Below are 115,343 nucleotides of genomic sequence, written 5' to 3'. Positions count from 1 at the left end.
AAAGAGGTCGGCTGGAATGCGATCATCTATCTGGCAGCGATCACCTCGATCGACCCTTCGCTGTATGAAGCAGCAGAGATTGATGGAGCTAACCGTTATCAGAAGATGCTGTATGTAACCCTGCCAGGTATCAAGTCCATCGTTATTATTTTGCTCATTATGAACATGGGATGGATTCTGGAAGCCGGATTCGAAGTACAGTATTTGCTAGGTAATGGTGTTGTGGTTGACTGGTCTCAAACAATTGATATCTTTGTCTTGAAATACGGTCTGCAGATCGGTAACTATTCACTCGCCACTGCGGCAGGTATATTCAAAACGGTGGTCAGTATCACGCTAATATTTGCAGCGAACTCTATATCCAAACGATTCGGCGAAGACCGATTAATATGAGGAGGACACATCGATGGGAATAAACAAATCTCGGGTTGAGCCGATTGTCTTCCATACATTTAACGGCTTGCTGATGATCTTTATTGCAGTAGTGACCTTGTACCCGTTTTTGAATACACTGGCTATATCATTTAACGCGGGTAATGATACCATTCGCGGTGGAATCTACCTGTTACCTAGGGAATGGACCACTCAAAACTATAAAGCTGTATTTGCAGGCGGAACGATATTTGCAGCTTTTTGGGTTTCCGTTGCAAGAACTGTACTGGGTACGGTACTCAGTCTGTTCCTGACATCCATGCTGGCGTATACGCTCAGCCGTAAAGATTATATCCTGCGCAAACCAATTACCATTATCGTGGTTATGACGATGTATTTCAGTGCTGGTCTGATCCCAACTTACTTTCTGATCAAGGACCTGCACTTGCTTAACAACTTCCTGGTATATATCATTCCGGGACTGATCAGTGCATTTAACATGATCGTTATTCGTACGTATATCCAGACGCTGCCTGAAGGATTGATTGAGTCCGCCAAGATTGATGGCGCAGGCGATTTCAGAACGTTTATGTCCATCATCCTGCCGCTCTGTCAACCGGTGTTGGCAACTGTAGCACTGTTTATTGCGGTAGGCCAATGGAACTCCTGGTTTGATACATTCTTGTACGCGTCTTCCAAGCAAAACCTGAGTACACTGCAGTACGAGTTGATGAAACTGCTCTCCTCGTCTATGAACACCAACAGCAGTGCATCCGTTTCAAGTGGAGCGGACATGGGTCAGGCACGTAACCTGGTAACACCGATATCGATCCGGGCAGCGATTACGATTGTTGCAGCCTTGCCAATTCTGGTTGTGTATCCGTTCTTGCAGAAATATTTTGTACACGGTCTGCAGCTGGGTAGTGTGAAGGAATAGTAAGAAGCAGAAACGATGCGGTATCATTTTTAGGTAGCGAATTATGGTTGTAAGTAGAGAAGTCGGCCCAGTGTGGTCGACTTTTTTGGTATACGTAAGTATCAGCAAGATTAGAAGAAAATACATCTAATCATTTGAAGTATATGTTATAATTTGTAATAGATGTTGAGGTGTAAAGGGTGAATATGCCATATGATATACCATTGGTGAACATGCCGCGAAGTATCCATAATCCATTGAAGTTAGTAGGTTCGATGTACCAATTCAAGATGGAGTTGAATAAGATGGAAAATATCCGAAATATGGCGTTAACGTTTAGTGCAAATTTCGCGATGGCTTATTTTATTTTTGGAGAGGGAATGATCGGTAGGCCGGTGCTATTTGCACTCTTTATGCTCATGCTGATGTTGGGGATGGACTGGTACAAAAGCAGAGGAAATCATACATTGAATTAGTATATGGGAGCATGTAGCCGATTCTAGTAGAGGATCGGCTATTTGGTGTATAATTTTATAATTCTCGTTTGCTCTTTTATGAGACATGGAATAAAACACGATCGTATTCTCTTTTAAATTTAGAGAAATCAGCTTCAACAAAGAGAAAGTGGATCATTACCAACAATTTGAAAATAATTAATAAAATTAACATAAAAGTACTTTAACTTTGACTTAAAAGAAGGTAAAATGCTTAAACAGGAACTTATGTTCCTGTTTTTTTTATGAGAATGGTTTCAAATTTCCAAATTGAAGTTCCTAGTAATTAGAGAACATTAAAATTCTTCATAACGAGAGGGGAATAATCTAATGAACGAACCACAGATCAAAGATATCATCAATGTTGAACTCAAGAGAATGGCATGGAGACTCCAGTATTACAGTAGGAAAGCTGCAAAGCAATACCCATTTACCTTTGATTTTACAAGGCAAGAATCCTTCGAAGATGAGATTATTGATGAACTAAATGTTGAATACATACTAAATTTGATAGATAACGATAGCGGAAGAAAGATAATACATTCACTCTATGTAGAGGATAAAAGTACTCGGGAAGTATCAGAAGAGATGAATATTAGTGTTCAGGGGGTTAATAAATGGAAAAGAAAAACATTGGAGGCCCTTCGGAAGAAGATTTCATCCAACTACTCTACCAAGCTAAAGCTGGAGAAGACAATGCGATCTTAAAGATACTAGAACTGTATCATCCTGAGATGGAGCGCTAAGCAGAAATAGTTAGAATGCCTGGAGAAGATACTATGCAGAGTTTGAAGCTTAAATTGATCGAGTTTATTATAAATTGTCCAGTCAACATCAATTAAGATAAGGAACTATGGATATATTTATCCATAGCTCTTTTTTGTAACCTTTTATAAGAATAAGCGTCTATATATTGTAAGTAAATTAAGGAAGGATGAAGAATTTGAACACTAAAAAAAAGTGGTCCTTGGTCGTAATAAGTAGCATTGTTGTTGTGCTTTTGGTAACTAGCTATCTCGTTTTCTTTTCGGATTATATGAAGGGGTGGTCTTCACCATCAAAGGAACAGCAATATTACACAGGCACCATTGTTGATATAAAAGAGCAAAATAGTAAAGTGGACGGAGATCTAGTTCTTAACTCCATTCTACTGGATAATGGTGAATATTTAAATGTAACCAAAAACTCTAGATTCTATTTAACCTCGGATGAATATTATAAACCAGAAGCAAAGTTCAGTGAAATGCGAGTAGAAGCTGAATTTAAAGATGTTAAAGTGGGAGATAAAATTGAGAGTTGGACTAGACAAGCAAATAATCATCTATTTGAGATTTATGAGCTAACTATAAAATAAAAAACAAGCCTTGTTTAAACTGTGAACCGCTCCCCGACAAGTAGGCAGTCAAAAAAAACAAAAAATAGGTTGGTTAGGTACCTTAGCTCAGATCATGTGCTAAGGTATTTTTGTTATTGGTCCTGGGGTATCATTCGGAGATAAGCCGCCTAAACGTTTCAGATAATAACTTTCTGACTTATATGTACTCCAAAAACGTTCAATGGGTTGGTTATCCAAACAACGACTTATACGTACATGCTCTTCGTAAATCCGTACTTCCGTTGGAGACATGCATATTTATGAGACGTGTACTGAAAACCTCTGTCGCATTGTAACATGGGGGATACACCTAGATTCTTAGCATAAGCCTTGTTCAACGTATCTATCACAAGTTTGTTATTGGAATGACTGCATACCCATGAAACAATCGTGTTATCGTATACATCCATAATGGCACTTAAGTAAGCCTCAAGCCCATTTCCATACTTTATTTCTGTCATATCCGTAGACCTTTTGACATTCGGAGCAGCGGCGTTAAAGTCCCGATTCATTTTATTTTCTGCCATCTTGCTTGTCATAGCGGCGCTTCACTTCTTTCGCCAGCATGTATCCTTTCCGTTCTCTGGCAGAAGGTGTCCACGCTAACCATTTGTAATAGGCAGATCGAGCCACACCAGCACATGCGCATAATGCGCAACCGCGTATCCTTTTTCATCGTGCAACTCTTGTATCGCTGGATACCGATAATCTACATGCCTGACCAGAGTTAACGTGGTTTGCGTTGCTCGATCTCTGCCAACTTTATTGCAAAGGCATTCTCCATCTTCAGGTATTCATTTCGTGCTTCCAGTTCTTTAATCCGTGGCTTAATCGTTCTCGCTCGCTCAACTCTTCTTCAGGCTTTTACGTCCCCGCCCATCCTGGAGAGCACCTTCTTGCCCCTCTTGATACTTGCGAACCCATGCATAAATTTGCTGATAGGACACTCCAAACTTCTCCATAGCTTTCACATAATTCATTCATGGGCAAGTGTAAATTATGCAATTTCAATCCGTTCTTCAAGCGTCGTTTTACATCCTTTGTTCATAGGAGATCGTCCTTTCCCTCTCTGATCGCATCATGCCTTAATTCCTTCGAGTACGTTTTCCAGTTTTTTGACTTTGTTAATCCGTTCAATCCATTTGCTTTATATTTTCTGATTCAATCTCTGACTGAACTCGGACTTACCCCAATATGTTTAGCTTCAGCATGTGGATTGGTTTGGTGATCAAGACATCGCTGTACGATGTGTAATTTTAGTTCTAAAGAAACGGACATAAGAAAAACTCCCATCATGAGTGAGGTAGAAGTTTTGTTTTTTCTACTGTCTATTATGATGGGAGCGGTTCACAGTTTAGTTCAGAGGCTTGTTTCTTTTTTTATTGCTTTTCCTTAGTTTTTATTAATCAACTTGACCATATTCCATACATATCTTCCCGGGCTCGGATCTGTCCCATCTGCTTTAATTAGTTCACCATTAGCATATACCTGCATTTGGACGGAACCGTCCCCATCTAAGAAAATAGCATTATTACAAGCAAGGTCATCTTTAAAAAAGTCTCGTAAATTGTATAAAGTTTTCCATACTGTTGAGGTCACTAGATATGCATATACGCCATTACTTTCGTTCTTAAAGCCAAGTCCAGCTCGACGAGTAGCAGGAATGCCAGCGTGTACAGACCACTGTTCTTCTTCGTGGATTGCTTCGAATTGTTCTTTTGATCCAGTTAGATGAAAACTTCCTCCACCTATAATAGTCTTAAACTGTAAATTACCAACTTGTTGTTTCAGGTTTGGAATAGTAGTGCAGCGTGTAATTCCAGCTTTTGTAACGCCGTTATCAAGATAAGTGAAAAATGTACCACGATTTCGTGTCCCCCCTGCATTGCTACCAGGGTTTTGGGTGGTACCGTCATAGCTTATTGAAAGTCCACTTGTAGGGGGTGCAGTATAATTGTTTGAAGCAAAGAAACCTCCATTAATACCATAATTATTTGTAGAACATACTGGTTTTTTAATAACTTCTGAAACGATATTACTTACATGAGTCCTGATTACACGATATCCACTTCTTTCAAAATAAGAATAGTTAACAGCCATTTCTTTCATCCCTCTTTTTATATAGTAAAGACGGGGAGCAAGGGATAACGGCCCTCCCAGGCCTTCTGTTTATCCTCTTCGCCTTTCTCTAACTAAGGAGTTTTTATTGGAGATTTTGAAACCTAAATTTAATTTTGGGGTTCATCTCTCTGATTACCCTAGTAGGAGATGTGCTCTTTTTAAGCATCCTCGCCAGAAATAGTATCTTCCATTTTGAAATAGATAGACTCTATTTCTATTCGATGCTGGATGCAACGGAAACAGGAACAATTGCAGATGCTCCAGATCTCAACGGAAGAGAGCAAACAAAATCCCGATAATGAGAAGGAGAGTACCCCTTGCATTGAAGTGAGTATAAGGACTGCCATTTACATCCGAGCCTTTGTTCATTACACTTGATAAGTACCGCTTATAAATAGGTTATATGTAATATCAATTCAGATTATCAGGAGGACGTTTATTATGCATCAATCAGCACATATTCAGGAAGCACGTGATTACATATTAAATCGGATCAATACCAAACCCGTTACAGGTATGATTCTGGGTTCGGGGCTGGGAGCGCTTGCGGACGAAATTGAAAATGCTACGGTTATTCCATATACCGATATTCCTTATTTTGCTCAATCCGAGGCCATTGGTCACGCGAATGAACTTGTGATCGGAGAGCTGATGGGACAGACCGTGGTAGCGATGAAAGGCCGTCTGCACTATTATGAAGGCTTCACTTTGGACGAAGTAACGTTCCCGGTTCGTATAATGAAAGCACTTGGCGTGGAGAAGCTGATTATCACTAACGCCTGCGGCGCGATTAACACCAGCTTTGAGCCAGGTCAGCTGATGCTGATCACGGATCATATCAATCTGGTTGGCAATAATCCGCTGATGGGTCCTAACAATGCTGAGCTGGGGGTACGTTTCCCGGATGTATCCCAAGTGTATAACCGTGAACTGCGCAGCATCGCTCTGGAGGTTGCCGAAGAACAAAACGTAAGCTTGCAGCAGGGTGTATACGCATGGTGGAGTGGCCCAGCTTATGAAACTCCTGCGGAGATTCGCATGATCCGCACGATGGGGGCGGACGCTGTAGGTATGTCTACCGTACCAGAAGCAATCGTTGCGATTCACGGCGGCATGAAGGTGCTCGGTATTTCCTGTCTGACAAACATGGCTTGTGGTATTCTGGATCAGCCGCTGAGCCATGATGAGGTTATCGAAGTCGCAGCGAAAGTGAAAACAACGTTTATTGGACTGGTGAAAGGCATTCTGCAAAAAATTTAACAAGCAGCTCTATCTAGCCACATCGTATTGCAGGTGTTAACAAACGCATTGTCCGAGCCATGCTTTGGGTGGGCAATGCGTTTTGAGTTTTTATGAAAGAAAAAAATTCCTTAATCTGAAGAATCATCCTATAATAAAAAGAGCAATGATCAGAATATGAATTTAACGGAATGCGATAAAGGAGACAAGGAAACATGGAAGATTTGCGTCAAGATGAATATGTCATTTTCCAGCGTATTCATGCGAATTGGTTGAGAGGACTTGAAGGTGTAGGGGGAAGATTATTCCTGACCAATCAACGTCTGATTTTTGTCCCACATAGCTTGAATTTTCAGACCGACGGGGTTCAGATCGAGCTTTGGGGAATGAGCAAGATCGAAAAGCATCAAACGTGGGGATTAATTCCGAACGGTATCAAAATTACGCTGGAATCGGGTCATGTTTTTAAGTTTATCGTATGGAATCGATCCAAAATTATCCGCGAGATTATCTATGCGAAAAGAACAGACGATATTATACCAGGATAGAATTTGAAGCAAACGTACATAACGATCTGCTGTCTTGGGAAGAGATTGCAAGGGACAGACAGCAACCAGGAGGGACACGCTATGATTAGAGGATTAACCAAAGCGGGACTGGGCAACATCGAGTCGGATGAACAGTATATTACTTCTGCTGCTCAGTACGGGTTTGGGGCTGTAGATTTGAATCCGCTCTCATTCGTGCAGACGTATGGCATTGGGCAAGCTCAGCATCTGCTGGAAAGCAATCAAGTCATCATTGGCTCTGCGGATTTGCCAGTGGAATGGCGCTCAACCGATGAACAATTCCGAGAGGGGCTGCCGAATCTGGTCGCGATGGCCGAAGCATCTGCTGCACTGAACGTGAACAAATGTTGCACCTACATTTTGCCTTCCACGGATCAGCCTGCTGCGTCGTTCATGGCTGCCGCCACGAAACGGCTCAGGTTATGTGCGGATATTCTGGATGCGTTCGGAATTCGGCTCGGGCTGGAGTTTGTTGGATGCCACCATTTGCGGACACAATGGAAAAATCCATTTATATGGCGTGTAGAGGATACACTCGATTGGATCAATACCATCCACGCACCCAATGTGGGGTTGCTCGTGGATTCCTACCACTGGCACACGAATGGTTTGGAGATGAATGAACTGCTGAAGCTGAAGCGGGAGCAGGTGGTTCATGTGCACATTAATGATGCCTATGACTTGCCGATTGAGGAATTGAAGGATGGGGAACGGCTTTATCCGGGAGAAGGTGTCATTGATCTGAGTGGTTTTTTGAAAAATCTGAAGACTATCGGTTACAACGATGTTGTGGCTCAGGAAGTACTGGCACCTGCAACCGAATTGGATGTGGAGTCACGGTTTGCCAAGTCGAAGGCAGGCTTCGATCTCGTATTTTCATTTTGAGAGAGATTATGAAGAGGATTTGAATTTTGTTCTATTAGTGAACGATTGAATCAAACGAGCAGCCGTTTGATTTCAATCGTTTTTTTGTCGTTCTATGCTGCCTTCCTGCGCTTGGGATTCATGTTCAGTGATTGTTAAGAGCGTCCTTGTATAGTAATACAGAACGTAATCAGAAGTTTGAAGGAGGAGAAGGGTTGAAATTCTATCATGTCAATGCTGGAAGAGCTAAAAACGTACGGTGCACGTTATTGCTTGCACTCGTCATTGCCTTATTTACAAGCGTGAGTTATCCAGCTTCACCGGCACTTGCTGCAACAAGTTCAATTTCATTAAACCAACCTACAGATATCGAATTTTACAAGACGTCTGATGGTCAAACAGAGATGCTAATCGCAGACAGCGGAAATAATCGGGTGATTCGGGCTACACCGGAAGGCGAAGTACTATCAACGATGGAGGTCAATCATGTGACGGCAGTTACGATGGGAAACGATGGATTAATCTATGCTGCTGAATCAGGTGATCAATTACAGGTGCATATTTTTAACCCGGACGGTACAGTAAACGGATCACCTATCGAATTGAAAAATAAATATTGGATGGATTTTAGCCAAGGCGGGCAGCAAAGGTATATTCGAAATGTCTTGAGGTTCAAGCAGCACAACAGAGAAACGATAGGTGTAACCTATAGCGAGAACAACGTGGAAAATAATGTTACACAGAAAAGCACTACATTTGCCTATGGCCACCTGGACAATTCAGGCGGGGGAAGCATAGGTGATTTGAAAGAGTATTCCAGTGTAATCTCCGGTACGAACGAGACTGGACAAAATACCTGGTATTCCTATGCTAATGGAGTTTTTCTCTACCCTTTGGTTAGTATACAAAATTCAACTGACAAGCTTGGAGATCTGACACTGGATTTAACAAACAAACATTTATACGTTGTGAGCGAGAATAAAATTATGAGCACTGGTTACGAAGGGTATGTTTATCCTAATACTCCTGTGCTTAGCACTTGGGCAAGTGGAAACGAGACCTATCCTATTGACATCAGCAATCCAATTGCTTTTGAACCAGAAGGCGAGGTGTACATGGCTGATACAGCGAGAAATCGGATTGTAGTATTCAGTGCAGACGGAACAACTGCTCGTATTTTGGGGCTCAGCCAAGGTACCTCCACTAAACCGGCTGCTGGTGCATTTTCCAAAACAGTTAAGAAAGGACTTCCCGTAGAATTTACAACCACGGATTTTGCCAGTAACTATGCCGATTCTGAGGACCAGCCGATGACGGATATTCGCATCACGTCTCTTCCAGACAGCGGTAAATTACAGTTGCATGGTACGGACGTTGTGAAGGACCAGATTATTTCTGTTGCGGAATTAAATTTTTTAACCTATATTCCTTCTTCAGCTTTTACGGCAATCAAGACATCGTTTACATGGCAGGCCAAAAATGGAACGGTGTTCTCGGATAACGCAAATGTAACGATCATGCTTCGGATCAAAGGCGATGCGAATGGAGATGGCGTAATTACCCCGGCAGATGCCTTGTTAGTCAATAAATACATCAAAGGATTGATTACGTTAACACCAGATCAGATTGAAGTGTTGGACATGAATGATGATGGTGTACTTGATGCTAACGATACAGCCCTGATTATGGGCATTTACTTGGGGATCAATTCATAAAACCTGGGAAGGGGTGAATAGTTTGCAAAACATTAAAGGATATCTTTTTTTAGCAAAATACAAACGTTCCGTAAAATCGCTCTTGGCTATGCTGCTTATGGTGTCCATGATTTTCTCATGGCTTCCTCAGGCACAGGCCAGTGTAGATCCCGTAATTCATATTGGAGATGTATCCGGAAAAGAGGGAGACATCATCGAAGTGCCCGTATCCTATGATTCAAAGGGGATGAATTATTCTTTCTATCACTCTGAACTGTCCTTTGCCTATGACCCGGCAGTGCTTGAACTTGTGGATGGGGATGAGGTTGTGAACACCCAGGCCTATGCAAACTATCAAGGAATTAGCCTGACCAAAGATAAGTCTACTGCGGGCATCATTAAGATTATGATGACAACGCTGCAATTCATTGATGAATCTACGCCGCTGTATTCTCTTCATTTTAAAATTAAGGAAAGTGCAGCTGTTGGTCCTAGTTCAGTAACTCTGCATACAGGCGCACTGGTAGAAGAAGTTGACCCGCTTCAGGCAACTGGAGAAAACGGACAAGTTACTGTGCTGGCAGGGGAGAAAACGGTCGGTAACGCGGTTGTCTACATCGGATCTAGACAGGGAAAACCAGGTGACAAGGTAACCCTGCCCGTTGATACCGTGTCGCTGGATCAGCCGATCGGTTCTTACGGGATACGCTTAAAGTTCAATCCTGCTGCCCTCAAGGTGATGAATGTAACAGGTATTCGATCGGGAGTACAGCACAACGTGAACAATGAAACAGGATCGCTCATCGTGGGCTGGAGTGATGAGGACGGAGGGCGCAGTCCTGTTCCAGTATCCGAGGAGCCGCAGACACTGTTCAAGATTGAATTCACAATCGCCTCTGGTGCTGCGGCAGGAGAGTATCCGATACAGATCATTGATGCAACTATGCCTGAACATTTTACGGTGACGGATGTCGATGCCATTGAAATGAACAAGCAGTTTGTACCGGGCAGTATTACAGTTGTTGCCGCTCCGGTTACACCAACAACACCAACAACGCCAACCAATCCAGGTTCATCCAGCTCGGGAACTTCGTCCTCGGGTTCCACAACAACATCACCATCTGCAAGCACTCCTGAGAAAATCACGGTGAATGTGACTAACGAACGGAATATGGGTGCCATTGTTTCGGCAACGACTATCGAAAGAACAACTGGAGCAGATGGGCGTAAAAAGGATGAGGTGAACCTGACAGCTGAACAGATTTCACGAGCGATTCAGAGTTTGAAGCAGGCGGGCTCAAATATTGCTCGAATTCTGATTCCGGATGCAAAAAACGAGGTGTCCGAACTGAACGTGAAGCTTCCTGCCAAGTCTACCACATTGATGGCCGATGAGAAGATGAATCTGTATATCGAAACGGATCATGCATCATTGCAGCTTCCGGCGAGTTCTTTACAGGGACTAGGATCGGATGTATTCTTCCACCTTGTGCCGATCAAGGATACCGCAGGGCGTGAAGTGGTGAAGCAGCGTATTCAGAACGATCCATTGCTATTCCAACAATTAACGAATACAGCTGACTTCCGTCTTCTGGGTCGTCCAATGATGATTGAAACCAATATGAGTAGTCGTCCGGTGACTGTTGTACTGCCAATCACAGAACCGAATCTGACACCAAAGGAACTGGACAAGCTGCAAGTGTTTATTGAACATAGTGATGGAACCAAAGAACTGGTTAAGGGTAAAATCGTCAAATTTAATGGAACAGATCAACCAGGGATAGAGTTTGAAGTTACCAAGTTCAGTACATTTTCGATTGTCCATATTAATAATTCGAAATCAACCTCTTATATTCAAGGGTATGCGGATGGTACGTTCAGACCTAATCAGACCGTGCAGCGTGCCGAAATGGCCGCCCTTTTATCTCGTGTGCTCCTGCCTGGCAGCAGTGGGCAAATCCCCGTTGCTTCTTATAAGGATATGCCTTCTGCTAACTGGGCTAGTGATGCCATCACCAAGGTTTCACAAGCTGGCTTAATGAACGGTAATACCAACGGCTTTTTCTCTCCGGGGCGTTCTATCACACGTGCCGAGATGGCAGTAATTATTGATCGAGTTCTGAAAAAGGAAACAACCGGAATAACCGAAACTTCCGGTGCAATCGATGCTGCTTCTGACATTACACAGCATTGGGCTAAAGAGGCGGTGCAGCACGTATTAGCCTCGGGTATTATGAGTGTGTCAGAGCAAGGCAAGTTCCGTCCAGACGATGCCGTTACACGGGCAGAAACTGTGACCATGTTGAATCGTTTGTTAAACATTGAAGCGGCTGCGGAGAGTTCTCCGATGTGGAAGGATGTCCCTGCCAGTCACTGGGCGTATGGAGCAATCCAGGCTGCGTCCCAAAATTAGCTTGAAGCTTGCCGATTCTCTCAGTCTGTTCATCCATGGCAGATAAGTCTATTATGACGGAAGATACTTTGAAGGCATCCTCGGATGCCTTTTTTCCATCCTATATGTAGAACATTTGAAAAAGCATAGACAGTTTCAGGAGTGAGTGCGAAAATAACGCTAGATTGCTGTTTCCAAGATAGACGTTACTGGAGAAAGAGAGATGACGGTCATTCGAAAGGATCGATTTTTGTTATGGATCGGCTGTATGACTTTACTGCTCGCACTGGTCGTGCTGTGGCAGATTACATCTGCAGAGGAGAAGCCTCAAGCGAAAAAAGGTGTAATGGATCTAGCAGGTCTGCAATGGACCAGCCAATTTGTTATTCCGCTGGACGGGGAGTGGGAATTCTACCCGGAGCAGCTGCTCACGCCTCAGCAGATCCATCATACACGGGTACAGCCAATCATGATGCAGGTTCCGGGCAATTGGGACGACAGAAGTAACAGTCATGGATACCCTATGAAGGGTAAAAGTTATGGCACCTATCGTTTACTCGTGCGAAACGTACCTCAAGGAGAAGGGATGGCGATTGCCAAGCGTTATGTTCGCTTCTCGGATGCGATGTATGTCGACGGAAAATTAATCAATAGCTCCGGCATTCCGGGGGAATCGGCGGCTTCCTATGTACCGCGCAATGAGCCGTATATGGTCTACTTTCATCCTGAACGCTCAGAGATCGAAATTGTGCTGCAGGTTGCTAATTTTGATTTTCGCAGTGGCGGCATCTACAATTCGATTGATTTAGGCAAAGGGCGTTATATGGAGGCCAGAGCAATGATTCAATCGGGACTGGAGCTGCTGATCATCGGGATCGTAGGCATTTTCAGCTTATTGTTCTTCTATTTATATGTACGTCTTCATCGGGATCGAATTCAACTGCTGTATGCACTGTTTTTTATCGGTTATGCTTTGACCGTGGTGACCAACGGCGAGCGTCTGCTGCTGCATTTGGTGCCGGACCTTTCCTTTGAACTGGTCTATAAGCTGAAATACATATCTGTATATGGTTTATCTGTCATCACCAGCTTGATCACATTGAGGATTGCTCCCGATCCTGTGACGGGGTGGAGAAAATGGAGAATGGCCCCTAGTGCATTGCTGGTGCTATATCTTGCTTTAATTGCGATAACCCCGTTTCGGGTATATTCGTCTATACAGGAAGGAATGTATGCTGTTAATTTGTCAGCCTATGCGGTGGCTTTCATGGTGGTTCTGCTTCAGTACAGACGAACAAATGACGATAAACGGAGCCGTTCCGAGGCTCAGCTGCTCATTGTATGTATCTGGCTGATGCTGGTCAATTATATTCTGGGAGTTATTGTAACATTATATCCGGTCAGTCAAGTGCTGTTGAACTGCACCACTCTTGTGATTCTTGGCACATTTGCCATGCTGTTAATCTATCAATATGTGAAGGCTTATGCATCGATGCACCGGCTTGCACAACAGCTCCAGGTGGCAGATAAGGCGAAGGATGAATTTTTATTGCTAACATCACATGAATTAAACTCACCGCTGCACAGCATCATCCATCTATCCCGTTCTCTTCTGACAACGTCTATGAAACGAACGAATGAACGGGAGATCCGGTCCAAGCTTCAATTGATCCGCAATACAGCCTACCGCATGTCCAATCTGGTGAACGATCTCATCGATGTGTCAAGGTTCAGGGATGGCACCGTGAAAATTTCACTGGGTACCGTTGATCTGGTTTCGTGCCTTTCGCTGGTTACAGAGGTGCTGGGATTTCTGGCGTCGGGAAAGGAGATCGTTATCGTTCGCAAAATGGAGACAGATGCAAGGTACGTTGTAGCGGATGAGAACCGGCTGCTGCAAGTGTTATATAACCTGGTCTATCACATGATGGGACAGTATCATAACGGTGAATTGATTTTTACAAGTGAGCGGATTCAGAATGCTATTCGAATTACGTTACACATGAAAGCCGAGAGTGCATCTGGTTACTGGCCTGTGGCAGAGAGCCCGGGTATTGCTTCATCACAGATCGAACGTACATCTGCCGGATTGTCTGCGGCATTGGAGATTGTCAGTGCTATGCAAGGAACATTGACCATAAATGAAGAAGAAGCATGGATTGCCCTTGAGCTTCCACCGGCTGCTGATACCGACTTGAGTTTTTTAGAGGCGGCAGCTGCTGAGGAAATGACTGTAGGGGAGGAGAAAAGAGTGGAAGGCATGAGTTCAGCCCACGTATTGATTGCAACATCTGACCTCGTAGACCTGGAACAGCTGAATACATTGCTTTCTGCGGAAGGGTTTCAACTAAGCTTTGCGGACAATCACAGCAAAGTGCGTTCTATATTGGCTGGCGGCAGGCTGCCGGATCTTGTGATTCTGGATGCCATGCTTCCTGAGATCACCGGATATGAGATGTGTAGACAGATTCGTATGGATTCCAGCCAGGCTGAACTTCCCGTGTTATTTATTAACATGAGAAGCACACCAGCCGACATAGAAGCCTGCATTCAGGCAGGCGGTAATGATTTTATTACACGCCCTCTGGATGCAGGGGAGATTCTGGTTCGTGTCCATATGCTGCTTGGCATGAAGCAGCTTGTGAAGCAGGCGGCGAATAACGAGATGGCATTTCTGCGTTCGCAGATCAAACCCCATTTTTTATATAACGCGCTGGGTACGATTATGTCTCTTTGTTTTACGGATGGGCCCAAGGCTGGGGAGCTGCTGGGCAGCTTCAGTCGGTATTTGCGAATTTTATTTCATCTGGATAATACGGAAGAGCTGATTCCGCTTCGGCAGGAGATGGAGCTGATTCAGGCTTACGTTGAGATTGAACAGGAGAGATTCGGCTCACGGCTTCAGGTGGAATTGGATGTAGACAGCTCGCTCTATCCTTGCAAGGTGATGCCGCTGCTGATTGAGCCGTTGGTGGAGAATGCCATTCGGCATGGGGTCTCCAAAAAAATTGACGGTGGCAAGGTAACACTCTCCATTCGCAGACAGCAGGAGCGGGTTCGGGTAGTAGTGGAAGATGACGGCATAGGCATGTCGAAAGAACAGGCTACACTTGTGCTGAACCGAAATCATCCGGACCAAGGCATAGGTCTGCAAAATGTGCAGAGACGCTTGAAACACTTGAACGGCCAGGGGCCTGTCATTCAGAGTGAACTCGGTCAGGGGACAAAAATCAGGATTGAATTTCCTTATCAATAATAGAACAGGGGGACGGCGATGCTTCAGGCTTATTTGGTGGACGACGAGCCACATGCGCTGAATATGCTGGAAATGTTCCTGAATCGAACAGGAGAGGTACAGGTTGCTGGTCGCTGGATGAATGGTTTTGAGGCGTTGAAGGCACTCGATGATGTTCGTCCAGATATCTGGTTCGTGGATATCGAGATGCCGGGCATGAGTGGGTTGGAGCTCGCGGCTAACATTCATGAGATCGATCCGGAAGCGGTTATCGTTTTTGTTACGGCTTATGATCAGTATGCTGTTGCAGCATTCGAACATGAGGCATTGGACTATTTGCTCAAACCGATCGAAATGGGACGTTTATCTCGCACAATTGATCGCATTTCAAGAGAGAGGGAGAGAGGACACGAGAAGAAGGAGCAGATACAGAAACAGCAGCAGACGCAAGGGTTGATGAAATCTTTTATTTCTTCATCCGAAGATGCTATGAACAGACATGATTCTGGCAACCTTGTCGATAGAAACTGCTTATTTGTGCAGATGTTTGGAAAATTACGTGTAACGCCGACCAATGGAGATTCCGTGATGTGGCGCACCGCCAAGGAGAAGGAACTATTCGCCTACCTGCTGCTGCAAGATCCTAACGCCCATGCGGTTCACCGAGATCGGATCATTGAGCAGCTATGGCCGGACGAGCGGTATGAAAAGGCGAAAATTTATATGCACACCTGTGTCAGTCTGCTGCGCAAAAACCTAAAAAAGCTCGGTATGGAGCAGATGGTCAGTTACAGGAACGAGCATTATATTCTGGATAAGAACAGAATTCGTGCAGATGTCTATGATGTATTGGACGTTGTGCATCGTATGCAGCGTGAGGAGCATGTGCCGCTGGATCAGATGGAGCGGACCTTGCATATGTATCAGGATGAGCTTCTTGCGCAGGAAGATTATCCATGGGTGTACGAGCTTAGTCAGAGGCTGGAGCGAAATGTGCTGGAACTGATGTTAAGGCTCTCGGAGAAGCAGCTGGCGCTGGGCAATGGTAAAAAAGCAACAGAAGCAGCAGAGCGGGCTATGGTACATTCGCCTTATGAAGAGGAAGCTTATCGATGTGCGATGCAAGCCTATTTATCCTTGGGAAAGCATGATCAGGTGCTGCGCATATATCGTGATCTGGAAGCAAGGTTGCAGGAGCTGCACATTGGCCCCTCTATGGCGTCAAGACGATTATATGACCAGATTCGAATGTGAGGCTTGGCGTAGAAATCCCTTATAATACAAGGGAATAACCGACTTTCCTACAGATTATAGGGCTGCATGATCCATTCTAACGTGTCAGATGACAGCATGTCATCGGCACGTTTTTTTATTTTATGAAAACATTGACAATACGTTAACAATTCCAGGATTTCCCGTTTACAAATCACTCCTATAATTACAGAGGTGATAGGTCATTTTTACTATGAACGTGGATGTTTGGGGGGATGAGCGGACAAGCTCTCATATTGATGATATATGCAAGTGTACCGTGCAGGGAACAGCTTCATCAGGCAAGTATATATGGAGAAAAGAAGGGTGACAAAAACCAATGTCAATGAAAAAGGTGTTCGCAGCATCCGTAGTAGCCACCGCATTAACAACTTCTGTGGTTGGTGCAGTATCGGCTGCCCCCGCAGCCAAGCCTGTGGCTAGCACAACTCAGGTCCAAAACTCCACGTTTACCATAAACGGTAATCAAGTCATTGTACGTTCACTCGTGAAAAATGGTGAAACACTCATTGCTGTCCGCGACGTCATCAAAGCGATCGGAGCACAGGCCGAAATCGTAAACGGGGCGACTGTGATTCAGCTGAATGGTCACACGGTCAGCGTGCAGAACAAATCCAAGCAGCTCGAGGTTGACGGTACAAAGGTCAATCTGAACCAGCCCGTTGTTATCATTGGTGGAACAAGCTACGTCGCACTTCGTCCATTGGTATCGAGCGTAGGCGGAACCGTTGGCCTGAGAAACGGTCAGCTAGAGATTAGCACCATCGCTTTAATTGAAGGGGCAGAGAATCCTCGTTTTGCCGGAGCGGATCAGATGATTGTGTCCAAAAATGATGATCAAGGCAGAAGCGACTATCTCGTAAATACAGCTACGGGCAAATATGAACTGCTGCTGACGTCTGAAGGCGGTTCGGATCTGGTTGTATCCCCAAGCGGTAATCAAGCGGCCTATACGAATGCAGAGGGAGCCGTCTACGTTATCGATCTAAAAACGAAGGCCTCCAGGCTCATTACAAGTGATACAAGCATCAAGCCTGAGCTGGTCTGGTCCACAGATGAAAGCTCGATCTACTTCCTGCAAGGAGATAAAGGTTCGGTGATTGCGAATCTGAACCTGGCCGATGGCTCCATCAAGAAACTGGTGGAAGACAAAGTAGATTACAAAGAAAACCTGAATGTGTCTGTGAGTGGCAAACGCTTTGTGTACACAGTAACCACACTTGGTAAAGTGACATCGGATGCAACCAATGTAGATGAAGATAACGTATCCATTGACTTCTCAGCCAATCAACAGCAATTGTTTTCGTATAACAACGGTTCAGATAAACCCGAAGCGGTGAAGCTGACTACTTCTACGGATGATAAAGTATTTATTTATTCGGTAGACGGTCAGAAGGCTTATTACGTAAGTGTGCCGTCCGAGGATGGCAATGCTTCGCTGATGTCTGTAGATACATCCCAGAAACCAGTTACCGTGTACAACGAGCATGATGTAGAGCAGGCAGTTCTGTCAGGCGGGACGTTATATGTACTTGTTGCGCAGGATGAGAAAAACAGCGTGATTCTATCCATTGATACGGTAACCGGACAACAATCCAAGCTATACACGGTATCCTCTGATGTATCCTCCATCGTGGTGACAGGATCACAGATGGCTATTGTGGAGAACGGAAGAGTGCTGGTACAAGCTGGCGGCAGCTGGAAACCGGTTACGAAGTAAAAAGCAGAAGTAATAAGAGAAACTTCTAGATGAATGAAGTTGAGCTGAAAAATGATATCCAAAATGAAATGTACTAAAAATTATAATCGAACGTTAAATTCGAGAGGAGCTTTTTACAATGAAAAAATGGATTAAACCTTTCACAGCCATGCTGATGGCTGTATCCCTGGTTGGTGGACTTGGTGGTGCAATGACAGCATCGGCTGCCAAAAGCAATGAGAAAGGTAAAATTGTAATCAATGGTTCTTCTGCACTGCTTCCATTAACACTCCAGGCAGCAAGTGAGTTCAAGAAGGATAATCCAAAAGTAAAAATCTCCGCATCGGCTGCCGGTTCGGTGACTGGCCCGCAATCGGTACGTAAAGGCATTGCCGACATCGGTGCTGTAGACTGGGATGCATCCAAGGATGTGCCTGGCTTCAAAAAATTCGAAGGACAAGTGGCGAATCCGGTAGCCGTAACCGTGTTTGCAGCAGTAGTTAACTCCAACGTAGGTGTAACAAGTCTGACCACAAAACAATTGCAGGACATCTTCTCCGGCAAAGTAACGAACTGGAAAGAAGTTGGTGGTGCAGACGGTAAAATTGTTGTCGTTAACCGCAAGTTTGGATCAGGAACACGTGTTAACTTCCAGCAAAAAGCTCTGGACGGCAAAGACTTCATGAGCAAAGGGGACAACTACAAAGAAGTAGGTTCCAGCGGCGACATGAAAACAACCATTGAAACAACACCTAACGCGATCGGTTACATTGACCTGCCGTACGTAACAAGCAAAATGAAAGCTGTCTCCATTAATGGCGTAGCTCCAACAGAGAAAAACGTGCTGAACAAAACGTACAAAGTATGGGGCATTGGATACTACATGACCAAAGGACAACCAACAGGCGCAACCAAAGCGTTCATCGAATACATTCAAAGCAGCAAGTTCCAGAATGGTTCCCTGAAAAAGCTGAAATTTATTCCGCTTGCAGCAGTTAAATAAATCACCCCGCATTTCATAAGAAAGAGACAGCCAGCTTCCGCGCGTGGTCGCCAAGCTGGCTTCTCTATGTGAAAGGAAGAGTCCTCTATGATGGAAATGAATCCACCAGCGAAGAGTCCGGCTCCGAATGAGCTTGGCTCAAGCTTTGGCAGAGCGCCCGGCAAGGGAAGACGTTTTGACCGAAAAGCACGCCTCCGGTGGTCTAACCGAATGTTTCGCATCCTCTGTATTGCCAGCGCGGCATTTGTATGTCTCGTTCTGTTCTGTATTCTGGTGCTTATGCTGCGTACAGGTGTCCTGACCTTTGCTGATGTTTCGTTGAAGGAATTCTTTTTCTCTACCAACTGGGACCCGGAAAATGAACACTACGGTGCTTTAACCTTTATTCTGGGTACGTTTGCGCTCACTGGATTAACGATGCTGATGGCAATTCCTCTGTCGGTCATCATCGCTGTTTTTCTGGCTGAAATGACACCGAAATGGCTTCGTACCTTGTTGCGTCCTGTGCTCGATCTGCTGGTGGGTATTCCGTCTGTCGTGTATGGCTTTCTCGGCTTGACGGTGCTGATCCCCTGGCTGAGAGACTTGAGCGATCGTGATCTGGCAGATGGTCTGCTTGCCGCGTCTATTGTGCTGACGATTATGGTGCTGCCAACAATTAGCCGTATCAGTGATGATGCCATCTCCGCTGTACCGAACAAATACCGTGATGCGGCTTATGCGCTCGGAACGAATCGATTTCAAACGATTACCCGGGTCGTGCTGCCTGCAGCTAGAGGCGGTATTATGTATGCGGTCATTCTGGGGATGACACGTGCAATCGGAGAGACGATGGCGGTGGTCATGGTTATTGGTAACACAGCACAGCTGCCGAGCAGTCTGTTCACACCAACGGCGGTGTTAACAAGTAACATCGTCATGCAAATCTCCAGTGTGGAGTTTGATTCTACCTGGAATCATGGCCTGTACATGATGGGCTTTATTCTGCTTGCTATTTCGATCCTGATGATCGTTGCGGTGAGAATGCTGCAGAAGAGAGGGGGCCGTCACCTGTGAGCATGAAGAAAGAGGCGTCTCTAGCTCCAGCGTATTCCTTTGGCAAACGAAGAGCATCTGCTGCATGGATGGATCGGCTGTTCACCGGCGCAGTATGGGGTATCGGTATCCTTGTCATTTTATTTATTGTTGGACTTTTGTTCCTGCTGCTGCAAAAAGGCCTGCCGATGCTCAGCTGGGATTTCCTGTACGGTGTGCCGAGTGAGATTGAGGAAGGGGGAGGTATAGGCCCGGCACTGTTCAACTCGTTCTATGTGCTTTTCCTATCCCTTCTGATCTCGATCCCGATCGGACTTGCAGCCGGAATCTATCTGGCTGAATTTGCGCCAAACCATAAACTCATCGAGATTGTACGGATCTGTGTGGAGGGGCTGTCGTCTGTGCCATCGATTATTTTCGGTTTATTCGGGATTGCGCTGTTTGTGGAGTATTTCGAGATCGGTCTGACGATTCTCGGAGCTGCAGTCAGCCTTGCTTTCCTGAACCTGCCCGTGTTGACCCGGGTAACGGAGGAAGCGGTCCGCGCTGTGCCGACTGAGCTTCGAAATGGCTCGTTTGCACTGGGGGCAACGCATCTGCAGACGATTCGTAAGGTCATTTTGCCTGTAGCTCTGAACGGCATTATGACAGGCATCTGTCTGACTGCGGGCCGTGCGTTTGGTGAAAGTGCGGTAATTATCCTGACTGCGGGCGTATCGACATCCGGCGAGATGTGGGATTTCAATCTGTTATCCCCAGGAGGAACACTGGCTGTGCATCTATGGTATATCCAGTCCGAGGCCATTGTGCCGGATGCGGAGCAGATTGCTCAGAAATCTACGGCGGTGCTTATCTTTGTCGTGCTGCTGATCAACATTTTGTTCCGTGTGCCGCTGTGGTTCAATTCTCGCAAAAATAAACTTTGAGACTCAAGGGAGTACATTCTAATTCATGGCCAGGAGGATACCTCGTGCAATCCATTATCGAAATCAACAAACTGAATTTGTTTTACGGCACCTTTCAGGCGCTGAAGCAGGTTTCCATTGATATCCCGGAACGGGCGATAACAGCATTTATCGGTCCATCCGGCTGTGGCAAATCGACCTTGCTGCGTACGCTGAATCGTATGAATGACCGGATACCCGGAACACGCATCGAAGGGACTGTGGCTGTCGGTGGAACGGATATTTATAGCGGTGACGTTCATGTGGAGACATTGCGCAAGAAGATCGGTATGGTTTTTCAGTCGCCCAATCCTTTTCCGAAATCCATCTACGACAACATAGCATTCGGACCAAGACAGCACGGGATTCATGGCAAAAAAAAGCTGGATGAGATCGTGGAACGCAGTCTGCGCTCCGCCGCTCTCTGGGACGAGGTCAAAGACAACCTGAAGCGCTCGGCACTTAGTCTGTCTGGTGGACAGCAGCAGCGTCTTTGCATCGCTCGCGCTTTGGCGGTCGAACCGGATATTCTACTAATGGATGAGGCGACAGCTTCACTTGATCCGGTATCCACCTTCAAGATTGAAGAACTGACGCATGAACTGAAGGAGCGTTATACCATTGTGATGGTTACGCACAACATGCAGCAGGCTGCGCGTGTCTCCCAGCAGACCGTGTTTTTCCTGAACGGTGAAGTTGTGGAGTATTCAGCTACGAAAAGCATGTTCTCCGAACCTGTCGATGCGCGAACACGGGATTATATTAGCGGTCGATTCGGGTGAGCTGAGGTCGTTTCGATGAATTCATCGCAGAACGTGTGGAGCAGAGGAAGCCCTTCAGATATGACTTGAAGGGCTCTTTTGTCATTTACATTCGTGGGAGCAGCAAGTGCTGTGAAAATCTCATTTCATAGATAAATACAACCGATATAATTAACTGGAACTACAATACTTTGCTTGGGAGTGGATCATCATTAAATTCTGGATGGTTGTGCCTTCAGATAAGGCGATGGGAATCAGACTTGAATCATTTGAACGGGATAATAAAAGAATGGAGGCTTATTTTGACGGGGAGAGTGAATATTGGGAGCCGCCCGTATTTGTAACGCAGCGAAAGGGCAATAAAAGTGATTGCATGGAATATTCAATTACTTTTTTAGTATTCTCAAAAAGGGCAAAAGAGGTGCTCGCTCCGTTAATCGGTAAGGATGTCGAGTTTTTGCCATTGATCCACGCTGACCAAGAGATGTTCGCTGTTAAGGTGAACCGTATACAAGACTTTATCGATAGGAGTAATCCTGTTGAGCGAAAGATCGGATATGGTTTTTTCTCAGAATACGTACATATCCTGCCGGAGCGCATTGAAGCAGACGCACACTTGTTTTGTTTACCACAGCATCACCACCTAAGATTTTTTGCAACAGATACATTTAAAAAAGTAGTAGAAGAGAATAAATTAAAGACTTTTGAATTTATCGAGCTATGGGATACAGAAAATACAGAAGAAATGCGAAAAGAACGTCTAAAAACATACGATACATATTATGCAGGCATTGAAGCAAGGCGACAGGTTTCCTATGAGACCGCAAGAAGCAACGTTGAATTAGGAAACATTTGTCGTCATGATGATCACATCTTAATGCAGAACGGCGACCAATTTCTAATCGGAAAAATACTCGATAACGAATCGATCCAATGGATTGGTCCCAAGTACATCCCGCCGATCTTTCTAGGGTGGCAATGGTACGTGTACGAGTCTTCTGAGCTGGCGAGAGTACAACAGGAGTATTTTGCGGAGGTTTCTTACAAGGTTAACGGGCCTAAAGGCAACAAGGTCTTCTTCAAGGACGAACATCTAGAACAAGGTATCCGGTCAGAGCTTCAAGTGTTTAAAGAGGATTTGACGGATATGAATCTTCTGGAGTTAAGGAATATATTTCGTCATTACATCAAAGGACCCGTGTATCATCTGGATGGTATTCAGTATGCCAAAAACCTGCAAGGTTACAGCGTGGAAGAAAATCCAGATTTCGATCTTGCCGAGCTGCGCTATCTTCCTGAGAGTGTAGCGTCATTATGTATCAACAATATGGAATTGAGTAGCATGTCCGATTTGAACAGGTTAACCCATCTCTCCAACTTGGAATTAATTCACATTGAAAATAACAACTTGGTAGATCTATCCCCATTACAGACGTTTCCTCATCTGCACTGGATCAGAGCAGATTACAACCAGATTCAGGATATCACGCCACTTAACCAGCTTACGAATTTGCGTGATCTGATATTGAGTCATAATCCGATCAAGAATATTCATTTGTTGGAGTTACCAGAGCTTCGGAACTTGCATATTGAGGGAGTGTTTACGGAAGATTGGGGATTTTTGCTAACACAATTTCCTAAACTGGAGAGTGTATGGATCTCTGAGAGTGGTATGTCAGAGGCTTCACGCAAAAGTATACGGGCTGTCATCAAAAGTAAAAAATTTGAGATCGAATGGATTCTTGCTGGTGGAGGTAGCAGGAGGTATAACAGAAAGAGATAGAAACTTTTATGAGTTATATTTCGATCCCCTTACCCAAAGAAATACCTTGCAGCAGCGATTTACGGCAATGACGGTTTCATCCATGATATGATTAAACATGTGGATGTACGTTAAGCATGGAAGTAAATCGTAGAGGATTGAACGAACATGAACAAAACGGAGCGACAGCTCGCAATTACGCTTGAATTACAACGAACGAAGCTGATCAGGGCGGAGGATCTGGCTTCTCAATTCGAGACGAGTGTACGCACAATATATCGGGATATCCAGGCATTAAGCGAGGCTGGTGTTCCCATCGCAGGAGCTCCTGGTCACGGATATTCACTGATGGAAGGATATTTTCTTCCTCCGGTCAGCTTTACAGCAGAGGAAGCGGTGTCCCTGCTCATGGGAGCCCGATTTATCGAGCAGAGATGGGATGCTGCTTATGGTATTCAAGCCAAGTCTGCACACCGCAAAATTGAAGCCATTTTACCTGAAAATGTGCGTGAAGCGTCAGCGCGTGTTCAAGAAACGATGCGTGTGCTTTATCCTGCCGAGCCGGATACTGCAACCCACGTTAAAACGTATCTTCACGACATACGTCATGCAATTCTGGAACAACGTAAAATCAGCTTTACCTATGTGAAAAATCTGCCCGAAACGGATGGTAAACGCTCAACGCAGCGTGTCGTTTCTCCATATGGACTTAGCCTTGTGCGGGAGCATTGGATGCTGGTTGCAAAATGTGATCTGCGGGAGGACATTCGTCATTTCCGTTTGTCCCGCATGTCTGAGCTTGCTGTGCTGGAGGATGCATTTCTGCTGCCCCCGGATTTTGATCTGAACCGTTATCAGCCACGGGATGATCGGGATGAGCATGTGCTCATTCGTGCAAAAGTCGAAGTGGCTGACAAGATTAGAGAGTTACTTCATTTTTATATAAATAACGTACAGGAGCATGGGGAGGGTATTCATTTTGATTTTCGTGTCCGCCATCCCGAAGAAATCATGCATCATTTATTAGGACTGGGTGGAGATATCGAGGTAATCAAGCCGGAGTCTCTGCGTAATCGTATGCGAGAAATCGCAAGTAATATCCTGAAACACTACTGACATACTCTTGTCAGGAGCCCCTCTATATACTGGAGCTATTCAGAATGAAGAGGAGCTGTTTGAACGATGAGAACTACGAGTGAAGTGCTGCAGTCTTTTGAGACGTCCGTAAAGAAATATGTAGCAGAATTGAATACATTGGATATGGAGGATTTGCTTCAAAAGGAAAATGAAGAAGAGTGGTCGATTGGACAGATGTATATGCATCTGATTCAATCCGCGCTGTTTATGCATTTGCGTAATAGTGAGCATTGCCTCGCTAATAACGAGAACACGGTACATGCTGATACGGAAAAAACAGAGCTTGGCAGAAGGTTGTTCGAGGCGGGGCAATTTCCTCCAATCCGTGTTAAAGTACCAGCTTCCCCGCAATATACACCGCAGCCACCTGAAAGCAAGGAGCAATTGGTGGAGGGACTGCAACAGGTGGTGGAGCAGATGAGGCGTGTAGCGTCAGTTCTTGACGAAGTGTCCGTGTCCACAAGCCGGAAAGTATCTCACCCAAGGTTTGGAGCGCTTGACGCTGAGGAGTGGTTTGTGTTGATCGACATGCACTACAAACATCATTTTTTACAATTGGATCGGTTGAAAGGCAATCTGGGAAAGTGATTAACTTACCTTACACCTGCTCATGTATAGATGAGACATATAGCGCATTACACTTCTAAAAGACATGGAGAGTTAAATTAGGTGTGGAATAGAACATAGGCAGGGGTATGCGAATACAGAACAAATACAAAGACAAAGACAAATGCTAATACTAATGACTAGTGGGACGACAGGTATAGCATTAAAAACAAAATTCAATAACAAACTACCGCAATATAGAGCCTATAGACCGTTTATAGGTTCTTTTTTCGTATAAAATAATAAACGGTTGCGCTTGTTATACTCTATTTTTCTGGATGGACTGACTGGGTTATCCATTTAGGTTTAAATTGAAGGCGAGAAGCTAATACATGTTGGATAAGTGGTTTTGAAGTGGCGCTGTATGCTCTCTTGAAAATCAGTACAAACAAACCGATAAATAAAGGTGAAATAAGATAAAAGGTAGTCAGCACAAAATGAGATAAATTAGATTTGACCGAATAAAACACAACTAAATTGGTCGAGAGGAAGAATCCTATGACTACGCAGAATACCAATCCCAAAGTAGACGCATATTTAAGCAAAATCAAAACGTGGAAGGAAGAATCCGTGAAGCTGAGGGAGATCATTTTGGATTGTGATCTGACCGAAGATTACAAATGGATGCATCCATGCTACACGCTGAACGGGAAAAACGTAGTACTAATTCATGGTTTTAAGGAGTACTGTGCCATCATGTTTCTTAAGGGCTCTCTGCTGAAAGACCCGCATGGTATCCTGATTCAGCAAACGAATAATGTACAGGGAGGCCGCCAGATTCGTTTCACTAACCTGGAGCAGATTATCGAACAGGAAGATATTCTGAAAGCCTATATTCGTGAAGCGATCGAAGTCGAACAAGCGGGTCTGAAAGTGGAAAAAAAGGAAGTAGAACAATTCGCTGTTCCTGAGGAACTTCAGCAGCAATTCGATGCCAACCCTGCATTTCAGACAGCATTTGAAGCACTAACCCCTGGCCGCCAGCGTGCGTACCTGTACCACTTTTCACAGCCAAAACAATCCAAGACCAAAACATCCCGCATTGAAAAATGTATGCAGCCCATCATGGAGGGTAAAGGATTGAATGATTGATAGATACTCCGAACGCTAACGATCCCCAGAGAGCTTATTTGCCGGATTTTTCGTGTGATAAAATTCTAACGATCCTGAGAAACGCTATTTCAGCCAAAATGGGCTCCAAAGCCTGAAAAATGCCTGAATTCGTCAAAATAAGGTCCGTACGGATCGTTAGATTTTAAAACTGCCCAAAACGGGGTAAATAGCGTCTCCTGAGATCGTTAGAATTTTTGAAATACCAAAAGGCCATTCCCCGTCGTCCGCATGACGTATAGGAATAGCCTTTTATTGTTTTGTGGGTACTTTTGACAGGACCGCATGATTATTTTACAGGTTTCTACAATCTACATTTTGTTAAGAATAATCATATCCCTCGCCTGTGATATTACATTTTTGAAGACACCATAGCACTATGTTAATTACAAGGAGATGCTTCATGATTCGAACCTACCAATACTATGCTATCTTTAACTTTGCTGAGGATGGAATAAACGTTTCGTTCCCTGATCTGCCAGGTTGCCTTACCTATGGTCATAGCATTGAAGAGGCATTGATCATGGCAAAAGATGCGCTAGAGTTATATCTGAACGGAGAGCCCGTGGAAGAGCTCCCGCCTCCTCAGACCATGCCTCAGTTATTGAATCCCAATGATAAAGCATACTTGATCGAAGTGAGCATTCATTATTATGGACGTGGATCTGTACAGGATATAGGGAAATAACTTGATTTTTACCGATTCTACTCTAACTCTGACTCTGACTTAATTCTTCTTACTAATTAATGCTGACCTCACCACACCGCGTTAAGAACCTCATCTACCTCATTGATGTGTGTGACGGATGGGTTCTGGATCAGATTGCCTTTGACCATAACCATTGACATGTTGGATAAAGCTTCGATTTGTTCTAGCGGATTATAATCCAGTACAATCAAGTCGGCATGTTTGCCGATATCCAACGTACCTGTCACTTCGTCGATCCCGAGAATTTTAGCATTGTTGCGAGTGACCATGTCGATGACATCTTTATTAGTCAGTTTGGTCTGTTTCATATAATGATCCATCTCTCTCCACAAATCGTAGTGACTCACGTAGGACATGGCCGCATCGTTTCCGATTCCAATAGTAATGCCGTTGTCTATGGCCTGTTGCACTCCTTTGAGCATGGAGTCGTAGACCAGTCTGGCGTTTTCTTTGACAGTAGCACTTAACTTGGTCACACTTGGATCGAGCGAAGCGGATGGATAAGCGGCTTGCAGGGTAGGGATCACTGCGGTGTAACCGTGAAGGGCCTTGGGGTTATTTTTATACAAATGAATAATCTCGTCATCCATCTCAGCCCCATGCTCAATTGTATCCACACCCCCTTGAAGCGCAACGCGCACACCTTCCGTGCTCTCCACATGCGCGGCAACCTTCATCCCGATCTTGTGCGCTTCATCGCAGACCGCTGCGACCTCGTCCACCGTCATTTGCAGACGCCCAGCTTCGCCAACCATTTTGGCATCCGTTACACCGCCCGTCACACAGATTTTGATCCAGTCCACACCGTTCTTCACATTAATCCGTGTATTTTTGCGCATTTCCCAAGGCGAGTCACCCACCAGTGCCAAGTAAGGAGCACCATGTCCACCCGTCACACTCAGGAAAAATCCCGAAACAAGCAGATTCGGACCGACCCACTCCCCGCGGTTAATCTCATCCCGCAGCTGCACATCGGTATAAAAGAATTCGCCCACACTGCGCATCGTTGTCACACCCGCATGAAGTGCGGTAAGTGCGTTACGTTTCATGCGTTTCTTCAAAATATTTCGACCGAATCGGGTATTCAGAACCCGATGATAGGCAAAATCCAGCAATCCTTCACTGACGGAGAGGGTGAGCGGTTTGCCATCGGCAAATAGATGCACATGTGCGTTAATCAGCCCAGGCATCACATATTTTCCGGTAAGGTCGATTGTTGTGTAGTGACTAGGGATATTCAGCTCCTGATCTGGGGCGATATTCTCGATAAGTCCTTGTTCGTTGATGAGAATCGTCATGTTGGGCTGCAGATTACGGCTGGCGTCGCCGTGGATCAGATGCACGTTTTTCAAAGCGTAAGCGGTGTTCATAATATGTTCCTCCTTGGGTGTAGGTGGTGTTGCATGATGTTACATGCTGAATCAGTTGAGTGATGCGGTTCTGTACTATTTGGTTTCTCTATGCAAAGTATTCTTGTAGTCTAAAAATGAATTAATAATTCATTTTTGGGTTAAAAAAATAGATGGACTTGCCTGTGCTTATTTTTTTGCGTGCAAACCAGGGGAAAGTACAACTGATCTGCACGCTGTGCGACGCGTAGTGATCTATGGTAAAAGTGGAATTTTGCTTTGTAGTGATCCAGCAGTATTCCTTATTCGTTCAAGCTTTTCATGCCGTAAAGTCGGTATATATACAACGCGTCAAAGATTTGCTTGCGGCTGTCCTCACTCATGTCTCGTTTCAATAAGTCCAGATTCATGTCGATGACGTTATGTGCCAGAATGTTCAGCAGAATCAGGTTCTCCTCGGTGCCGATCTCATAGTGTTTGTATCGATTTTTGAGATAGGCTTTCTTCGTGTCGATCATCAGCTCGACCAGCTCGTTCTTGGCGTTGGTGTAGATGGTTCCTTTATTCTTTTCAAAGATGATGATGATCTGATTCCTATACTTCCGTAGCACATCTACCTGCTCCTGCATGAGGACGGATCGCTGCTCGCTATTCGTTTTCTCAAACGCGCTCTGGTTATCAAAATGAATCGTCTCCACCAGTACCTTTTTCAGATATTCCACCAAATCCGGCGGAACCACGGCGTAAAAAAGCTCCTTCTTATTCTTGAAATAGGTATAGATATTGCCGACCGATATATTGATCTCATTCGCAATATCATTCATCTTGGCATCCGCATAACCCTTCTCAAAAAAGACCTTAAGCGCCGCGTATTCAATCTCTTTCCTGACTTCGTCTTTCTTGGCCTGCACCATCGGGAACGACTCCTTAAAAGTGAATGAATGATTCGTTATTAGGATAGACCTTTTTGGAGGGGGTGTCAAATGGGGGAGATGGATTTGGTGTGAAGACTAAATTTTCTCAAATTCTTCGCCGATATGTATTTTATTATGCTTAGAAGAAGACGTACAAAAATGTAGTAACAAACCTAGTCCAGAATCAAAATTTTTAATTAACACATCGCATGGTGATTAACATAGAGGGGGAAACGATGAGAGAGTATTTTACGCAAAAGGAAATGTTAGATCATGTAGGGAAACTACAAGATAGAGAACGACAAAAAATAACTTCAATGGGGCTCAGTAATTGGGTTCTTTTTGTAACTATCGCAACATTAAGTTATTTTCTGTTTCCAGGAATAAATTTAATGAGAGCAAACCTGTCATATACAATTCTTAGTTATGTACTTTTTTTAAATTTAGCTATTGCTTTGTTTGATATTTTTAATTCAAGATTTAGACAAACGAAAATCGGGGTTTTTAGAAAATTATCTGAAAGTGGAAATATGGCTAACAGTCAAGTAATTCTGAGAGATTTTGAATTTCTCTTAGTTTTTATAAGTTTTATTTTGAATGTGGCTGTAACTTTTATGTACCCAATCTATATAGTTGTTTTGAGTCCATTCATTTATAGGAATTTTTGGAATCTGTTCGGTATAGTATATTCTTCATCTAAATGGCTACCAAACATCTGGGGAAAACTAATAGGATTCGAGCAAGAAGATGTATCATTGAACACTGAGGAAATAAAAATAAATGATGATCAATTAGGAAATACAGAAGCTAAGAAATATTCGAAATGGAAATTTTTCTTATTATTTTTATCGATAGTTCCTTTTTTGTATAACTTTTTAATGGATAATCTTACTGATCTAGACCTTAAGCTTAACTTGTATGGATTCATATTAGTCTTAATTACTTTATTGATTCAATTTTTATTTGTAATATTTTCAAAGAGAATGAAAATTGGATGGCTTGAATCATTTGAAAGAGAAATTATACAAAATAACCTATCTGCATCAACGATAAGATCAAGGTTAACCAAAGAATACTATAACTTAAGTAATATTGATGACTATTTCTAGTTTATGTAAAACTAGAGTCCTTGATTGCTACATATGTTTAGAATTTTTTGATTGACAAATTCCAACATATAGCTTGAAAATATATCAAAATATGCTATAATTTATTTACTTCATATTTTAGATATGAAGGTCGGAGATTGTTGTCAATCTGTTTATGAACAATTCTTGAAAGTGTAATAAGAAACTGTTCTCAGTTGATAGCTGGTCGGTAATCATGAATGTAATTAACCAGAGTACAATCATGGTCACTGAACATCCCTCCTTAACTATTATAACATAGTTGCTAATTCGGGAAATTTGGGTAGTTGGATTTAGCGTGCACTCATTTCATTATCGCAACTAAATACAAGTTTTCAAGCTATACCTGCCAGCTAAGGGATACTACCCCCCGTGTTGGCAGGTATTACGCTTTTAAAGGAGGAATTAAATGGAACTTCAGAAATGGAAGGAAAAAAATAAGCACAGAAGAAACTACGCCCATTTCGACTCTAAGATTTCTTTAGATAGGGTTTGGAGCTATATCAACAATCCCAAAAAGGTCGCGAAACATGGGTTTTATCCTTTTATACATTATACGATCACTTTCCATAAATTTAATAAAAAGAAAGGTAAGGTAAAAAAGAATCGTGAAATTTATTACTCTGGACACAGAGATCGATACATATATCAATATTACGGATTTAAATTAAATCAGTTATACAATGCAAGAGTAAAGTCGGATAATATCGATGATGCGGCAATAGCGTATAGAAACAACATGCATAAAAATAATAATATCCACTTTGCTAAGAGAGCTATTGATTTCATTAAAGACCAAAATGAATGTTATATAATTATCGGTGATTTCACCAAATTTTTTGACAGCTTAGATCATCTATATTTAAAGAAAATGCTGTGTAATTTATTGGGAGAAGAGCGTTTACCAAAAGATTATTACGCAGTTTTTAAGAATATAACAAGGTACTCAAAGTGGGATCTTAAAATCCTCCTGGAACTAAACGGATTAAAAAATGATGTAAAAACCTTCAATAAATTAGAGTATGCTGTCCCACCGCAAGAATTTAAAAAGTTAGTCAAAGAATATGCAGAATCAAATTCAAATGATTTTGGAATACCACAGGGTTCGGCAATAAGCGCAGTCCTTTCAAATATATACATGTTAGAATTTGATAAATCAATTAATGAGTTTGTGAAGAAAAATAATGGATTATACATGAGATACAGTGACGATTTTATAGTTATACTGCCTAAAGAAGATTTGAATAAATTTCAGAAGAAATTTCAATTTATTAATGCGATTATCAATAACACTCCTAATGTTGACTTAGAACCAGACAAAACACAAATCTTTGAATATGATAAAGGTAAATTGATAAGCTCTAATGAAAAAGTATTAGATAATGTTATGAATGGAAGCAATATTATGAATTATTTAGGCTTTTCTTTTGATGGAAATAATGTTGCTTTGAAAGATAAGACTATTTCTAAATATTATTATAGAATGTATAAGAAGTTGAATAATATCATTGCTAACGATGGTGTAACCAAAAAGGGGAATAGAGTGAGTTTTAAAAACTTATATTTAATATATTCTATTAAAGGATCTGAGAAGGAAAGAGGAAATTTCATATCATATGTAAAAAGAGCAGAAAAAATCTTTACTAGTGAGAGAAAAATAGGAACAGTAAAGAGGAGACACATGCAAAAAATAAGAAAAAAAATAAACAAGCTAAGATAATAAGTGATATCTAGAGTAATAGGTATTCGATCTATAATTACTTAGTGATACGTCTTTGCGTACCACACTTTTCTAATACGTATGTTACCCTCTCTTTAAAAGGAGTGGTGACATGACAAGTACCCACGGCGAAGATCTGGCTTCGCATTACGCACAACTCGTAAAGCAAGAAGATGATTACGTCGATCAACTGGTCACGTGTAACAAACTCATCCTGGATGCCATGGACATTATCGCGAAGCGGGCAGGGGTGATGCATATGGATACGGTGAAACAGGCGGCATATCACCTTCACGGGATGGAACAGGATTTGAACCGCAAATTATTTGAAGTCAGGCTGGAGAAGAGCATCTTGGCCCATCACATGAGCCAGTCTACATAACCGTATGAACGAAAGGGATAGTACAGGATCATTCTAGGGATGAGCTTGACTGTCCTTTTAATCTTTATAAGCGATCCCAAAGCATTCCCCCATATAAGCATGCATTTCAATGGACGTAGGCAGAGAGACTTCCATCGCAAACCTGAGTATTAACTAATCATTTTTCTTTATTGTATTCATTTTATTTTCCAAGTTAGATATTCTTTTTGAGAGCCCTGACACCTTACGAAATACATAGTAGATTCCGAATAAGACTACGATAAGACATATAGTTAAAATGATAAATTCCGGCCAATAGAACCAACTCATATAAATCCACCTCCTTGACACTTATGTTTAATTTTATCATTTAGTAACAATTATGTGAAATATAAAACAAGGTCCCGGCTATTTCTTCTTTCTTGTTAGCTCAATCTTGTTCGTAATAAGCATTGACTTTCCACACCGTTCCCCCTAAACTTCAATTATTAAAACACTTTTAAAAACTCACCTCCAATATTTTTCTCGAATACGTGATCACCCATATACATACAAACGAAAGGAGGCACACAACAAGCGATGTTACCCACATCCCACAACACCCAACAGGTCAAACGCATTAACGTTGAAATTGTAAAAAACACACTCCGGTCGATGGGCGTAGGCACGAAGGCTTCCATCGCAAACCTGACCAAACTCAGCGTGGCAACATGCGGCACGATTCTGAATGAACTGCTCCAGACAGGGGAGATCATTGGTCTGGGCCCGGATGAATCAAGCGGGGGCAGACCCGCGAGTCGATATCAGTTCAACGCGGACTATGCGAGTGTGCTATGTCTGATTATTCGTACGGAAGGCGGCATTCACTCGATTACACATACATATGCCAACCTGAACGGAGAGATGGTAGACGAACAGACTCTTTTTTTGGATGAAATTAATGTCACGGTGGTGGAGGAACTAGTTGCTGAACTGATCGAGCAACATCACAATGTGCAGGCCATCGGAATCGGAATACCAGGGGTGGCGCACAATGGTGTGATCGGTATCTGTGACGTACCGGAGTTGGCTAATCAGCCCCTAGGGTTAAGACTCAAAGAGCAATACGAAGACATCGAAGTGGTCATTGGCAACGATATGAATCTGACGGTGTATGGGCTGTACAATGAGCAGCAATTTGAGGAAGAGAAGAACTTTGCGGTGGTAACGTTCCCTGAAAACCATTTTCCGGGAGCAGGTTTTATTATCGATGGTCGGCCGCTTACCGGGAATACGCAATTTGGGGGCGAGGTGTCTTTTTTACCCTTTGGCGTGTCACGGGAAGAGCAGCTGCGCATGTTGAAAACGAAAGAAGGATTGCAGGAACTCGTCGTACAGACACTGGTCTCCATCATTGCTATCATCAACCCGGCGGCCATTGTAGTGACGGGTGACACGATGGACCCCGCGATGAGGAATGGCCTGATCCAAGGCTGTCTGAATCACCACATTCCACAGGAACATATGCCTCAGCTAATGATTCGCCGCGATACCCGGCGCGAATATGTTACCGGACTGGTAGCCGTAACGCTGGAAAGCCTGACCTACCGTATTCAGGTAATTGAGAAGCAATGGTAGGAACGACTTATTATGAAGTGAAGTTAAGCAAAATTTTTTACACGAGAGCGGAGAGGGCAGAGCCAATCTGGAGAACGCCTTTATCACTGTATTTTTACCGTTAGAAAGTAATTCAAAAAAATACAGGGATAACAGCGGGCGGAAGATGGCACTGCAATCGGAGGTACAACGTGTAACCATTTTTCTGGACACAATGGGGGAACTTATTTTGAATCAGCAAGCAAGTACACAAGGCAACAAACGAAAGTTCAACAAGCTGTACGCCATGCAGCTGGCAACCATCTTTCTAGGATTTATCGTATTTGGCATCTCGGAAAATATTAAAGGCCCGGCGATTCCGCGCATTCAATTTGACTTCAATCTGGATGAGAAACAGCTTGGGACGTTGTTGTCCTTGAACGCACTGGGATACCTGATTGCCTGCTCGTTCACGGCTATACTGGTTCGCAAATGGGGCATCAAGGCGGTCAGCATCATTTCGTTTGCTTCGATGATTCTGTCGGGCGTGTTCATCTATGTAACGCATACGTATCCGCTCTTTGCGTCATCGTATTTCTTCATGTACATCGGCAACGGGATGCTGGAGATTGCGCTGGCGATTCTCGGGGCGCGTATTTTTGTGAAAAATACAGGTACGATGATGAACCTGTCCCATTTCTTCTATGGGCTGAGTTCAACGGTGGCGCCGTTGCTGGCGACAGGGGTCATGTCGCTCACGGTATTTGGGTATCAGCTGGACTGGCGCGGTATGTATCTGGTCATGTTGTCGCTCTGCCTGTTGCCGATCATTGCGGCACTGCGCAGTACGTTCCCCGGGGATGATCTTGCCCATGAAGATCGAACCTCACTCAAGACGTTAACACGTGATCCGGCCCTGTGGCTGATGGTGCTTATTCTTTCTTTTGGCGTGGTATCCGAACTGGCGGTTGGGGGTTGGCTTGTTAACTTCCTGGAGAAAGCATACACATGGGACACGGTCAAAGCCTCTGGTCTATTATCGGCATTCTTCCTAACGTTCTCGCTGGGCCGTTTGCTGCTAGGGCCGTTGACGGATCGCATCGGATTTGTGCTTTCATTGATCTTGTTCTCTGGTTTTTCGGCGGTATGTACGTTTGTCGCGCTTGCAGGTGGGGAGAGTCTGGCTATCTTCTTTGCGATATCGGGTGCAGGTATTGCGATGATCTATCCAACGGTGATGGCGTTTATCGCCCGCAGATATCCGAACGGCAGTGATACGGCGATTACGTTTACGGTGACGCTCATGGGGGTAGGCAGTGTCATCGGCAACTATGTGATTGGCTGGGTCATTGAAGGTGTGAAAAGCATGTACGGTGCCACCACTCAGCTCGGTCTGCTGCGCGGCCTTCAAGCCGGGTATGGATTCATTGGGTTGTGTGCGTTAATCTGTGCGGCTTCCGGCGTGGTGCTGTATGTGTATTTGAAAAAAAGGCAGGAACTGATATAGTTTCTATGTCATCAAAAAATCCATTGTGGACTCTTTCTCTCATCCTTTTGGGGGAAGGAGTTTTTTGACGAAGAAGACAAACTTGAATTGTGCAAATTGACCGAAAGCGAAGTATCAATGGTTACATTAATCGGCACATCAGAAAATGTGCTAAATAGTCTATTTTATATTATGAAGTTGAACATTTTGGAAATTATATATTGTTATAAGCCGAGTTACATATTATGATGAATAGGTCTTTTGGTTCAATATTATACAAAAAGCAGGAGAAAAGACGTAACAATTCATAGGAGGTTTTATGGAGATTTCAAAAAAAATGGGCGCAGCAGCTATAGCATCGATAGTTCTTACGCTATGCGCAGCCATGCAATCCAACGTATCGGCAGCATCGTCTATTCCGTTTAAAGATGCTGAACAGGCTTCGCCTTGGGCACAGGCACTTATACTTGAAGCTCAAGAGAGAAATTTCATTAACGGAGACCCCAAAGGATACTTTCATCCGCTACAGCAGGTTACTCGTCAAGAGGCAGCCGTTTCACTTGCCAAACTTATGGGTCTTGAACTGAGTAATCATGCAACTTCTAAGTTTTCGGATGTTACTCCCGGTTCATGGAGTGCAAGTGCTATTGAGGCAGTGCAAAAAGCCGGATGGATGAATGGAGATCCGAGCGGCATGTTTCGTCCCCAAGCTGTCGTTACACGGGAAGAATTAGCTTCCATATTGGCTAGAGCAACCCAAGCAGATCCAATGCAAGATCAGGTTGAAGAGCTAACGAAGATTAAAGACAATGAGCAAATATCAACGTGGGCTAAAAAATCGGTAACATCTGTTGTCTCGTCCGGTCTGATGACAGGCAATAACGGCAGCTTTTATCCTCAGCAGCCAGTGCTCCGACAAGAACTAGCTGCTATTCTAGTACGAATCGATTCCACGGTGGCAAGCAGTCATCTGCAAACCATCCAGAAAGTAGAAAACGGTACAGTTACGATTGGAAATAAGCAATATGGGGTAACGGAAGCATTAAAACCGTTATTTGAGGCTAAAAATGCAGCTGCACTTGCGAATGCCGGAGTCCGAATGGAAACGGTAGATGAGCAGATCACCAAGGTGTTAGAGCTCAAACTGGTTGCGCCAGGTCTGGCAGCAGAGGCAGGGAAAAAAGAGTTCTCAGGGAACGTCGTACTCGATGGTGGACAAGCGGTTATAGCGGGTAACGTAAGAGCTGCAGCAGACTACATAACGATCAGGAACCTCGATATTAGCGGTGATCTGGAAATTTCAAAGGAACTTGAGAATGATTTTTATGCGGAGAAAGTTACAGTTAAAGGAACAACTTATGTAAAGGGTGGAGATGACAACACGGTTGTATTCGACCAATCGTCACTTCAGCAAATGAATATCAGCAAGGAAGATGTTCGGGTTGAATCCTTGAACAAAACGGTCATTAAAGAGGTTCATATTGACTCCAAGCTTGCGGGGTTGTGGGGAGATGAATCCATCACATATGATACTGTAACGGTAGGAGAAGGAGTTCACAACGCTTCATTATATGCGCACATCCGTAACTTGGAGATTACCGCAGGTAGTAAGGAAACAAGCATCTCTGGAACGGGGCGTATAGAATCACTCACCATTAAAGGTACAGGAACCATTGCGCTGCAAGGTACAGGAACGATAGGGACTGTAACGATTAAGGATCGTGCCAGCCAAGTATCGATTCCAACGAATGCTTCCATTCAACGCTTGGTTCTGCCAGAGGGAGTATCACCCGAAAAAGTCATTGCAAACTACGATAAGGTTAAAACGCAAATCGCTACGATTAACGGTGTAAGCAATCCGACATTTGTACAGCCAAGCTCTGGAGGAAGTGATTCTTCCGCTAGTGGAGGCAGTGGAGGCAGTGGAGGCAGTACAGGGAATTCAGGAGGAGGGACACCTTCCAATCCGGGTACACCATCAACTCCTGCGAATCCAGATCCGACATCATGGTATCCGTATACGTACAAGAGTTATCAGGACCGTACAGAAAATTCAGCTGTTGGTCTGATGACCACAAATAAATCAGGTACAGTTTATTACATGGCTGTTCGTGCCGATGATCGTGTACGTCCTACAGCGGAACAAGTGAAGAATGGATCACTTCCTGATAACTTGCCTTCAACCCATGGCATGTTTTCGGTGACAGCGAATCAACCTGTGACGTACAAAGTAGAAGGACTTGAGCCATCCAAAACCTACCATATCTATACCATTTTCAAAAATGGAGAGACAGGTCAGGAAACGCAGCCTATGTTTATTCATTCGATTATGAATTATCGTGCCAATGACAGCGATGTCCTTCCATACGATAAATCGAACCTGAGCCAGATTAGAATTCAGTTTACGGGTGTACTCACACCTCCAGCAACAACAACTACTAACCCGGCTGCGATCTTTAAAGAGGGTCGCCTGCGAAACTATGGATATGGATTTATTGAGATCAAATCGATCCATTGGGATCTAACCATTCCGGAAATGCCTATTCTTAATGTGAATTTTGACCCGGTAACATTGGGAGACGGGACGTCTTATTCTTTCGATTGGACTTATGTTAAAAATGCGTTGACTATTAAAGATTCAAATGGAAGTGGTTCCCGTTCGTTCGGGGGACATGGCAGTTACTCGGGGCCAAATGTTGTCTCGTTGATTACGAAGCAATTATCCATCGAAACGGGCAATCGAATCGATCCAACCAAGGGTGAAGATGTCCTACATATCCTTGGAGCCTACCCTTCTGAATTGAGAAAGGAACTGGGTTTGATTGAATTTAACGGACAGCATTATCAGAAGGCTTTGGCAGAAAAAGCTGGCCAGTACAGCACATTCAGTGATGTTAAACAGATTATTGAGACGACAAACCAGCAGTACCCTGCACCGTCCAATACCGAAGCTGGTGTGATCCATAACTTCAATTATGCCGGAACGAACGCCATCACGGAATCTTATCTGATAAGGTATGCGGATACACTCCATATTGATGCAGCGCAATACAGCAGTATGAACCAAACAGCTCGAACCGAAGTTGCTAAAATGATCCTAAGTGAGCGCAGTCTCTTACCGGAAAACAAATTTATAAGCATTGAACAAATTCGTCATGCTTACGAGTTGGCCTACACCAAATCGTCCTCTATGCCCCTATCTCTTTCTTTTGTTGATACAGATAAAGCTGCAGGAACGATTGGAGGGGAAATTAATTGGACACCAGGCACAGATGACACTGCAGTCGTTTCCTATCAGCTGATGTGGGGAAATACGGGGGGAAGCCTGGATGCAATCAAGACATTGGATAAGTCAGACGGAAACAGCTATACGCTGCCCCAAGGGACGTCCATTCCTGAAGGAGCAACTCATTTGCTGATTCAAGCTGTGCTGCAAGATGGAGCTTATACAGCATCGATCTCTATTGCGATCAAAGATACGCTGCCTTCTGCTCCTGAGCAACCAGAGGTCGAAGCGGATGATAAACTAAACATGTTGGTCGGAGCCAATGCAAGCATGGAATTTTCACTTGATGGAGAAAAGTCCTGGATCACGTATGATGAAGCCAATCCACCTGTTTTCCCAGGGGATATATACGTACGAGTACGTGTGAAAGCTGATCCGGACAATCAAGTTCCTGCGGGTAAGGTGAAAACAGTTGATTTTGTAGATAATGTGAAAATGTTTGTTAGTCACAATGATGCCGACAATATGTTCTTTGCCTCAGAAATGTCCTCTGCAATGGAATATTCAGTGGATGATGGCAGGACGTGGACTACGTACAGCGAAGAGAACCCACAACAATTTCCCGGGGATCTCACGGTTCTTCTTCGTGAGAAAAGTAGTCAATATCTGGAGGCTGCACCAGCAAAAAGCTTTCCATTCACATCCGAAGTTCATGTTACGAGTCTGAACCAATCAATACGGACCTCTTTGCCGACAATGGAATACTCAAAGAATGATGGAGAATGGACTCCATTGCTCGTCGACCAAACCGTTTCGTTCGAAACGGGGGATTCAGTTCGAGTACGTGAAGCGGCTCAACATCCTTTTCAGGCGGGAGCAATTGAGACATTTACTTTCTGAAAAAGTAATGTTATCCCGAGAACGTACTTCGTGATGAAGTACCTCTATAATCTATAATTTATAAAGTCTCACTCATTTCTAGGAAATCAGTGGGGCTTTACTTCTATTTAGACGAGTAATAACAGCAAAAACGCAATTATTTTAAACCAAAAGGCCCCGGTCGATCGTGATGATCACGGGGCTTTAAATCTATCTTCCCTCACTTCAACTAGCTACTATCTTGTCTAAGCCGGTCTTTTTTTCCAACGTTTCAACAGCATGTACATGCCAAATCCAATCAGGAAGATCACACCTGCCGGGATGACGTATGGTTTAACGACTTCACCGACTTCCTCCCATTGTGCGCCCAGTTTGTATCCAAGATAGACGTATATAGACGTAATGGGCAGCATAGCTAGAAATGTAAAGATACTGAATTTGAACACGTTCATCTTTGCCATACCACAAGGGATGGAGATGACGGTGCGAATGCCGGGCACAAAACGTCCGTAGAAAGCGACCCCGCTGCCGTATTTTTCAAAAAATTTATCAGAAGCTTCGATATGATGGGCGCGGATCAGAAAATATTTGCCGTACTTCTCGACCATAGGTCTGCCGCCGTAACGTCCGAGTGCATACAGCGTCAGAGGGCCGAGCGTTCCTCCAACCGTACCAGCCAGAATCGCCAGCCACAGCTTCATATCCCCGAGATACACCCAATATCCCGCCATGGGCAGCACCAGTTCAGCAGGCACAAATTCAAATGATAATGCAATAACAAGCCCGCCATACGACAGATCTTTAAAGAAAAGTATAAATTGTGTGATCCACTCCGTCATGCTTTCCCTCCACAAATCTATCTATTTTTGATATAAATAAACACATCTCTCTCCAGAGTAACAAGGGCGAACAGCGCTTGTCAAAACTCACAAGAACAGCTGATTTTTCCTATCATATACCTGATATGTTAGCCTATACATAAGCCTTGCCTAGTCCCAACATAGATACGGACGAACATGGTCTAAGGTTTCTTTTCTATATGTAATCGTTCTTGAGTCAATATGAATCTGCAAAAATAAGCACACTCTGAAATTGCTTCCAAATATAGTATGATAAGACTATCGCTAGATTTGCCACACAGGGCCTGGATAAGTTCAGTAGCGATCAGACGAGGGCCAGTTAGTGTTCACGAAGACCATCCTATACATATAGAGAAGGAGAGCAGAACATGAGCGTACAAACGATCATCGATCAGATTCATATTGTTGAATATGACCATTCTTACGCCGCCAGCCTGGCCGATATGTGGAACCGAAGCAACGAGAGCTGGGGAGGCGGTACAAGGCAGAGAACTGAGGAAGCCATTCGCCAGGAGATGGAGAACTCCTCCAATCTGCATGAATATCTGGCGATTCATAATGAAGAGGTCGTCGGTTTTTGCAGCTTTGCTCATTATCGTTTTGACGAGAATGCACTATATGTACCGCTGCTTAACGTACGCCCCGACTACCACGGGTACAAGATTGGCCGCAATCTGATCCTGAAGGCTGTGGAGAAAACGGTGGAGGCCGGGTGGCCGCGCCTGGATCTGTTCACTTGGGGAGGCAACACGAAGGCGGTGCCGATGTACAAGAAATGCGGATTCTTTTGGGAGAAAAAAGACGACAGCGTACACCTGATGAACTTTATCCCGACTGTATTGCAGATGGAAGCACTTGCTCCTTATTTTGAAACTGTAGATTGGTATGCCGACAGCACCCGTGAGCTGGTGATCGAGCCGGACGGACGTGGGGAGCGCGGATTTGATTTCTTTGATTATACGTGGGAAAAAGGAGACATCGCCCTTCGGGCATCTTTTGAAAAAACAGGCCGCGGCCTGGCCGCTCTTGAAACGCCGGATTACCACATTCACACCGAGGTTGACGAGCATCATCTGGTGTTTGGTTCGAGTTATGCCGTGCGTTATCATATCCAAAATAAATCGGCCTCCGATCTCAATATCGAGATCAAGGGAAAGGACGACAAAAATATCCGTTTTGCCCTGCATGCTGTGCAAACGGTGCAGCCGGGCGAAACGATCACGGTGGAGGGCGAATTCCATCTCGATCCGGTGACAGAGGAACAGAACAAAAACAAAACACATCCCGCCATCATCAGCATCTGGCTTATCAACGGTAAGCAGGCTCAGTTCCGGCTTGGCATTAATCCCAAGTTTCCGGCACAAATCACCCCTGTTCTACCTGTGAAGGAACTGTATCCGGGTATCCCGGCAGAGCTGGTGCTGAACGTTGAAAACAATGTGGACGCCGAAACGCAGTTTACCTTGGAGCTGCCCGCAGGAGATTTTCTGAACTGGACGGAGCGTAAGCTGCGTTTCACGGTGCCTGCCAAGGGGAAATGCGCTGTACCCGTTCCGTTTACACTGCACACCTATGGCATCTATGCACAGGATGTGGAGATCACCGCTGTGCCAGCGGGAGGATCGGAGATTTCTTTTACAAGAAAACTGTCTGTGCTAATGAAGGGAATGGAGGGCAGGTACGGAGGGGAGGCGAACGGTCAGTGGATCGCGGTGAACGGCGCATATTCCCTCCACATGAACAAACATGATAACGTGATGTGGATTGAATATCCGGGGTCACATCATTCCTTCTGGTGGACGTATCCGAAGCTAGGGAAACCGTACTCGGAGGAGTTGTCCAGAAAAGAAGCGAAGGAAGTCCAGATTGTTGCCGAGGGGACTCAGCAGGTTCTTGAAGCCGTCTATGAATTGGAAAGCTTCCCGGGATTGCTGCTGAAAACCATTGGTAAGCTGTCCGCTAACGGCATTGCCACCTTTTCCTATGAGGTTGTGAATACTCGTGATACGGCATGGGAAGAGGAGCTTTTCCTCATGAATAACTTTGGCTTCTTCGGTAATCGGCTTATTCTGCCTTATCAGGGGCGTTTTGTGGATATGGGCGATGATTACGCCGGTGATCCAAACCTCTGGGATAGTGCACAGATTACAGAGAATTGGCTATTCTGCAAGGAAGAGTATGGGGCGTGCGGCATCTATTGGGACCCTTCACTCAAGCTGTTGAAGCCGGAATATACGCTGGGATTGCAGCATGAGCTTGGACGCCTGGAGGCAGGTGCTGTGGCTGCTACGAAGGAAACAGTTTTTGCGCTGAACACGTTTGCGAAATGGTCGGATTTCCGTGCATTTGCCCGTAAACAGCCTAGTACGGTGATCCCTATACTGCACAGTCATCTGGATATGACGCTGAATGACGGTAATCCCTTTGCACCCGATGTGCTGCAGGCGGAATTAATCGAACGAAAGCAGGTTTCGCTTGCTGGCACATGGGATTTGTACGTGCAGCAGGGCGACGAGCCGGAGATAAAGGCCCATACGATGGAGTTGGATGGGGCAGCACAGCTGAGCTCGGCCAAGCTTGAATTTTCACCCAAGGAAAACGGAACGTCAGCAGGTCGGGTTGATCATTACCGTTCTGACTCTCCTGAACGTGCCCATCTGCAAGAGCACATTGGCAGTTGGAAAGTGCGCGGTGTTTACAGGGGAGAAGACCGGATTCAGGAGCGAAGCGCTCTGTGGTTCCCGCAAACAAGGTCCGAGGTGCAGCAAACGGTTGAAAATGGTTCAGCTGCGTCGGGAACATTGTATACCGTCAACAATGGCGTAATAACCATTACAGCTGATCCAGCCTTCTGTGGTGTTGTGCACTCGCTGAAGGTTCAGGGAGAGGAATGGCTGGACAGCTCATATCCTGAGCCTGCTCCTCGTTCCTGGTGGAACCCGTGGTATGGGGGAATGACGGTCGATATTCGCGGCATGAACGGCTTCAGTCGTCAATTGGAAGAAACGAATATTTCGTGGTCGGAGCAGAAGGATCAATTCGGCAATGTGTGGAAAGGCATGCAGATCACGACTCGCATCGACAAGCATGAAGCGAATCGTGGCATGACGGTACAGCAGCATTATCTGATGCTGCCTGGCGTGCCTGTGCTCTGCACCTTGCTTTCTGTGACCAATCAGAGTGGGCTGACACGGGCGAATTATGCTCTTACAGAAGCACAGTTTTTCAAGCCATCCGATGTGTATACAGAAGGCTGGATCGAGAAGCCGGGTCAGGATCGTTTTCCGCTGGGCACGGTGGATATTGGCCTGCCGTTACACCATATATTCCGAACGGGATCGGTATCACGCACAAATATGCTGCATGCAGTGAATCGTCACCCCAAACCGAGTGCCTGGGCGTTTGCCAACAATGTAGTAACAGGGCATCACGTCACGCATGAGCTTACGATTAAAGACGGAGAGACCGTCTGGACAGAGCCGACCTATCTTGTCATTGGGCCAATCAAGCTCAATACGGCGGATGTGCACGATTTGTTGAAGCTGCATTTTGTAACAACCACAAGCGAAGAGGAGACTAACGATGCCCATCATTGATATTCACATTCATTTATCTGACATCGACAGCTTTCACCGTACTGCCATTGACCTGTCCAAGGTAGATTACAGTGCGGCTGGTCTCAAGGCGGAATTTGACCGCAATGACGTTATTCTTGGCATTGGCATGGGCGTAAGCGAGCAGACGAAGGGGGCTTTCCCCGATTCCAGCTCGCCTAACCCGATGGGTCTGGATCTGGAAGAGCAGGTTCCATCATTCCTGATGGAATGTGTAGGCATCAATCCCAACCGGCTGGATGGCAAACAGGCTCAGGAAGAGCTGGACCGGATTGAAGCCAGACTACAATCGCCCGAGGTTGCGGGAATCAAGCTGTACGCTGGTTACTATCATCACTATGTCTATGACAAAATCTACACTCCCGTCTATGAGCTGGCGGCAAAATACAATCTGCCTGTGGTCATCCATACGGGAGACACCTACTCGATGAACGGCCTGCTCAAATATTCGCATCCGCTGACGGTGGACGAGCTTGCCTTGCAGCAGCGCGGCGTTAACTTTATGATCTGTCACCTGGGTGATCCCTGGGTAATGGATGCGGCCGAGGTGGTGGCGAAAAATCCGAACGTGTACGCTGATCTGTCCGGCCTTGTGGTAGGGGATCGGCCCCACTTCGAACGCTTTATGAACGAACCGCTGTTCATGGATCATTTCCGCCGTGCTTTGGTTTACTCGGATCATTATGAGAAAATGCTGTTTGGCACCGACTGGCCGCTGGCTCCGATCGACCTGTATGCGGAATTCGTCCGCAGACTTGTGCCAGAGCAGCATCATGAGAAAGTATTTTACAAGAATGCCTCTGGCTTGTTTCCACGTATTAGCCAGCGAATTGCGGAACTGGGTTAGCATGTATGTTTCATTCCATTCCAAAAAGCTACTGCCATTTCAATTGGCAGTAGCTTTTTTTGTCTAGGAGCACGGCGCTTAAGGTGGATTAAAGTGCGGAGTTCCACCATTATCCTAAATACTTTGCCTACAAGTGAAGATCTCTCTTGGAATATTCTCGTGCGGGGCCCATTTGTTTTAGGTACATTTTACTGGGAGCGTGAAGCAACAGCGCGAGTAGCATGAAGAGATGCACCAAGATGATTACACTTGGAATAAACACAAACGTGAAGAGCAGGGTCAGAACCATAAATGTTATGGTCAGCTTATAGCTCTGTCCTGAGATATACATGATGGTCAGGAGCGGAGGTGCCAGAATTAAAATAATTCGGAGCGCTATACTGGCAAAATAGGCAATTTGATCGAATAGCGGGAATGCGGAGTAATCTGCACTATTGTGGATGACATCCGCAATAAGAAAAGCAATAGATATCACAATAAAAATGGATTGCAGCCCTAACAGGGCACGGATGACATTTAATACAGTGGGCATTTTCATTGCTGAAGAACGTTCCTTTCTCTGAACACGATGGTTTTCTCCCATTATACAATTCGAATGTTATATTTTGTATTAAATAAAATATTTTTTACGAAAACGATTCACTAACTTTCAGAAAATTTAATAACAACCGATATTAAAATGTCGGATATTATATTGATTCATATAAAAAGAGGATGGATGGTGGGGGTTTTCATGTTTTTTACAAAAGCTAGGCAGCGGTTGAGCAATATGTCTTTTCGAGTCAAACTACCTTTAATGATCAGTCTTCTTGTGTGTATCGTACTGACCATAACCGCTGTATTGTGTTATAAGGTGGCCGAAGGCATTACCCAGAATAAAAGCAAGGATGAAATTCATGCCAATTCGGATCGTATTGGAGCGGGATTGTTAACCTCACTTAATATGGCAGAACAGGCTGCATTTCTGATGACAAAGCATACGGAGTTTGAGCAACTGCTTTCCAGTCGGAGTGAGAATGAAGCTCAAGATATTAACGCATTTCTGGATGAAAATAAAGGACTGATTAATGGAGCAAACGAAATATTGGCCCAAAGCCTGGAAGGCATCGAAGGCGCGGTGGTGCTTATGTTGATTGACCGGAATGGTACGATTATTGCAGCGAATGAACCAAATGCGGTGGGAGGGGACCGCTCGGATCGAGCTTACTTTAAAGAAACGATCCAGGGACGTCAGGTGATCAGCGAAGGCATTATCTCCAAGACACTTGGTACACTGGGCACAGTCTTTGCTTCACCTATGTATGATGAAAACAAACAAGTGAATGGGGCGCTGATCGCCACCATTTCGACTTCATTTTTTGTAAACCAGCTGCAGAACGTCAAGATTAATGATGAGGGCAAGGTCATTGTGCTGGATCGGGTGGGGAAAGTCATGTACCATTCGGCAGACCCGAATCTGGTAGGAAAATCACTCGAATCAGGGGAGTACCAGTCTCTTGTTGATCTGGCCCCGAGTGAACAATTGCAGCAAGGCGAGTTAAGCGATCATGAGAAGGTTGTATTTTATTCCAAAATCCCGCATTCGGATTGGACCATCATTGTTGAGGATTCCTACGTAGATGTGAATAAGCCATTAACAAGCATGGCGAATAAAATGTATATCGTGTTATTCAGTTCAATTGTTTTTTCGGTGATTGTGGGCATTCTGCTATCACGGGTGATGACCAGACCGGTCTCTGCCATTACAACGTTGTTCAAGCAGCTGGCTGAAGGGAATTTGACGGTACAGGCGAAGGGGAAATACAGCGGGGAATTCCGAGAACTGGCAGATAGCTTCAACACGATGGCGGAAGGCAACAGGCAGCTGATTGCCAGCATGAATAGTTCAATTCATGTCTTGAATACAAGCACGGTGGAGCTGGATCGGTCTGCACAACAGACGTCGGCAACGATTAACGATACAACAGCAACTACGCTGGAGATCTCACGTGCGATGGAATCCCAGGCGAATGATACCGAGGCCATTGTGGATAAATTCATGAACGTTGGCGGCAAAATCGTCAAGGTGAACGAGATGTCACAATCCGTCATGGCTCAGGCTGATGAAATTACGGATGCATTCAAAAATAATCATGAAGTCATTGATGCACTGATCGCGGTCAATGATCGGAACGAAGCCGAGGTTAATAACATTTCGCAAATCACCGTTCAGCTCGCAGAGAGCTCCATCGGCATTCAACAGATTACGAGTACAATTGCCGAGATTGCCAAACAGACCAAGCTGCTTGCACTGAATGCGTCGATTGAGGCGGCGAGAGCAGGTGAGCAGGGCCGGGGCTTTGCTGTTGTAGCTTCCGAGATACGTAAGCTCGCGGAGCAGACAACAGCCCAGTCCGAAGACATTAACCGGATCGTAATGCAGACCATTGGGCATGTCGAGCAAAATAATCAGAGCGTGCAGGCAATTGAAGCAATTGCGGACCAGCATAAGAGCAGTGTTGTGCAGACGAAGGAAACCTTTCAATTTGTTACTCGCAGTATGCAGCAGATGATGAACCAGGTACAGGCTATTGCGGACGAGATCGAGTCCATTGAACGGGACAAAGACGATGTGCTTGGCGCTGCACAGAGCTTGTCAGCTTCAGGCGAGGAAGTATCTGCATCTATTGAAGAGGTAACCGCCACGATGGAGGAGCAATCCGCAATGACGGAGCATCTGGCCGAACTGGTGCAGACGATCGACACGCTGACCAAGCAGTTGGCTGAGGAATCGGCAAGATTTAAAACCAGTTAATAAGGGAATAAGATAGAAATAAACGTAAGGAATAATGTAAGAGTTAGTGAAAGGATTAATGCAAGGGATGTCGGAGCGTTAATCCTTGCATGACTTTAATTGTGATCGACCTCCTATTCAAGCACGTTGAGTGGGAGGTTTCTTTATTTTGACACAGGTTCCAAGATGAGCGTGAAGTTATTGATAAAGCCTTCTTTTTGCAGAAAAACAGTTTCGATCTCGCTTGTTCTCATATCGTAATGATAAATGCCGCGCTCTGTATTACCGTTCCCCTTTTCCCCGAGAAAATAAAATCCATTACCTTCCTTATCCAGAAACAACTCGCTGCTGGCCTTGATTGGAAGCTGTAGTTCCTTGCGCTGTCCTGTCTTCAGATCGACCAGACTATAACCGATGGGCAATTTATTAATATGTTTGGCAGTAGCTACAAGCAGCTGATTGCCTCTTGTGGATAAAGTGAGAATTTGTTCATCTTTAAGTGTAATGATTGGGCGGGTTTGCTTCGTTACGGGATTAATTTCAATAATGGTATGACTGGGTGGAACCATCGGTTTTTGGGTCTGATTTGATTTTTCCATCTGCTCGTACTGTTCTTCCTCGGAGTATTGGATGGCATATGCTTTCTCAGTTTCCGGATCATACGAAATGTCCCATGTAGTCGTGTCTGAATCTTGCTCATTTAATATCGAGATTTTTTGTGTTGCTTTATCCAGAAACATAACTTTTACAGGGCGTTCTCCTTTTTGTACAGCAGCCATCATCAGTGTATTCTCAGTGACATCCGGGATCATTGCATTAATCGCAAATAGATTAGAGCTTAGCTGCTTCGCCTTCCGTGTCTTCATATCATAAGCGAATAACTCGTCTCCTTTATTTTTGCCTTCACCTGAATAATAGATGGTGTTTTCCGCCAAAGAAACTACGGTCAAGGGATATTGGGAGTTATATGGCAAGTCAGTCATTTTGTTGAGCATTTTGGTATGCAGGTCGTATGTATAAACCTTTATGCTCATTCCATCGTTGGGATCTGTTGCATTGACGTACTCGGTGTTGGTGATGGAGAGGTATTCATGGGTCTGTTCTACCGTATTTTTGATGTCCGTAGATAAGTCTATAACATGGGATGCATTATTAGTACATCCTGATAGGAAGATAATAGCTAGCCACAGTATAGATAGTATGCTTTTGAATGTTAAATGTTTTATCATGATTTTCATCCTTTATGTGCAATTTATATAAATATTTAAAACATTTTCTTAATTTGTTACGTCAGTGTAGGAAGTTTATGTAAAAATGAGATGGAAGGTGGAAATCTTATGAGGAAAAGAAATAAAATATTCATCTCCTTCATGTTATGTCTCTTACTAATTCCCCCAGTTGCTTCAGCTGAAGTAACACAGTTGAAGGGTCCTGTGCTCCAAAGCTTCAAAACCAAAAAAAATACTTCAACCAGAAATACATTGAAAATACAAAAAGTAGATGATGCTAGTACTAAGAAATGTATCGTTATTTTAGAGCCACTCCAAGCACTCATTGATGAATACAAACGTAATAAAGAAAAAGAGTCAATTGAAGTGAGCATTATGCTTAAATATGATTTGAATATCTCCAAACATGACTTTTTACAAACAAAATTCTCAGATTACAAGGATTCAATCACAGATCAGACTGGATTTGGAGGCTATAGTTTTTTTGCCAGAATGACGATTCAAGAAATCGAGGAAGTGAGTACATGGGAGGAGATTTCTACGATTTCAATTCCGTCGGATCAGGTTTCTGTATATTGATGATTATAGATAGTCTGAAATTCGTGCAATATGAATCTATATTTAATAACGCCATCAATTGAGACAAAGTTTGTTGTCATGTATCATATTAAAGGAAATGTATAGATGATTTGTAAGAAATATGTTATCCTCTTCTCATTCCATATTTTTCTTGTCGGAATATTATAGATTGGATGTTTAGGGGGAAAGACATGCTTCTATCTGAACGTTTGCCATTAGCTGCGAGTTTATATCCTGAGGCAACTGCGTTATTGCACCGAGGTCATGGAATAAGTTATGGAGAGCTCAATGGTCTTGTTGAGAAGATGAGTTATGCATTCTATGCACAGGGACTTCGTACAGGCGACCGGTTTGCTCTGCTGGGTGACCCGAATCCCGAACTGGTGGTTGCATTATTTGCAGCTGTTGCCATTGGAGCGATACCACTCGTACCTTCTCCATTGCTGACTGTTTCTGAACTGGCAGTAATCCTGCAAGATGCAGAACCGACTATCATTATTCATGATAAGCATTATATTGACAAAGCTATAGCTCTGATGCAACTTCTTGGTTCTGGTCCAAAATGGTTTGCCACATGTGAGGAACCTACCATTTCCAGATCGGAAATGTCGCTGCCCAAGCTTATGGAACAACAATTCGACTGTCAACGTAGTGAAAACTCCAAATGTGATGCAGCAGATACAGCTGTATTAATCTACACAGGGGGTACAACGGGAAGGCCCAAAGGAGTTATGCATTCGCATCGCGGAATGGCGGCCTGGAACCAGCTTACACCTTCCTCGGGTTTTGGGTATGATATCGGACGGCGGGTGCTTGTGCTCAATTTGTCCCATCTGGTTGGTCAATTTCAGATATGGGCAACGATGGCAGCTGGGGGATGTCTCGTGTTTATGGACGAATATCCAGGGAATGTGCAGCGTATTATTCATGCGGTAGAACAGAATCAGATTACACATCTAAGCACGGTAGGGCAGCTGCTTCGTGATCTTACTCATGAGGTATCCAGGACAGGTGAAGACCTGAGAAGTTTAAAAGTGATTGGCTGTGGAGGCTCGGTTATCGCTCCTGACACATTGCAGAATGCAGTAAAACAATTCCCGGCAGCAGTGATTGTCAATAATTACTCCCAAGCAGAATGCGGAATGTCTATTAGCCGTCTTTTTCCTGCAAGACATGCGGAGGATACACATCGGCTTCACTCAGTAGGACGCCCCCAAGACTTGGCTGCACAGGGAGAACAAGCTTTTGAAGTTCGAATTGTACATACAGATGGAAGAGATGCAGAGACTGGTGAATCTGGCGAGATTGTAGTCAGAGGAGCACAAACGATGACAGGGTATTGGCGGCAGCCGGAGGTCACCAGGGAGGTCATGACGGATGGCTGGATTCGAACAGGGGATGTAGGTTGTCTCGATAATGAGGGTTATCTTTATGTGCTGGATCGGTTGAAAGATATGGTCATTGTGAATGGCTCCAATGTATTCTGTGCTGAAGTGGAGCAGGTGATCATGAGACATGAGGTAATTATAGAAGCGGCGGTAGTTGGTGAGCAGCTTTCAGACGAAGGAGAAAGAGTGGTTGCTTTTGTTGTGTTACTGGATGGGACAAGCTTGGATCTGAAGCAGTTAAGAGCGTTCTGCGAATTGCACCTGGCTCTTTACAAATGTCCAACACATCTGCATATTCTGAACAACCTGCCCAGAACTTCGGTGCAAAAAGTAGATAAAAAACAGCTAAAGCAGTATTTGCTCGCCCAATAATTAATAATTAAAATTTATTAAACTCTCAAAGCCTTAACAAGCATTTCGATATGGATATGAATGGTGTTGACGTTGCGAAATTGCGGATGATTCATTTGTTCACTTATTAAAATGCCTAAAAACCTCCCTTCGCACACAAATGAGAATATGGGAGGTTTAAAGGTATGTACATGGCAAAGAAATTATCCCACAAACCATTCACTAGACTCCGATTTCACATTAGCTGAATCCCTCAGATCAACAACTTTTATATTGTTACCGTAACTCCTTGAGTTACTGTTCAATTGGAATAAATGGAGGCGGTTGGCGGACTGCAGACGTAAACAGGATTCAAAGTACATTTTCTGCTGTTTATTAATCACAAACGGAAGCGAACCCGCATCGATAGACACGTCATCACTGTCCCGCTCGTTTAAAATCAAAAGTACCGTAATTCCGTCACTGCCGCAGCCATCTGTATCATAAAATAATTTGAAAAAGCCGGGCTGGTCGCCCAGCTGCCGGGCAAGTCGTTGTTCTGCCTGCGGACTCACTTGAATGATCATGACGTTGTCACACTCCTCTGTCTCCCAATGAATTCGCTTACATTTTAATATATGGACCACAGCTGCCGATTAGAAGGTAAAATAAAGGAGAAGGGGAGAGATGATATGGAAATACTGGCATTGAATGATAAACCCGTTGAACATTTTGCTTACCTGAATATGATGCCTGGCGGGGAGATCGTCGAGGCACAGCTCCCGATCTATCATGGTACCATGGCTGGTTTGCCAGAAGGTGTGCATGCTCTGATTGTGACCTCGGATTTGCAGGGAATTGTACCTGGAACGGAGAAGAAGTCTGATGCGGCATCTGGCACGGAGCCTGCGGACAAGCTTCTGGGTGAGGTGCTGCCTGCCTATATTCGCTTGCTGCTGGAGGTGGAATGGCCTGAGCTTGATCCGCAGAAGGTTGGTGTGCTGTTATGTGGAGATATGTATGCCCTGCGCGGGAAAAGGGGAGCAAGCGGCAATCCGGTTCCCGTCTGGCTTGCCTTCAGGGCAGCCTTCGGCTGGGTTGCCGGCGTACACGGCAACCACGATCTAACCGATGACGCAGTCGCTCATCGGTTACACCGCAGCGAGGGCATCCATTGCATGGATGGCCCAGCTGCGGTCATCAGCGCTGGCCCCCCACCGGGTGGCCTTGCGCCAAATGCCGCCAAGCCCTCCCAGCTGCGCATCGCGGGGCTTGGCGGCATCATCGGCAGGCCGGACAAGCCGAACCGGCTGCCGGCAGAGCAGTACCTGCAATCCGTGCGCAAGCTGCTGAAGCAGCATCCGGATTGCTTGCTTTTGCATCAAAGCCCGGGCATCGCCGAGCTTGGGCTTGCGGGTGAACCGCTCATCCGGCAGGCCTTGGAGGCCGGGCCGGAGACGCTTGTGTTCAGCGGGCATACCCATTGGGATACACCGCTAATTCAACTGAGCAACGGCACACAAGTGGTGAATGCCGACAGCAAACTGTTTATTTTCACACGCTAGCAGCTTGTGCGGATGAAATGCATTACAGCGTCATATCTTATCTGGTATGATAAGCAGAAAAATAGAGAGAAAAGGAAGGTTTCCACCCTATGACATCGATCACCATTTATGACATCGCGAAGGAAGCAAACGTATCTGTCTCGACTGTCTCCCGGGTGTTGAATGACACGGCCCCTGTTCGTGCAAGCACGAGGGAGAAGATTATGTCGATTATTGAAAAACATCAGTTTCAGCCCAATGCGCAGGCTCGCAGCCTGATCAAGAAAGAGACGGGCACCATTGCAATTATTTTGCCTGATATAACGAACCCCTTCTTCCCGGAAGTGTTCTGGGGGGCAGAGAATGAGGCTCGCGGACTCGGGTACACATTCTTCTTGTGCAACACGGCGGGGGATTATAATCGGGAATCTGAATATCTGTCTATTCTTCGAGAGAAACGGGTAGATGGCATTATCTTTCTCGGGGGGCGTATTAACCTGCAAGTATGCCCGGATAACATGGCACAGGAATTAATGGATATGAGCAGACATATGCCAATCGTGCTTGTGAATGGCAACATTGCCAAGGGTGGGTTCCACCGTGTCTATACTGACGAGGGAGCAGGTGCAGCGATGGCAGCAGAACATTTGCTTGAGCTTGGGCACCGGGAGATTGCTTTTGTTGGTGGATTGAAGGAATTGTCCACGACAATGGTCAAGGTGAAGGCAGTGCAGAAGAAACTGCGTGAGCATGGACTTGAAATACCGAAAGAACGTCAGCTGCTTGGCAGCTTCTCCATCGAAGACGGCAAGCGGGAAATGTCCAAGCTGCTGGATCGGGACAATCCGCCAACGGCCGTCATCTGTGTTAACGACAATACAGCGATCGGTGCAATCAAATCAACGATTGAGCATGGGCTATCCATTCCGAAGGACATCTCGATTATTGGCTTTGATGATACGCCACTGGCGACTGCTGTTATACCGGAACTGACAACGATCTCACAGAATACGTATCAGCTGGGCAAGCAGGCCGTAGATGTACTCCATGAGCTCATCAACCAAGGCAAACCGAAGAAACAGATCATTCTGCAGCCTGAGCTGATTGTGCGTCAGAGCACGGGACCTGTTGCCAAGTGAAGGATGTGCGGTGTAAAAGAAAGCGTTGACATTCCCTTGAAGGCTGAAATATAATGAAGGTGTCAATGAAACCCCTTTCATAAATGGAACGGGTTTTATATTTAAGGTTAATGAAACCCATTTCATGAAACAGGTTTCACAAAACGGTCATCCATTCATTAGTTCAAGGGGGCGTAACGTATGAGAAGAAGTTTAAAATTCATTTCGTTATTAATGTTGGTCGCGGTTATGGGTCTGACTGCTTGCAGTAACGGAAGCAAGGGTGCTTCGGGCGGAGGCAAAATAGACCTGAGCATGACGATCTGGGCATCGGAAGATGAGAAGAAGATCTATCAGGAACGGCTGGATATTGTGAAAAAGACGTACCCGGATATCAACGTGAAGTTAAATGTTGTTGCAGGTGATTATGACCAGAAGGTACAAACGATGATTGCCGGAGGCACTGCACCTGACATTATGATGATTGCCGAGAACTACCAGGCGTACGCCGCCAAAAATCAAATTATTCCGCTGGATGACATGATCAAAGCAAATAACGTGAATATGTCGGAGCGTTATTCTGACGATATTGCCAATCTGATGAAATACGATGGCAAGCAATATGGTATGCCGGACCGCGCAGGGGCAATGGTTCTCTTTTATAACAAAGACCTGTTCGATAAAGCTGGCGTAGCTTACCCAACCAAAGAATGGACACAGGAAGATCTGATGGCCGCTGCTCAGAAGCTGACCGTGAAGGAGAATGGCAAAACGGTGCAATGGGGTTACTACCCGGGCAGCTGGTGGCCGCAATGGATGCAGCTGATTTACCAAAATGGCGGCTCCTTGTTTGATGAGAACGGCAAGCCAACCTTCAATACAGAGCCAGTGCGCAAAGCACTTCAGTTCATGAATGATCTGACCTTTACACATGGTGCGGGACCAACACCAACCGAGATTGCAGATATGGGCAACATCGGGGCTGACCCGCTCTTCGCTCAAGGCAAAATTGCCATGGAGACTACGGGCTTCTGGAACATTGCTTCACTGGCCAAGGTACAAGGCATCAACTGGGATATCTCTCCTATCTGGGGCGAAACCAATGCATTCTTTAACGGATTTACAATTACCAATGCTTCCAAACATAAAGAAGAAGCCTTCAAAATCATTGAAGCTCTGACTACACCTGAAGCTCAGATGCCAATGATCAAAGCCGGGCAGGATGCACCAGCAACCAAAGCAGGCTTGTCCAGTGAAGAATTTCTGAATGCGGAATATGGCGGCAAAAAGATCAACATGGCTGCTTTCAACGAATCGAAAATCTATGCGGAGCCATTCAATCCACAGTGGAATGAAATGATGAAGCTGATTAATGACAAGCTGGGCGTGTACTTCAACAATAAAGCATCGCTGGATGATACAGTAACGGAAATCCAGAGTGGACTGGAACGACTCTATAAGTAAACGACTTTTGAACATCATGTACAAATAGCATCGACAGGAGGACAGATGGAATTCGGCACCAAGGCGGATTTCATCTGCTCTCTGCGTCATGGGAGGGCTTAACGTGAAAAAAAAGGACGGGAAATGGTTTTATCTCTTCATCTCGCCTTGGCTGGTCGGATTTCTGGGATTGACCCTGGGACCGATTCTGTTTTCCATCTACATGAGCTTTACGAACTGGGACCTGTTCCAGTCCCCTGAATTTATCGGTATCGACAACTACAAAACCTTGCTGACAGATGACCCGATCTTCTGGAAATCGGTAGGAAATACATTCTTCTATGCCCTGATATCGATTCCGCTAGGCATGTCGATCTCGCTGTGGATCGCATATTATCTGAACAAAAAGCTCAAGGGCATTACGTTCTTCCGTATTCTGTTCTACCTGCCATCCGTCGTACCGGTCGTTGCAAGCTCCTTGCTGTTTATCCACCTGCTTGCACCGACAGAAGGTCTGATTAATCAGACTCTAGCTCTATTTGGTATTCAGGGTCCATCCTGGCTGCTTGATCCGAATTGGGTGAAGCCGGCTTTGATCCTGATGTCCCTGTGGGGAGTCGGTGGCGGAGTTGTCCTGCTGCTTGCCGGTATGAAAGGCATTCCGCAGGAGCTGTATGAGGCTGCAGCCATTGATGGGGCGAAGAGCAGTCAGTCCTTTTTCCATATTACGTTTCCGATGCTCACACCCGTCATTTTCTTTAATCTTGTAACCGGTATGATCGGGGCGTTACAGACCTTCGCGCAGGTATTTATCGTTACAGCCGGAGGGCCCGACAATGCCAGCCAGATGGTGGTGCCATACCTGTTCCAGAACGCCTTCCAGTTCTACAAGATGGGATATGCATCGGCCATTGCCTGGGTGCTGTTTATCATCATCATGGCGCTCACATTAGTTGTATTCCGTTCATCGGCGCTATGGGTGCATTACGAGGAGGGAAAAGCAAATGAGTAATCCATCGGCTGTAGAGAAGACGATATCTTATATTTTTCTGATTCTGGTCGGGGTGCTGCTTGCTTCGCCTTTCCTGTACATGGTCTCTATTGCGCTTGCAAGTGACACGACAACCGTCAAATCAGCTTTTACATTTGTTCCGAAGGAATTCCAGTGGTCCAATTTTTACACGATCTTCACACATAACAATCTGGGGACTTATCTCAAAAACTCAGTCATTATTACCGTCTTTACGATTATCGGTTCTGTCTTGTCGGCTTCGGTCGTATCCTATGGCTTCGCTCGCATCAAAGCCAAGGGCAGCCGCTTCCTGTTTATTGTTTTGCTTAGTACGATGATGATTCCAGGGGAAGTGACGATGGTACCGCAGTTTATCATCTTCCGTCACCTGGATTGGATTAATACATTTTACCCGTTGATTGTACCAAGCTTTTTTGCCGGAGCATTCAACGTATTCCTGATTCGTCAGTTTGTGATGAGCATACCGAAGTCGCTGGATGAGGCAGCCATGATTGACGGTATGGGGCACCCGGGAATCTATTGGAAAATTATTATGCCGCTCACCTATCCGATTCTGGCAGCCATCGCAATTTTCTCGTTCTCCTATAACTGGGGTAACTTCATGGGACCGCTCATCTACATCAATGATCCGGAGAAAATGCCGCTGGCTCTCGGGGTTCAATTGCTGACAACGGTTGGTGGCGGACAAATGCCGCCATGGAACCTGGTTATGGTCGCTTCCTTGTTCCTTACCATTCCAATGGTGCTGGTCTACCTGTTTGGTCAGCGATATGTATACGAGGCCAATATTAGTGGTGGCAGCAGTGGCATTAAGTAAACAGATGAATCGGTAAGCAAGAATGTATGCTCTGCAGAGTTTGTAAAGGTATCAAAACCAGCTTTAGCATAAGCGAGGACGGGTGCCAACGATCGTACATGGAGAAAGGAATGTTAGACCATGGCGCATAACGAACATCGCCGCAGGCGCAGCAAAAGGATCATCTTCGCAGGTACGGCCTTGCTTGCGTTGGCGGCTATAGGAGGAATTGTTATTAATCATTATATGAATCAAGCACCTAAGACACTTGTATTTCAGGAAGAGCCGGTGCATCTGCAGCTGGATCAGTCGTATGATCATTTTGAAGGCTGGGGTACATCGCTGGCCTGGTGGGCCAATGATCTTGGCAACTGGAAGGATCAGGCCAAGGTGGATGAGGTTATGGATCTGGTGTTTGATCCGGCCAAAGGACTCGGGCTTAACATTGTGCGCTACAATATCGGCGGTGAAGAGAACCCCGAGATGAAGGCACTTCGTCCAGGCGGTGACGTTCCGGGCTTCCAGCCCGAGCCGGGGAAATGGGACTGGGATGCGGATGCAGGTCAGCGCTCCATTCTTCAGGGTTCGATGAAACGCGGGGTCAACATTACCGAGGCGTTCTCCAATTCGCCCCCATATTGGATGACCATCAGCGGATCAGTCACGGGAGCGGAGGATGGCGGCAACAATCTGCGTGAAGACCAGTATGATGCGTTTGCCGATTATTTGACCGAAGTGGTGAAGCATTACCGGGATACGTGGGGGATCACCTTCCGTACGCTCGATCCGCTGAATGAACCCTCCTCCGATTGGTGGAAGAAGGGCAATATGCAGGAGGGCAGTCATTTCAGCAACGAGAAGCAGGCCGAGATTATTAAGAAAACCGCCGCTTCTCTCCGAAGCAAAGGACTGGATGGCACCGTAATCAGTGCCGCGGATGATAACAGCATCGATGAGACGGTGTTTAACTTCAGCTTGTATGATCAGGAGACCATTGATGCGGTTCAGCAGATCAATACCCATTCGTATAACGGCAGCAAAATGGAAGAGCTGCGCGAGCTGGCCGGCAAGCTGGGCAAAAAGCTGTGGATGTCCGAGTATGGTACGGGCGGCAGCGAGTCGCATAACCATGAGGACATGACCTCAGTACAGGAGCTGGCAGAGCGCATCATGTTTGATCTGAAAGTCATGCAGCCGTCTGCCTGGGTATACTGGCAGGCTGTGGAGGATGAAGGAGCGAATAACAACTGGGGCTTCATCCATGCGAATTTTAACGGGGATGAGCAGTATGAGATGACGAAGCAATATTATGGCATGGCTCAGTTCACCAAATATATTCGTCCAGGCGCTGTCATCATCCCGACGGATGAAGGTAGAACACTGGCTGCTTATGATGCAAAGGCCCACAGACTGGTCCTGATTATTCGCAATGAGCTGTCGGCGGGAAGCAAGGCATTTGACCTGAGCGGCTGGGATGCTTCCACAACAACGTCTGCCCAGGTGTATCAGACATCACCAGAGCACAATATGGAGAAGCTGGAGGATATTCCAGTGTATGCGAACGGCATTGAAGTACCTGTAGCAGAGAATTCCATCACCACCGTAGTACTCGAAGGTGTAATACCAACGGTAGATTGATACCGCACAGAAGTAACTGAAAGAAGCGGAGCGTTCGCTTTGATCCATAAAATAAGAAGGAGGGGAATAACGTTGACAGAACAAACGTCCCTTTTGTTTCAGGAACAAAACAATAACGAGCTGAGGCGAGAGCAGAATGCTCAAGCCCAACTGACGTATGATGCACGCAGCTTTTATCTGAACGGAGAGCGTATTTTCCTGAACAGTGCAACCATTCATTATTTCCGGATGCCCAAGGAGGAATGGCGCGACGTTCTTCTGAAGGCAAAGCTGGCGGGCATGAACTGCATTGATACCTATTTTGCGTGGAATGTGCATGAACCGGAGGAGGGACAGTGGTCCTTCGAAGGCGATAACGATTGCGGTGCTTTTCTTGATCTGTGTGCGGAGCTGGGCATGTGGGTCATTGCGCGGCCAGGGCCATTCATCTGTGCAGAGTGGGATTTCGGGGGATTTCCGTACTGGCTGGGAACCAAGCCCGGTGTAAAATTCCGTGAAAATAACGAAATATATTTGCACTATGTACAGTTGTATTTTGATCAGATCATTCCGATTATTCGGAAACGCCAGTTGTCTGCCGGAGGTACCGTCATTCTGGTTCAGGTTGAAAATGAATACGGGTACTTGATGGATGATGAGGCAGCAAGCGCACATATGACAACGCTGAGAGACGGCATACTGGAGCGCGGCATTGACGTTCCGCTTATCACATGTGTCGGTGGAGCAGAAGGCACAATTGAAGGGGCCAATTTCTGGTCGGGGGCAGACGGTCATTATGCGAATCTGCGCGCCAAACAGCCGGATACACCGAAGATAGTGACCGAATTCTGGACGGGATGGTTCGAGAATTGGGGAGGACCTTCTGCGATCCAGAAGACTGCACCGCTGCTGGAGAGAAGAATCATGGAGGTGCTGCGAGCCGGATATACGGGCATCAGTCATTACATGTTCTATGGTGGCACGAACTTCGGCGGGTATGGCGGCAGAACGCTGGGCAGCAGTGATATTTTTATGATTACCTCCTATGATTATGATGCCCCGTTGAATGAATATGGGCGGGTAACCCCGAAATATGCTGTGACGAAAAACCTGTCTTATTTTGTAAGGGCCTTTGATTCACTGTTAATGGCTTCGGAGGAGATTGCGGCTGAGCAGATTCAGGTTCGTCATCCGGGTGGCATCTCCGTGCGCGGAAGACAGTCCGGGCAGGAGAAAATCTGGTTTGTGGACAGTCACAAGGATGAACGCGAGACGGTACACCTTACATTGGAGGAAGGCCGCACATTGCCTGTATCCATACATCCCGGTCAGATTGTTCCACTGCTGGATCGTGTACAGATTGCGGAGCAGGTGTACTTGACTGCAGGCGCTCTGATTACGGGGAATGAGATGGTTGACAGAGAACTGACCTTATTCGTGGCAGCCGACAGAGGGCAGCGCTCGGTAATCGAGCTGGAGCTTGGCGCGGGATCGACATCAGCATTGGTCGAGGGAGGTCTTGTTCTGAAGGACAGCACAGTTCATGTGCTGATGGAACAGGATGCGAAGAGAAATGCCTATCGTTTGGATCTGTTTCACTTTCAAGAGCCGGGTGTGATACGTGTTGAAGCAAACGGCACACTCATTCGTTTCGTAATTCTGGACAAAGAAACAATGAATCGCACATGGCGCGTAGAATCGGCAGATCGCGAAAGCTTGCGTTATGCCATCGGCTTTGACGATGTGCATGTTACACCATCCGGTCAGGTGAAGGGTATGATCACTGATCCTGAACGCACAATCATGCTGCTTGGCGATTGGCAGGAGGGAGAACAAACCCGGACTGCAAAGACGTTTTTCAATAACGAAGTGCAATCACAGTCCAAAGACAATGAAGCGGAATCACAGCTGAAAGCGACGGTATCAGGGAACGAACAGCTGGATTGGCTGATTCCTGCGGCTCCTGTGCTGTCTGGTTCTCCTGACTGCTCACGAATCACGCTAACGGCGAAGCAGCGCTCTGCGAGCGGGCAGCCGGTGGATTTTTCCCATTACGGACAGGACTTTGGATACCTGCTGTATGAATGCCTTTTTGACAGTGCAGCCGATGAAACGACCTATCTGGTTCTGCCGGATATTCAGGATACCGCGAGAATTATCGTGAATGGTGCCGAGCAAGCACTTGTGCGTCAGGTCGGTGCGGCAGCGGTGCCAATTCGGGTAGTTCAAGGGCAGAATACACTGCAGCTGCTTGTACAGCATATGGGCAGACTGAACTTTTCCCCTTATCTTGGAGAAAGCAAAGGTGTGGCAGGGCCGCTGTACCTTGGGGGACACGTTCAGGATCTGCGCAGGGATTGGGTGACCGAGACAGGGCTCCTTCATCTGGATGAAGTGAATGATGCCCCGGGAGGCACGCTGCTTCGTCGCAGCTTTACACTGGAGGGCAGGAATCAGGCCGTGCTTGTAGGTGCCTTGAGCAAAGGCTTGAAAATTAACGGCGTTGAGATTCCGATGCCTGCCTATCAGGACTGGTTTGCATTCCAGACACTCGACCTGTCCGGTTATGTAAAGCCAGGCGAGGTGAACACGCTGGAGATGCCATACAGCCGATCACCGCTTAACCGACTGGAGCTGATTACCTACTCCAATGACGGTGAGCTGCAAAATTGGCGAATGGCGGGCACGGAGGCACTGATTCCGCAGCAATGGGAGTCATACGATGCAGAAGTGCGTTCACTTGCGGGTGAACAGCACTTAAACGTTGCTAATAATGGCAATTCAATTTCCAATGTTGCAGCCGGCAGCGATTCGTATCATCAACCGGTCTGGTATCGCTGGCGTTTTGCCAAACCTGTCACGGGAGAACACCATAAAGTCAATCTAATGCTCCGTCTCACTGGTATGAGCAAAGGCACGATCCATGTGAACGGGCATCATCTCGGCCGATATTGGCAGATTGGTCCGCAGGAGGATTACAAAATTCCGATGTCGTGGCTGAAGGAAGAGAATGAACTGCTTATTTTTGATGAAGAAGGAAAAACCCCGGAACGCGTACGCTTGCTGCTGGATGAGATGTCACGGCATCCGTGGGTGACAGCGGGAAAGTAAAGTAGAAATAGCGTCTGTAGCAAGAACTATATAAATTGAACTAAAGAAACGACATTACACCGATTAACGGTTTATGATCGTCAAAGCGCGTTGTAATGGGGCAAGAATACCAGCCTTGGCAGGCTGTTTAAGTCGAAGAGGGAAGGCTAACGATCCCCATAGAGCTTATTTCCCCTGAATCGGGGACATTTGAATTCTAACGATCTCCAGGAAGCTTATTCCATTCGAAATCCTGAAAAATGAGCCTGATCAAGCTGGTTTCAGCACAATAGCGTCTCTGGGGATCGTTAGAATTTTCCAAAGCCCAAATATGCCGAAATAAGGCTTCTCCTGATCGTTAGCGCTCGCAGTAGAGGGTGGCAGACTTGCACTTGCCACTTCCATGAGCGATGGACGATATTGGACTAATGTGCCTGGATTGATGAGTATATTGGAGTGGATTGTGTACATTCTTTCGTTCAACTTATAAGAACCGGAAAAGAATATGCCATTATATGTAGATGTAAAAGTAAATGTAAGAGGAGCGATACCACTAGCAACAACAGTAGTAAGAACAGCAGCAGTAATACCAATAACATGTAGAAGTAGAATGTAGAAATTAAAATTTAAATCCCCTCATTCTGTTGCAAGCCTGAATCACAGGAGAACTTGGTTACTAATCTTGATTCTTGTAATAAACGGCTGTACACAACAATGAGGGGATTATGCTTCATTATTTGAAAAAATAGAACAGCGTTAGTTTAAAAAAATAGAAACGCATCACAATTGGTACAAATATAACCGTATCAGAATCCTCTCAGACAGTTATAAAGATATGATGCAAAGTAATATTGTAAGCGTATACATAAAGCTGGATTTCAATTAATTCGTAAAGGGGGTGATGTTTCATGTAAATAGGACACGAGCGTGCCGCGAGGTGCTGCTTGGCGAAAGGAAATAGATTTGATTACATGCTCGTTCAGTCAGAAGGCAGTGCAATCGGATGTTGTACAGAAAAGGAGTTGGATTCATGTTAATGAAAAGGAAAGACAAGGCACAGCGCTGGTTAAGCAACAAAGCCGCCTTGATTGTCACACTTGCATTATTGTTGATCTTCACTACGCTATTCCCCAGTACAGTTAAAGCAACAACCAGTGTGTATACGATGACCGCCTTTACAAACACAAGCGAGTCCAACATGTACATCTACGAATCATATAACGCGACCCATTACGGATTGCTGAAAGGACCGGCGTACACGCCGCCGTCCAATCTTATTCGCGACCCCAGCATCATGAAGCACACCGACGGCCTGTATTATGTGGTGTACACCACGAACTGGTCAGGTAACACTGTTGGCATTGCGTCCAGCCCGGACAAAATGAACTGGACCTTTGTCCGAAACATCACACTGTCCACATCAACCCCGATCGCACATACATGGGCACCGGAATGGTTCAAAGACACAAACGGCAGTGTGAACATCATCGTTTCACTCTCTCCTGGCAACTATGAGAATTTCAAGCCATACGTCATTACCGCTTCGAACAGCAATCTGGCATCCACGTCTTGGTCGGCACCGACGGTGCTTGCAGGCATTGCTCCCAATTATATTGACACCTTTGTTGTCAAGACAGGCTCCACCTATCATGCATTTACCAAAAATGAAACAACCAAATACATCGAATATGCGACCTCGAATTCCCTGACAGGACCTTATACCTTTAAAGGCACAGGCGACTGGGCCGGCTGGGGCTCGTGGGTAGAGGGACCGGCGCTGGTACAGCTGGATAACGGCTCCTGGCGCATGTATTTTGACGGATATGCAGATCACAAATATTATTACAGCGACTCAGCGAATAATTTCCAGAGCTGGACTGCCAAACAGGAGATTGTGGGTTTGTCCGGCATGGTTCGCCATATGACGGTGCTGAAGGAAGCCGGTCAACCCGGAGATATACGCAAGCTGGAATCATTTAACGTGCCAGGCAGCTTCATTCGTCACTACAACTATCAAGCACGTATTGATTCGAGCATTAGTCCCGCGGAGGATGCCCAGTTTCGAATAGTACCCGGACTGGCTAACACGTCTGGCATTTCATTTGAAGCGATCAATTATCCGGGTTATTTCCTGCGCAATAATAATGGCAGCATCCTGCTGGTGAAAAATGACAACAGTGCTGCTTTCAAAAATGATGCGACCTTCAAACGTGTAAATGGGCTGGCGAACGCAAGCTGGAGCTCCTACGCCTCCTTTACCAATCCGAATCTGTATCTGCGCCATTATGATAACATCCTGCGATTGCAGCCTGTTGTTACGACGCTGGATAAACAGGATGCTACTTTCCGGGAAATTGCCCAGTAGCATCAGCTTCAATGACATATATCAGCTTAACTATTGATTACACGTTAACGGAGAGCACAGAAAAAAACTGAAAAAGCGGTTTCTAATCCGCTTCTCTGTAAGGCAAGGATTCTATCCAAATGATAAGGAGTTGAGCATATGAAGTGGTTGAAACGAATGAGTGCAGTGCTGCTCAGCGGAACACTGCTGGCGGGCAGTCTGGGATCGGGAGCAGAGGTGTCGGCTGCTGGAGCCTATACTGCTGTAGCTGACCCATCGAAGCAGTATCAGACGGTTGAAGGCTGGGGAACGTCTCTGGCCTGGTGGGGTAAGGTGGTTGGTGAATATTCGAATCGGGATGAGTATGTGGAGAAAATGTTTAATCCAACGACAGGGCTGGGGCTGAATATTCTCAGGTATAACATTGGAGGTGGAGATAACCCGTCGTCCAACGTGCTTGAATACCGCAAAGCGGTGCCTGGTTATCAGCCTTCTCCTGGTGTGTACGACTGGACTGCAGATGCGAATCAGCGTTATATGCTGCAAGCGGCCAAGGCACAGGGTGTAAATATCATTGAAGCGTTTGCCAACTCGGCTCCCTATTGGATGACCATTAGCGGAAGTGTTTCCGGTGCGGCGAACGGTGGAAATAACCTCAAGCCAGATTATTATGATGATTTTGCCGACTATTTGACTGAGGTGGTAAAGCATTTCCGCGATCAATGGGGTATCACGTTCGACACGGTGACCCCGCTGAATGAACCTGTCTCGACCTGGTGGAAGCTGGGCAATGATCAGGAAGGCATGCACTTTGACCGGGCAGAGCAGAACACCATTCTGAGTCAGGTTCAGGCATCTCTGAATGCCAAGGGGCTGACAACGAAGCTGAGCGCACCGGAAGAATACAGTCTGGATGATACCAATGCTTCTTTCAAAAGCTACAACAGCTCCGTTCAATCGGCCATCAGCCAGATTAACACACATACGTATGGCGGCAGCAACCGTACAGCTTTGCGCAATACGGCGACATCTGCCGGCAAGCATCTATGGACATCCGAATACGGGGACGGCGATGCAAGCGGTCTTACGATGTCTCGCACCATTCTGAAGGATATGCGCAACATGGGTGCAAGTGCGTGGGTGTACTGGCAGGCCGTGGACAGTGCGGAGGGCTGGGGCTTTTTCAAAAACGTATTGAACAATACCCAAACGACCAGCTACACAGTGAATCAGAAATATTATGTCATGGGTAATTACAGTAAATTTATTCGCCCAGGCTACAAAATTATCGGCATGAGTGATGCGAACACTCTTGCGGCATATGACGCAGCTTCTGGCAAAATTGTACTTGTCACAACCAACTCGGATTCAACAGATACCTTCGTCACCTATGATCTGAGCCGTTTCTCAGGAGTAGGCTCGTCTGTGCAGGTCTATCGCACGTCTGCGACGGAGAAACTGCAGCAGCTTACGAACATTCCGGTTCAAAACAAAACATTCACCACGACAGCCAAAGCAGGCTCGGTCACTACGTATGTAATCTCCGGTGCATCCTACAATGGCAGCACAGGATATGAAGCAGGAGCGATTTACAAGCTCGTTAACCGCAACAGCGGTCTTGTGCTGGATGTGAATGGTGCTTCAACCGCTGGTGGAGCAACCATTATACAGTGGAGTGACAATGGAGCAGCTAACCAGCAATGGAAGCTGGAGCCTGCGGGCAATGGATATTACAATATCCGCAACGTGGGCAGCGGGCTGCTGCTGGATGTCAATTCAGGCTCAAGCCAGGGCGGAGCAGCGCTGATTCAATGGCAGGCTAACGGAGGGTACAACCAGCAGTGGCTGCCCATTGATGTCGGGGGATATCTGGTACTGGCCAATCGCAACAGCGGCCTGACGGTAGATATCAATCAGGGTTCCATGACGGCAGGCGCGTCCACCATTCAGTGGGAGGATAACGGTGGAGCGAATCAGCAATGGCGTCTTGTCAAAGTAAACTAGCATAAACAGGACAGACCGTCAAACCATGAACGACGATAACTTTAGTTCAAATGATAAGTGATGGGTTATGAGTCAATCAGAAATGAGTCAATTGAAGGAATTGAAGAAAGAGCAGTCTGCCATTCTGCAGGCTGCTCTTTCCCTTTAATAGATGATCTAATCTGCATATTGTGCAGACATGGCTTGCAGTCTGGTGCGGATCTGGTCACGAATTTGCGGGGGATGTGTGACATGTGCGTCTGTTCCCAAACCAAGAAAGAAACTGACCACCCAGGGGATGTAACTTGTGCTCATCTGTGCCTGAATTCTTCCTGAACCGTCTTCATTAACCAGCATGAATAAAGACAACCATACATCGGATTGACATCTTCGCACACCATCTGGCGTCAATATCACCTCAAGCTCCAACGGAGTTTCCTCATCCTTGCGCATGATCCACTCCTGAATATTCTCTTCGTCCAGGTCTACTTTCTGGCTTTGATCCACCTCACATTGAACTCCGCTAATCCGGTCAACACGAAATACACGATAATCCGCTGCGCTGAAGCAATAGGCCTGGCAGTACCATAAACCATTCATCGTATACAGCCCGAGAGGTTGAATCCTTCGTTTTTGTGCTGTGCCGGCTTCATACCGAATTTCAATAATTCTTTGTTCCAAAGCCGCCTCCAGTATTTCCTTCAAGTAAGGAACATCTAGTTGATGCGGGGGGATCCAGAATGTCAGTCTTTGCTGCATGTGTTCGATTTTACGTTTAAGATCACTGGATAAATAATGGAAAAACTTGCGCAACGCGCCTTGCACTTCATTGTTAAAGGGGAGCGATTTATAGTTCTGCAGTGATTGGCAGGCAAAAAATAATGCCATAGCCTCATGCTCGGTAAAACTGATCGGCGGCAGCACTTTCTCTCGTAAAACGCGATACCCTCCATTAGCACCAACCTCGGAATAAAGAGGGATGCCCAGCTCGCTTAATTCCGCCAAATCACGAATCATGGTCCGGCGTGATACCCCGCACTCATCAGCCAGCTCTTGTACGGTAAACGTTCTGCGTTCATTCACTAACATAATTAACTGAACAAGTCTTTGTGCTTTATGCATATGTGCTCCTCAAAATGATTTTTTAAATCATGCCATTAGTTGTCACTATTATCGATTATGCTTATTTTCGAAGTCAAGATGAATCGTCTTCAATCCATAATACATGCACTTGGGAGGAATAAATGATGAAGAAAGTAACGGTTATTGGTTTAGGAGCGATGGGAGGGGCCATTGCATATGCACTGCTGGAGAAGGAATATGATGTCACCGTATGGAATCGGACTGCAACCAGGGCAGATTCCCTCATTGAAAAAGGAGCTGTGCTCGCAGCTACGGCTGCTGAAGCGATCCGTGCCAGTCAAATATCGATAATCTGTGTATCTGACTATCAGACTTCATATGAAATACTGGACGTAGAAGATGTTCATTCTGCCTTATCCGGGCGAGTTCTAATCCAACTAACGACAGGCAGCCCCGAACAGGCTCAAAAGCATGAAATGTGGGCTAATGTCCTCAGTGCTGCTTATATTGAAGGAGCGATAGCTGCTGCTCCCGCCCAAATAGGAGGACCTCATGCAACCATTTTCACTTCAGGGTCCAAGGAAGCGTTTGACCAAGTTAAGCCGGTTCTTGATGCACTGGCAGGTCAGGTTCCTTATTATGGAGAACAGGCTAGTGCTGCCGCTTCGATTGACCTGGCATTTCTCTCTTATCTGTTCGGGTCATATCTGGGTTTCTTCCACGCAACGCGTATTCTGGAGTCGGATGGTCTGCGCATTGATGACTTTGGTTCCCTGATTGCCGGAGTATCACCGATGATTGGTGCTATTCTTCAATACGAGAGCGAGGTTATTCAACATGCAAAATACGAGAATCCGCAAAGCTCTCTTCAAATGTCCATGGTTACTGTCGGGCTTCTTATGGAGCAGGCTCGTGAAAAAAACATGAATAACGAGTTTCCGTTGTTTCTGCGAAACCTGTTTAATAAAGCTATAGATGCCGGTTACGGTGAGCAAGACATAGCCTCGCTTGTGAAAACCATGCGTTGAGATTCAATACAGAGCTCACGTATTGAATGAAATTCTCTTTATCTAATGGGGCTGAATAGGTTTTAAAATGGAATACAACCACTAGAGGCCATTCCCGGCAAGTAATCAGGGTATGGCCTCTAGTGGGCATCATTTTGACTTATCCTGTTCTTCCTATGACATGACTTGGTTATATGAGGTGAACATAGTAAAATAACACAGAGGTTGCAAATACGTAACTGTAACGTACATAAAAACTAGGGCGTGCGTTTTCAGACACGCCCTAGACGAGATTTTAGCTTAAAGGAGAAAAAAATAATGAGTGAACGATTTACGTTTGAATATTTTCCGCAGCTGGATACGAAGCGTTTTCGGCTTCGAGCGGCTGAAGCTGGTGACAGCCTTGATCTGCTGACGTTATATTCTGACCCAACCGTTGTAGAATATATGCCCTTCACACCCTTTGAGTCCGAGCAGGATGCTTTGGACGAGATGGGCTGGTATGCGAAGATTTTCAAGGAGCATTCAGGTTTGCGCTGGATGATAGAAGACAAGGAGACGCGTCGCGTCATTGGCACATGCGGATATCTGGGTTATGAAGCACAGCATCATCGGGCAGAGATCGGGTATGATTTGCTATCCTCCTGTTGGGGCAAGGGCATCATGACAGAGGTTGCATGTGCTGTACTGGATTATGGATTCAATCAGATGCGATTGAACAAAATTGAAGCGAAGGTGGACCCGGGGAACGAGGCGTCCGTTCGTTTGCTGCACAAGCTGGGTTTTCAGCAAGAGGGATTGCTGCGGCAGCATGAGTTCGAGAAGGGCAGATACGTTGATCTTGCGATATTCTCGAAGCTGCAAAGCGATAACTAAACGATTTCTCCATCTTCATTTCCTTTGGAACTTTATTTTCATTTCATTTACAGTCCAATCTCCCATCCCCATAATGTGATGTCTTGTCCCGCGAATTGGGCTCATGTTATATTGAAGAGATGTGAGGAGATGAGATTATGAAGCTGGTGTCCTGGAACGTGAATGGACTTCGAGCGTGTGTGAATAAAGGATTTATGGATTATTATCATCAAAGCAAGGCTGACATTTTCTGTCTTCAGGAGACGAAGCTGCAGGCAGGGCAGATCGAGATGGAGCTGGAGGAGGACGTCTATCAATACTGGAATTATGCGATTAAAAAAGGATACTCCGGCACAGCGGTATTCAGCCGCATCAAACCGCTGTCTGTTCGCTATGGCATGGAAGAGGACAGCGAGCCGGAAGGCCGAATGATTACGCTGGAGTACGATGGCTTCTATCTGATTAATGTATACACGCCCAATGCCAAGCGTGATCTGACCCGGCTGCCTTATCGTCTGGAGTGGGAGGATAGGTTCCGATCATATGTGCTGCAGCTGGAGAAGACAAAGCCAGTCATCATTTGTGGTGACTTGAATGTGGCCCATCAGGAGATCGATCTGAAAAATCCGAAGCCCAATATGGGCAACTCCGGATTTACAGATGAAGAGCGCGGCAAGATGACCGACCTGCTTGCGGCTGGTTATGTTGACAGCTTCCGTCACCTGCACCCGGATCAAACGGATGTATACAGCTGGTGGTCGTACATGCCCAAGGTCAGAGAGCGGAACGTAGGCTGGCGTATCGACTATTTTCTTGTGTCTGGGCAGCTTGCACCTAAAGTGACTGACGCTTATATCGACTGTCATGTGATGGGCAGTGATCATTGCCCGGTAGGCGTGCAGCTGGAAATGTAAGTGTAGATAAAGTAGTAAAGTCGTAACGTAGTGCAAATCGGCATAACCGTTTGTTTTCCTTTGGTGTTCCTGCGAAGGAAAACAAACGGTTTTTTTGGTTATCAGAGGTAGGGGAAGGGAACTGGACTTTGGTTGGGGAAAGAACTGGACTCGGGATTGTTTCAATGCCGCTATTTGTTGGGTACGATTGAAGCATACATAGAAAAATTTATAGGACGATTCATATATATGAGTAAAATGATTCATTTACATGGTAACGAAGAGAACAGAAACAATCTGCTGAACGAAGGAGGAGGGGAATGAAAAACATCAGAGTTATCACCCGATTCCTGTCTGTCCTTGCCATAAGCTGCCTGTTATCCTTGACAGTGTTATCCGTATCCGTCGTCTGGATTAAACATTCCGTCGATGCTGTACCCGAAGTAAAGCAAACGTTGGAGCTCGACTAAACAAAGGAGGGATGTGCAAGCTGCATACAGAAGTGAACTTCTGATGTAACGACTTGACTTGCCGAATGACAACGTGAAACAACGAGAAGGAGTGATGTTTTATGGTGAAAAAGAAAACATACGTACTGGCCTGCGCCGCGCTGGCTATGATGGTGGCATTAAGTGCTTGCAGCAGTGCTGCCGATCAGCCAAAGAACGAATCTGAACAGGTGAATAGCGAGGCCTCTTCTGGAACGGCTGAGCCAGCTGTCACAGAAAATACAAATGAAACGTCGACGGATACGGAAATTGCATCCACTCCTGCTGCTTCAGAAGCTTCAACGGAGCCAGGTCAAACCGTTGCGGCGGAAGATATGCCGGAAAACTTGCCTAAGGATTTCCCTTTACCAGAAGACGCCAAGGTTACGACAGCTACTTCTACAGAGAGTGATGGCAAGAAATCCGTGATGCTGATCTTCACCACTGAGCAGGATATGAAGACGATATCCAAGCTTTATAAGGATTATTTTACAAGCAAGAAACTGAAAGGTTCAGGACAAATCATGGATGAAAAAAATATCGTTATTCAGGGAACTGAACCCGATGAGAAGCAGAGCTGGTCTCTGATTGGCGGTACAACGGCAAGCAAGGAAGGCGTTATCGAACTGACCTTGACATGGTCGGAGGTTTAAAGAAACGGTAAGATGGACACCCGGCAAACATTTATAATTTATTTTGCAATGCAATGGGAGACGAATCTTTATACAGCCTATTGTTTTTTTATCCACACCTTGCATGGAGCGGCTTTAACGCGGCACCGTTGCAAGGTATTTTTTTATTTGCATCTGGAAACCTGACAAGTTACATGGTATGTTATATCCTTAGATAGACTTATAGACAAAAAGATTCAGACAGGGAGAGGATTAAACATGATTAAAGTTGGCATCGTAGGTTACGGTAACCTGGGGAAAGGTGTAGAAAAAGCGATTACCCAAAATGATGATCTGGAATTGGTTGCTGTATTTACACGTCGGAATCCCGAGCAAATGGTGGCTGAAGGTACGGAAGCACGCTTTGAGCACATCTCTGCGGCGGAGCAGTACATAGGCAAAATTGATGTCATGATTCTGTGCGGGGGTTCTGCAACGGATCTGCCGGAGCAGACACCTGTTATCGCTAAATTGTTCAACACCGTAGACAGCTTCGATACTCACGCTAAAATTCCTGAGTTCTACGAAGCTGTAAATGCGGCAGCCGAGCAAGGTGGACATGTAAGCGTGATCTCCACCGGCTGGGACCCAGGCTTGTTCTCTATGAATCGTCTGCTGGCCCAATCCATTCTGCCTGAAGGTAAAGAATATACATTCTGGGGAAAAGGCGTAAGCCAAGGCCACTCGGATGCGATCCGTCGTGTTCCGGGGGTTAAAGCGGGCGTGCAGTACACCGTACCTGTGGAAGAAGTGATTGAGCGTATCCGTTCAGGAGAAACGCCAGAGCTGTCCACACGCGAGAAACATCTGCGTCAATGTTATGTGGTGGCAGAAGAAGGTGCAAACCAGGATGAGATTCGTGCAACGATTGTAAATATGCCAAACTATTTCTCGGACTATGATACAACGGTTACCTTCATCAGTGAAGAAGAGCTGAAATCCGAGCATGCCGGCATGCCGCACGGTGGTTTCGTTATTCGCAGCGGAATTACAGGCAACGGTCAAAAACAAATTATCGAATTCGGTCTGAAGCTGGACAGTAACCCGGAATTCACGGCAAGTGTACTTGTGGCCTATGCCCGGGCAGCACAGCGTTTGAGCCAGGAAGGACATAAAGGGGCGAAGACGGTATTTGATATCCCGCTGGGTCACCTGTCTCCGAAATCGGCTGCAGACCTTCGTCGCGACCTGCTGTAGTTTTCATTTATAGTATTTTTATTATTGAAAAAAAAGCTCGCCCTTCTACGAGAGGGCGAGCTTTTGGCATTTTACTAAAGGTCTTACTATAGGTTTAATGCCAGTGGTCAGGCATCTGCAGGTGGTCAGGCAGCCGTGTATCTGCATTTCCCTTCGCTGCATTGAGCTGAGCCTGTGTCAGGAAGATTGCGCCGCGAAGATCGGCTCCACCGAGCTCTGTATCCCGCAGGTCTGCTCCAATCCAATCCGCGTTCCGAGCATCGGCATGGCGCAGGTTAGCGGCGATCATAAGCGCGCCCCGGAAGCTGGTACCTCTCAGATCGGCTCCTTGAAGATTAGCTCCCAGAAAGTCCATACCACTGCGTTTTTTGGTCTTGGACTTTTTAGAAGCAGACGTAACTGCCGGAGCACTCCCACGAACCCGTTCACTGGCCTGGAGCAACAGAGCGTTTACGTTAGAACGATGGCTTGTAAGGTCCAGCTCCAGGAGGACCTCTGGCTCAAGCTCACTCAGTTGTAATACGCCCGGATAAACCTCAGTCATAGCAGCATGCAGCGATGACGTATCTTGCCGCATCATGACCTCTCTCATATAACTGATCAGCTCATGAATCTGACGCAGAACAGGCAGACAGTCAAACATCTCCCGCGCCGATTCGGGGTGGGTTCGCCAGCTTCTCCCTGCATACGTAACCTGCGACAGCTTCTGGCCCGCGCCGAAGCAATCATAAACGGTGCAGCCCTTGAAGCCTTTCTGACGAAGCTGCGTATGGATACCGCAGCGATCATCCTCACGCAGATTAGGACAGGGTGTGCCACTGGATTTGTCAAAAGCAAAATCGGAAGATTTTCCGTAAGGCAGGGCGACACAGCAGAGCCCGAAACATCGCTCACAGTCTGCTTGAAGGTGAGGATTCTCACTGCTAATGAATGGTACGTTAGACAAAATACACACTTCCTTATCATCATAAAACGAATGAATTCAAATTCAGAAATACCCTCAGATGATTAACACTTTACCATTGTCAGTTATTCACTTCAATTGAAAAGAGAGATTAATATTCTCCCGTTCCTAATGACAATAGGAAGTACAGCTATGATAGAATATGAGAAATGTATGGAGGTGTTAGAAAGTGGACGGAATAATCTTGCGTCAGGCCGTTCTGGCGGACACGGAGCAGCTGGCAGAATTACGAGCTTTGGTGCTGCGTGATGACCTGACACGTTTGGGACGATATGACGAGATCAGGGTCAGGGAGCGCTTCCGCAATACGTTTCATCCGGAACATACCTGGATTTTGGAGAGAGAAGGCGTCCTGATTGGCTGTGTGGCGTTAAAACCGATCGAAGGGGGGCTTCTGCGGGAGCACTTCTATATTCATCCCGAGCATCAGGGCAGAACCTTGGGAACTAAGGTGCTTAACCTGCTGCTAGAACAGGAAGATGTCAGGCACAAGCGAATAACGCTGAACGTGCTGCAGGGAAGCCCCGCACAGCGCTTGTATGAACGTTTCGGATTTATCGTGGATCATGAGGATGCAGTGGATGTGTTCATGACCAGGGAGAACCGAATGATCAGCAGTTAATCGCATAATTGAGTATGGGGTACGATAAAAAGCCTTTCCTCGAAACGATAGCTTGAAAGAGCTACAGAACGAAGGAAAGGCTTTTTTTAGATTAAGCTATTAAAGGATATACATAAAAATAACTTACACGACACCCTGAGCGATCATTGAATCAGCGACCTTGAGGAAGCCTGCAATATTTGCACCAGCCAGAAGGTTACCCTCGCAGCCGTATTCTTCGGCAGCTTCGACACAGCTCTTGTAAATATTTTTCATAATGTCGTGAAGCTTGGCGTCAACTTCTTCAAATGTCCAGGACAACCGCATGCTGTTCTGTGACATTTCAAGAGCAGACACGGCAACGCCACCTGCATTTGCCGCTTTGGCAGGACCAAACAGTACGCCAGCACCAAGGAATACATCAATCGCAGCCAGAGTGGAAGGCATGTTGGCACCTTCACCAATCGCTTTAACGCCGCCTTTGACCAGAAGGGCTGCAGCATGTTCATCAATTTCGTTCTGAGTGGCACATGGAAGAGCGATGTCACAAGGAATGGACCAGATGCCTTCAAAGCCTTCCGTATATGTAGCGTGCGGGTGTTCTTTGACGTATTCGCTAATCCGCAGACGCTCCACTTCTTTCAGACGTTTCACGGTATCCAGATTAATGCCTTGCGGATCATGAATATAACCACCGGAGTCGCTGCACGCTACGACGCGAGCGCCAAGCTCCTGTGCCTTCTGGATAGCGTAAATGGATACGTTGCCGGAACCAGAGACAACCACGGTGCTGTCCTTGAAGCTGAGCCCCTTGGAAGCGAGCATTTCGTTAACGAAGTATACGCAGCCATAACCCGTTGCTTCTTTCCGTGCGAGACTTCCACCATACAGCAGACCTTTGCCTGTCAGTACGCCAGCTTCATGTCCGCCACGAATACGTTTATATTGACCGAACATATAACCGATTTCCCGTGCGCCTACGCCAATATCACCTGCTGGAACGTCTGCATCGGGACCGATGTATTTGTACAGCTCTGTCATGAAGCTTTGCGTGAAGCGCATCACTTCCTGATCGGATTTCCCTTTTGGATCAAAGTCAGAGCCGCCTTTACCCCCGCCGATCGGCAGGCCAGTCAATGCGTTTTTGAAAATTTGTTCAAAGCCCAAAAATTTGATAATACCGGAGTATACCGAAGGGTGGAAACGAAGCCCGCCTTTGTAAGGACCGATGGCGCTGTTAAACTGTACCCGGAATCCGCGGTTAACCTGCACCTTGCCCTGATCATCTACCCATGGTACACGGAACGTAATCACCCGTTCTGGCTCAACAAGCTGCTCTAACAGACTGTGATTTCTGTATTTTGGATGTGCCTCAATGACGGGGATCAGTGAATCCAGGATTTCTTTGACAGCCTGATGAAATTCGCTCTCGTTCGGATTTCTTGCGATGACCGACTCATAAACGCAATGAACATATGCTGCGGCAGTAGTAGCTTGAGATGTTGAACTTTCTTTTGTAATCGTGGACACTTTTTCAATGCACTCCTTTATCGTGTTAAAGTCTGCAGATACCTATTTGTATAAATTGCATAAAAGTTTGTAGTTAAATATACAGGAAAGAAAATAAAAATACGAGATGAAAATCCATAAAATGTTTTTTATGAGCCAATTAAAATGTTCTATGGATCTGTCATAGTATGTAATGAATATCGTGAAATGATGGATAATAGTTCCAGGTTATAGAATAAAACGCCAAGTTAGCGGAATAGATTGGATTAATAATTTCATTTTGGTAAGATGGTAAGGAGGGCTCACAAGTGGGGCTCTTTTATTATAAGAAGGAGGACAACAGGATGATGAAAAGTTACAACAAGCGAATCAACGTGGAGAACAAGGCGTGCATAGGAGGTGAAATCTACTATGAACCGTAGAAATCCACTTGACAACCGCAGAGAAAAGCTGGTGAGTCAGCTGTTGACCCTGGGCGAAGAGAAAAGAACATTTCTTGACGCTTATTTTGACGTGCATAATCCTGAGCGTGTGCAGTTGGATAAGCAACTGATGGCATATACAGAGCGGGTGGAGCAGCTGCTTGCCGGGCCGGATGAACAACTGGGCTCCGTTGTGCTGATTGGCAGCAAAATTGAACTCGAGTATGTTGATTTTCATACATCGGATACGTTAACGATTGTGATGCCGGAGGAAGCAGACCCGGATGCGGGGCAGATTTCATTCCTTTCTCCTGTGGGACGTCAGCTGCTGCTGGGAGATAAGGGAGAAATGAGAGCCATCTCTACTCCTGCGGGTTCCATGAGGATACGTATAGCGGACATTCAATGGGCTTCCGAACAAAACTCGGAGCAGGTGCAGCATTCTGAGCAACTGGATGAACCGGGTTCGAACTCCATGCAAGGGTTATCCCGGGGAGGTGCAGACCATGCACTTTAAAGAAACGGATCTGCCAGGCATCGGACGCAAATACTGGCTGCATACCCGCAGCGGAGAGCATCTTGTCATTGTGGTGCATAACGATGAGCGTCGTGATCTGTTCCATATGGAGTCAGGCGAGCACGCGGAAGAACTCGGAGATATGGTATCTCTGGTAACCCTTGACGATGATGAAGCTAGAGCTGTAGCCGCTATTGTTGGCGGCATGACGTATAAACCACAGTTCCAGAACGAACGGGAAGTCATGCTGGAAGGCCTGCTCATCGAGTGGCTGCGCATCGAACCTCATGCTGCCTGTGTCGGGAAGACCATTGGAGAGCTGAACATTCGGCAGGTGACCGGTGTGGCGATTCTGGCGGCGGTTGACAAGGAGAAGGAAAAGCAATTTAATCCGGGGCCGGAGTACGTTTTTACCAGCGGAGCAACGATTGTTGTTGCAGGTGAACGTGACCAGCTCAAGCAGCTCAAACAATGGTTGACCGATGGGCGGATGTAGCGTATGGATATGCTCATATTCGAAGTGGGGGTTGCCGTTGCGCTGATTACACTTACGGGATTAATATCTGCACGACTACGATTTTCGGTTATTCCATTTTACATTCTGATCGGTATGGCCGTTGGACCGCATGCACCACAGTTTGGCATTGTGGATTTACGATTTATCGAAAGCTCGTCTTTTATTGAATTTATGGGCAGGCTGGGTATTTTATTTTTATTATTTTATCTGGGCTTGGAGTTCTCGGTCTCCCGGTTGTTAAAATCGGGTAAAGCAATTCTCACTGGCGGCATATTCTATGTCGGTCTTAATTTTGTCTCTGGTCTGCTGCTGGGCTGGTTCATGAATCTGCCCCTTCAGGAAACGATGGTTGTGTGCGGTATTATGACGAGTTCTTCAACCGCTATCGTTGCCAAGGTACTCGTGGATCTGAAACGGACAGCCAATCCGGAGACCGAAATTATTATGGGCATGATTATGTTTGATGATCTGTTCATCGCTATTCACATCTCTATTCTGACTGGACTTGTGCTTAGCGGGGCGACTTCACTGGGTAGTGTGCTGCTGGTATCGCTTTCTGCGTTGCTGTTTATTGTGCTGTTCCTGATTATCGGCAGGAAGAGTATTAAATATATAGATAAGGCGCTTAATATCAAGTCATCGGAGCTGTTTCTGCTGGCGATCATGACTTTGCTTTTCCTGGTGGCGGGTTTCTCGGAGACGCTGCATGTAGCCGAGGCTATTGGCGCGTTAATGATTGGACTTGTGCTTGGTGAATCAAGACATGTCAGCCGGATTGAGCAGCAGATTATGCCGTTCAAGGACTTTTTCGGTGCCATATTTTTCTTCAGCTTTGGCCTGACCATCGAACCCTCCACCCTCGGCGGGGCGGTAGGTATGACCCTGATTGCGGTTGTTCTGACAATTCTGAGTAACTTCGGTGCAGGCATGATTGCAGGGAAAATGGCTGGAGTCTCGACCAAGGCATCATTAAATGTCGGCTTCACCCTGGTATCCCGCGGCGAGTTCTCAATCATTATGGCCAACATCGGTAAAGCAGGAGGGCTTATGGCTTCCATTCAGTCCTTTGCCGTATTATATGTGCTCATTCTCGCTGTACTTGGGCCTATTCTGACCAAAGAGTCTCCCAAGCTTTACGCGCGTTACGAAAGGATCAGGAATCGGACCAAACAAAAGGAAGCAGGATAAGTAAGACGAACAGGACAAAGCAGTATACTAGGATAAATTAGGATAACAGGATAGCAGGACGAGTAGGATAAAGCAGGATAGCAGGCTCAGATGTTAATACAGAGCAGAGACAGGCGTCACACTTGACTGGAGAGTTAGGTATCTCCCGAGTGTGGCGCTTTTTTTTTGTTGTATTTGAAAGCAGGACTTTGGATGTGATTTTACAGAAAAGGATTTAAAAATTTTAAATTATATGTAAAATTATGTTATTGAATGTCACAGCGCCCATGAGAATTGACATAACTACATAAGCGGAACAATTCATTTACACCTTGACGGATAACAGCTGGTCTCCGGATTGTTCTGTCATCGTAGTGGGTTGCACGAAATCTTTATTCGAATTTCAAAATCATAAGGAGGAATAATCATGAACAAGAAGAGTGGATTCCAGCGTCTCAGAAGGTCCGCCACTGGTTTGTTGCTTGGCCTGGTTTTGTTTGCCCTGCCAGCATCTGCAGCCTGGAACGATACATATCAGGGATATGCTACGTACACAGGCTCCGGGTATTCAGGTGGTGCTGTGCTGCTTGATCCGATTCCGGCGGATATGAAGATTACCGCACTCAACCCATATCAGCTCAATTATAATGGAGTCAAAGCTGCTTTAGCTGGAGCTTATCTTGAGGTACAGGGTCCCAAAGGAAAGACCGTAGTCTACGTTACGGATTTGTACCCGGAAGGAGCCAGCGGGGCATTGGACCTCTCGCCTAACGCATTCAGCCAGATCGGTGATCTTCAGGCGGGGAAGATTGATATCAGCTGGAAAGTTGTCAAAGCTCCGATTGAAGGAAACGTTTCCTATCGGATCAAGGAAGGCAGCAGTCAGTGGTGGGCGGCCATTCAGGTTCGCCATCATAAGTATCCGGTGTTGAAGTTTGAAGTGAAACAGAAGGATGGCTCCTGGCTTAATCTCGAAAAACAGGATTATAATCATTTTCTGGGTACCGGGCTTGGTAAAGAAAAACTGAGCATTCGGATCACGGATATCCGGGGGCAAGTTCTGTATGATACGATTCCGGCACTGCCGAACGACGGATCAGGCGGTGCATACATCGTTCCGGGTAATGTGCAGTTCCCGGATTAGAGGATATATGATATAAACATAAGTATCAGTATTAGCATAGAGGATTCCAAAGTCGTACATCGTACGGCTTTTTTTATATCCCAAAAGGAGTTACATATGAGAACAAGTTTGCCTTCTTATCAGACAACACATTTGTATTGGAAACTGTATCAGCATTTTTTTCCTGAGGAGGTGAGACTGGGGGAGGATAACTGTCCAGAGGAAGAATGGTGGGAAGTGAACGGAGTTCATCTTCATATGGATCGATTAGCTGTGCCCGCGTCTCCAGTCAAAATTCTGTTCATTCATGGCGCCGGGGGGAATGGCAGATTGCTTGCTCCCTACGCACGAATGCTGCAGCTGCATGGTTACGAGGTCATATCTCCCGATCTGCCACCGTATGGACTAAGCTACGCATTACATAACACACGTATAAACTATGATCTGTGGATTACACTGTTGGACGCCCTTATAGAACGGGAGTATAAGAGAGATGGCAAACCGTTCGTTGTGTTGGGAAGCAGCATAGGAGGCATGCTTGCCTATCATGTCAGCGTGCGAAACAAACATGTCAAGGGATTGATTGCAACGACATTTGTAGACACGAGTGATCCCGAGATGCGAGATCAGATTGCACCGAACCGATGGGTCAGTCGTGCAGGCAAGCGTATGATGGATTTTATGCCTGGTGTGCTTGATGCTGTACGAATTTCAGTCAAACGGGTCTCCCGGATGGATCTGATTACGAACAATAAGGACCTGACCCGTCTCATTATGAATGATCCACAGGCTGCTGCTGCGTCTGTACCTCTGGAGCTATTAAGAACCTTTTTGAATAAAACACCGGAGGTGAGTCCAGAACAATTCAGTCGATGTCCGGTGCTGCTGGTTCATCCTGAGATGGACCCGATGACGCCGTTAGCGTTCAGTCAAGCTTTCTATGATCGATTGACCGTGGATAAGGAGCTTGTCATTTTAGAGGGAGCAGGCCACTTTCCAATAGAACAACCAGGCTTGAGGCAATTGCAGGAAGCTGTTCTGCGATTTTTGCAAAACGTTCAATAGTGTCATCAGCATGTCTTGCTTATGGAATGAACATTCAGTGACATCAGGTCAAGTAAACCGACGTATGGGGTAATCATAAATAGAGAAGAGTATGAGAATAACCTATCACATGTCACATCATTCCATTTTCAAGAAAGGCAGGGATCAGCATGAAAGCTATTGTGATTGATGCATTTGGCGGGCCCGAACAATTAAAGGAAAAAGAGGTGCAGAAGCCGGCGTGTGGTGTGAATCAGGTATTGATCCGCACACATGCGACTTCTGTAAATCCAGTGGACTTTAAAATAAGACAAGGCCACTTGAAAGAAGCAGCAGACCAATTGCCAATGATTCTGGGCGGAGATGTAGCAGGAACTGTGGCAGAGGCCGGTTCAAACGTTACCCGTTTCAGAGAAGGGGATCGCGTATTCGCTCGGCCCCGGCAATTCGGAACCTATGCAGAATATGTTGCTGTTGATGCCGATATCGTTGCACGTATACCTGAGCAGCTCAGCTTCGAGGAAGCCGCAGCGATTCCACTCGCTGCAATGACAGCCTGGCAAGCGCTGGTGGATCATGGTCGATTAGGCAAGGGACAGAAGGTGCTTATCCATGCGGGTGCAGGAGGCGTAGGCACATATGCGATTCAGATCGCCAAGTCTTTGGGAGCCGAGGTGGCTTCCACCGCAAGTGCGGCGAATGAAGAACTGCTTCGCTCGTTGGGTGTGGACCATTTTATTAACTATAAGGAACAGGATTTCTCGCAAGTTCTCTCAGGTTATGATGTCGTTCTGGATACGATGGGCGGCAACATCCAGCGGGATAGCTTCAAGGTGTTGAAATCCGGAGGGCGTCTCGTCTCACTGGTGGAGAAGCCGGATGAGCAGCTGGCGAAGGAAGCTGGTGTGAAGGGCAGTGTATTTATGATGGAGCCTAAGGGAGATCAGCTTGAACAGCTGGCCGAGCTTGCGGCTGCAGGGAAGCTGAGATCTATTATTGATGAGACATATCCGTTAACAGAACAAGGCTTGCGTGATGCCCACCAAAAAAGTGAATCCCATCATACGCGGGGCAAGCTGGTGATTACAGCAGATTAAGCGGGTATTGATAGCTCGTAATCGTAACCGGCAAGTCAAAGCTGTTGCTTACACGCTCAAATTATGGTTACAAGTTAAACGAACGATGACCGTCAACCTGAAGATCAAGGCCGTTCTCCACACAGGAGAGCGGCTTTTTTATATTTAACAATTGCATATTCACCATTGCATAACATTGAGATATAATAGGAGAAATTTATTCCATTTTGCATAAGAGGTGAGACGTATGACCAACGAAATTATACAAGCCATTCAAGTGTTAAAAGGGAAGAAATGGGTTGATCTTACGCATACCTTCGGCCCTGCATCTCCGCATTTCTCTGCTTTTGATGCTGCGCAGTTTGATACGCTGTTTAACCATGATCAAGGTTTCTTTGCCCAGAGCTTCAAGTTCCCTGGACAATATGGCACGCATCTGGATGCACCGATTCACTTTGTGCGCGATACACGTTATCTCGATGAATTGGGACTCAAAGAGCTGGTGCTGCCGCTCGTTGTGATTGACCAATCTGCTGCTGTGGAGAGCAATCCCGATTTCACCCTGAACGTAGAGCATATCCTTGAATTTGAGCAAGAGCATGGCAGGATTGAAGAAGGCAGCTTCGTGGCCCTGCGGACCGACTGGAGCAAGCGCTGGCCAAGCCATGAGGACTTTGACAACAAGGATGCTGAAGGTAATAGTCATGCACCGGGATGGTCTGTTGCTGCGTTGACCTTCCTGTTTGAAGAACGCCATATCAAAGCCATCGGGCATGAAACGTTTGATACAGATGCTGCGGTAGATTATCAAAAAAATGGGGCTCTGCTGGCCGAATATTACGTACTGGCTCAGGATACATATCAGGTAGAATTGTTAACCAATCTGGATCAGGTTCCCGCCAAAGGAGCCGTAATTTTCAACATTGTTCCGAAAGCGGAAAAAGCATCCGGATTTCCCGTTCGGTCGTTTGCAATTTTGCCTTAATCATGGAAAACGCCACACGCCACAAGTTATTCTAAAACTATGTAATGAATCCAGGGAGGCTTATCGGGCCTCCTTATATCATGTTCAACTCTGTTTACTTATGGTTAGAAGAGGAGTCCGAGCTAAATCGTTCAGAGATGCTCTTCTTGATCTTGCGCCGCCGCAACCAGCGTTTAACTACACCTTCCTCTTTGCGTTCCTGCAATGTTTCCTTCATGCCCTGAATCATAAACTCGGATCGGCGCCTGTCGTCACGGCTAATTCTACGCAATTCTTTAATAAATTTGTCATCCATCATATTATGCCTCGCTCATTCAGTGTATATCGCTATTATACCGAACATACGTTCCTTTATCAAGTTTTTCCATATAAATAAGTCATATGACCTTATTAGTGAAAAGAAGCACAGGGTTTTATTTTCAGTTATGAGAAAATGGGATTGAAATTGAATAAAAGAGGGGGCACTTCATGATGACAACACATCGTTCGGAAAAATCATACGTGCTTGCAATAATGCATGGCTTGCTGGGGACTGGAGCTGTCGCTGGCGGACTAATGCTGGTGATTGAACCATCCGGAAAATGGTTGAATATGCCTGATTCTCTACTGAAGAATGCACCCTTTCCTGATTTTTTGATTCCGGGAATGATCCTGCTGCTGCTGCTTGGTGTGCTCCCTATTTATATTTGTATTTCTCTCTTGTACAGGTGCAAGTGGGTGTTAGGTGAGAAGTTGAACCTGTACCCTGAACGTTACTGGGCCTGGAGTTTTTCTTTGTATACGGGGCATGTTTTGCTTATCTGGATCGTTCTGCAAATGTTCTGGATTCAGAATGTTTCGCTCATTCATTTGTTCTATTTTGCCTGGGGACTCGGTATTCAGACGGTAACTTTGCTGCCAGACATCCAACGGAAATATACCATAAGGTGAGGGTTCGCAGCATGTTCTCAACATGGCTGGCGTTTTTTCTATATTGACAAGGATATATGATGCCTGCATACTTAAGATATAAACTTTATAAAGTATATTTATTAATGTCGCTAAAGTGCTGCATCAAGAAAGGAGATATCCTGTTGGCAACCTGGTTTTTATTGATCATCTATCTGGCGTTTATCAGTCTGGGTCTCCCGGATTCTCTGTTAGGCTCAGCTTGGCCCGTCATATGGCCCGAGATTGGATCATCTGTCGGAGCAGCAGGTCTTATATCCATGATTGTTGCTGCTGGAACGATTATTTCCAGTCTCGCAAGCGGTCGTATGATCCGCCTGTTGGGCACAGGTAAAATCACATTTCTCAGCTGCTTGCTTACAGCGGTGTGCCTTTCGGTATTCTCCCTCGCTCCCTCTCTGGCCTGGTTTATCATACTGGCGATTCCCCTCGGGTTAGGTGCGGGTGCAGTGGATGCAGCGCTGAACCATTATGTAGCAGAACATTATGAGGCACACCACATGAACTGGCTGCATTGCTTCTGGGGTGTAGGTGCTACTATGGGGCCTTTCATCATGGCGGCTTCTATCGCAGGCCAGCACTCCTGGCGAGGCGGTTACGCAGCTGTTGCAGGAATTCAATTTAGTCTCGTTGTGGTACTCCTGCTTACACTGCCGTTGTGGAAACGTGTGGCAGCCACCCGTTCAACTCCCGACTCGTTAAACAATAACCCAATCGATAGGTCTGGCGAGGTCTTGGCGATAAAGCTTTTGCGTCTAAAAGGGGTTAAACCTACACTTATCGCTTTTCTTTTCTATTGTGGTGTGGAGATGACGGTTGGACTTTGGGGAGCCAGCTATCTTGTCGGTACAAGAAAAGTTTCGGCAGAAGTGGCCGCTGGCTGGGTTTCACTCTACTATGCGGGGATTACATTCGGCAGGTTGATTACAGGGTTTATTACCTTAAAGGTTTCTAATCTGCTGCTCATCCGTTATGGTCAAATCGTTACCATTATCGGCGGAATCGTGCTGCTGCTGCCTTTGCCCTCAGGATTTGCTGCTGGCGGCCTGGTGTTTATTGGCCTGGGTCTGGCTCCAATCTATCCTGGACTTTTGCATGAAACGCCCTCCCGCTTCGGTAAAGGAAATGCAGCAAGACTCATGGGGTATCAAATGGCTGTTGCCTATACAGGAACTACATTCCTTCCGCCGCTTTTTGGATTGCTCGCAGCGAAAACAGGGATGTCCTCTTTTCCCGGCGTAGTGCTGGTGCTGCTTGTACTTATGTTGATCTGTGCAGAAACGGTCAATCGCTCACTAATGAAACCATATAGGAGGTGAGAGGCATGGCATACGTCATTATGGCTCTGATCATCTGGGCGGGTGTTTATGCTAATATGACTCTGTGCAAACAGCCAATGGATGTTCAACCTGTAAAATCTATAGACGATCTGTTTGAATGAACATCATGCGTTGAAGCAATGTATTATGTTATGATTGGAGCACGATAACATGAATATGATTGCTTTGGTTACTGAACCGGGGTAGAAACGAGAGGCTTATGAAAAAAGCGAACGCTACAATGATGAAACACATTAACATGAATATTGTGCGTGAAGTCATGCAGCAGATTGAAACGGCAACGAAACCGCAGCTTGCTTCCCTGACGAATCTTAGCGTAGTGACCATTAATGCGCTCATTCAGGAGCTGTGTGAGGAGGGTGAGTTGCTTCAGGATAAAATCGTTCCATCGAATGGAGGGCGCCCTGCCCAGGCTTATCGGTATAATTATAACTATAAGCTTGCTTTGGTTCTGTCCTTGAAAGAGATGAAAGGTCAGGAGCTGATCTCGGCAGTGGTAATCAATCTGGAGAATGAAGTTCTGTTGAAAGAAGAGAGTCTTCTGAGCGTTTTAAATAAACAGCATGTGCTTGAGTTGATTGAGCGTTGTATTGCGGCGTATCCTTCCATTCATATGATCGGAATCGGTATCCCCGGACAGGTCGTTGATGGGGACATTACCGTAAGCAGCCATGACGAACTTATCCACTCTCGTTTGATTCAGGAGATCGAAAGCAAGTCTGGATTGCAAATTATTGTGGAGAACGATGTGAATTCGGCGATTAGCGGATATTGTAGCTTACATGAGGATACGAAGGAGAAGAGTGTGGCAGGCATTTATTTTCCCAATCGTTATCCGCCTGGGATGGGCATGATGCTGAACGGACACATTATACGTGGTAAAAACGGGATGTTTGGTGAGATCAAGTATCTTCCTGGTTCTCCTGATTGGAAAGGGGATATCAGTAACTCGGATTTCACAGAGCAGGTGTGCCGGATTTTGCACACGGTCAATGCTGTTGCTGCCCCGCACGAGATTGTGATCTATCAGGAGAAGGTTCACAGAGAAGAGCTGCATTCGGCATGGGAACAATATATACAGCAGCACCCTATGCCTGCTCTGCCTGAGATCGTACATCAGAACTCATTTCAGCATGATTTTGATGCAGGGTTAAGAGGCAAGGTACTTGAAGCATTGAAGGTTTCCATTTTATCTGAAGTTATATAATCCGCAGAACAGGTTCTGTGGATTTTTACTTTTAAGGGAGCAGAATACCTGATCGAAACTTTGTATTGACATGAAACCAGTTACACGAAGTACGATCATGTGGAGGACAGGATGACTTACAGATACTTCATAAATATTATTAATAAAGATTATTTAGTAAGTTATATCCAGCATAAGTGATCCATCGTCCTTTGATTTTCCTAAATAAATTCCTAATGGAGGCACTCAGCATGATTAAACTTGTTGTAACCGATCTGGATGGAACGTTTCTGAACAGTCAAGGATCATTTGATATGCCATTGTTTAAAGAAGTTCATGAAGAGATGAAACATAAAGGTGTTACTTTTGTAGCGTGTACCGGAAAGCAGTGCGAACGTGTGGAGAAATTATTTGGCGAACATGGAGAAGGTGTATGGATTCTTGGGGACAGTGCAGCCAGAATCAAGAAGGACGGGCAGGTGGTTCGGGAGTTTAGCATGGAGCGCACATTGGCGTTGCAGGCCATCGAGAAGATTCGGTCGTTTGATCCTCAGATGACGATTATCGTGTGTGCAAGCGATGCCGCTTATGTGCATTCTTCCATTTCGGATGAGATGTATGACGTTGTGAAAAGCTCGTATGAACAGGTCATCAAAACGGACTCTTTTGCAGGCATCAGCACTTCCTTTATAAAAATTACCGTATTCGATCCACAAGGACGCTGTACAGCACTGCGTAAACATGTGGAACAGACCATGGAAGGGCAAATCTATATTGTTGATTCTGAACCCAGATGGCTGGATATTACAGCGCTGCATACCCATAAAGGAGAAACGGTCAAAACATTGCAGGAGATGCTGGGAGTAACTCCCCACGAAACGATGTCTTTTGGTGATGGAGAAAATGATGTTGAGCTGATGGGGATTGCCAGATACAGCTTTGCGATGAGCAATGCCTGTGAGAATACAAAACGCGCAGCTCAGTTTATGACCAAATCCAATGACGAAAATGGTGTGCTGGTCACGATTCAGGCCATGATGGATTTACAGGAATAGTGTATAGATGAGGGGGAGTCGGGATGCGTGAAGAAGAAAGAATCCTGAGAGGTACGCTGTTTAATCCGGGTGATCCGGAACTGAAGGAAATCAAGAGGAAAGCTCATCATCTCAGTCAGCGTTATAGCCAATCCTTTGAAGAACAGACGGAGGAAAGAGAGCTGATATTACAACAGTTACTGGGTGAGTTGGGGGAAGGCGGATTTATGCAGGGTCCCATTTTCTTTCACTATGGTGTGCATACCCGGATCGGTCACCACTTTTTTGCGAATTATAACCTGACCATACAGGATGATGCACAAGTGACGATTGGAGACTATACCAGCTTTGGCCCGAATGTCACCATTGTAACTCCCGTTCATCCCTTGATTGCAAGTGAACGGAGACAGATGGTGAATCAGCATGGTGAATTGAAGTCGCTATGTTATGCCAAACCGGTTACGATCGGCAATGATGTATGGCTATCCGCCAATGTTACAGTGTGTGGTGGAGTTACAATCGGGGACGGATGTGTCATTGGAGCAGGAAGTGTCGTTACACGTGATATCCCTCCGAATTCGCTCGCAGCCGGCGTGCCATGCAGAGTGATCCGCAGCATTACAGAGGCGGATAGCATGAGGCACTATCCAGACATTTTGGCAGATTGCCAAGTGCCAGAATGAAATAACAGGAAAAGGCTGTCACCGATGGATCTGCATGATCCTGGTGACAGCCTTTTCGTTCAGAGGTTTATTTTGACGCGTTGTACTTGCTCAGGAATTCTTTCACTTTGGCTGGATCAGCCTTGAGTTCATTTCCGGTTGGCACAAGCGGGCTTACGGTAGAGTAAGCTTTGATTTTGTTGTTTTTGTAAAATTGCAGAATCTCATCCTGATTAATGGAGTACAGCACTGCTTTTCTCAGATCACTGCTCTTGGCCACTTCACGATTGGCTGTGTTGAACAGCAGATACGATACGGCATTACTTGGAATGCTTTGCAGCTGCAATTTGCTGTCATTCTGGATAATGTCATATTTCGTCTCAGGCACCCCGTAATACAGGTGGATTTCACTGCTGCGAAGTGCAGACAGAGCACTGTCGGCATCCGCGATGAAGCGTACGTTTACCTGATCAATCTTCGGCGCGAAGTCAGAACCTTTGCGGTATCCCGGATTTTTCAGGAAGACACCCTCGTAGTCATTTTTATAAGAAAGAATGTAAGGGCCACTGGTATACAGCGTGTTGTTGTAGCTTGCACCCTCGGTTACGGTGTTTTGATCCCCATAAGGGATATCCTTGTTCACATCGAAGGATGCGACATCATACGTATTGATGCTTTCCACTTGTTTCTTGGATACGATACCCGCCGATTGGTGCGCCAAATAATTCAGCACTTGCGGGAACGGTTCAGTGGTGGTTACCTTAACGACCTGGTATTTGCCTGCACCGTTATCAGCCTGATTTTTATCACTCACAAGCTCTTTGATATCACTGTCCAGTCCTTGATTCAGCGCTTCAAGTACGGTTCCGCTGCCCCCGGATTGTTTCACGGCCTCCAGTGAGCTCAAGTCTGTGACCAGTTCTGCCTGCTTGATATGCTCATGCAGACTGTACGTGCGGTGATCCGGAACGGAGTCTTTGTTTTTGGCACGGTCGAGGGAGAAGATAACATCATCTGCACCTACACGCTCTCCGGTATCTACAGCCTTTTTGTTCTCGATTTTGGCAAAATTGATGTCGTCACGAAGTACAAAATAATACTCGGAATTGCCATCTGCAATCGTAAAGTTACGGGATAGTGAACCATCCGCTGTCAGCTGATCGTCATCCGTCAGGTTGACGAGACGTACATACATGTTCGTATTGATCTGGTTGATTGAACCGTCGTTTCCTTTGATCGGGTCAAGGGAAGTCAGAACAGACATAGCTTGTGTCAAAATCAACGGATCTTTACTGTTCTTGGAGCTGTCCTTGAACTCAATCGGCTCCCACGCCAGCGCACGGGATTTGGACAGGCGAACGGTATCGACATTCAGAATTTCCTTGTTTACAGCCTGGCTTTTCAGAGAGATATAGAGTGGAGCGATATACGCTTGGTCCGTAACCAGACGGTCCTCCAGCTGTTTGTACGTTGCTTTGTATTCGTCTGGTGTCTGTGTTGCCGCCTGATCAATCAGCTTGTCAATCTCTTGGTCCGCGAGAATGCTGTAATCCCCGCCTGTTTTGAAAAGAGAGCGAACCGCATAATCCGGGTTGCCCGTTACCGTTGTCCAGCTGGACACGGCGATATCATAATTCCCTGCGTCCTGCTGGGATTTAAAGCTGCCGTAATCCGGCTGCAGATTCAGCTTTACATTGAAGCCGTTTTTGGTCAGCTGATCGCGGATAATGTTGACATCATTCTCGGAAGAGCTCATGGCGAGCAGCTCGATATCGACTGCTTTGGTTGCCGTTTCCGAAGTGTCGGAAGGTTTGTTCTCTTCCTGGGATTCGGTTTTTGTTTTCACATTGCAGCCAGAGATCACAAGCACGAGAATGAGCAGCAAGGCGAAAAGTGTACGTTTTTTCATGATAATACCCTCCATTATGTTAATAGATGTGATGTATGATTTTTTTTGAACTATTTCATTTACACAAAAAACGGAGAGGACAGAAAAAACCTGGAAAAGCGGAGCTAAAAGCTTTCTGAAAGAAAGCTGCATCGGAAGCATAAACTCCGCCTTTATCACCGGATTTTCCCCTTTAGAAAGAGGAATCAAAAAAATCTGGGGATAACAGCGATTGGAAGGTTATTCTGTCATCGGAGTGTCCCGTGTAAATTACTTTTTTAGTTCAACTGAATAAATTTATCGTCACGCCTTCTCCAGCTTGGGATCAAGTGCATCCCGCAATCCGTCACCGAGAAAGTTAAACGAAAGCACAAGCAGAATGATCGCCAGTCCGGGATAGATCGCCAGATACGAATGAGTTTCCAGATAGGTGCTGCCCAGCTTCAGAATGTTGCCCCATTCCGGAATGTGTGGTTCTACACCAAGTCCAAGATAACTCAAGCTGCTGGTTGCAATGACGGCCCCGCCGATCGTGAGTGTGGATTTGATAATCATCGGTGCCAGTGCATTGGGAATGATGTGTTTGAAAATAATCGTACGATTGTTGTACCCTAGGGCACGCGCCGCCTCGACAAACTCAAACGTGGATACATAAAGCACGCTGGCCCGCATCGTTCTTGCATACGTTGGAATAGAGCCCAGACTCAGCGCTATAATCAGATTCACCGTGTTTGCACCGAAAGCGGCAATGATTGCGATAGCGAGCAGAATGCCCGGAATAGCATACAGAATATCCAGCAGACGCATGATGATGTTATCCGTGTGTCTTCCATAGAAACCTGAGAAGGCCCCCAGTGCACCGCCAATCACGACCGGAATCAGTGTTGACATAAAACCGACAATCAGGGAAATCCGGGCCCCGAAGACGATTCTTGAAAACAAACATCGGCCGAAATCATCCGTTCCCAGAGGATAAGCCAGAGAAGGCGGCTGAAGCAGAGCTCCATAGTTGTTTTCCACAGCCATGCTGTAGTCGAACGTAAAGAAACTGCAGATCGAGATGGAAAACAGGAAGATGATGAAGAAAAGTCCGGACATCGCTGTCATATTTGGAGCAAGCCGCTCCCACAGATCATTCCAGAAATTTGTTCCCTGCTGTCCCTGTCTGCGCAACCGACGAAGGATAGATATGCCAAGCAGCAGAGCGAACAGATTGCCTGTAACCACGCTAATGATCATTACCAAACCTATAACCGTCATCCAGCGAGGGAGAGGTGAGTCCGCATCATACCGGGATATAATCACCAATACAATCAGATCAATCACCAGTATACACAGAAGCAGCGCCATGGATGGCAGAAAGGTATCGGCAACATAAGGCTTGAACACGTTGAGCGCCGATACACCGATCACAAACAGCTGGGTTAACAAGGTGTATACAGCAAATGTGTATTCAATGCTCGTTCGCTTCCGAATCAAATGCAGGGCGGCTGTGGCGATAAAAATGTTGCCTGTAAAAGCAGCCAGCGTTTGCACCCAGGCCAGTCTGCGTGTCAAAGCTGTTATCGCGCCATGCTGTATCAGGTTACGTCTGATTAGAATGACGAGCAGACTCTGCATCAACGTGAAGAAAAGATATACACCAGCCATGCCGGCTACTAAAGGCTGGATGGCCTGCTCGCTCCAGTCATAACTGTTGATCAGCAGTAGCAGAGTCAGCAGCACCGAAGTAATGCATGCAAAGCTGGCTTGACTGTATTGTTGTGAGGACTTGAGTCTGAAACGTGTTTCCTGTGTGAAGGAGCCTGATTTTGTCATAATACACCTGCTTTAATATTGTTTCATTTTGGAGCGGACCCTTGGATCAATAAACGCGTAAAACAGGTCAACTACAACGTTCACAATAGAGATCGTGATTGCTGTGTAGATAACTCCGCCCATAATACTCGGAATATCAGGAATGAATTGTTTATCTACAATGTAGCTGCCGAGTCCGCTAATATTGAATACCTTTTCTGTTACCGCGGCCCCGCCCAGCATAGCTCCGAATTGAAGCCCCACGACCGTAATAATCGGAATCAGTGCGTTGCGTACCGCATGTTTCAGCATGACTTGACGTTCACTTAACCCTTTGGCCCGAGCAGTCATGACATAATCCTCATGAATGACCTCCAGCGTGGAGGAGCGGGTCATTCGGGCCACCGCAGCCGTGAGTCCTGTACCAAGCACGATGACCGGCATAATCATGGACAGCCAGTTCTGCGGATTAAAGGTGGCGGGTAGCCATTGCATTTTAATTGAGAAATTCAGTATGAAGATAAGTCCCTGCCAGAAGTTCGGAATCGACAAACCAATCAGGGCGATGAACATAAACGTGTAGTCAAACCAGGAATTAGGCCTGATCGCCGATATAATTCCGATAGGTAAAGCAATAACCAGTGCCAGCAGCAGCGAGATCACGGCAAGAGTCAGTGTGATGGGAAACTTCCGGGCAATCGTGGCTGTTACATTTTCATTTCCCGCAAAAGATTTGCCGAGATCAAACGTGGCGACACCTTTGATGTTGTTCCACAGCTGTGTCAGATAAGGCTGATCGAGACCATATACATGATTAAAGGCTGCAATCTGCTCCTGAGTCGCCGTCACGCCAAGAATGTTGGCTGCCGGATTAAACGGAGACAGGTACAAAATCGTAAATACAAGTGTGGCTACACCCAGAATGACAAAGATTGTCATGAGCACTCTTTCAAATATGTACTTGAGATACGCATTACCGTACAGAAACAGGATGAGATACATGAGACAGCCTGGCAGGATAGACAAAGTAAGAAACCATGGCTTGGCAATCCACTGACCAAATGTATCATGCATTTCCAGGCGGTATCGCCCCTGCTTCTCCAGTTCGCGCGCCGTTCGTTCCTGCAGTTCCTTCTGAAGTGTTTCCTCAAGCCAGCCGTGAAGCTGCTGATTGAACGCTGCCTCACTGACCTCCTGTTTGAAGAACCGATGCTTTCGTCTTAATTGCTCTTCAAGCTCCAACCGCTTGACCTCAAGGTAGGAAGTGCTTCGCAGTTCCTGTTCCATCTGCTGTCTGACAGCGTCCCATTGATCCTGCTTTCGATCAGAGCGCCAAAGCAGATAAATGATCAGGTTTATCGGTAAACCTAAAATCAGCAGTACATATCGGTAAACGGGATGAAGCAGCATTTTGCCATAAATGAAGCTCAGATGTGCTGCCAAACGTGAGGTGCTTTGGCTTTGTACTCCATCAGTCAAACGATAATACCTCCTTTCACCGAAGGTTAATTGCATTATTCCGATCAATATAGTATATATTAGGTAGGGTATGTTTAAATGTCAAGGTATGGAATTGTATACATATAAACTGATCGAGTGGGCAAGAAAGGAAGGGTGTACACGTGGAGACTTTACTTCGAGTGAATGATTTGTCGGTCTCTTTTTACACAGGAGAGAGTGAATTTCAAGCGGTCAAGCAGGTAAGCTTTGAACTTCGGAAAGGGGAAACGTTAGGCATTGTCGGGGAATCGGGCAGCGGTAAAAGTGTAACCGCACGTTCCATTATGCGACTGCTTGCCTCGCCTCCTTCACAGATGAAGTCGGGTGAAATTTGGTTTAAAGGTGTTGACCTTGCCGGGAAATCACAAAAGGAAATGGAACACATTCGCGGCCGCGACATCGGCATGATCTTCCAGGACCCGATGAGCTCGCTTAATCCGACTATCAAGGTGGGTCAACAGATCTCGGAGAGCCTGATCAAACATCAAAAGCTAACCAAAAGGGAAGCCAAAAAGCAGGCCATTGCCATGATGGAACGGGTTGGCATCAAACAAAGCGCTATACGCTACAACCAATACCCACATGAATTTTCCGGGGGCATGCGTCAGCGGGTAATGATTGGTATTGCTCTTGCATGTCGCCCTGAATTACTGATTGCGGATGAACCGACAACGGCTCTGGATGTGACCATTCAGGCACAAATCCTGAATCTGATGAAGGATATGCAGGATCAGCTTGGCACATCCATTATTCTCATTACACATGATCTGGGTGTCGTTGCGGGCATGTGTGACCGGGTTGTCGTTATGAAAGAAGGAGAGATTGTCGAGACGGGAACTACGGAGCAGATATTTGCTAATCCGAAGCATCCGTATACGATCCGTTTGCTGAACGCGCTGCCGCGTCTGGACGAGAAGAAAAAGCCGAAACCGGCTTCTCTGGTTCAACAAGAAGTACATGACGCCCTGCCCTTATTGGAAGTCAAATCCCTTAAACAATATTTCAATCTCGGCAAAGGCAATACATTAAAAGCCGTGAATGATATCAGCTTTCATATCCGACAAGGGGAGACACTTGGTGTTGTAGGTGAATCAGGCAGTGGGAAATCAACCACGGGGCGAGCGATTTTGCGTTTGCATGAGCCAACAGGAGGAGATGTGCTCTTTAAAGGCATTCCGCTGCAGCGCCTCACACCTGCCGAGATGAAAACGATGCGAAGACACATGCAGATTATTTTCCAGGACCCGTATGCTTCCCTTAATCCTAAAATTAGAATTATGGATATCATCGGCGAGGCTCTGGATATTCATCAGCTTGCGGGCACTGCCCAGCAACGGCAAAAACGGGTGGAGGAGCTGCTGGACATGGTGGGTCTTGATCCATCCCATGCACAGCGATACCCGCATGAGTTCTCGGGGGGACAGCGCCAGCGAATCGGTATTGCGAGAGCTCTGGCCGTGGAGCCTGAGTTTATTGTCTGCGACGAGCCGTTGTCGGCACTGGACGTCTCCATTCAGGCGCAAATCGTGCAGTTGCTCGAAGAGCTGCAGCAGCGTCTGGGACTGACGTACCTGTTTATCGCACATGATCTGTCGATGGTGAAACATATCAGTGATCGTGTTGCGGTGATGTATAACGGCAAAATTGTAGAGCTGGCCGAGAGTGAAGAGCTTTACACCAATCCGCAGCACCCATATACCAAAGCATTGCTGTCAGCTATTCCGGTTCCTGATCCGGCCGTGGAGAAAAATAAACCACGTGTCGCTGCAGGGGAGCAAGACAAGGCAGGTTTGGACACAGGAGACCGATATCATCTGGAGCATTCCCGATGGGTTGAGGTGAAAGAAGGACATTGGGTAGCCTTATCTAGTTAAGTGATTGGTTGTTGTACAAAAAAACAAGGAGCCCCGGCGTGATCGGTTTGCATCATTCGCCGGGGCTTGTTTTTATTTGAATTGAACAGACTTTTTAATGTTGTCGATCTCGGATTTGGTTTGTTCATCCATGTAAGTGAAAATAAAGTTAAACGCATATCCCTCAATGATGGTGCTGTAGTAATCCTGGGTAATCGTTGTTCCGTCGCCTGCATCCATCGTAATCTGCATCAGATCCATCTCTTTACCGCCGATGGTTTCCGTTGTGAATTCTTTGTATTCATAAGGAAAGTTGCTGTCTTCCATAAACTTCTTGGTGGCTTTCAGGTAGTCCTTCCCTGTAAGAATGCCTTGCAGCAAGCTGACTTTCTCGGCAATAGCCATCGCGGAAGGGCCAACCTTGCTCCCATCCAGCGGGTATTGAGATGCCATAAGCAGATTCAGCGTTTTGGCTTGAGACAGCTCGATCTGTTTTTTCTTTGTTGCATCATCACCAGCAATCACTTCGGAAGTAGCGTTGGTCAGTTCATTCATGCCCTCCGCATCCTGGAATTCCCAAGCTTCAGGGAATTTCAATGATACGCCGAAATAATCATTGGTGTAAGAACCTTTCTGAGTTGTGCCCAGCTCTACTTTTGATGTATCGTCGGATGCATTGTTCTCTTCGCTGGAAGTGTCGGTACTGTCTGTACCAGTTTCGCTGGTTTTGTCCGTATCATCGGTTTTGGATGCAGCGTCATCGGTGCCTGTAGTCGTCGATTCTGCTGCAGTGGAATCGTTGGATTTTGCATTGTTATCTGCCTTGTTTCCGCAAGCAGCAGCCACAAGCATTACCATAATGAGCATAGCGAATAAAGATGTTTTTTTCATAATAGACATAAAAGCCCTCCTGAAAAGATGTGTGTGATTTTCTCTTTGTATCGTGCGGGTTAACATTGACGGCAGTGTTCTCCTATCAATAAGACAATTAACGAGTTCTTGAAACAACAATTATTGGTTATCCAATCGTTTTAATGACGTTGCCTTCCTGATCCTTAATCTGTGTTGGCACAATTTCGATCTGAAGCTTGTCCAGTGAAGGAAGCTCAAAGGAACTGGCCTGAGGACGAAGCTGACCTGCGAGCTCATCAACGGCCTGCTGATTTACAGTCAGCCTCACTTCCCGTTCGGTTTCAACGACAGATGGCTGGTCCCCGGCTTCAAAGACGATATTGACTTCAGGCCCGATCAGGGACAAGGTCGCTTTTTTGGCGATTCGACTCCGGAGAATGCTGCTCAGAAGTGTGGCCTGCTGGGCGCCCAACACAAGTTTGGCAGGCACATTTTTCTGTAACAGTTTTTTGCGTGCGGGCTCCCAGCTTAGTTGTTGTATGAATAAAAAGGCTGTGCTTGAACCGTCCACTTCAATGCCTCGTTCGGTCGCCTGGATCACGGAAGGAATATCTGCGTAGGAGTTTCTCATCAAATCCGTGACATACTTGGGCATATAGCTTTCACAGGCAGCCAGAAAACCACGGGTATTCCAGCTCTGGATCATCTCCAGTTCCCGACAGGTTATGCCGACCATTTGAATGAATTGCACTGCGCCGTTAGGTGTCATCCGTTCAGGCAAATCCGGGTCTGCTACGAAGGCAAGTGCAGTCAGCAGTGTATCGGAGTTCAGACAGATGGGACCATTTGCATCAAGATAATCACCAGGCTGGAACAGATTACCGCTGTTAAACACATATCGTCCCATGTTCTGCAGCAGATTTAGCGCCCATGCCGGGGGCTCCGTTTCATCCTCTGTGCGTGTCAGACGAAACGTCAGCTCGAATCCATATCCGCTGCGAGACGTATCCTCAGCTTCTTTGTCATAGAGTTCCGAGAAGCCATACGTAACAAAATGCCAGTGCGGCATCGGTGTATCGACCGCGTAGGCGCTAATGCCATCCAAGGGATCAGGCCCGCCAAGCATATAGGGGATTGCTGTGCCGTAATGTTTAGGCTCTTGTTCTCCATATAGTTGCTGCATCGCCTGGTCAATGGCATCCCAGCCGGATGTATTTTCTTCATGAGACATAATCATTTCATTCCTTCCTGGTTGTTCTTTGGCCTGAAGATCATTTAAAATTAAGTGTAAACGTTACAATATTGGCTGCAAGGAGCTTTAGGCTGAATTATATGAGATAGGACCTGAGGGGCACATCTCCTAAGAAAGGCAGGAATGTTACATGAGTATGAAAGATACTTGTTCATCTGCATTTAGACAGGAGCATTGGGACTCCTTCGCTCAGCTGTTTGACGAATGGTATACCCGGGTGCCGAACGAATGGAAAGAAAACGCACGAATAAAAGGAATTCCGAATGATATAAGCAAGGTGCTCTTATGTGAAATGGGGGACTATGCGTTCAAGTGGATGGATAAGAAGGTTCCGGCTCTAGGGGACCAAAGTCCTGCAAGTTATCTGGAAACGGTAGAAGGAGCTAACGCGCTTAGGGCAGCGATTATGCAAATGCCACGTTAATATTGCTTGTTAGATGAGATTGAATGCGGTCTGAAGCGGCTCGTTTTGATGAATTTGATTTTACAAAATAAATGTGTTACGCTTACATCACAAGAGCAAAACAACAGAATATGTTATAACATCTTTTGATGGATTGTAACTGTGAAGACAGGCAAAACCTAAACTGATGGTGAAATGTAGGCCCTTTTTTTCTGGTGCCATTTTACCCTGAGTTTAGGTTTTTCTTGTTTTCTGCTCTGTTTTGAGCCTGCTCTTGAACGATGAAAGACCAAAAAATATTTCGAAAAGAGGTTGTTATGATGACCACGGCAAAAAAAGGATTCCCTGAAAACTTCCTGTGGGGCGGTGCTACAGCTGCAAACCAACTGGAGGGCGCATTCGATAAGGACGGTAAAGGTCTATCCACAGCGGACATGATCGCTCATGTGCCAAAAGAAAAGCGTACGGGTGGACATGCCATGGAAATTTCCTCTTCCCGAATCGAAGAGATTCTCTCTGGCAAAATTGAAGAACGTTTCCCGAAACGCTTTGGTATTGATTTCTACCACCGTTTCAGAGAAGATATCGCACTGTTTGCTGAAATGGGCTTCAAAGTATTCCGTTTGTCCATTCACTGGGCACGTATTTTCCCGAACGGTTATGACCAGGAACCAAATGAAGCAGGCTTGAAGTTCTATGATGAAGTATTTGATGAGCTGCATAAATACGGTATTGAACCGCTTGTTACACTGTCTCACTATGAGACTCCGCTTGGCTTGACGCAAAAATATAACGGCTGGGCAAGCCGTGAAGTGATCGGACACTATGTTCGTTACGCAGAAACCGTATTTAAACGTTATAAAGATAAAGTGAAATACTGGCTGACATTCAATGAGATTAATGTGATGGTGTTCAGTCCATACACTGGCGGCGGCATTCTGATTGATAAAGTAGGCAATAAGCTGCAAACAACGTATCAAGCACTGCATCATCAATTTGTAGCAAGTGCTATGGTGACAAAGCTTGCACATGAGATTATCCCTGGCTCCCAGGTGGGCTGTATGCTTGCACGTATGGAAACCTATCCGGCGACTTGTAATCCGGTTGATGTTCAACTGGCTCAGCATGAGAATCAGCTTAACCTCTTCTTCACGGACATGCACGCTCGTGGTAAATACCCGAACTACATGGCGCGTTATTTTGACGAGAACAACATTGTCATTCAAAAAGAAGCAGGCGATGATGAGATTCTGCTGAACAACACCGTAGACTTCATCTCTTTCAGTTATTACATGTCCGTGACCAAATCGGCTTCTGCGGATGCTGCTGAAACTACAGGTAATCTGACGGGTGGTGTGAAAAACCCTTATCTGGAAGCTTCCGACTGGGGTTGGGAGATTGACCCGATCGGTCTGCGCGTAACGTTGAACAACTTCTGGGATCGTTATCAGAAGCCGCTCTTTATCGTTGAGAACGGTCTGGGTGCGTATGACAAAGTGGAAGAGGACGGTTCCATTCATGACTCTTACCGTGTCAACTATCTCAAGAAACACATTGAACAGATGAAAGAAGCGATCAAGGACGGGGTTGAGCTCATCGGATTTACCGCATGGGGCCCGATTGACCTTGTGAGCATGTCTACATCCGAAATGTCCAAGCGTTATGGCTTCATCTATGTGGATCTGGACGATGAAGGCAACGGAACGCTGGCACGCTCCAAAAAGGATTCATTTGAATGGTACAAAAATGTTATTGCCAGCAATGGTGAACAACTGTAATTCTTTCTCTCTTAGAGATACCAGATGGAGTGCATGAACTAGAGATATACATCAGAAATAAATAAACATCAGAAATAAAGTGATGACATTCTTAGGATTGTTATCGCACAGGAGCGGGCAAAACTTGACTTAAAAGTGTGATATGAGCTTTCGCTTCATACAACCCTTTTGGTTGGCGCTTGTCCGCTTTTTACTTTGCAATCAACCATCATATGAGCTGGAGGGGTTCTTTTTGAAAAAGTGGAACAGAGGCGTTAAACATGTTTCCTGCATGCTGGCACTAACCTTGAGTTTGAGTGTGATCTGGCCTGGGACAACAGGTGCAGAGAGTGCACAAGTGACACAAATTCAGGCAAATACGTTTGTAGGTGATCCGGGAGAGATGGTCGAATCCTTCGACATTACGGTTGCAGACGTGGAAAAATACAAAAATCTGAAGGCGTCGGACTTTGATATTACAGGGAATTATGATGGATATCCGCTGAATGCTGCGGGAGAAATTGTGCAGGACAATTATGAAGATGATGGCATCACGCTGTCCATGAAGGATGATACAATCCACATGGCCGTGAAACCTTTCAAATATCCTGGAGGTCTGAAATCCGAGTTTGCTGTAACCAGCAAAACATATCCAGAGCTTTCCTTTGATAAAAAAAGTGTAAACCAGGTGAAAACACGTACCGTCGATGAGTTTGAAAAGGCACAATTTACAGCCAGCAACGGTGTAACGCTATCCTATAATCTGAAGCGCAGTCCTTCCAAAGAAGCTAAGCCGCTGATGGTATGGCTTCACGGCGGAGGCGAAGTTGGAACGGACGGACGCAATCATCTAACTGCTAATCGCGGTGCAGTAGTCTGGACGGAATCGGGGTATGATACTTCTGTGCTTGCGGTGCAATATCCCGAGAATTACAGCTTCAAAATTTACAACAATGCAGAGCAGCTGCCAATCATGCAGGCCTACTTCGAAGCTCAGCATGAATTGATTCAAAAGCTTGTTGCTGAAGGTGAAGTAGACCCGGACCGAATCTATCTGTCTGGTGTATCCAGTGGCGGCGGTGGAGCATTCCGCTTTCTGATGCAGTATCCTGACCTGTTTGCAGGAGCAATCATCGTTGCAGCTAAAGATACCGTTGCGGATTATACGGGCTCCGTTGATGCGTTCAAGAAAGAATTGAAAGGCATTGTAAATGTACCTGTATGGATTATGCATGCCCAAAATGATCCAACAACAGATAGTCGCACAAGCTCACTTGCGTATCAGGCTTTGACCGAGATGGGAGCGAAGCAGGTACACTTAACGTTATATGATGATGCATACATGGATAGCCAGAGGTTTTACGGAGGTTTGAAACACTGGTCCTGGGTACCTGCGTTCAACAACAAAGAGGTTATCGCTAGTTTGTTCAAACTTCATAAAGGAACGAATGAAGAGCAGGGCACAGGTTCATCCGAGCATGGTGTGCAACCGTCTGAAGCTGTAACCCGCGCACAGATCGCTGTGATCCTGGCTGATGTTTTACAGCTTTCGGAAGGAACTGAGGATTATCCTTATGTGGACAGCGCTCCCGACTGGGCTGCTGAAGCTGTTGCGAAGGTGACCAAGGCAGGACTAATGAAAGGCATCGGCAACCAACAGTTTGCTCCAGAAAGCGAAGTAACACGTGCGCAGATGGCAGTCATTGTAGACCATATCTTGGCTAATAAGAATTGGAAGCCTGCTGCAGATTCGGTGAAACTGGTGTTTGGCGATGTCAACAGCAAACACTGGGCATATGAAGCGATTCAGAATAGCGCCCGTGCAGGTGTTATGACGGGAGTGAGCAAAGGCAAGTTTGATACGATGCAAACCGTAACGGGGGCACAGCTTGAGCGGATCATGGAGCGTTTAGAGCAAGTGGGGACCAAGTAAAATTAAGTACGGTTAGAAAATAAATTCTATATAAGTTGAACTATTTATTTACACTTGAACGGAGAGGACAGAAAAAAACTGAAAAAGCGGAGCTAAAAGCTTTCTGTAAGAAAGCTACATCGGAAGCATAAGCTTCGCCTTTATCACCGGATTTTTCCCTTGGAAAAGGGGATCGAAAAAATCTGGGGATAGCAGCTACTCTCCAGGTTATTCTGTCATCGGAGTGGATTGTGTAAAATCCTTAGTTCAATTTATATAGATAATCAAAGTTGAGAGGATGAATTCAAATGACAACACCATTTCCGAAGGATTTCCTTTGGGGCGGCGCAGTAGCGGCCAACCAGCTTGAAGGAGCCTATAATGTTGATGGCAAAGGTTTGTCTGTGCAGGACGTTATGCCGCATGGCATTACGACACCAAGAACAGAAGGCCCTACCGAAGATAACTTGAAATTGATCGGTATTGATTTTTATAACCGCTACAAAGAGGACGTTAAACTGTTTGCCGAGATGGGCTTCAAGGTGTTCCGAACCTCGATTGCCTGGTCTCGCATTTTCCCCAAAGGTGACGAGCTGGAGCCAAACGAGAAGGGCCTGCAGTTTTATGATGATCTGTTTGACGAGTGTCACAAGTACGGTATTGAGCCGCTCGTAACGATCTCTCACTATGAGACACCGCTGCATCTGTCCAAAACCTATGATGGCTGGGTTAATCGCAAAATGATCGAGTTTTATGAACGTTACGTTACAGTGCTGTTTAATCGTTTCAAAGGCAAAGTGAAGTATTGGCTCACATTCAACGAGATCAACTCTATTTTGGAAGAGCCTTTCATGAGCGGGGGCATCTATACGCCAAAAGAAAAACTGTCCAAGCAGGATCTGTATCAAGCGATCCATCATGAATTAGTAGCAAGTGCGCTTGCCGTTAAACTGGGCCATGAAATTATGCCGGAAGCGAAAATCGGATGTATGGTGCTGAGCATGCCAACGTATCCGCTCACACCTAACCCGGATGATGTGGTTGCCGCTATGCATGCGGAGCAAAGAAATGATATTTTTGCCGATATTCACGCACGTGGTTATTATCCGAAATACATTAATCGTTATTTCAAAGCCAACAATATCAATATCAAGTTTGAAGACGGAGACGAAGACATTCTTAAACATACTGTTGATTTCATCTCCTTCAGTTATTATGTAAGCATCTGTGAGACAGGTGATCCGGAGAAACGCAAAGAAGGGAAAGGAAACCTGTTTGCAGGTGTGCCGAACCCGTATTTGAAAGCGAGTGAGTGGGGCTGGCAGATCGATCCGCAGGGATTGCGTGTGACCCTCAATAAATACTGGGACCGTTATCAGAAACCGTTGTTTATTGTCGAAAATGGCTTGGGTGCCGTTGATGAACTCATTACGGATGAGAACGGAAATAAAACAGTGAATGATGACTATCGCATTCAATATTTGAATGACCATCTGGTGCAAGTTGGGGAAGCACTTGAGGATGGTGTAGAAGTGATGGGGTATACGTCCTGGGGATGTATTGACCTGGTAAGTGCATCAACGGCAGAGATGAAGAAACGGTATGGATTCATCTATGTTGACCGCAACAATGACGGTTCGGGTTCACTTGAGCGTTACAAGAAAAAGTCCTTCCACTGGTATAAGGAAGTTATTAGTACCAATGGGGCAATTCTTAATAAATAATGAAGTAATGGGCAACATTCCAAACCACCTTGTATGAGAGCCTTTTGTTTTGTGTAGATACACATTAACCGCTTTCAGAAAAACGTTGTCATTTGCAAGCTTGTATGGTAAGATAGACCTAAGGCTATTGAATACTGGATTGTTACTGTTCAATCAGGCAAAACCAGAGGCAGGTACACATTGTAACCTGTCTGGGTTTTGCCTTTTACTACTTTGGCGGTGCAAGGTGATGTGGAGAAAATGAAAATTGAGAAGGTACTCAACAACAATGTGGTTACTGTAATTGACCCGGAAGGTAATGAACTGGTCGTTATGGGGCGCGGAATTGCCTTCAAAAAGCATACTGGTGAATTGATCGACGAAAGTCTAGTCGAAAAAATATTTTCGCTCGAAAGCAAGGAAGTATCCCAGAAATTGAAGACACTTCTGTCCGATATTCCGGTTGAATATGTGGAGTGCTCGGATGAAATTATCCGTTACGCCGAGACGGTACTTGGTGAGAAGCTTCATGAAAGCATCTACATTTCACTGACCGATCATATTCATTTCGCCATTGATCGGCATCGTCAAGGATTACAGATTCGCAATGCGCTGTTTTGGGAGATCAAGCGGATGTACCGCAAGGAATATGCGATTGGTCTCAAGGCGTTGCAGATTATTGAAGAAACATTAGGTGTTCTTCTTCCCGAGGACGAATGCGCCTTCATCGCTATGCATCTGGTTAATGCCCAGATGAATGGTGAGATGAGGGAAACGATCAGTATTATGAATATCGTGAAGGATATTCTGAATATTGTTCGGCGCAGCTTTGTCATCGAACTTGATGAAGATTCACTGAGCTATTACCGATTTCTGACCCATCTGAAGTTTTTTGCTCAGCGTGTACTGCAAGGTACGGCGATTGAGGACAAGGAAGAGGACAACCCGCTTCATGATCTGGTGAGCAAGCAATATCCGGAAGCACATGCATGTGCCGTCAAGATTAACGATTATACGCGCAAAATATATCATCGGGTCTTGTCCAAGGAAGAAGTGCTGTATCTCACCATTCACATTGAACGTGTTGTTCGAAATGAACAGCCAATTGAATAGAAACGGGATTGTTACTGCAAAAAAGGCAAAACCTAAACGTTGATTAATGATAAGCTTTTAAAGCTTGCATCATTATTCGGTGTTTAGGTTTTTTTTTAACCTTTCAATACACATAAAAGGAGCAAAACACAATGGATAAACAACAATTGTCCAAAGATATTTTGAAGCTTGTTGGTGGCGAAGAGAACATTGATCAAGTGACCCACTGTATGACAAGACTCAGATTTAACCTGAATGATAACAAAAAGGCGGACAAAGCGACGCTGAAAAATACACCGGGCGTTATGGGAGTTATGGAGAATGGCGGTCAGTTTCAGGTGATTATCGGAAACGATGTGCCTGTAGTTTACAATGCACTGGTAGGCAATATGTCCAAATCTCCGAATGCTGATGCATCGTCAGGTGCCACAAGCGGTGAGAAGAAAAAAAGAAATCCGATAAGTGCTTTGTTTGACTTTATCTCAGGTATTTTTACTCCAATCCTGCCAGCAATCACGGGTGCAGGTATGATCAAAGGGATTGTAGCCATTCTGGTCGCGCTGGGATGGTTATCCGATAAAAGCTCGACATACACTATTTTATCTGCCATTGGTGATGGTGCATTCTACTTCCTGCCAATCATTCTGGCAATCAGTGCAGCGCGTAAGCTGGGCAGCAATATGTTTATCGCCGCCGCACTCGCAGCCGGTATTATGCATCCAACAATTACGGCGCTGCTCGCTCAAGGAGACACTACGTTTATCGGCATTAAAGTGATTGCGGCGACCTACTCATCAACCGTAATTCCAATTATTCTTGCCGTGTGGATTGCGTCTTATGTGGAAAAAGCCGTTGATCGTATTACACACGCTTCGCTGAAGCTGTTAGTTGTACCAACAGTTACACTGCTGATTATGGTTCCTGTTACACTGATGACTGTAGGCCCATTGGGTACGGTACTTGGTAACGGATTGTCGGGCGGAATCTCATGGTTGTTTGACAACATGTCTATCTTTGCAAGTATTCTGATTGGCGGTACAATGTCCCTGCTGATTATTACAGGCATGCACTATGCGCTGCTGCCAATCGTTGTTGGTTCAATGACAACACTGGGTTATGACTTCATCATTCCGCTGATGTTTGCAGCTAACCTTGCACAAGGGGGCGCAGCATTTGGTGTAGGTTTGAGATCGAAAAATAGCAAAACGAAGTCCCTGGCCTATTCTACAGGACTTACAGCGGTTATGGGGATCACAGAGCCTGCCATGTACGGGATTAACATGAAGTTCAAAAAACCGTTTATTGCAGCCCTGATCGGGGGCGCTGTTGCGGGTGCGTTTATGGGTATCTTCAATGTAAAATCGTACGTTATCACTGGTCTTGCAGGTCTGCCAAGCATTGCCGCGTTTATCAGCCCGGCGATCAGCACACTGCTGTATGCACTGGCGGGTGGCGCAATTGCAATCGTGGCTGCAGCTGTACTGACATACATTCTTGGCTTCCAGGAAGAAGAGGCTTCTGCCCCGGTAGCTGAGACTGCAGCACCTGTAGCAGAACCAGTAAAAGAAGCTGCTCCAATTGTAACAGAAGCAACAAAAGCACAGGATGAGCAAGTATTCAGCCCGATCACGGGTAAAGTTCGTCCGCTTAGCGAAGTCCCTGACCCTGCGTTCTCGGAAGAAATTATGGGTAAAGGTTTTGCAATTCAACCGACGGAAGGCCGTGTTGTTTCTCCAATCAACGGAACGGTATTCTCATTATCGAAGAGTGGACATGCTATCGGTCTGGTTAGTGATACCGGTGCCGAGATGCTGATTCATATCGGGATTGATACGGTGAAGCTGAAAGGTCAGTTCTTTTCACCAAAAGTTCAGGCAGGAGCCAAGGTTTCTGTAGGGGATGTACTGATGGAGTTTGACCGCGAAGAGATCGAAAAAGCAGGTTACACAACGATTACTCCAGTCATTATCACGAATATGCATCAGTATGCATCCATCGAATCTGCTGGTCGTACAGCGGTGAAGGAACAAGAACTGCTGTTCACTGCCAAAGCATAAAGCCATATAAGTTGAACTAAAGATTTTACACAATCCACTTCGATGACAGAATAACCTTCCAATCGCTGTTATCCCCAGATTTTTTTGGATTCCCTTTTCCAAAGGGAAAAATCCGGTGATAAAGGCGAAGCTTATGCTTCCGATGTAGCTTTCTTACAGAAAGCTTTTAGCTCCGCTTTTTCAGGTTTTTTCTGTCCTCTCCGTTAACGTGTAAAAGAATAATTCAACTTATATAGAAAGTATATTTAAAACAACAAAGCAGCTGTTTTCTCAGATGATGTCTGGGAAGCAGCTGCTTTTTTGTATTTGTACAAATTAGGTTTAAAGACAGATTATAAATGGAGAAATCTATATGTTGTTATGTATATAGTGAAATTTGCAGCTAAAAATGATGGTCTCTTATCTCACTACAATTTTACCTTGACCTGCCAGCATACGCATCTCTCTGGACCACCGATCCTGTGTTTCCTTTTCGACTTCAAGCTGCACGCCATAGTGCCATAATGTGTTTTTTTCCATCCCCCACCGGAGAGTACCTTCAACATACAACAAATCCTCAGACAGCTTGAGATTGATTGCGATGCGTATGTCGTTATTTTCTACAGGCAGAGACAGCGGAAAAGCAATTTGGCAGCCGGACCGGCTGATGTCGCACAATTCGGCCTGAATGGGCTTGGGTGGACCGTCCATACCGTTAATGCTCAAAATATAAATTTCGAAGGACATCGGTTCCTTCAGAGTATAGCGAAAAGGTTCTTTCCTGTTGTTAATCGGCATAGATTCCTCCATCAAATTCAAAAAAATTCAGTTATCATTATATCGACAGTTTTGAACGTGAAGTGAAGAGGACAGCGACATAGATGGTTCAAGAGTTGCATTTAACGGGTGTTGTCGGATTGTTATAATGGAATGAAGAGAGGGTGGATGAGCATGGAAGGAAATTTTCACATGGATACCGATACAGCTACGCTGTGTTGTTATGACCTGGCAGCATTGGAGCATCGTCTGGAGGATACAGCGGACTGGTGGTCCATCCCTGAGGATGAACTGCAGGAGGTTAATGCAGGCAACTGTCTGTTTCTGAATCTGGGGGATGACGGATTATACGAAGTGCAGTGGCGTGTGCAGGAAGCGCCGCTCAAGTCGGAGCAAGGAATGTGCTTTTATTTTCAGGCTCCCTCGGGCAACGTTTATTTGGGCTCGGCAGATGATGTAAGCGGCGGGGAGCTGGAACCGGATGAGCTGTCCCAAGGGATCTTTTTGCAATTAAAGCCCGGGAATTATGCCTGTACTGTGTTCAAAAAGGAGACGCTGATCTCGGTTACACTTTCGCCAAGTGTTCAGGGGCAGAACAGGTTAGATGATCTGATTCGCATATAACAGATGAGTTGGCTTACATAATTGGATTACTGCAGGAAGGAGGATGTATATGCGGGACTGGTTAGGTACAGCGATGGTAGATGCACCTGTTTTGCATGAGCGGATGCGGGTATTGGCTGCATTGGATATCATTCTGTCTGAGGAGGCTTGGCTTCGCGTACATCGCTATCACTTTAATATATTCCAACCGGATATGGCTTGGGGAAGTGTGGATAACGGCGCAGGAGATCATCTGCATGTGTTGTTTGCGAAAACAGGCACGTTAATCAAAGGATTTGATCACGAATCCCCCCTAAGCCTTCATAATCGTGAAGATGGTGAGATTTATCCGGGAATGTACGACGAGGTGCCGGAGAACTTCATGAAGGTTTTAAGGAAGCACGACGATGTACTGAATCGGGAGCACGTTACGTTTTGTTTATGGCAGGAGGAGCGCGCTCCGGGGTGGAAGGCAGGCAGCTGGATGGAGCTTGCCATGGCTGAAGAAGACGAAGTGTATGCCAGCGGCGGGTTTGAATTTCTGCTGGGTTATATCGAGGCAACACCTGAGGGGTATATCGATTGGGCTGAAGGGTACTACGATATTCAGGAGATGTCTTTGACTGCTGTAACTGAAATATTTAATAATACACCAGTCACTGCCGACTTGATTCGAAGACTGAATCCGAAGCGTGACGTGTTAGCTGCGTTGAATGAATTGCAGCAATGCGGATGCGCGGTGGAGCGAAGGGGAACAGATTGAAACAGAGAAACGTGAGAAGAGAAGAGAAGAGAAGAGAAGAGTGGGATGAAATGAGATGAGTTGTCCCCAGGACGTTTGAGAGGAAGTGTGTATCTATGGGGTGGGAGTATGGAATCCGAACGCAGGAGCCTGCCAGGTTACCTGAAATCATGCAAAGCCTGGCAGCTTCACTTACGTACAGCAGCATGTATAGTCTCGAACTCCACACCGATGGTTTTGTTCTTCTACGTGGCGATGAATCCTGGCCGAACGCTTTGGAAGTATGGCTGGAGGAAGCGAGCGGTCTGGACGAAGTGGCAGACGGTGAACGTTATTTCTATTGCTTGTTTCATATTTGGGGTGAGGAAGGACGTGCCTGGATGCAGCAGATGCAGGAGGTGACGAGTCGGTACCCTGGTATATTCGAATGGTTTGAATTGTGATGCCGTGTATGAATAACACAGGAAGGGAAGGTTTTTTTTGTGGCGAGAACATCCAAAAGCCAAATCCCGGTACTTCTGTACCGATATGAAGGCCCGGCGAGGAATATCGGTTTTACCTTTTCCCCCTTATATTTGAATGAAGATACGTCCAAGGTTCGGCAGGAAGATATGCTGTTTATTTATGACGAGGATTTTGAGCATATACGGCCAGCGATCAGTCGTGTTTTTCCGTTAACAGACCCGTGGAGCGGAGAGATTCATGCTTCTTTTGATCCCTGCTGGAACAATCCGATTATGAATGAAACGTGGGATACGATTGTTGCGGACTTGAAGCAGGTGAACAGCCCTGATCCGGATATGCAGGCATTTTTGGATAAACTCATCGTCTGGATTCGAAAGGTTCTTGATCATGCTGACGGCATTGAAGTGACTGGCAATCTGTAAAGTGAACATAATCAAAGTGGCCTGGGAGCTCCCTCAACTTGTTGCGGGGCTTTTTTTAATGCAAAAAAAGAAAACGGTCTGGGGTTCTCATCCGTCTTATACCACAGAGAGAGGGGGAGTACAGGATGGATACCGAATTGGGCGGGAAGCAGATCATCTGCATTCAGATGGAAGATGAGTCAGCATTTGTACAGTCCATTACAGAACATCAGGATACGTTAATTTCCATTGCCTACAGCTATCTGCGGAATCGGCAGGATGCGCTGGAAGCGATTCAAGAGATGACATACAGGGCCTGGAGGAAACGACATACGCTCAAAAACGAGAAGGCCTTTAAATCATGGATCATTCGTATTTTGATCTATACCTGTATTGATGAACAGCGCCGCCGCAAGCGTGCCGTACCACAGCCGGAGGAGAATATAGAGAGTAACATTCCTGCTTCGTGGATGGTCAGCATGGAAGATAACCGAATTGCCATGCAGTCTGTATTGCGGCAAATCAAACCGAAGTACCGGCATGTATTGCTGCTGAGATACTACAACGATATGACAATCTCGGATATTGCTCTGATTCTGGATAAACCGGAAGGCACGATCAAGACATGGCAGCACAAGGGACTTGAACAACTGCGCAAACTGATGAAGAACAGGAGGGATTGGCATGACCATTAGTCCTGAGGAAAAGGCGCTGCTGGCAGATGCATATGAGGTTAAGAAAGAACAAAAACAATGGAATTCCGCGGATACGACTGCTGCCATTCAACGCGGGTTGGCCAAAGGCAGAACGAGCAAGCGAAACCTTGGCCGGTCAAGCAAATGGATTGTGTTCTTGTCCGCTGCTTCTGTAATATTAGGATTTATGTTGTTTGGAGCGTTTGGAGACAATGGACAGCAGCGGTTGACATCACCCGAGCCTGTTGTTCATTGGGGCAAGCTGGAGCCTTTTCGCGAATTGCTTCCCAGAGATCCAGAGAGAGTTACCCTGACATCAGCCCTTAACCATAACTATGTGCAGCTTGTAGATCAGACAGTGAAGACGGGGAAATACGAGTTCACCCTGGATGCCGTAATGGCGGATGAGAACCGCATCATCATCCTGTATTCTGCCAGAACAGACATGCCAAATAAAATGTATTCCATCGTTAATGACAAATTGACGGATGCTTCCACAGGAAATTTAATTGATAATGGCAATATAAACGGCATCCATTTCTCAGATGAAAATAATGTTCTCTATGGTCGGACAACATTTGAACGCAGCCGGAGCAAGCCGCTCCCGGATCAATTGAATTTTCAATTTCAACTCTCCTCTGTAGTGCCCGATAAGCCAGGAGATAGGAAAAGTGAGGAGCAAGAGAGTCAGGGGGAGAGACAGCAGGAGCGAAAGTATGCTTTTTCCAAAAAAATGAATGTTTCGTTTGCTCTGGACCCGAAATTTTCAACACCCCAAACAGAAATCATTGATGTAAATCGCACGTTTAAGTTCGGGAAGCATGAAGTGTCGATAGCGGACGTGGAGATATCCCCGCTTGTTACACGAGTGAGGTTTGAATATAAACCCAAAAAACAGCTTGACTATGAGACAGAGCTTTTCCTTGAGGATATCATTCGACCTTTCGAGATCACAAGCATATCGAATAAGGGAGTGAAGACAACATTATCCCCGGTGGGGAGCGGCGGAACAGGGGATGGGATGACGTATTCGTTCAATAGTGATTTTTTGAATGACCCCAAGTCTATGATATTGAAAGTACAGGGGAAGCCCGGTAAGGTTTACGGGAATCAGCAGGATGCCGCGAAAGATGAATTTGAGATCAAAATTAAATAAATACAACAAAGATGGGATACGTTCACGCGTGTAGTGTGACAGCTCTCATCTTTTTATTTTTCACTATATCTGACCTGCTGTTGCAAAAAAGATAAGATTATTGTCTTTTTGCAATAATTGTATTGTCACAATGCAGGTTACAAGCTATAATCGAGTTGTTTGAAGGAACAAATTACAAAGGATGGTGATATTTTGAAGAAATTTTCTTTGCTTTTGCTCGCTGTTACATTATTGCTGTTGACCGTGTCCACGGCTCCTGCTACTTATGGTGCGGCCAGCTATCCGAACACAGGCACGAACGGTCTGACGGGTTTTGCAGGTAATGCCAAGAATGAGAATGGTGTATCCAAGGCGGCTACAACAGGCGGTCGTAATGGTCAAGTGGTGTATGTCAGTAATCTGAATGATCTGAGAACTCATATGGCGGGCTCCGCGGCCAAGATTGTTGTGGTTGAACAAAATATTTCTTCCTCCAGCTTGCAAAAAGTTGAATTTGGTTCCAACAAAACATTGGTAGGTTCCTTTAACAATCACACCTTAACAAACATTCACTTCAGATCCACATCAGGATCAAGCAACGTTATTTTTCAAAATCTGACCTTTAATCATTCAGCTAATATCAATGCGAACGATGATATCCAGATGTACATCACTTCCGGATCAAACTATTGGATTGACCATGTGACCTTCTCCGGCCACAGCTACAGTTCCGGCGGCAGCGATCTGGACAAGCTCTTGTATATCGGTGACCGGGCAGATTATATTACGATCAGCAATTCCAAATTTGCCAATCATAAATACGGTATTATTCTGGGACACCCGAATGATGGCAACAGCAGCTACAACGGCGTACCTCATGTGACGATGTCCAACAACTATTTCGAAAACCTGTATGTACGTGGCCCTGGGCTTATGCGTTACGGATACTTCCATATCAAAAACAATTATGCAAACAACTTCAACCAAGCAATCACGATCGGGGAGAAGGCCCGGATTTACTCGGAAAATAACTATTTTGGTGCAGGGGCCGAAAAAGGCGGCATTCTGGATGACAAGGGCAAGGGAGAGTTCACAGATACAGGCAGTACACCTGCTTTGAACAGCCCGACTTCGCCAAAAACGAATTGGAGACCAAGCTCCAATTACAGCTATCAGGTGGAGAGCGCAGCGTATGCACGTGAATTTGTTACGAAATATGCCGGATCATCCAATACGACATTGGTATTTGGTAAATAACAGAGGCAGGACGATGTGTCTCTGATTCGAAGAAAAGCAGAGTCTGTGTCATGCGAACTTACGCATGAACAGGCTCTTTTTTTGGATGTTATATAGTATACGAGCATAATATTATTTAAAATATTATATTCATTTGTATCATTTCCGGCCGATATATATTTAAGTAGTCTGCTTGCATGTTTATGAAATCGGCAGCCTGCATTTGTTTGAACTTACATAAAAGGCGGGGTACGTATGAATCGTATTGACGAAATTATCTGGAAAAGAAACAAAATGATTACGATGATGTTATGGATTGTAGTGGTATTTGGAATAGCGCTTGCTTTTACGGACCCCAAGTTGTTTGCTTCCAATGCAATTGTGATTATGTATGGGATCTGGCTGACTTATGCCAATGCCAAGAAAAAGCATATCCATCTGATTCCGTGGATAAACGTTACCTTAATCACCGCATGCGGCATTTTTGCCGGCTGGGGAACCGTGGATTCACTCATAGCACTCGTTATATCAGCTCTACTGCTGGTGTATCCGGATAAGCGCATATTTCTTAGCGGCTTCTCGGTTATGCTTGCAAACAGCATTTTGCAGCTGTTGATTGTACCTACAGCTACCCGGGAGCAGTTTATTGAGAACATCACGAATGTGGCACTTTTTGCCGTGGCGGGCGTTATTTTAGTCGTAGTGTCTGCATTGAATCAGAAGTTGTTTCAAGAGAGTGAGCAGAGATGGAGTGAGGTAGAGAATTCGCGGAAGCGTGTTGAAGACATGCTGGAACGTGTAAAAAAATCGGTGACCGGACTTTCGGGATATACTGAGCAGCTCAAGCAAAAAGTGGATGCTACCGGTTCCATTACCAATGAGGTGACGCTTGGGTTCAGCGAGGTCGCCAAGGGAGTGGAGTTTCAGGCCACAAGCATTGCGGATATTTCGGAGTCTCTTTCTTTGTCTGATCGTCATATTCAAGATGTGGCCTCCTATTCCCGGCAGATGAAAGAGCTCTCGGCAAGCATGGCCTCAAGTACACAAATGGGCAGTAAACAGATGGAAGAGCTGAATGTGCAGATGCGAGACTTGTATACAGCTATTCATACAACCGCTGATGATATGCAGAAGTTCAATGAACAGAGTGAATCCATGACGATGATGCTGAACAGCATCTCTGATATTGCAACGCAAACCAACCTGCTTGCACTGAACGCGGCAATCGAAGCCGCGCGTGCAGGTGAGCATGGACGGGGATTCGCGGTTGTGTCGGAGGAAGTACGCAAACTGGCTGAAAGCTCAGGTCAATCTGCGAATGAGATCACAACAATTCTGACAGGGCTGAGAACACAAACACAGGCACTGACAAGCAGGTTTGAAGGCATTCGCCAGTCCCTGCAGCAAGGAAGAGAAAGTGTGCAGACCGCGGGTGAAGTGTTCCAATCCATTAATCATGGTTCACAGGATGTGCTGGGTCAGGCCACCGAGATCGAGACAAGCTCGGCAACGATGAAGACGTCCTCAACCCGGATAGTAAATGAGGTTTCCGAAATTTCGAGTGTGACGCAGCAGTCGAGTGCGGCCACGGAGGAGATTTTGGCGAGCATGGAGGAGCAGCGTAATTTGACACAGAATATGGTGGAGAGCTTTGGAGGGCTGGAGAGGCTGATCGTGGATTTAAGTGCATTGGTATCAGATCATCAGAGAGCCAGCGCAGCCGCGGTAAAAGAAGCCAAGCTTCCAAAAAAACCGGCAGCAGCCAAGATCAGTCTGGAATCCAGGTCAGCCTGAGTTCAAGTCAGGTTGCAGAGCTTGTAAAGGAGTCCGCGAGTGCACAAAGATGCTGCACTATGCGGGCTTTTTTTGGCGTTCAAAGGTCCCTTGTAGCGCTCTGTCTTTTTCGATAGAGTGAGAGTAGTGAGATACAAGATGAAGAAACGAGGGGAAGGGCCCATGAATTGGACTGAGATCAGTAAATCCAAACATATTGAATATGTCAGCGAGGTCATCGCTTCATCTGCATTAGACCTGAATGAACGGGATGAGCGTGGACGCACACCGCTTATGCTTTTTCTGACCAATCGCATGCCGCTGGAGGGGATTCGCTGTCTGCTTCAGGCTGAACCCGATCTGGAATTGCAAGACAAGCTGGGGGATACCGCTTTGAAAAAAGCAGTCAAGTTCAAGCAGCCTGAAGCAATACGTCTGTTGCTTGAATATGGCGCCAGACTGGATTCCCCTCACGGCATTTTGGCGACAGCCTGGAATCTGGCAAGAAAACACAACCCGAATCTTGCTGAGCTGCTGCTGGATACACCGGGAGCCGTTCGTTTGAAGCTGACGGCTGAGGAGCAGCAGATCGTAGATGATATTATATATGAGGAGTCCTCAGTCAAGGCGTGTGAACGAGTCCAAACGCTGGATTCGGCAGTGCTGATCCATGCCGTGGTGAGCGAATTTAATTGGGATGACAGCCCTGAGCCGATGGTTGAGGCGGCCAAGCATCCGAAATGTGCGGATATAACCCGGCTGGATATGATTGAACTGATGGAGGCGGATTACTGGCTGGAAATGGACTTGGCAGAAATGAACAGCAGAGTGCACGGTCCAACATATCGACATCTTGCGGAATTTTTAACCGGGAGAAAGGGTGGATTGGATAATGACACATGAATCGTTTAACGAGCAGGTCCGAATCGTCGAGCAGCTGCAGCAGAAGTTAAGGGCAGACCATATTGAGCACTTTTATATCACTAAGCCTTCACAATGGCAGAGCGAGCAGTTGGTGCTGGCAGGCAGCTTTGACTTTACATATTATCATAATGTAGAAATTACATTTACGGGGGTGGAGTTTATTCTATGCCCGGGAACGATATTCAGCGTGGACCAGATTCGGCTTGCAACCGAAGAGGAGATTGTTCAGTTACATCCTGTGATGTATGGCTATGAACGAAACGGTATCGTGTTTTGCCTGGAAAATGAATTTGAGCATCAGCGCTTCTATATCGTTGCAAAGCAGATGACCTATCACTTTGGTATGGTTTATTATTATGATCGTGCGGATCTGCAAGCAGGTGAGCGGATTGCTGATTTTGTGAAACACAGAGGAAGGATTCAGTAATAGGCCGCTATGGAGGGAAAAAGAGTGATAGATACACAGGTCACCTTCTATGACCGCGATTCAATCCAGGATATGACCTGGCCTGATACTGCAGATGCAAAATACGCCCAGGCTTATCTTGAACCGATGATGATGCATGGAACCATTGAATATATGACGAATGTTAATACGACGCTGCTTCTTGCCCGTATGAATGAGCTTGTGCTGCCGGTGACTGTTAATGAAGAAGAGTATGATAACGCATATGTCTGTTCACCTTATACTCATTACGTCACGTATGCCAAGCAGGAACTGATC

At 45.8% G+C, this 115,343-nt stretch carries 98 protein-coding genes (2 of these 98 cut by a window edge); 78 read left to right on the top strand and 20 right to left on the bottom strand.

What is annotated here, in order from left to right; all coding sequences use genetic code 11:
• From ACQSGY_RS20610 to ACQSGY_RS20595, 4 genes are all read left to right on the top strand, one after another.
• On the top strand, positions 1-393 hold the final stretch of the coding sequence (locus ACQSGY_RS20610; protein ID WP_111270754.1) for an ABC transporter permease. Its footprint begins 573 nt before the window's first position; only the last 393 of its 966 coding nucleotides appear in the window; its start codon lies off the left edge, out of view; the stop codon is at positions 391-393.
• Between the two features lie 13 nt (positions 394-406).
• Complete coding sequence (locus ACQSGY_RS20605; RefSeq protein WP_111270753.1) at positions 407-1,309, top strand: carbohydrate ABC transporter permease; 903 nt, start codon at positions 407-409, stop codon at positions 1,307-1,309.
• An 803-nt stretch (positions 1,310-2,112) separates the two neighbouring features.
• Positions 2,113-2,490, top strand: a complete 378-nt coding sequence (locus ACQSGY_RS20600) for an RNA polymerase sigma factor (RefSeq protein ID WP_427180356.1) — start codon at positions 2,113-2,115, stop codon at positions 2,488-2,490.
• 235 nt (positions 2,491-2,725) lie between these two features.
• Positions 2,726-3,136 carry a hypothetical protein gene (locus ACQSGY_RS20595; RefSeq protein ID WP_427180353.1) on the top strand — a complete coding sequence of 137 codons (411 nt, stop codon included), beginning with the start codon at positions 2,726-2,728 and terminating at the stop codon, positions 3,134-3,136.
• 227 nt (positions 3,137-3,363) lie between these two features.
• Here ACQSGY_RS20595 and ACQSGY_RS20590 read toward each other — a convergent pair whose 3' ends face one another.
• The 3 genes from ACQSGY_RS20590 to ACQSGY_RS20580 form a co-directional block, all read right to left on the bottom strand.
• On the bottom strand, positions 3,364-3,669 hold the full coding sequence (locus ACQSGY_RS20590; RefSeq protein ID WP_427180456.1) for a DDE-type integrase/transposase/recombinase: 306 nt from the start codon (positions 3,667-3,669) through the stop codon (positions 3,364-3,366).
• Positions 3,670-4,002: 333 nt separating this feature from the next.
• Positions 4,003-4,137, bottom strand: coding sequence for a helix-turn-helix domain-containing protein (locus ACQSGY_RS20585; RefSeq protein WP_427180351.1), 135 nt, complete (start codon positions 4,135-4,137; stop codon positions 4,003-4,005).
• A gap of 412 nt (positions 4,138-4,549) precedes the next feature.
• Positions 4,550-5,266, bottom strand: coding sequence for a phosphodiester glycosidase family protein (locus ACQSGY_RS20580; RefSeq protein WP_427180349.1), 717 nt, complete (start codon positions 5,264-5,266; stop codon positions 4,550-4,552).
• A 453-nt stretch (positions 5,267-5,719) separates the two neighbouring features.
• Here ACQSGY_RS20580 and ACQSGY_RS20575 point away from each other — a divergent pair, with 453 nt between their 5' ends.
• The 17 genes from ACQSGY_RS20575 to ACQSGY_RS20495 all read left to right on the top strand — a co-directional run bounded on the left by ACQSGY_RS20575 (position 5,720) and on the right by ACQSGY_RS20495 (position 27,288).
• Entirely contained in the window at positions 5,720-6,538 is an 819-nt protein-coding gene (locus ACQSGY_RS20575) for a purine-nucleoside phosphorylase (RefSeq protein WP_145406157.1), read from the top strand.
• A 194-nt stretch (positions 6,539-6,732) separates the two neighbouring features.
• A complete protein-coding gene (locus ACQSGY_RS20570) occupies positions 6,733-7,065 on the top strand; it encodes a GRAM domain-containing protein (RefSeq protein ID WP_427180347.1) in 333 nt (110 codons plus the stop codon).
• A gap of 81 nt (positions 7,066-7,146) precedes the next feature.
• Positions 7,147-7,971 (top strand): sugar phosphate isomerase/epimerase family protein, encoded by an 825-nt coding sequence (locus ACQSGY_RS20565; RefSeq protein ID WP_427180346.1) that lies wholly within the window; start codon positions 7,147-7,149, stop codon positions 7,969-7,971.
• A gap of 194 nt (positions 7,972-8,165) precedes the next feature.
• A complete protein-coding gene (locus ACQSGY_RS20560; RefSeq protein ID WP_427180344.1) occupies positions 8,166-9,665 on the top strand; it encodes a dockerin type I domain-containing protein in 1,500 nt (499 codons plus the stop codon).
• Between the two features lie 22 nt (positions 9,666-9,687).
• The gene (locus tag ACQSGY_RS20555) at positions 9,688-12,057 is read left to right on the top strand and encodes an S-layer homology domain-containing protein (RefSeq protein ID WP_427180343.1); all 2,370 of its coding nucleotides are present in this window, start codon (positions 9,688-9,690) and stop codon (positions 12,055-12,057) included.
• A 202-nt stretch (positions 12,058-12,259) separates the two neighbouring features.
• Positions 12,260-15,292 (top strand): hybrid sensor histidine kinase/response regulator, encoded by a 3,033-nt coding sequence (locus tag ACQSGY_RS20550; protein WP_427180341.1) that lies wholly within the window; start codon positions 12,260-12,262, stop codon positions 15,290-15,292.
• An 18-nt stretch (positions 15,293-15,310) separates the two neighbouring features.
• Positions 15,311-16,525, top strand: coding sequence for a response regulator (locus ACQSGY_RS20545; RefSeq protein ID WP_427180339.1), 1,215 nt, complete (start codon positions 15,311-15,313; stop codon positions 16,523-16,525).
• A gap of 343 nt (positions 16,526-16,868) precedes the next feature.
• Positions 16,869-18,263: a stalk domain-containing protein gene (locus tag ACQSGY_RS20540; RefSeq protein WP_427180337.1), complete on the top strand. Its 1,395-nt coding sequence runs from the start codon at positions 16,869-16,871 to the stop codon at positions 18,261-18,263.
• A gap of 118 nt (positions 18,264-18,381) precedes the next feature.
• Positions 18,382-19,245, top strand: coding sequence for a phosphate ABC transporter substrate-binding protein (locus tag ACQSGY_RS20535; RefSeq protein ID WP_427180335.1), 864 nt, complete (start codon positions 18,382-18,384; stop codon positions 19,243-19,245).
• 87 nt (positions 19,246-19,332) lie between these two features.
• On the top strand, positions 19,333-20,301 hold the full coding sequence (pstC, locus tag ACQSGY_RS20530; RefSeq protein WP_427180333.1) for a phosphate ABC transporter permease subunit PstC: 969 nt from the start codon (positions 19,333-19,335) through the stop codon (positions 20,299-20,301).
• 2 nt (positions 20,302-20,303) lie between these two features.
• A complete protein-coding gene (gene pstA / locus ACQSGY_RS20525) occupies positions 20,304-21,206 on the top strand; it encodes a phosphate ABC transporter permease PstA (RefSeq protein WP_427180455.1) in 903 nt (300 codons plus the stop codon).
• Between the two features lie 44 nt (positions 21,207-21,250).
• Positions 21,251-22,006, top strand: a complete 756-nt coding sequence (gene pstB / locus ACQSGY_RS20520) for a phosphate ABC transporter ATP-binding protein PstB (protein ID WP_427180332.1) — start codon at positions 21,251-21,253, stop codon at positions 22,004-22,006.
• Positions 22,007-22,232: 226 nt separating this feature from the next.
• Positions 22,233-23,768: a leucine-rich repeat domain-containing protein gene (locus tag ACQSGY_RS20515; protein ID WP_427180330.1), complete on the top strand. Its 1,536-nt coding sequence runs from the start codon at positions 22,233-22,235 to the stop codon at positions 23,766-23,768.
• A gap of 147 nt (positions 23,769-23,915) precedes the next feature.
• The gene (locus tag ACQSGY_RS20510) at positions 23,916-24,863 is read left to right on the top strand and encodes a helix-turn-helix transcriptional regulator (protein ID WP_427180328.1); all 948 of its coding nucleotides are present in this window, start codon (positions 23,916-23,918) and stop codon (positions 24,861-24,863) included.
• A gap of 66 nt (positions 24,864-24,929) precedes the next feature.
• Positions 24,930-25,472, top strand: coding sequence for a DinB family protein (locus ACQSGY_RS20505; RefSeq protein WP_427180325.1), 543 nt, complete (start codon positions 24,930-24,932; stop codon positions 25,470-25,472).
• Between the two features lie 516 nt (positions 25,473-25,988).
• Entirely contained in the window at positions 25,989-26,582 is a 594-nt protein-coding gene (locus tag ACQSGY_RS20500) for a YdeI/OmpD-associated family protein (protein WP_427180323.1), read from the top strand.
• 421 nt (positions 26,583-27,003) lie between these two features.
• On the top strand, positions 27,004-27,288 hold the full coding sequence (locus ACQSGY_RS20495; protein WP_427180322.1) for a type II toxin-antitoxin system HicB family antitoxin: 285 nt from the start codon (positions 27,004-27,006) through the stop codon (positions 27,286-27,288).
• 68 nt (positions 27,289-27,356) lie between these two features.
• Here ACQSGY_RS20495 and ACQSGY_RS20490 read toward each other — a convergent pair whose 3' ends face one another.
• Positions 27,357-28,679: an amidohydrolase family protein gene (locus ACQSGY_RS20490; protein ID WP_427180320.1), complete on the bottom strand. Its 1,323-nt coding sequence runs from the start codon at positions 28,677-28,679 to the stop codon at positions 27,357-27,359.
• Positions 28,680-28,960: 281 nt separating this feature from the next.
• Positions 28,961-29,572 (bottom strand): TetR/AcrR family transcriptional regulator, encoded by a 612-nt coding sequence (locus ACQSGY_RS20485; protein WP_427180317.1) that lies wholly within the window; start codon positions 29,570-29,572, stop codon positions 28,961-28,963.
• A gap of 236 nt (positions 29,573-29,808) precedes the next feature.
• On the opposite strand from ACQSGY_RS20485, the gene ACQSGY_RS20480 reads away from it, so the two are divergent.
• From ACQSGY_RS20480 to ACQSGY_RS20455, 6 genes are all read left to right on the top strand, one after another.
• Entirely contained in the window at positions 29,809-30,681 is an 873-nt protein-coding gene (locus tag ACQSGY_RS20480) for a hypothetical protein (RefSeq protein ID WP_427180315.1), read from the top strand.
• 427 nt (positions 30,682-31,108) lie between these two features.
• Complete coding sequence (locus ACQSGY_RS20475) at positions 31,109-32,419, top strand: reverse transcriptase domain-containing protein (RefSeq protein ID WP_427180314.1); 1,311 nt, start codon at positions 31,109-31,111, stop codon at positions 32,417-32,419.
• 112 nt (positions 32,420-32,531) lie between these two features.
• Positions 32,532-32,801 carry a hypothetical protein gene (locus ACQSGY_RS20470; RefSeq protein ID WP_427180312.1) on the top strand — a complete coding sequence of 90 codons (270 nt, stop codon included), beginning with the start codon at positions 32,532-32,534 and terminating at the stop codon, positions 32,799-32,801.
• A gap of 558 nt (positions 32,802-33,359) precedes the next feature.
• Positions 33,360-34,397 carry an ROK family protein gene (locus tag ACQSGY_RS20465; RefSeq protein WP_427180309.1) on the top strand — a complete coding sequence of 346 codons (1,038 nt, stop codon included), beginning with the start codon at positions 33,360-33,362 and terminating at the stop codon, positions 34,395-34,397.
• Between the two features lie 265 nt (positions 34,398-34,662).
• On the top strand, positions 34,663-35,862 hold the full coding sequence (locus ACQSGY_RS20460; RefSeq protein ID WP_427180453.1) for an MFS transporter: 1,200 nt from the start codon (positions 34,663-34,665) through the stop codon (positions 35,860-35,862).
• A 298-nt stretch (positions 35,863-36,160) separates the two neighbouring features.
• The gene (locus tag ACQSGY_RS20455) at positions 36,161-39,967 is read left to right on the top strand and encodes a DUF4073 domain-containing protein (protein WP_427180306.1); all 3,807 of its coding nucleotides are present in this window, start codon (positions 36,161-36,163) and stop codon (positions 39,965-39,967) included.
• A 224-nt stretch (positions 39,968-40,191) separates the two neighbouring features.
• Here ACQSGY_RS20455 and ACQSGY_RS20450 read toward each other — a convergent pair whose 3' ends face one another.
• Entirely contained in the window at positions 40,192-40,785 is a 594-nt protein-coding gene (locus ACQSGY_RS20450) for a DedA family protein (protein ID WP_427180304.1), read from the bottom strand.
• A gap of 389 nt (positions 40,786-41,174) precedes the next feature.
• Here ACQSGY_RS20450 and ACQSGY_RS20445 point away from each other — a divergent pair, with 389 nt between their 5' ends.
• Both ACQSGY_RS20445 and ACQSGY_RS20440 read left to right on the top strand, forming a co-directional pair.
• Positions 41,175-44,402 (top strand): GNAT family N-acetyltransferase, encoded by a 3,228-nt coding sequence (locus ACQSGY_RS20445; protein WP_427180303.1) that lies wholly within the window; start codon positions 41,175-41,177, stop codon positions 44,400-44,402.
• Positions 44,389-45,267 carry an amidohydrolase family protein gene (locus tag ACQSGY_RS20440; protein ID WP_427180301.1) on the top strand — a complete coding sequence of 293 codons (879 nt, stop codon included), beginning with the start codon at positions 44,389-44,391 and terminating at the stop codon, positions 45,265-45,267. Before ACQSGY_RS20445 ends, ACQSGY_RS20440 begins: the two co-directional genes overlap by 14 nt.
• A 127-nt stretch (positions 45,268-45,394) precedes the next feature.
• Here the strand turns inward: ACQSGY_RS20440 and ACQSGY_RS20435 are convergent, their stop codons facing one another.
• On the bottom strand, positions 45,395-45,805 hold the full coding sequence (locus ACQSGY_RS20435) for a hypothetical protein (protein ID WP_427180299.1): 411 nt from the start codon (positions 45,803-45,805) through the stop codon (positions 45,395-45,397).
• Between the two features lie 195 nt (positions 45,806-46,000).
• Here ACQSGY_RS20435 and ACQSGY_RS20430 point away from each other — a divergent pair, with 195 nt between their 5' ends.
• Entirely contained in the window at positions 46,001-48,061 is a 2,061-nt protein-coding gene (locus tag ACQSGY_RS20430; protein WP_427180297.1) for a methyl-accepting chemotaxis protein, read from the top strand.
• A gap of 143 nt (positions 48,062-48,204) precedes the next feature.
• Here ACQSGY_RS20430 and ACQSGY_RS20425 read toward each other — a convergent pair whose 3' ends face one another.
• The gene (locus tag ACQSGY_RS20425; protein WP_427180295.1) at positions 48,205-49,074 is read right to left on the bottom strand and encodes a hypothetical protein; all 870 of its coding nucleotides are present in this window, start codon (positions 49,072-49,074) and stop codon (positions 48,205-48,207) included.
• A gap of 303 nt (positions 49,075-49,377) precedes the next feature.
• Here ACQSGY_RS20425 and ACQSGY_RS20420 point away from each other — a divergent pair, with 303 nt between their 5' ends.
• Positions 49,378-49,848 carry a hypothetical protein gene (locus ACQSGY_RS20420; RefSeq protein WP_427180293.1) on the top strand — a complete coding sequence of 157 codons (471 nt, stop codon included), beginning with the start codon at positions 49,378-49,380 and terminating at the stop codon, positions 49,846-49,848.
• Positions 49,849-50,039: 191 nt separating this feature from the next.
• A complete protein-coding gene (locus ACQSGY_RS20415; protein WP_427180291.1) occupies positions 50,040-51,608 on the top strand; it encodes a class I adenylate-forming enzyme family protein in 1,569 nt (522 codons plus the stop codon).
• A gap of 182 nt (positions 51,609-51,790) precedes the next feature.
• On the opposite strand, the gene ACQSGY_RS20410 is transcribed toward ACQSGY_RS20415, so the two are convergent.
• Positions 51,791-52,153 carry an iron-sulfur cluster biosynthesis family protein gene (locus ACQSGY_RS20410; protein ID WP_427180289.1) on the bottom strand — a complete coding sequence of 121 codons (363 nt, stop codon included), beginning with the start codon at positions 52,151-52,153 and terminating at the stop codon, positions 51,791-51,793.
• 105 nt (positions 52,154-52,258) lie between these two features.
• On the opposite strand from ACQSGY_RS20410, the gene ACQSGY_RS20405 reads away from it, so the two are divergent.
• The 7 genes from ACQSGY_RS20405 to ACQSGY_RS20375 all read left to right on the top strand — a co-directional run bounded on the left by ACQSGY_RS20405 (position 52,259) and on the right by ACQSGY_RS20375 (position 62,228).
• Positions 52,259-53,131: a metallophosphoesterase family protein gene (locus ACQSGY_RS20405; protein ID WP_427180287.1), complete on the top strand. Its 873-nt coding sequence runs from the start codon at positions 52,259-52,261 to the stop codon at positions 53,129-53,131.
• A gap of 89 nt (positions 53,132-53,220) precedes the next feature.
• On the top strand, positions 53,221-54,249 hold the full coding sequence (locus tag ACQSGY_RS20400; protein ID WP_216516817.1) for a LacI family DNA-binding transcriptional regulator: 1,029 nt from the start codon (positions 53,221-53,223) through the stop codon (positions 54,247-54,249).
• A 180-nt stretch (positions 54,250-54,429) separates the two neighbouring features.
• Complete coding sequence (locus ACQSGY_RS20395) at positions 54,430-55,692, top strand: ABC transporter substrate-binding protein (RefSeq protein WP_427180285.1); 1,263 nt, start codon at positions 54,430-54,432, stop codon at positions 55,690-55,692.
• Between the two features lie 103 nt (positions 55,693-55,795).
• Positions 55,796-56,683 carry a carbohydrate ABC transporter permease gene (locus ACQSGY_RS20390; RefSeq protein ID WP_110896384.1) on the top strand — a complete coding sequence of 296 codons (888 nt, stop codon included), beginning with the start codon at positions 55,796-55,798 and terminating at the stop codon, positions 56,681-56,683.
• A complete protein-coding gene (locus ACQSGY_RS20385; RefSeq protein WP_216516821.1) occupies positions 56,676-57,521 on the top strand; it encodes a carbohydrate ABC transporter permease in 846 nt (281 codons plus the stop codon). Before ACQSGY_RS20390 ends, ACQSGY_RS20385 begins: the two co-directional genes overlap by 8 nt.
• Before the next feature lie 120 nt (positions 57,522-57,641).
• Complete coding sequence (locus ACQSGY_RS20380; RefSeq protein ID WP_427180283.1) at positions 57,642-59,138, top strand: glycoside hydrolase family 30 protein; 1,497 nt, start codon at positions 57,642-57,644, stop codon at positions 59,136-59,138.
• A 72-nt stretch (positions 59,139-59,210) separates the two neighbouring features.
• A complete protein-coding gene (locus ACQSGY_RS20375) occupies positions 59,211-62,228 on the top strand; it encodes a beta-galactosidase (protein WP_427180281.1) in 3,018 nt (1,005 codons plus the stop codon).
• Between the two features lie 249 nt (positions 62,229-62,477).
• On the opposite strand, the gene ACQSGY_RS20370 is transcribed toward ACQSGY_RS20375, so the two are convergent.
• Positions 62,478-62,690, bottom strand: coding sequence for a hypothetical protein (locus tag ACQSGY_RS20370; protein WP_427180279.1), 213 nt, complete (start codon positions 62,688-62,690; stop codon positions 62,478-62,480).
• Positions 62,691-63,237: 547 nt separating this feature from the next.
• On the opposite strand from ACQSGY_RS20370, the gene ACQSGY_RS20365 reads away from it, so the two are divergent.
• Positions 63,238-64,572 (top strand): AbfB domain-containing protein, encoded by a 1,335-nt coding sequence (locus ACQSGY_RS20365; RefSeq protein ID WP_427180277.1) that lies wholly within the window; start codon positions 63,238-63,240, stop codon positions 64,570-64,572.
• 138 nt (positions 64,573-64,710) lie between these two features.
• Positions 64,711-66,555: an RICIN domain-containing protein gene (locus ACQSGY_RS20360; protein ID WP_427180275.1), complete on the top strand. Its 1,845-nt coding sequence runs from the start codon at positions 64,711-64,713 to the stop codon at positions 66,553-66,555.
• Between the two features lie 156 nt (positions 66,556-66,711).
• On the opposite strand, the gene ACQSGY_RS20355 is transcribed toward ACQSGY_RS20360, so the two are convergent.
• Positions 66,712-67,656, bottom strand: a complete 945-nt coding sequence (locus tag ACQSGY_RS20355) for a helix-turn-helix transcriptional regulator (RefSeq protein ID WP_427180272.1) — start codon at positions 67,654-67,656, stop codon at positions 66,712-66,714.
• 122 nt (positions 67,657-67,778) lie between these two features.
• Here ACQSGY_RS20355 and ACQSGY_RS20350 point away from each other — a divergent pair, with 122 nt between their 5' ends.
• The 6 genes from ACQSGY_RS20350 to ACQSGY_RS20325 all read left to right on the top strand — a co-directional run bounded on the left by ACQSGY_RS20350 (position 67,779) and on the right by ACQSGY_RS20325 (position 72,728).
• Entirely contained in the window at positions 67,779-68,645 is an 867-nt protein-coding gene (locus ACQSGY_RS20350; protein ID WP_427180270.1) for an NAD(P)-dependent oxidoreductase, read from the top strand.
• Between the two features lie 297 nt (positions 68,646-68,942).
• The gene (locus tag ACQSGY_RS20345) at positions 68,943-69,500 is read left to right on the top strand and encodes a GNAT family N-acetyltransferase (RefSeq protein WP_427180268.1); all 558 of its coding nucleotides are present in this window, start codon (positions 68,943-68,945) and stop codon (positions 69,498-69,500) included.
• 137 nt (positions 69,501-69,637) lie between these two features.
• A complete protein-coding gene (locus ACQSGY_RS20340; protein WP_427180266.1) occupies positions 69,638-70,393 on the top strand; it encodes an exodeoxyribonuclease III in 756 nt (251 codons plus the stop codon).
• A gap of 299 nt (positions 70,394-70,692) precedes the next feature.
• Positions 70,693-70,842 (top strand): hypothetical protein, encoded by a 150-nt coding sequence (locus ACQSGY_RS20335; RefSeq protein WP_216516839.1) that lies wholly within the window; start codon positions 70,693-70,695, stop codon positions 70,840-70,842.
• 101 nt (positions 70,843-70,943) lie between these two features.
• Positions 70,944-71,513: a hypothetical protein gene (locus ACQSGY_RS20330; protein WP_427180264.1), complete on the top strand. Its 570-nt coding sequence runs from the start codon at positions 70,944-70,946 to the stop codon at positions 71,511-71,513.
• A 237-nt stretch (positions 71,514-71,750) separates the two neighbouring features.
• Positions 71,751-72,728 (top strand): diaminopimelate dehydrogenase, encoded by a 978-nt coding sequence (locus ACQSGY_RS20325; protein ID WP_111270699.1) that lies wholly within the window; start codon positions 71,751-71,753, stop codon positions 72,726-72,728.
• A 94-nt stretch (positions 72,729-72,822) separates the two neighbouring features.
• Here ACQSGY_RS20325 and ACQSGY_RS20320 read toward each other — a convergent pair whose 3' ends face one another.
• The gene (locus ACQSGY_RS20320) at positions 72,823-73,674 is read right to left on the bottom strand and encodes a pentapeptide repeat-containing protein (RefSeq protein WP_427180263.1); all 852 of its coding nucleotides are present in this window, start codon (positions 73,672-73,674) and stop codon (positions 72,823-72,825) included.
• A 187-nt stretch (positions 73,675-73,861) separates the two neighbouring features.
• On the opposite strand from ACQSGY_RS20320, the gene ACQSGY_RS20315 reads away from it, so the two are divergent.
• On the top strand, positions 73,862-74,314 hold the full coding sequence (locus ACQSGY_RS20315) for a GNAT family N-acetyltransferase (RefSeq protein WP_427180262.1): 453 nt from the start codon (positions 73,862-73,864) through the stop codon (positions 74,312-74,314).
• A gap of 123 nt (positions 74,315-74,437) precedes the next feature.
• Here the strand turns inward: ACQSGY_RS20315 and gdhA are convergent, their stop codons facing one another.
• Positions 74,438-75,823, bottom strand: a complete 1,386-nt coding sequence (gdhA, locus tag ACQSGY_RS20310; RefSeq protein ID WP_427180260.1) for an NADP-specific glutamate dehydrogenase — start codon at positions 75,821-75,823, stop codon at positions 74,438-74,440.
• 390 nt (positions 75,824-76,213) lie between these two features.
• Here gdhA and ACQSGY_RS20305 point away from each other — a divergent pair, with 390 nt between their 5' ends.
• The 7 genes from ACQSGY_RS20305 to ACQSGY_RS20275 all read left to right on the top strand — a co-directional run bounded on the left by ACQSGY_RS20305 (position 76,214) and on the right by ACQSGY_RS20275 (position 82,653).
• Positions 76,214-76,741: a GreA/GreB family elongation factor gene (locus ACQSGY_RS20305; protein ID WP_427180259.1), complete on the top strand. Its 528-nt coding sequence runs from the start codon at positions 76,214-76,216 to the stop codon at positions 76,739-76,741.
• Entirely contained in the window at positions 76,731-77,237 is a 507-nt protein-coding gene (locus tag ACQSGY_RS20300; RefSeq protein ID WP_111270703.1) for a cation:proton antiporter regulatory subunit, read from the top strand. The genes ACQSGY_RS20305 and ACQSGY_RS20300 overlap by 11 nt, the downstream gene beginning before the upstream one ends.
• A gap of 3 nt (positions 77,238-77,240) precedes the next feature.
• Positions 77,241-78,446 carry a cation:proton antiporter gene (locus ACQSGY_RS20295; protein WP_216516853.1) on the top strand — a complete coding sequence of 402 codons (1,206 nt, stop codon included), beginning with the start codon at positions 77,241-77,243 and terminating at the stop codon, positions 78,444-78,446.
• A gap of 406 nt (positions 78,447-78,852) precedes the next feature.
• Complete coding sequence (locus tag ACQSGY_RS20290; RefSeq protein ID WP_427180258.1) at positions 78,853-79,569, top strand: expansin EXLX1 family cellulose-binding protein; 717 nt, start codon at positions 78,853-78,855, stop codon at positions 79,567-79,569.
• 96 nt (positions 79,570-79,665) lie between these two features.
• The gene (locus ACQSGY_RS20285; protein WP_427180257.1) at positions 79,666-80,613 is read left to right on the top strand and encodes an alpha/beta hydrolase; all 948 of its coding nucleotides are present in this window, start codon (positions 79,666-79,668) and stop codon (positions 80,611-80,613) included.
• 149 nt (positions 80,614-80,762) lie between these two features.
• Positions 80,763-81,689: an NADP-dependent oxidoreductase gene (locus ACQSGY_RS20280; protein ID WP_427180255.1), complete on the top strand. Its 927-nt coding sequence runs from the start codon at positions 80,763-80,765 to the stop codon at positions 81,687-81,689.
• A 226-nt stretch (positions 81,690-81,915) separates the two neighbouring features.
• A complete protein-coding gene (locus ACQSGY_RS20275; RefSeq protein ID WP_216516861.1) occupies positions 81,916-82,653 on the top strand; it encodes a cyclase family protein in 738 nt (245 codons plus the stop codon).
• Positions 82,654-82,747: 94 nt separating this feature from the next.
• Here the strand turns inward: ACQSGY_RS20275 and ACQSGY_RS20270 are convergent, their stop codons facing one another.
• Positions 82,748-82,951, bottom strand: coding sequence for a hypothetical protein (locus tag ACQSGY_RS20270; protein ID WP_229729657.1), 204 nt, complete (start codon positions 82,949-82,951; stop codon positions 82,748-82,750).
• Between the two features lie 170 nt (positions 82,952-83,121).
• Here ACQSGY_RS20270 and ACQSGY_RS20265 point away from each other — a divergent pair, with 170 nt between their 5' ends.
• The 5 genes from ACQSGY_RS20265 (at position 83,122) to ACQSGY_RS20245 (ending at position 87,844) form a co-directional block, all read left to right on the top strand.
• Positions 83,122-83,583: a hypothetical protein gene (locus ACQSGY_RS20265; protein WP_427180252.1), complete on the top strand. Its 462-nt coding sequence runs from the start codon at positions 83,122-83,124 to the stop codon at positions 83,581-83,583.
• Between the two features lie 143 nt (positions 83,584-83,726).
• On the top strand, positions 83,727-84,920 hold the full coding sequence (locus tag ACQSGY_RS20260; protein WP_427180250.1) for an MFS transporter: 1,194 nt from the start codon (positions 83,727-83,729) through the stop codon (positions 84,918-84,920).
• A 220-nt stretch (positions 84,921-85,140) separates the two neighbouring features.
• The gene (locus ACQSGY_RS20255) at positions 85,141-86,148 is read left to right on the top strand and encodes an ROK family protein (protein ID WP_427180249.1); all 1,008 of its coding nucleotides are present in this window, start codon (positions 85,141-85,143) and stop codon (positions 86,146-86,148) included.
• A 230-nt stretch (positions 86,149-86,378) separates the two neighbouring features.
• A complete protein-coding gene (locus ACQSGY_RS20250; protein WP_427180247.1) occupies positions 86,379-87,182 on the top strand; it encodes a Cof-type HAD-IIB family hydrolase in 804 nt (267 codons plus the stop codon).
• 23 nt (positions 87,183-87,205) lie between these two features.
• Complete coding sequence (locus ACQSGY_RS20245; RefSeq protein WP_427180245.1) at positions 87,206-87,844, top strand: sugar O-acetyltransferase; 639 nt, start codon at positions 87,206-87,208, stop codon at positions 87,842-87,844.
• A 67-nt stretch (positions 87,845-87,911) separates the two neighbouring features.
• Here the strand turns inward: ACQSGY_RS20245 and ACQSGY_RS20240 are convergent, their stop codons facing one another.
• The 3 genes from ACQSGY_RS20240 to ACQSGY_RS20230 all read right to left on the bottom strand — a co-directional run bounded on the left by ACQSGY_RS20240 (position 87,912) and on the right by ACQSGY_RS20230 (position 92,918).
• A complete protein-coding gene (locus ACQSGY_RS20240; RefSeq protein ID WP_427180243.1) occupies positions 87,912-89,732 on the bottom strand; it encodes an ABC transporter substrate-binding protein in 1,821 nt (606 codons plus the stop codon).
• 282 nt (positions 89,733-90,014) lie between these two features.
• Positions 90,015-91,529 carry an ABC transporter permease gene (locus ACQSGY_RS20235; RefSeq protein WP_427180241.1) on the bottom strand — a complete coding sequence of 505 codons (1,515 nt, stop codon included), beginning with the start codon at positions 91,527-91,529 and terminating at the stop codon, positions 90,015-90,017.
• Between the two features lie 12 nt (positions 91,530-91,541).
• The gene (locus ACQSGY_RS20230; protein ID WP_427180451.1) at positions 91,542-92,918 is read right to left on the bottom strand and encodes an ABC transporter permease subunit; all 1,377 of its coding nucleotides are present in this window, start codon (positions 92,916-92,918) and stop codon (positions 91,542-91,544) included.
• Positions 92,919-93,130: 212 nt separating this feature from the next.
• On the opposite strand from ACQSGY_RS20230, the gene ACQSGY_RS20225 reads away from it, so the two are divergent.
• On the top strand, positions 93,131-94,882 hold the full coding sequence (locus tag ACQSGY_RS20225; RefSeq protein ID WP_427180239.1) for a dipeptide ABC transporter ATP-binding protein: 1,752 nt from the start codon (positions 93,131-93,133) through the stop codon (positions 94,880-94,882).
• A 72-nt stretch (positions 94,883-94,954) separates the two neighbouring features.
• On the opposite strand, the gene ACQSGY_RS20220 is transcribed toward ACQSGY_RS20225, so the two are convergent.
• On the bottom strand, positions 94,955-95,761 hold the full coding sequence (locus ACQSGY_RS20220; RefSeq protein WP_427180238.1) for a hypothetical protein: 807 nt from the start codon (positions 95,759-95,761) through the stop codon (positions 94,955-94,957).
• 118 nt (positions 95,762-95,879) lie between these two features.
• On the bottom strand, positions 95,880-96,944 hold the full coding sequence (locus tag ACQSGY_RS20215) for a suppressor of fused domain protein (RefSeq protein WP_427180449.1): 1,065 nt from the start codon (positions 96,942-96,944) through the stop codon (positions 95,880-95,882).
• Positions 96,945-97,095: 151 nt separating this feature from the next.
• On the opposite strand from ACQSGY_RS20215, the gene ACQSGY_RS20210 reads away from it, so the two are divergent.
• From ACQSGY_RS20210 to ACQSGY_RS20185, 6 genes are all read left to right on the top strand, one after another.
• Positions 97,096-97,389 (top strand): antitoxin Xre/MbcA/ParS toxin-binding domain-containing protein, encoded by a 294-nt coding sequence (locus ACQSGY_RS20210; RefSeq protein ID WP_427180236.1) that lies wholly within the window; start codon positions 97,096-97,098, stop codon positions 97,387-97,389.
• Between the two features lie 299 nt (positions 97,390-97,688).
• Positions 97,689-99,146, top strand: a complete 1,458-nt coding sequence (locus ACQSGY_RS20205; protein ID WP_427180448.1) for a glycoside hydrolase family 1 protein — start codon at positions 97,689-97,691, stop codon at positions 99,144-99,146.
• A gap of 232 nt (positions 99,147-99,378) precedes the next feature.
• Positions 99,379-101,058 carry an S-layer homology domain-containing protein gene (locus tag ACQSGY_RS20200; protein WP_427180234.1) on the top strand — a complete coding sequence of 560 codons (1,680 nt, stop codon included), beginning with the start codon at positions 99,379-99,381 and terminating at the stop codon, positions 101,056-101,058.
• Between the two features lie 287 nt (positions 101,059-101,345).
• Positions 101,346-102,761, top strand: a complete 1,416-nt coding sequence (locus ACQSGY_RS20195; protein WP_427180232.1) for a glycoside hydrolase family 1 protein — start codon at positions 101,346-101,348, stop codon at positions 102,759-102,761.
• 240 nt (positions 102,762-103,001) lie between these two features.
• A complete protein-coding gene (gene licT / locus ACQSGY_RS20190; RefSeq protein ID WP_427180230.1) occupies positions 103,002-103,853 on the top strand; it encodes a BglG family transcription antiterminator LicT in 852 nt (283 codons plus the stop codon).
• 131 nt (positions 103,854-103,984) lie between these two features.
• The gene (locus ACQSGY_RS20185; protein WP_427180228.1) at positions 103,985-105,889 is read left to right on the top strand and encodes a beta-glucoside-specific PTS transporter subunit IIABC; all 1,905 of its coding nucleotides are present in this window, start codon (positions 103,985-103,987) and stop codon (positions 105,887-105,889) included.
• A 399-nt stretch (positions 105,890-106,288) separates the two neighbouring features.
• Here ACQSGY_RS20185 and ACQSGY_RS20180 read toward each other — a convergent pair whose 3' ends face one another.
• Positions 106,289-106,666, bottom strand: coding sequence for a PilZ domain-containing protein (locus ACQSGY_RS20180; protein ID WP_216516888.1), 378 nt, complete (start codon positions 106,664-106,666; stop codon positions 106,289-106,291).
• Between the two features lie 153 nt (positions 106,667-106,819).
• Between ACQSGY_RS20180 and ACQSGY_RS20175 the strand changes: the two genes are divergently transcribed.
• The 11 genes from ACQSGY_RS20175 to ACQSGY_RS20125 all read left to right on the top strand — a co-directional run.
• Positions 106,820-107,269, top strand: a complete 450-nt coding sequence (locus tag ACQSGY_RS20175) for a DUF6386 family protein (RefSeq protein WP_427180226.1) — start codon at positions 106,820-106,822, stop codon at positions 107,267-107,269.
• Between the two features lie 49 nt (positions 107,270-107,318).
• Positions 107,319-108,011 carry a hypothetical protein gene (locus ACQSGY_RS20170; RefSeq protein WP_427180224.1) on the top strand — a complete coding sequence of 231 codons (693 nt, stop codon included), beginning with the start codon at positions 107,319-107,321 and terminating at the stop codon, positions 108,009-108,011.
• A gap of 95 nt (positions 108,012-108,106) precedes the next feature.
• Positions 108,107-108,433 carry a hypothetical protein gene (locus ACQSGY_RS20165; protein WP_427180222.1) on the top strand — a complete coding sequence of 109 codons (327 nt, stop codon included), beginning with the start codon at positions 108,107-108,109 and terminating at the stop codon, positions 108,431-108,433.
• A gap of 39 nt (positions 108,434-108,472) precedes the next feature.
• Positions 108,473-108,877: a hypothetical protein gene (locus tag ACQSGY_RS20160; RefSeq protein ID WP_427180221.1), complete on the top strand. Its 405-nt coding sequence runs from the start codon at positions 108,473-108,475 to the stop codon at positions 108,875-108,877.
• Between the two features lie 125 nt (positions 108,878-109,002).
• Complete coding sequence (locus ACQSGY_RS20155; RefSeq protein ID WP_427180219.1) at positions 109,003-109,551, top strand: sigma-70 family RNA polymerase sigma factor; 549 nt, start codon at positions 109,003-109,005, stop codon at positions 109,549-109,551.
• Entirely contained in the window at positions 109,541-110,707 is a 1,167-nt protein-coding gene (locus tag ACQSGY_RS20150; protein WP_427180218.1) for a DUF4179 domain-containing protein, read from the top strand. The genes ACQSGY_RS20155 and ACQSGY_RS20150 overlap by 11 nt, the downstream gene beginning before the upstream one ends.
• A gap of 192 nt (positions 110,708-110,899) precedes the next feature.
• Positions 110,900-111,943 carry a pectate lyase family protein gene (locus ACQSGY_RS20145; protein ID WP_426333180.1) on the top strand — a complete coding sequence of 348 codons (1,044 nt, stop codon included), beginning with the start codon at positions 110,900-110,902 and terminating at the stop codon, positions 111,941-111,943.
• A 234-nt stretch (positions 111,944-112,177) separates the two neighbouring features.
• Positions 112,178-113,716, top strand: coding sequence for a methyl-accepting chemotaxis protein (locus tag ACQSGY_RS20140; protein ID WP_427180216.1), 1,539 nt, complete (start codon positions 112,178-112,180; stop codon positions 113,714-113,716).
• Positions 113,717-113,878: 162 nt separating this feature from the next.
• A complete protein-coding gene (locus ACQSGY_RS20135) occupies positions 113,879-114,598 on the top strand; it encodes a DUF4274 domain-containing protein (RefSeq protein WP_427180214.1) in 720 nt (239 codons plus the stop codon).
• The gene (locus tag ACQSGY_RS20130) at positions 114,588-115,046 is read left to right on the top strand and encodes a hypothetical protein (protein WP_427180212.1); all 459 of its coding nucleotides are present in this window, start codon (positions 114,588-114,590) and stop codon (positions 115,044-115,046) included. Before ACQSGY_RS20135 ends, ACQSGY_RS20130 begins: the two co-directional genes overlap by 11 nt.
• A 24-nt stretch (positions 115,047-115,070) precedes the next feature.
• Positions 115,071-115,343: the start of a GNAT family N-acetyltransferase gene (locus ACQSGY_RS20125; RefSeq protein WP_367398457.1), read on the top strand. It continues 885 nt past the right edge of the window; only the first 273 of its 1,158 coding nucleotides appear in the window; its start codon is at positions 115,071-115,073; its stop codon lies off the right edge, out of view.

This window comes from Paenibacillus sp. TC-CSREp1 (genome assembly GCF_050171015.1).
Taxonomy (GTDB): Bacteria; Bacillota; Bacilli; order Paenibacillales; family Paenibacillaceae; genus Paenibacillus; species Paenibacillus silvae.
The sequence above is the reverse complement of the archived record's forward strand: the minus strand, read 5'-3'. Positions and strand labels throughout refer to the sequence as shown.

Bases quoted from the DNA above. Each gene is read 5' to 3' on its own strand.
- ACQSGY_RS20575 (WP_145406157.1), top strand. From the start codon at position 5,720: ATGCATCAATCAGCACATATTCAGGAAGCACGTGATTACATATTAAAT.
- ACQSGY_RS20450 (WP_427180304.1), bottom strand. From the start codon at position 40,785: ATGACGGAGTGGATCACACAATTTATACTTTTCTTTAAAGATCTGTCG.
- ACQSGY_RS20270 (WP_229729657.1), bottom strand. From the start codon at position 82,951: ATGATGGATGACAAATTTATTAAAGAATTGCGTAGAATTAGCCGTGAC.
- ACQSGY_RS20545 (WP_427180339.1), top strand. From the start codon at position 15,311: ATGCTTCAGGCTTATTTGGTGGACGACGAGCCACATGCGCTGAATATG.
- ACQSGY_RS20505 (WP_427180325.1), top strand. From the start codon at position 24,930: ATGAGAACTACGAGTGAAGTGCTGCAGTCTTTTGAGACGTCCGTAAAG.
- ACQSGY_RS20210 (WP_427180236.1), top strand. From the start codon at position 97,096: ATGAGTATGAAAGATACTTGTTCATCTGCATTTAGACAGGAGCATTGG.
- pstA (WP_427180455.1), top strand. From the start codon at position 20,304: ATGAAGAAAGAGGCGTCTCTAGCTCCAGCGTATTCCTTTGGCAAACGA.
- ACQSGY_RS20415 (WP_427180291.1), top strand. From the start codon at position 50,040: ATGCTTCTATCTGAACGTTTGCCATTAGCTGCGAGTTTATATCCTGAG.
- ACQSGY_RS20300 (WP_111270703.1), top strand. From the start codon at position 76,731: ATGCACTTTAAAGAAACGGATCTGCCAGGCATCGGACGCAAATACTGG.
- ACQSGY_RS20285 (WP_427180257.1), top strand. From the start codon at position 79,666: ATGAGAACAAGTTTGCCTTCTTATCAGACAACACATTTGTATTGGAAA.
- ACQSGY_RS20205 (WP_427180448.1), top strand. From the start codon at position 97,689: ATGACCACGGCAAAAAAAGGATTCCCTGAAAACTTCCTGTGGGGCGGT.
- ACQSGY_RS20350 (WP_427180270.1), top strand. From the start codon at position 67,779: ATGATGAAGAAAGTAACGGTTATTGGTTTAGGAGCGATGGGAGGGGCC.
- ACQSGY_RS20400 (WP_216516817.1), top strand. From the start codon at position 53,221: ATGACATCGATCACCATTTATGACATCGCGAAGGAAGCAAACGTATCT.
- ACQSGY_RS20600 (WP_427180356.1), top strand. From the start codon at position 2,113: ATGAACGAACCACAGATCAAAGATATCATCAATGTTGAACTCAAGAGA.
- ACQSGY_RS20180 (WP_216516888.1), bottom strand. From the start codon at position 106,666: ATGCCGATTAACAACAGGAAAGAACCTTTTCGCTATACTCTGAAGGAA.
- ACQSGY_RS20475 (WP_427180314.1), top strand. From the start codon at position 31,109: ATGGAACTTCAGAAATGGAAGGAAAAAAATAAGCACAGAAGAAACTAC.
- ACQSGY_RS20335 (WP_216516839.1), top strand. From the start codon at position 70,693: ATGAAAAACATCAGAGTTATCACCCGATTCCTGTCTGTCCTTGCCATA.
- ACQSGY_RS20360 (WP_427180275.1), top strand. From the start codon at position 64,711: ATGAAGTGGTTGAAACGAATGAGTGCAGTGCTGCTCAGCGGAACACTG.
- ACQSGY_RS20185 (WP_427180228.1), top strand. From the start codon at position 103,985: ATGGATAAACAACAATTGTCCAAAGATATTTTGAAGCTTGTTGGTGGC.
- ACQSGY_RS20395 (WP_427180285.1), top strand. From the start codon at position 54,430: ATGAGAAGAAGTTTAAAATTCATTTCGTTATTAATGTTGGTCGCGGTT.
- ACQSGY_RS20455 (WP_427180306.1), top strand. From the start codon at position 36,161: ATGGAGATTTCAAAAAAAATGGGCGCAGCAGCTATAGCATCGATAGTT.
- ACQSGY_RS20590 (WP_427180456.1), bottom strand. From the start codon at position 3,669: ATGAATCGGGACTTTAACGCCGCTGCTCCGAATGTCAAAAGGTCTACG.
- ACQSGY_RS20250 (WP_427180247.1), top strand. From the start codon at position 86,379: ATGATTAAACTTGTTGTAACCGATCTGGATGGAACGTTTCTGAACAGT.
- ACQSGY_RS20275 (WP_216516861.1), top strand. From the start codon at position 81,916: ATGACCAACGAAATTATACAAGCCATTCAAGTGTTAAAAGGGAAGAAA.
- ACQSGY_RS20155 (WP_427180219.1), top strand. From the start codon at position 109,003: ATGGATACCGAATTGGGCGGGAAGCAGATCATCTGCATTCAGATGGAA.
- ACQSGY_RS20150 (WP_427180218.1), top strand. From the start codon at position 109,541: ATGACCATTAGTCCTGAGGAAAAGGCGCTGCTGGCAGATGCATATGAG.
- ACQSGY_RS20465 (WP_427180309.1), top strand. From the start codon at position 33,360: ATGTTACCCACATCCCACAACACCCAACAGGTCAAACGCATTAACGTT.
- ACQSGY_RS20365 (WP_427180277.1), top strand. From the start codon at position 63,238: ATGTTAATGAAAAGGAAAGACAAGGCACAGCGCTGGTTAAGCAACAAA.
- ACQSGY_RS20580 (WP_427180349.1), bottom strand. From the start codon at position 5,266: ATGAAAGAAATGGCTGTTAACTATTCTTATTTTGAAAGAAGTGGATAT.
- ACQSGY_RS20435 (WP_427180299.1), bottom strand. From the start codon at position 45,805: ATGAAAATGCCCACTGTATTAAATGTCATCCGTGCCCTGTTAGGGCTG.
- ACQSGY_RS20500 (WP_427180323.1), top strand. From the start codon at position 25,989: ATGACTACGCAGAATACCAATCCCAAAGTAGACGCATATTTAAGCAAA.
- ACQSGY_RS20510 (WP_427180328.1), top strand. From the start codon at position 23,916: ATGAACAAAACGGAGCGACAGCTCGCAATTACGCTTGAATTACAACGA.
- ACQSGY_RS20480 (WP_427180315.1), top strand. From the start codon at position 29,809: ATGAGAGAGTATTTTACGCAAAAGGAAATGTTAGATCATGTAGGGAAA.
- ACQSGY_RS20265 (WP_427180252.1), top strand. From the start codon at position 83,122: ATGATGACAACACATCGTTCGGAAAAATCATACGTGCTTGCAATAATG.
- ACQSGY_RS20325 (WP_111270699.1), top strand. From the start codon at position 71,751: ATGATTAAAGTTGGCATCGTAGGTTACGGTAACCTGGGGAAAGGTGTA.
- ACQSGY_RS20605 (WP_111270753.1), top strand. From the start codon at position 407: ATGGGAATAAACAAATCTCGGGTTGAGCCGATTGTCTTCCATACATTT.
- ACQSGY_RS20345 (WP_427180268.1), top strand. From the start codon at position 68,943: ATGAGTGAACGATTTACGTTTGAATATTTTCCGCAGCTGGATACGAAG.
- ACQSGY_RS20405 (WP_427180287.1), top strand. From the start codon at position 52,259: ATGGAAATACTGGCATTGAATGATAAACCCGTTGAACATTTTGCTTAC.
- ACQSGY_RS20570 (WP_427180347.1), top strand. From the start codon at position 6,733: ATGGAAGATTTGCGTCAAGATGAATATGTCATTTTCCAGCGTATTCAT.
- ACQSGY_RS20290 (WP_427180258.1), top strand. From the start codon at position 78,853: ATGAACAAGAAGAGTGGATTCCAGCGTCTCAGAAGGTCCGCCACTGGT.
- ACQSGY_RS20535 (WP_427180335.1), top strand. From the start codon at position 18,382: ATGAAAAAATGGATTAAACCTTTCACAGCCATGCTGATGGCTGTATCC.
- ACQSGY_RS20135 (WP_427180214.1), top strand. From the start codon at position 113,879: ATGAATTGGACTGAGATCAGTAAATCCAAACATATTGAATATGTCAGC.
- ACQSGY_RS20240 (WP_427180243.1), bottom strand. From the start codon at position 89,732: ATGAAAAAACGTACACTTTTCGCCTTGCTGCTCATTCTCGTGCTTGTG.
- pstC (WP_427180333.1), top strand. From the start codon at position 19,333: ATGATGGAAATGAATCCACCAGCGAAGAGTCCGGCTCCGAATGAGCTT.
- ACQSGY_RS20220 (WP_427180238.1), bottom strand. From the start codon at position 95,761: ATGTCTATTATGAAAAAAACATCTTTATTCGCTATGCTCATTATGGTA.
- ACQSGY_RS20445 (WP_427180303.1), top strand. From the start codon at position 41,175: ATGAGCGTACAAACGATCATCGATCAGATTCATATTGTTGAATATGAC.
- ACQSGY_RS20170 (WP_427180224.1), top strand. From the start codon at position 107,319: ATGCGGGACTGGTTAGGTACAGCGATGGTAGATGCACCTGTTTTGCAT.
- ACQSGY_RS20495 (WP_427180322.1), top strand. From the start codon at position 27,004: ATGATTCGAACCTACCAATACTATGCTATCTTTAACTTTGCTGAGGAT.
- ACQSGY_RS20175 (WP_427180226.1), top strand. From the start codon at position 106,820: ATGGAAGGAAATTTTCACATGGATACCGATACAGCTACGCTGTGTTGT.
- ACQSGY_RS20460 (WP_427180453.1), top strand. From the start codon at position 34,663: ATGCAGCTGGCAACCATCTTTCTAGGATTTATCGTATTTGGCATCTCG.
- ACQSGY_RS20305 (WP_427180259.1), top strand. From the start codon at position 76,214: ATGAACCGTAGAAATCCACTTGACAACCGCAGAGAAAAGCTGGTGAGT.
- ACQSGY_RS20245 (WP_427180245.1), top strand. From the start codon at position 87,206: ATGCGTGAAGAAGAAAGAATCCTGAGAGGTACGCTGTTTAATCCGGGT.
- ACQSGY_RS20420 (WP_427180293.1), top strand. From the start codon at position 49,378: ATGAGGAAAAGAAATAAAATATTCATCTCCTTCATGTTATGTCTCTTA.
- ACQSGY_RS20490 (WP_427180320.1), bottom strand. From the start codon at position 28,679: ATGAACACCGCTTACGCTTTGAAAAACGTGCATCTGATCCACGGCGAC.
- ACQSGY_RS20410 (WP_427180289.1), bottom strand. From the start codon at position 52,153: ATGATCATTCAAGTGAGTCCGCAGGCAGAACAACGACTTGCCCGGCAG.
- ACQSGY_RS20550 (WP_427180341.1), top strand. From the start codon at position 12,260: ATGACGGTCATTCGAAAGGATCGATTTTTGTTATGGATCGGCTGTATG.
- ACQSGY_RS20235 (WP_427180241.1), bottom strand. From the start codon at position 91,529: ATGACAAAATCAGGCTCCTTCACACAGGAAACACGTTTCAGACTCAAG.
- ACQSGY_RS20425 (WP_427180295.1), bottom strand. From the start codon at position 49,074: ATGAGCATAAAGGTTTATACATACGACCTGCATACCAAAATGCTCAAC.
- ACQSGY_RS20355 (WP_427180272.1), bottom strand. From the start codon at position 67,656: ATGCATAAAGCACAAAGACTTGTTCAGTTAATTATGTTAGTGAATGAA.
- ACQSGY_RS20470 (WP_427180312.1), top strand. From the start codon at position 32,532: ATGACAAGTACCCACGGCGAAGATCTGGCTTCGCATTACGCACAACTC.
- licT (WP_427180230.1), top strand. From the start codon at position 103,002: ATGAAAATTGAGAAGGTACTCAACAACAATGTGGTTACTGTAATTGAC.
- ACQSGY_RS20380 (WP_427180283.1), top strand. From the start codon at position 57,642: ATGGCGCATAACGAACATCGCCGCAGGCGCAGCAAAAGGATCATCTTC.
- ACQSGY_RS20130 (WP_427180212.1), top strand. From the start codon at position 114,588: ATGACACATGAATCGTTTAACGAGCAGGTCCGAATCGTCGAGCAGCTG.
- ACQSGY_RS20585 (WP_427180351.1), bottom strand. From the start codon at position 4,137: ATGAATTATGTGAAAGCTATGGAGAAGTTTGGAGTGTCCTATCAGCAA.
- ACQSGY_RS20430 (WP_427180297.1), top strand. From the start codon at position 46,001: ATGTTTTTTACAAAAGCTAGGCAGCGGTTGAGCAATATGTCTTTTCGA.
- ACQSGY_RS20440 (WP_427180301.1), top strand. From the start codon at position 44,389: ATGCCCATCATTGATATTCACATTCATTTATCTGACATCGACAGCTTT.
- ACQSGY_RS20340 (WP_427180266.1), top strand. From the start codon at position 69,638: ATGAAGCTGGTGTCCTGGAACGTGAATGGACTTCGAGCGTGTGTGAAT.
- ACQSGY_RS20165 (WP_427180222.1), top strand. From the start codon at position 108,107: ATGGGGTGGGAGTATGGAATCCGAACGCAGGAGCCTGCCAGGTTACCT.
- ACQSGY_RS20540 (WP_427180337.1), top strand. From the start codon at position 16,869: ATGAAAAAGGTGTTCGCAGCATCCGTAGTAGCCACCGCATTAACAACT.
- ACQSGY_RS20230 (WP_427180451.1), bottom strand. From the start codon at position 92,918: ATGCTGCTTCATCCCGTTTACCGATATGTACTGCTGATTTTAGGTTTA.
- ACQSGY_RS20195 (WP_427180232.1), top strand. From the start codon at position 101,346: ATGACAACACCATTTCCGAAGGATTTCCTTTGGGGCGGCGCAGTAGCG.
- ACQSGY_RS20295 (WP_216516853.1), top strand. From the start codon at position 77,241: ATGGATATGCTCATATTCGAAGTGGGGGTTGCCGTTGCGCTGATTACA.
- ACQSGY_RS20330 (WP_427180264.1), top strand. From the start codon at position 70,944: ATGGTGAAAAAGAAAACATACGTACTGGCCTGCGCCGCGCTGGCTATG.
- ACQSGY_RS20215 (WP_427180449.1), bottom strand. From the start codon at position 96,944: ATGTCTCATGAAGAAAATACATCCGGCTGGGATGCCATTGACCAGGCG.
- ACQSGY_RS20515 (WP_427180330.1), top strand. From the start codon at position 22,233: ATGGGAATCAGACTTGAATCATTTGAACGGGATAATAAAAGAATGGAG.
- ACQSGY_RS20255 (WP_427180249.1), top strand. From the start codon at position 85,141: ATGAAAAAAGCGAACGCTACAATGATGAAACACATTAACATGAATATT.
- ACQSGY_RS20280 (WP_427180255.1), top strand. From the start codon at position 80,763: ATGAAAGCTATTGTGATTGATGCATTTGGCGGGCCCGAACAATTAAAG.
- ACQSGY_RS20140 (WP_427180216.1), top strand. From the start codon at position 112,178: ATGAATCGTATTGACGAAATTATCTGGAAAAGAAACAAAATGATTACG.
- ACQSGY_RS20565 (WP_427180346.1), top strand. From the start codon at position 7,147: ATGATTAGAGGATTAACCAAAGCGGGACTGGGCAACATCGAGTCGGAT.
- ACQSGY_RS20485 (WP_427180317.1), bottom strand. From the start codon at position 29,572: ATGGTGCAGGCCAAGAAAGACGAAGTCAGGAAAGAGATTGAATACGCG.
- ACQSGY_RS20385 (WP_216516821.1), top strand. From the start codon at position 56,676: ATGAGTAATCCATCGGCTGTAGAGAAGACGATATCTTATATTTTTCTG.